At 64.3% G+C, this 112,619-nt stretch carries 111 protein-coding genes (1 of these 111 running past the window's edge); 72 read left to right on the top strand and 39 right to left on the bottom strand.

Annotated features, from left to right (window positions below; translation table 11 throughout):
• From BMX99_RS16990 to BMX99_RS16975, 4 genes are all read left to right on the top strand, one after another.
• Nucleotides 1-1,288 carry the 3' portion of a hypothetical protein gene (locus tag BMX99_RS16990; protein ID WP_170848843.1) on the top strand. 656 nt of this gene lie to the left of the window's left edge, so 1,288 of the gene's 1,944 nt are visible here — the last part of the coding sequence; its start codon lies beyond the left edge, outside the window; the stop codon is at nt 1,286-1,288.
• A gap of 185 nt (nt 1,289-1,473) precedes the next feature.
• On the top strand, nt 1,474-2,832 hold the full coding sequence (locus tag BMX99_RS16985; RefSeq protein ID WP_322788148.1) for a flagellar hook protein FlgE: 1,359 nt from the start codon (nt 1,474-1,476) through the stop codon (nt 2,830-2,832).
• A gap of 62 nt (nt 2,833-2,894) precedes the next feature.
• Nucleotides 2,895-4,310 (top strand): flagellar hook-associated protein FlgK, encoded by a 1,416-nt coding sequence (gene flgK / locus BMX99_RS16980; RefSeq protein WP_093454724.1) that lies wholly within the window; start codon nt 2,895-2,897, stop codon nt 4,308-4,310.
• Nucleotides 4,311-4,325: 15 nt separating this feature from the next.
• Nucleotides 4,326-5,405 (top strand): flagellin, encoded by a 1,080-nt coding sequence (locus tag BMX99_RS16975; protein WP_093454721.1) that lies wholly within the window; start codon nt 4,326-4,328, stop codon nt 5,403-5,405.
• A 21-nt stretch (nt 5,406-5,426) separates the two neighbouring features.
• Here the strand turns inward: BMX99_RS16975 and BMX99_RS16970 are convergent, their stop codons facing one another.
• Nucleotides 5,427-6,092 carry a response regulator transcription factor gene (locus tag BMX99_RS16970; RefSeq protein WP_254772004.1) on the bottom strand — a complete coding sequence of 222 codons (666 nt, stop codon included), beginning with the start codon at nt 6,090-6,092 and terminating at the stop codon, nt 5,427-5,429.
• A 228-nt stretch (nt 6,093-6,320) separates the two neighbouring features.
• Here BMX99_RS16970 and BMX99_RS16965 point away from each other — a divergent pair, with 228 nt between their 5' ends.
• The 10 genes from BMX99_RS16965 (at nt 6,321) to BMX99_RS16920 (ending at nt 14,476) form a co-directional block, all read left to right on the top strand.
• Nucleotides 6,321-7,427 (top strand): flagellar basal body P-ring protein FlgI, encoded by a 1,107-nt coding sequence (locus BMX99_RS16965; protein ID WP_093454716.1) that lies wholly within the window; start codon nt 6,321-6,323, stop codon nt 7,425-7,427.
• Between the two features lie 9 nt (nt 7,428-7,436).
• Nucleotides 7,437-7,748, top strand: coding sequence for a rod-binding protein (locus tag BMX99_RS16960; protein WP_093454713.1), 312 nt, complete (start codon nt 7,437-7,439; stop codon nt 7,746-7,748).
• Nucleotides 7,749-7,759: 11 nt separating this feature from the next.
• The gene (locus BMX99_RS16955; protein WP_093454711.1) at nt 7,760-8,161 is read left to right on the top strand and encodes a hypothetical protein; all 402 of its coding nucleotides are present in this window, start codon (nt 7,760-7,762) and stop codon (nt 8,159-8,161) included.
• A 106-nt stretch (nt 8,162-8,267) separates the two neighbouring features.
• Nucleotides 8,268-9,104 carry a flagellin N-terminal helical domain-containing protein gene (locus BMX99_RS16950; protein ID WP_093454708.1) on the top strand — a complete coding sequence of 279 codons (837 nt, stop codon included), beginning with the start codon at nt 8,268-8,270 and terminating at the stop codon, nt 9,102-9,104.
• Nucleotides 9,105-9,401: 297 nt separating this feature from the next.
• Nucleotides 9,402-10,238: a flagellin N-terminal helical domain-containing protein gene (locus tag BMX99_RS16945; RefSeq protein WP_093454705.1), complete on the top strand. Its 837-nt coding sequence runs from the start codon at nt 9,402-9,404 to the stop codon at nt 10,236-10,238.
• A 372-nt stretch (nt 10,239-10,610) separates the two neighbouring features.
• A complete protein-coding gene (locus tag BMX99_RS16940) occupies nt 10,611-11,447 on the top strand; it encodes a flagellin N-terminal helical domain-containing protein (protein WP_093454701.1) in 837 nt (278 codons plus the stop codon).
• Nucleotides 11,448-11,756: 309 nt separating this feature from the next.
• The gene (locus BMX99_RS16935; RefSeq protein WP_093454698.1) at nt 11,757-12,593 is read left to right on the top strand and encodes a flagellin N-terminal helical domain-containing protein; all 837 of its coding nucleotides are present in this window, start codon (nt 11,757-11,759) and stop codon (nt 12,591-12,593) included.
• 180 nt (nt 12,594-12,773) lie between these two features.
• Nucleotides 12,774-13,172: a flagellar biosynthesis regulator FlaF gene (locus tag BMX99_RS16930; RefSeq protein ID WP_093454695.1), complete on the top strand. Its 399-nt coding sequence runs from the start codon at nt 12,774-12,776 to the stop codon at nt 13,170-13,172.
• A gap of 3 nt (nt 13,173-13,175) precedes the next feature.
• Nucleotides 13,176-13,655 (top strand): flagellar biosynthesis repressor FlbT, encoded by a 480-nt coding sequence (locus BMX99_RS16925; protein WP_093454692.1) that lies wholly within the window; start codon nt 13,176-13,178, stop codon nt 13,653-13,655.
• Entirely contained in the window at nt 13,652-14,476 is an 825-nt protein-coding gene (locus BMX99_RS16920; RefSeq protein WP_093454689.1) for a DUF1217 domain-containing protein, read from the top strand. Before BMX99_RS16925 ends, BMX99_RS16920 begins: the two co-directional genes overlap by 4 nt.
• Nucleotides 14,477-14,503: 27 nt before the next feature.
• Here BMX99_RS16920 and BMX99_RS16915 read toward each other — a convergent pair whose 3' ends face one another.
• From BMX99_RS16915 to fliF, 5 genes are read right to left on the bottom strand one after another with little or no spacing between them, the layout of a single operon-like run.
• Nucleotides 14,504-15,550, bottom strand: coding sequence for a flagellar motor switch protein FliG (locus BMX99_RS16915; RefSeq protein WP_093454686.1), 1,047 nt, complete (start codon nt 15,548-15,550; stop codon nt 14,504-14,506).
• 14 nt (nt 15,551-15,564) lie between these two features.
• Nucleotides 15,565-16,392, bottom strand: a complete 828-nt coding sequence (fliP, locus tag BMX99_RS16910; RefSeq protein ID WP_093454683.1) for a flagellar type III secretion system pore protein FliP — start codon at nt 16,390-16,392, stop codon at nt 15,565-15,567.
• A gap of 3 nt (nt 16,393-16,395) precedes the next feature.
• Nucleotides 16,396-16,770 (bottom strand): flagellar motor switch protein FliN, encoded by a 375-nt coding sequence (fliN, locus tag BMX99_RS16905; RefSeq protein WP_244525658.1) that lies wholly within the window; start codon nt 16,768-16,770, stop codon nt 16,396-16,398.
• A gap of 3 nt (nt 16,771-16,773) precedes the next feature.
• Nucleotides 16,774-17,436 (bottom strand): FliH/SctL family protein, encoded by a 663-nt coding sequence (locus BMX99_RS16900; RefSeq protein WP_093454681.1) that lies wholly within the window; start codon nt 17,434-17,436, stop codon nt 16,774-16,776.
• A gap of 3 nt (nt 17,437-17,439) precedes the next feature.
• Nucleotides 17,440-19,152 carry a flagellar basal-body MS-ring/collar protein FliF gene (fliF, locus tag BMX99_RS16895; RefSeq protein ID WP_170848844.1) on the bottom strand — a complete coding sequence of 571 codons (1,713 nt, stop codon included), beginning with the start codon at nt 19,150-19,152 and terminating at the stop codon, nt 17,440-17,442.
• A 186-nt stretch (nt 19,153-19,338) separates the two neighbouring features.
• On the opposite strand from fliF, the gene BMX99_RS16890 reads away from it, so the two are divergent.
• From BMX99_RS16890 to BMX99_RS16875, 4 genes are read left to right on the top strand one after another with little or no spacing between them, the layout of a single operon-like run.
• The gene (locus tag BMX99_RS16890) at nt 19,339-19,866 is read left to right on the top strand and encodes a flagellar basal body-associated FliL family protein (protein ID WP_244525659.1); all 528 of its coding nucleotides are present in this window, start codon (nt 19,339-19,341) and stop codon (nt 19,864-19,866) included.
• Between the two features lie 2 nt (nt 19,867-19,868).
• Nucleotides 19,869-20,816 carry a flagellar motor switch protein FliM gene (locus BMX99_RS16885; RefSeq protein WP_093454675.1) on the top strand — a complete coding sequence of 316 codons (948 nt, stop codon included), beginning with the start codon at nt 19,869-19,871 and terminating at the stop codon, nt 20,814-20,816.
• Entirely contained in the window at nt 20,800-21,156 is a 357-nt protein-coding gene (locus BMX99_RS16880) for a flagellar motor switch protein (protein ID WP_093454672.1), read from the top strand. Before BMX99_RS16885 ends, BMX99_RS16880 begins: the two co-directional genes overlap by 17 nt.
• A gap of 2 nt (nt 21,157-21,158) precedes the next feature.
• A complete protein-coding gene (locus BMX99_RS16875) occupies nt 21,159-21,791 on the top strand; it encodes a MotE family protein (RefSeq protein ID WP_093454669.1) in 633 nt (210 codons plus the stop codon).
• A 15-nt stretch (nt 21,792-21,806) separates the two neighbouring features.
• Here the strand turns inward: BMX99_RS16875 and BMX99_RS16870 are convergent, their stop codons facing one another.
• Nucleotides 21,807-22,436 (bottom strand): TetR/AcrR family transcriptional regulator, encoded by a 630-nt coding sequence (locus BMX99_RS16870; RefSeq protein ID WP_170848845.1) that lies wholly within the window; start codon nt 22,434-22,436, stop codon nt 21,807-21,809.
• Nucleotides 22,437-22,579: 143 nt separating this feature from the next.
• Here BMX99_RS16870 and BMX99_RS16865 point away from each other — a divergent pair, with 143 nt between their 5' ends.
• The 3 genes from BMX99_RS16865 to BMX99_RS16855 are packed head-to-tail and all read left to right on the top strand — an operon-like array spanning nt 22,580 to nt 25,443.
• The gene (locus BMX99_RS16865; RefSeq protein ID WP_093454663.1) at nt 22,580-23,755 is read left to right on the top strand and encodes an acyl-CoA dehydrogenase family protein; all 1,176 of its coding nucleotides are present in this window, start codon (nt 22,580-22,582) and stop codon (nt 23,753-23,755) included.
• 41 nt (nt 23,756-23,796) lie between these two features.
• On the top strand, nt 23,797-24,570 hold the full coding sequence (locus BMX99_RS16860; protein ID WP_093454660.1) for an enoyl-CoA hydratase/isomerase family protein: 774 nt from the start codon (nt 23,797-23,799) through the stop codon (nt 24,568-24,570).
• Nucleotides 24,571-25,443, top strand: a complete 873-nt coding sequence (locus BMX99_RS16855) for an alpha/beta fold hydrolase (RefSeq protein ID WP_093454657.1) — start codon at nt 24,571-24,573, stop codon at nt 25,441-25,443.
• A gap of 3 nt (nt 25,444-25,446) precedes the next feature.
• Here the strand turns inward: BMX99_RS16855 and BMX99_RS16850 are convergent, their stop codons facing one another.
• Together BMX99_RS16850 and BMX99_RS16845 are read right to left on the bottom strand one after the other, a co-directional pair.
• Entirely contained in the window at nt 25,447-26,619 is a 1,173-nt protein-coding gene (locus BMX99_RS16850) for an aminodeoxychorismate synthase component I (RefSeq protein ID WP_093454654.1), read from the bottom strand.
• Nucleotides 26,606-26,923 (bottom strand): Dabb family protein, encoded by a 318-nt coding sequence (locus BMX99_RS16845; protein ID WP_093454651.1) that lies wholly within the window; start codon nt 26,921-26,923, stop codon nt 26,606-26,608. The genes BMX99_RS16850 and BMX99_RS16845 overlap by 14 nt, the downstream gene beginning before the upstream one ends.
• Before the next feature lie 241 nt (nt 26,924-27,164).
• On the opposite strand from BMX99_RS16845, the gene BMX99_RS16840 reads away from it, so the two are divergent.
• The 20 genes from BMX99_RS16840 (at nt 27,165) to BMX99_RS16745 (ending at nt 47,470) form a co-directional block, all read left to right on the top strand.
• Nucleotides 27,165-27,344 (top strand): hypothetical protein, encoded by a 180-nt coding sequence (locus BMX99_RS16840; RefSeq protein WP_139199584.1) that lies wholly within the window; start codon nt 27,165-27,167, stop codon nt 27,342-27,344.
• A 55-nt stretch (nt 27,345-27,399) separates the two neighbouring features.
• Nucleotides 27,400-27,951 (top strand): 4'-phosphopantetheinyl transferase family protein, encoded by a 552-nt coding sequence (locus BMX99_RS16835; protein ID WP_139199582.1) that lies wholly within the window; start codon nt 27,400-27,402, stop codon nt 27,949-27,951.
• A gap of 287 nt (nt 27,952-28,238) precedes the next feature.
• Nucleotides 28,239-28,565 (top strand): HipA domain-containing protein, encoded by a 327-nt coding sequence (locus BMX99_RS19915; RefSeq protein WP_254772003.1) that lies wholly within the window; start codon nt 28,239-28,241, stop codon nt 28,563-28,565.
• A gap of 22 nt (nt 28,566-28,587) precedes the next feature.
• Complete coding sequence (locus BMX99_RS19910) at nt 28,588-29,154, top strand: HipA domain-containing protein (protein ID WP_280140401.1); 567 nt, start codon at nt 28,588-28,590, stop codon at nt 29,152-29,154.
• 696 nt (nt 29,155-29,850) lie between these two features.
• On the top strand, nt 29,851-31,320 hold the full coding sequence (hpaE, locus tag BMX99_RS16820; protein ID WP_093454639.1) for a 5-carboxymethyl-2-hydroxymuconate semialdehyde dehydrogenase: 1,470 nt from the start codon (nt 29,851-29,853) through the stop codon (nt 31,318-31,320).
• A gap of 55 nt (nt 31,321-31,375) precedes the next feature.
• Nucleotides 31,376-32,356: a 3,4-dihydroxyphenylacetate 2,3-dioxygenase gene (hpaD, locus tag BMX99_RS16815; RefSeq protein WP_093454636.1), complete on the top strand. Its 981-nt coding sequence runs from the start codon at nt 31,376-31,378 to the stop codon at nt 32,354-32,356.
• Nucleotides 32,357-32,364: 8 nt separating this feature from the next.
• Entirely contained in the window at nt 32,365-33,246 is an 882-nt protein-coding gene (locus BMX99_RS16810; protein ID WP_093454633.1) for a fumarylacetoacetate hydrolase family protein, read from the top strand.
• On the top strand, nt 33,243-34,040 hold the full coding sequence (locus BMX99_RS16805) for an FAA hydrolase family protein (protein WP_093454630.1): 798 nt from the start codon (nt 33,243-33,245) through the stop codon (nt 34,038-34,040). The genes BMX99_RS16810 and BMX99_RS16805 overlap by 4 nt, the downstream gene beginning before the upstream one ends.
• A gap of 9 nt (nt 34,041-34,049) precedes the next feature.
• Nucleotides 34,050-34,808, top strand: coding sequence for an aldolase/citrate lyase family protein (locus tag BMX99_RS16800; protein WP_093454627.1), 759 nt, complete (start codon nt 34,050-34,052; stop codon nt 34,806-34,808).
• 103 nt (nt 34,809-34,911) lie between these two features.
• The gene (locus tag BMX99_RS16795) at nt 34,912-36,537 is read left to right on the top strand and encodes a thiamine pyrophosphate-dependent enzyme (RefSeq protein WP_093454624.1); all 1,626 of its coding nucleotides are present in this window, start codon (nt 34,912-34,914) and stop codon (nt 36,535-36,537) included.
• A gap of 262 nt (nt 36,538-36,799) precedes the next feature.
• The gene (locus BMX99_RS16790; RefSeq protein WP_093454621.1) at nt 36,800-37,954 is read left to right on the top strand and encodes an iron-containing alcohol dehydrogenase; all 1,155 of its coding nucleotides are present in this window, start codon (nt 36,800-36,802) and stop codon (nt 37,952-37,954) included.
• Nucleotides 37,954-38,391 (top strand): acyl-CoA thioesterase, encoded by a 438-nt coding sequence (locus BMX99_RS16785; RefSeq protein ID WP_093454618.1) that lies wholly within the window; start codon nt 37,954-37,956, stop codon nt 38,389-38,391. The genes BMX99_RS16790 and BMX99_RS16785 overlap by 1 nt, the downstream gene beginning before the upstream one ends.
• Before the next feature lie 339 nt (nt 38,392-38,730).
• Nucleotides 38,731-39,750 (top strand): ABC transporter substrate-binding protein, encoded by a 1,020-nt coding sequence (locus BMX99_RS16780; protein ID WP_093454615.1) that lies wholly within the window; start codon nt 38,731-38,733, stop codon nt 39,748-39,750.
• A gap of 93 nt (nt 39,751-39,843) precedes the next feature.
• On the top strand, nt 39,844-41,337 hold the full coding sequence (locus tag BMX99_RS16775; RefSeq protein WP_093454612.1) for a sugar ABC transporter ATP-binding protein: 1,494 nt from the start codon (nt 39,844-39,846) through the stop codon (nt 41,335-41,337).
• Between the two features lies 1 nt (nt 41,338).
• Complete coding sequence (locus BMX99_RS16770; RefSeq protein WP_093454609.1) at nt 41,339-42,295, top strand: ABC transporter permease; 957 nt, start codon at nt 41,339-41,341, stop codon at nt 42,293-42,295.
• Nucleotides 42,292-43,239, top strand: a complete 948-nt coding sequence (locus BMX99_RS16765; protein ID WP_093454606.1) for an ABC transporter permease — start codon at nt 42,292-42,294, stop codon at nt 43,237-43,239. The genes BMX99_RS16770 and BMX99_RS16765 overlap by 4 nt, the downstream gene beginning before the upstream one ends.
• Nucleotides 43,239-44,246, top strand: coding sequence for a LacI family DNA-binding transcriptional regulator (locus BMX99_RS16760; protein WP_093454603.1), 1,008 nt, complete (start codon nt 43,239-43,241; stop codon nt 44,244-44,246). The genes BMX99_RS16765 and BMX99_RS16760 overlap by 1 nt, the downstream gene beginning before the upstream one ends.
• Nucleotides 44,247-44,249: 3 nt before the next feature.
• Nucleotides 44,250-45,491 (top strand): Gfo/Idh/MocA family protein, encoded by a 1,242-nt coding sequence (locus BMX99_RS16755; protein ID WP_093454600.1) that lies wholly within the window; start codon nt 44,250-44,252, stop codon nt 45,489-45,491.
• Between the two features lies 1 nt (nt 45,492).
• Nucleotides 45,493-46,437, top strand: coding sequence for a glucokinase (locus BMX99_RS16750; protein WP_093454597.1), 945 nt, complete (start codon nt 45,493-45,495; stop codon nt 46,435-46,437).
• Nucleotides 46,427-47,470 carry an SIS domain-containing protein gene (locus BMX99_RS16745; RefSeq protein WP_093454594.1) on the top strand — a complete coding sequence of 348 codons (1,044 nt, stop codon included), beginning with the start codon at nt 46,427-46,429 and terminating at the stop codon, nt 47,468-47,470. Before BMX99_RS16750 ends, BMX99_RS16745 begins: the two co-directional genes overlap by 11 nt.
• Nucleotides 47,471-47,547: 77 nt before the next feature.
• Here BMX99_RS16745 and BMX99_RS16740 read toward each other — a convergent pair whose 3' ends face one another.
• The 5 genes from BMX99_RS16740 to BMX99_RS16720 form a co-directional block, all read right to left on the bottom strand.
• Nucleotides 47,548-48,651: a C4-dicarboxylate TRAP transporter substrate-binding protein gene (locus BMX99_RS16740; protein WP_093454591.1), complete on the bottom strand. Its 1,104-nt coding sequence runs from the start codon at nt 48,649-48,651 to the stop codon at nt 47,548-47,550.
• Nucleotides 48,652-48,724: 73 nt separating this feature from the next.
• Nucleotides 48,725-50,035, bottom strand: coding sequence for a TRAP transporter large permease (locus BMX99_RS16735; RefSeq protein ID WP_093454588.1), 1,311 nt, complete (start codon nt 50,033-50,035; stop codon nt 48,725-48,727).
• Nucleotides 50,032-50,526: a TRAP transporter small permease gene (locus BMX99_RS16730; protein ID WP_093454585.1), complete on the bottom strand. Its 495-nt coding sequence runs from the start codon at nt 50,524-50,526 to the stop codon at nt 50,032-50,034. The genes BMX99_RS16735 and BMX99_RS16730 overlap by 4 nt, the downstream gene beginning before the upstream one ends.
• A 430-nt stretch (nt 50,527-50,956) precedes the next feature.
• A complete protein-coding gene (locus BMX99_RS16725; RefSeq protein WP_093454582.1) occupies nt 50,957-52,549 on the bottom strand; it encodes an AMP-binding protein in 1,593 nt (530 codons plus the stop codon).
• 1 nt (nt 52,550) lies between these two features.
• A complete protein-coding gene (locus BMX99_RS16720) occupies nt 52,551-53,492 on the bottom strand; it encodes an NAD(P)H-dependent flavin oxidoreductase (RefSeq protein WP_212632899.1) in 942 nt (313 codons plus the stop codon).
• A gap of 241 nt (nt 53,493-53,733) precedes the next feature.
• Between BMX99_RS16720 and BMX99_RS16715 the strand changes: the two genes are divergently transcribed.
• Together BMX99_RS16715 and acuR are read left to right on the top strand one after the other, a co-directional pair.
• Entirely contained in the window at nt 53,734-54,315 is a 582-nt protein-coding gene (locus BMX99_RS16715; protein WP_093454580.1) for a peroxidase-related enzyme, read from the top strand.
• Nucleotides 54,315-54,956 (top strand): acrylate utilization transcriptional regulator AcuR, encoded by a 642-nt coding sequence (gene acuR, locus BMX99_RS16710; protein ID WP_093454578.1) that lies wholly within the window; start codon nt 54,315-54,317, stop codon nt 54,954-54,956. Before BMX99_RS16715 ends, acuR begins: the two co-directional genes overlap by 1 nt.
• A gap of 36 nt (nt 54,957-54,992) precedes the next feature.
• Here acuR and BMX99_RS16705 read toward each other — a convergent pair whose 3' ends face one another.
• Complete coding sequence (locus BMX99_RS16705; protein ID WP_093454575.1) at nt 54,993-56,315, bottom strand: omega-aminotransferase AptA; 1,323 nt, start codon at nt 56,313-56,315, stop codon at nt 54,993-54,995.
• A 142-nt stretch (nt 56,316-56,457) separates the two neighbouring features.
• Here BMX99_RS16705 and BMX99_RS16700 point away from each other — a divergent pair, with 142 nt between their 5' ends.
• Nucleotides 56,458-57,024, top strand: coding sequence for a cupin domain-containing protein (locus BMX99_RS16700; RefSeq protein ID WP_212632900.1), 567 nt, complete (start codon nt 56,458-56,460; stop codon nt 57,022-57,024).
• A gap of 20 nt (nt 57,025-57,044) precedes the next feature.
• On the opposite strand, the gene BMX99_RS16695 is transcribed toward BMX99_RS16700, so the two are convergent.
• Genes BMX99_RS16695 through BMX99_RS16685 form a run of 3 tightly spaced genes read right to left on the bottom strand, consistent with a single transcriptional unit; the run spans nt 57,045 to nt 59,756 of the window.
• The gene (locus BMX99_RS16695) at nt 57,045-57,518 is read right to left on the bottom strand and encodes a hypothetical protein (RefSeq protein ID WP_093454569.1); all 474 of its coding nucleotides are present in this window, start codon (nt 57,516-57,518) and stop codon (nt 57,045-57,047) included.
• Entirely contained in the window at nt 57,505-58,827 is a 1,323-nt protein-coding gene (locus BMX99_RS16690) for a glycosyltransferase (protein ID WP_093454566.1), read from the bottom strand. The genes BMX99_RS16695 and BMX99_RS16690 overlap by 14 nt, the downstream gene beginning before the upstream one ends.
• 5 nt (nt 58,828-58,832) lie before the next feature.
• On the bottom strand, nt 58,833-59,756 hold the full coding sequence (locus BMX99_RS16685; RefSeq protein WP_093454826.1) for a GntR family transcriptional regulator: 924 nt from the start codon (nt 59,754-59,756) through the stop codon (nt 58,833-58,835).
• Between the two features lie 179 nt (nt 59,757-59,935).
• Here BMX99_RS16685 and BMX99_RS16680 point away from each other — a divergent pair, with 179 nt between their 5' ends.
• The 13 genes from BMX99_RS16680 (at nt 59,936) to BMX99_RS16620 (ending at nt 72,563) form a co-directional block, all read left to right on the top strand.
• Nucleotides 59,936-60,985, top strand: a complete 1,050-nt coding sequence (locus BMX99_RS16680; protein WP_093454563.1) for a polyamine ABC transporter substrate-binding protein — start codon at nt 59,936-59,938, stop codon at nt 60,983-60,985.
• 190 nt (nt 60,986-61,175) lie between these two features.
• On the top strand, nt 61,176-62,030 hold the full coding sequence (locus tag BMX99_RS16675) for an ABC transporter permease (RefSeq protein ID WP_212632901.1): 855 nt from the start codon (nt 61,176-61,178) through the stop codon (nt 62,028-62,030).
• 1 nt (nt 62,031) lies between these two features.
• Nucleotides 62,032-62,823: an ABC transporter permease gene (locus BMX99_RS16670; RefSeq protein WP_093454558.1), complete on the top strand. Its 792-nt coding sequence runs from the start codon at nt 62,032-62,034 to the stop codon at nt 62,821-62,823.
• Nucleotides 62,820-63,884 carry an ABC transporter ATP-binding protein gene (locus BMX99_RS16665; protein WP_093454555.1) on the top strand — a complete coding sequence of 355 codons (1,065 nt, stop codon included), beginning with the start codon at nt 62,820-62,822 and terminating at the stop codon, nt 63,882-63,884. The genes BMX99_RS16670 and BMX99_RS16665 overlap by 4 nt, the downstream gene beginning before the upstream one ends.
• 64 nt (nt 63,885-63,948) lie before the next feature.
• On the top strand, nt 63,949-65,232 hold the full coding sequence (locus BMX99_RS16660; protein WP_093454552.1) for a glycosyltransferase: 1,284 nt from the start codon (nt 63,949-63,951) through the stop codon (nt 65,230-65,232).
• Nucleotides 65,229-65,591 carry a cupin domain-containing protein gene (locus tag BMX99_RS16655; RefSeq protein WP_093454549.1) on the top strand — a complete coding sequence of 121 codons (363 nt, stop codon included), beginning with the start codon at nt 65,229-65,231 and terminating at the stop codon, nt 65,589-65,591. The genes BMX99_RS16660 and BMX99_RS16655 overlap by 4 nt, the downstream gene beginning before the upstream one ends.
• A 15-nt stretch (nt 65,592-65,606) precedes the next feature.
• Nucleotides 65,607-65,951 (top strand): cupin domain-containing protein, encoded by a 345-nt coding sequence (locus BMX99_RS16650; protein ID WP_093454546.1) that lies wholly within the window; start codon nt 65,607-65,609, stop codon nt 65,949-65,951.
• Nucleotides 65,948-67,027 (top strand): aminoglycoside phosphotransferase family protein, encoded by a 1,080-nt coding sequence (locus BMX99_RS16645; RefSeq protein WP_093454543.1) that lies wholly within the window; start codon nt 65,948-65,950, stop codon nt 67,025-67,027. Before BMX99_RS16650 ends, BMX99_RS16645 begins: the two co-directional genes overlap by 4 nt.
• Entirely contained in the window at nt 67,020-68,525 is a 1,506-nt protein-coding gene (locus tag BMX99_RS16640; RefSeq protein WP_093454540.1) for an aldehyde dehydrogenase family protein, read from the top strand. Before BMX99_RS16645 ends, BMX99_RS16640 begins: the two co-directional genes overlap by 8 nt.
• Before the next feature lie 45 nt (nt 68,526-68,570).
• Nucleotides 68,571-70,061: an aldehyde dehydrogenase family protein gene (locus BMX99_RS16635; RefSeq protein WP_093454537.1), complete on the top strand. Its 1,491-nt coding sequence runs from the start codon at nt 68,571-68,573 to the stop codon at nt 70,059-70,061.
• Nucleotides 70,058-70,795: a sugar phosphate nucleotidyltransferase gene (locus tag BMX99_RS16630; protein ID WP_093454534.1), complete on the top strand. Its 738-nt coding sequence runs from the start codon at nt 70,058-70,060 to the stop codon at nt 70,793-70,795. The genes BMX99_RS16635 and BMX99_RS16630 overlap by 4 nt, the downstream gene beginning before the upstream one ends.
• Nucleotides 70,788-72,188, top strand: coding sequence for an NAD(P)/FAD-dependent oxidoreductase (locus BMX99_RS16625; protein WP_093454531.1), 1,401 nt, complete (start codon nt 70,788-70,790; stop codon nt 72,186-72,188). The genes BMX99_RS16630 and BMX99_RS16625 overlap by 8 nt, the downstream gene beginning before the upstream one ends.
• 15 nt (nt 72,189-72,203) lie before the next feature.
• Nucleotides 72,204-72,563, top strand: a complete 360-nt coding sequence (locus tag BMX99_RS16620; protein WP_212632902.1) for a cupin domain-containing protein — start codon at nt 72,204-72,206, stop codon at nt 72,561-72,563.
• Nucleotides 72,564-72,633: 70 nt separating this feature from the next.
• Here the strand turns inward: BMX99_RS16620 and BMX99_RS16615 are convergent, their stop codons facing one another.
• The 11 genes from BMX99_RS16615 to BMX99_RS16565 are packed head-to-tail and all read right to left on the bottom strand — an operon-like array spanning nt 72,634 to nt 85,356.
• Entirely contained in the window at nt 72,634-73,767 is a 1,134-nt protein-coding gene (locus BMX99_RS16615; RefSeq protein WP_093454525.1) for an acyl-CoA dehydrogenase family protein, read from the bottom strand.
• A gap of 11 nt (nt 73,768-73,778) precedes the next feature.
• Nucleotides 73,779-74,933 carry an acetyl-CoA C-acyltransferase gene (locus BMX99_RS16610; protein WP_093454522.1) on the bottom strand — a complete coding sequence of 385 codons (1,155 nt, stop codon included), beginning with the start codon at nt 74,931-74,933 and terminating at the stop codon, nt 73,779-73,781.
• A 10-nt stretch (nt 74,934-74,943) separates the two neighbouring features.
• The gene (locus BMX99_RS16605) at nt 74,944-75,921 is read right to left on the bottom strand and encodes an NAD(P)H-dependent flavin oxidoreductase (protein ID WP_093454519.1); all 978 of its coding nucleotides are present in this window, start codon (nt 75,919-75,921) and stop codon (nt 74,944-74,946) included.
• Complete coding sequence (locus BMX99_RS16600; RefSeq protein WP_093454514.1) at nt 75,921-77,081, bottom strand: acetyl-CoA C-acetyltransferase; 1,161 nt, start codon at nt 77,079-77,081, stop codon at nt 75,921-75,923. Before BMX99_RS16600 ends, BMX99_RS16605 begins: the two co-directional genes overlap by 1 nt.
• A complete protein-coding gene (locus tag BMX99_RS16595) occupies nt 77,074-77,862 on the bottom strand; it encodes an enoyl-CoA hydratase/isomerase family protein (RefSeq protein WP_093454511.1) in 789 nt (262 codons plus the stop codon). The genes BMX99_RS16600 and BMX99_RS16595 overlap by 8 nt, the downstream gene beginning before the upstream one ends.
• Nucleotides 77,859-78,929 carry a phosphotransferase gene (locus BMX99_RS16590; protein WP_093454509.1) on the bottom strand — a complete coding sequence of 357 codons (1,071 nt, stop codon included), beginning with the start codon at nt 78,927-78,929 and terminating at the stop codon, nt 77,859-77,861. Before BMX99_RS16590 ends, BMX99_RS16595 begins: the two co-directional genes overlap by 4 nt.
• A complete protein-coding gene (locus tag BMX99_RS16585; RefSeq protein ID WP_093454506.1) occupies nt 78,926-80,089 on the bottom strand; it encodes an acyl-CoA dehydrogenase family protein in 1,164 nt (387 codons plus the stop codon). The genes BMX99_RS16590 and BMX99_RS16585 overlap by 4 nt, the downstream gene beginning before the upstream one ends.
• 23 nt (nt 80,090-80,112) lie before the next feature.
• Entirely contained in the window at nt 80,113-80,874 is a 762-nt protein-coding gene (locus tag BMX99_RS16580; protein ID WP_093454503.1) for an SDR family NAD(P)-dependent oxidoreductase, read from the bottom strand.
• A gap of 21 nt (nt 80,875-80,895) precedes the next feature.
• Nucleotides 80,896-82,437, bottom strand: coding sequence for an acyl-CoA synthetase (locus tag BMX99_RS16575; protein WP_093454500.1), 1,542 nt, complete (start codon nt 82,435-82,437; stop codon nt 80,896-80,898).
• A gap of 35 nt (nt 82,438-82,472) precedes the next feature.
• On the bottom strand, nt 82,473-83,621 hold the full coding sequence (locus BMX99_RS16570) for an acyl-CoA dehydrogenase family protein (RefSeq protein WP_093454497.1): 1,149 nt from the start codon (nt 83,619-83,621) through the stop codon (nt 82,473-82,475).
• 13 nt (nt 83,622-83,634) lie between these two features.
• On the bottom strand, nt 83,635-85,356 hold the full coding sequence (locus tag BMX99_RS16565) for an enoyl-CoA hydratase-related protein (RefSeq protein WP_093454491.1): 1,722 nt from the start codon (nt 85,354-85,356) through the stop codon (nt 83,635-83,637).
• A 234-nt stretch (nt 85,357-85,590) separates the two neighbouring features.
• Between BMX99_RS16565 and BMX99_RS16560 the strand changes: the two genes are divergently transcribed.
• Complete coding sequence (locus BMX99_RS16560) at nt 85,591-86,316, top strand: TetR/AcrR family transcriptional regulator (protein ID WP_093454488.1); 726 nt, start codon at nt 85,591-85,593, stop codon at nt 86,314-86,316.
• Nucleotides 86,317-86,350: 34 nt separating this feature from the next.
• Here the strand turns inward: BMX99_RS16560 and BMX99_RS16555 are convergent, their stop codons facing one another.
• Both BMX99_RS16555 and BMX99_RS16550 read right to left on the bottom strand, forming a co-directional pair.
• Nucleotides 86,351-87,328, bottom strand: a complete 978-nt coding sequence (locus BMX99_RS16555) for an enoyl-CoA hydratase/isomerase family protein (protein WP_093454485.1) — start codon at nt 87,326-87,328, stop codon at nt 86,351-86,353.
• Nucleotides 87,329-87,340: 12 nt separating this feature from the next.
• Nucleotides 87,341-88,291, bottom strand: coding sequence for an NAD(P)H-dependent flavin oxidoreductase (locus BMX99_RS16550; RefSeq protein WP_093454482.1), 951 nt, complete (start codon nt 88,289-88,291; stop codon nt 87,341-87,343).
• 274 nt (nt 88,292-88,565) lie between these two features.
• Between BMX99_RS16550 and BMX99_RS16545 the strand changes: the two genes are divergently transcribed.
• The 11 genes from BMX99_RS16545 to panC all read left to right on the top strand — a co-directional run bounded on the left by BMX99_RS16545 (nt 88,566) and on the right by panC (nt 100,133).
• Nucleotides 88,566-89,564, top strand: a complete 999-nt coding sequence (locus BMX99_RS16545) for an NADPH:quinone oxidoreductase family protein (protein WP_093454480.1) — start codon at nt 88,566-88,568, stop codon at nt 89,562-89,564.
• Between the two features lie 21 nt (nt 89,565-89,585).
• Nucleotides 89,586-90,734: a CaiB/BaiF CoA transferase family protein gene (locus tag BMX99_RS16540; RefSeq protein ID WP_093454478.1), complete on the top strand. Its 1,149-nt coding sequence runs from the start codon at nt 89,586-89,588 to the stop codon at nt 90,732-90,734.
• Between the two features lie 111 nt (nt 90,735-90,845).
• Nucleotides 90,846-91,838 (top strand): TRAP transporter substrate-binding protein, encoded by a 993-nt coding sequence (locus tag BMX99_RS16535; protein WP_170848846.1) that lies wholly within the window; start codon nt 90,846-90,848, stop codon nt 91,836-91,838.
• Between the two features lie 53 nt (nt 91,839-91,891).
• On the top strand, nt 91,892-92,389 hold the full coding sequence (locus BMX99_RS16530; protein ID WP_093454476.1) for a TRAP transporter small permease: 498 nt from the start codon (nt 91,892-91,894) through the stop codon (nt 92,387-92,389).
• Nucleotides 92,386-93,660 carry a TRAP transporter large permease gene (locus tag BMX99_RS16525; protein WP_093454474.1) on the top strand — a complete coding sequence of 425 codons (1,275 nt, stop codon included), beginning with the start codon at nt 92,386-92,388 and terminating at the stop codon, nt 93,658-93,660. Before BMX99_RS16530 ends, BMX99_RS16525 begins: the two co-directional genes overlap by 4 nt.
• Nucleotides 93,661-93,664: 4 nt before the next feature.
• Entirely contained in the window at nt 93,665-94,549 is an 885-nt protein-coding gene (locus tag BMX99_RS16520; RefSeq protein ID WP_093454472.1) for an isocitrate lyase/PEP mutase family protein, read from the top strand.
• A 283-nt stretch (nt 94,550-94,832) separates the two neighbouring features.
• A complete protein-coding gene (nadA, locus tag BMX99_RS16515) occupies nt 94,833-95,885 on the top strand; it encodes a quinolinate synthase NadA (protein WP_093454470.1) in 1,053 nt (350 codons plus the stop codon).
• A 4-nt stretch (nt 95,886-95,889) separates the two neighbouring features.
• Nucleotides 95,890-97,473, top strand: a complete 1,584-nt coding sequence (locus tag BMX99_RS16510) for an L-aspartate oxidase (RefSeq protein ID WP_093454468.1) — start codon at nt 95,890-95,892, stop codon at nt 97,471-97,473.
• Complete coding sequence (nadC, locus tag BMX99_RS16505; RefSeq protein ID WP_093454466.1) at nt 97,470-98,330, top strand: carboxylating nicotinate-nucleotide diphosphorylase; 861 nt, start codon at nt 97,470-97,472, stop codon at nt 98,328-98,330. Before BMX99_RS16510 ends, nadC begins: the two co-directional genes overlap by 4 nt.
• 124 nt (nt 98,331-98,454) lie before the next feature.
• Nucleotides 98,455-99,282, top strand: a complete 828-nt coding sequence (gene panB / locus BMX99_RS16500) for a 3-methyl-2-oxobutanoate hydroxymethyltransferase (RefSeq protein ID WP_093454464.1) — start codon at nt 98,455-98,457, stop codon at nt 99,280-99,282.
• The gene (gene panC, locus BMX99_RS16495; RefSeq protein WP_093454462.1) at nt 99,279-100,133 is read left to right on the top strand and encodes a pantoate--beta-alanine ligase; all 855 of its coding nucleotides are present in this window, start codon (nt 99,279-99,281) and stop codon (nt 100,131-100,133) included. Before panB ends, panC begins: the two co-directional genes overlap by 4 nt.
• Here panC and BMX99_RS16490 read toward each other — a convergent pair.
• The 8 genes from BMX99_RS16490 to BMX99_RS16455 form a co-directional block, all read right to left on the bottom strand.
• Nucleotides 100,118-101,644, bottom strand: a complete 1,527-nt coding sequence (locus tag BMX99_RS16490) for a class I adenylate-forming enzyme family protein (protein ID WP_093454460.1) — start codon at nt 101,642-101,644, stop codon at nt 100,118-100,120. The two genes, panC and BMX99_RS16490, sit on opposite strands and share 16 nt — an antisense overlap.
• Nucleotides 101,645-101,654: 10 nt before the next feature.
• The gene (locus tag BMX99_RS16485; RefSeq protein ID WP_093454458.1) at nt 101,655-102,995 is read right to left on the bottom strand and encodes a TRAP transporter large permease; all 1,341 of its coding nucleotides are present in this window, start codon (nt 102,993-102,995) and stop codon (nt 101,655-101,657) included.
• 18 nt (nt 102,996-103,013) lie between these two features.
• Nucleotides 103,014-103,505 carry a TRAP transporter small permease gene (locus BMX99_RS16480; RefSeq protein ID WP_093454456.1) on the bottom strand — a complete coding sequence of 164 codons (492 nt, stop codon included), beginning with the start codon at nt 103,503-103,505 and terminating at the stop codon, nt 103,014-103,016.
• Between the two features lie 76 nt (nt 103,506-103,581).
• Complete coding sequence (locus tag BMX99_RS16475; protein WP_170848847.1) at nt 103,582-104,640, bottom strand: C4-dicarboxylate TRAP transporter substrate-binding protein; 1,059 nt, start codon at nt 104,638-104,640, stop codon at nt 103,582-103,584.
• Between the two features lie 123 nt (nt 104,641-104,763).
• Nucleotides 104,764-105,741: an NAD(P)H-dependent flavin oxidoreductase gene (locus tag BMX99_RS16470; RefSeq protein WP_093454451.1), complete on the bottom strand. Its 978-nt coding sequence runs from the start codon at nt 105,739-105,741 to the stop codon at nt 104,764-104,766.
• 31 nt (nt 105,742-105,772) lie between these two features.
• A complete protein-coding gene (locus BMX99_RS16465; RefSeq protein WP_093454449.1) occupies nt 105,773-106,930 on the bottom strand; it encodes a CaiB/BaiF CoA transferase family protein in 1,158 nt (385 codons plus the stop codon).
• A gap of 65 nt (nt 106,931-106,995) precedes the next feature.
• Nucleotides 106,996-107,439 (bottom strand): MarR family winged helix-turn-helix transcriptional regulator, encoded by a 444-nt coding sequence (locus BMX99_RS16460; RefSeq protein ID WP_244525660.1) that lies wholly within the window; start codon nt 107,437-107,439, stop codon nt 106,996-106,998.
• Nucleotides 107,440-107,556: 117 nt separating this feature from the next.
• Nucleotides 107,557-108,459: an SDR family NAD(P)-dependent oxidoreductase gene (locus tag BMX99_RS16455; RefSeq protein ID WP_093454447.1), complete on the bottom strand. Its 903-nt coding sequence runs from the start codon at nt 108,457-108,459 to the stop codon at nt 107,557-107,559.
• A gap of 120 nt (nt 108,460-108,579) precedes the next feature.
• Between BMX99_RS16455 and BMX99_RS16450 the strand changes: the two genes are divergently transcribed.
• The 3 genes from BMX99_RS16450 to BMX99_RS16440 are packed head-to-tail and all read left to right on the top strand — an operon-like array spanning nt 108,580 to nt 112,117.
• The gene (locus BMX99_RS16450) at nt 108,580-109,734 is read left to right on the top strand and encodes an acyl-CoA dehydrogenase family protein (protein ID WP_093454444.1); all 1,155 of its coding nucleotides are present in this window, start codon (nt 108,580-108,582) and stop codon (nt 109,732-109,734) included.
• Nucleotides 109,731-111,323: a long-chain-fatty-acid--CoA ligase gene (locus tag BMX99_RS16445; protein WP_093454441.1), complete on the top strand. Its 1,593-nt coding sequence runs from the start codon at nt 109,731-109,733 to the stop codon at nt 111,321-111,323. The genes BMX99_RS16450 and BMX99_RS16445 overlap by 4 nt, the downstream gene beginning before the upstream one ends.
• Nucleotides 111,320-112,117, top strand: a complete 798-nt coding sequence (locus tag BMX99_RS16440; RefSeq protein ID WP_093454438.1) for an enoyl-CoA hydratase/isomerase family protein — start codon at nt 111,320-111,322, stop codon at nt 112,115-112,117. The genes BMX99_RS16445 and BMX99_RS16440 overlap by 4 nt, the downstream gene beginning before the upstream one ends.
• Nucleotides 112,118-112,619: the final 502 nt, after the last annotated feature.

Genomic DNA, 112,619 nt, shown 5'->3' with positions numbered 1-112,619 from the left:
CAAGGGCTACCGCGAAGCGATCCTGCCCGGGTTGCTCGAAGCCGCGATCGCAAGCGAGGACTGGCACAGCGCCCGCGACTTCGCGCTGGACTTCCGCAAGCACGCCGGGCTGCGCGACAGCAGCGCCTTTCACTATCTTCTGGGCCGCGCCGCCGAGGCGGGGCAGGACCTTCTGGCCGCCTTCGACAGCTATGCCCTGGCCGGAAAGAAGCACGACCTTTACGGCCACCGCGCGCGCACGGCCGTTGTGGCCATGGGCCTGCGCCACGACCTGATGGACATCCCCGAAGCGCGCGAGCTGCTGGAACGCGAAAGCAACATCTGGCGGGGCGACGATTATGCGCTGGCGGTTCTGACCGACCTGGCCGCGCTGGACCGCGCCGACGGCGACCGGGTGGCGGCGGTGCATACCTATGGCTCGATCCTGGATCGGTTCCCGGAACAGCAAGAGGCCGGGCTGGCGCGTCAGAAGGCGCGGGCGCTGATTTCCGAACTTTACGCCGAAGGTGCCAGCGGAGAGCTGCCCCTGTCGGATTTCCTGCGCGCGCATCGCAAGATCGCCCCGGATTTCCGGTTCGAGCCGGGGTTTGACGTACAGGGCGAAAAATTCGCCGACCGCTTCCTGTCGATCGGGTCGACGCTGGTCGCCGCGCAGGAATACGAAGCCGTGCACGACCACCTGGCCGTGGCGCGCGACCTTGGCCTGGCCGAGGTCACTGATGTCCGCCTGGACGAACTGCGCCTGAAACAGGCCCGCAGTCTGGAAATGGGCGGGCGCTATGACGATGCGCTGTCGGCGCTGCGCGAACCGCTGGCCTCGGGCGAGACCGAGCTGGAGGATCAGCGCGGCGTGCTTCTGGCAAAGCTTTACGCCAGCACGGGGCAGGGGGCCGCGGTGCTGGAAACCGCCGTGGCGCGCCCGGACATGGAGTTCCTGCGCCTGAAGGCCAAGGCCTATTTCGACCGCGAAGACTGGCCTGCATCGCAGGGCATCTATCAGCAGATGTGGGACGAGGCCGGGCAGGAGCTGCCCTTCGAGGATGCGATCAACCTGCTGCTGGCCTCTTACCGGGGCGGCGACTGGGCGACCACCCTGGCGCTGTCGCAGGACTTTCCCGAACTGACCTCGATCCCGCAGTGGAGCACGATTGCCCAGGGCCTTCTGGACCCCGGTGCCGCGCTGTGGCCGCTGCGCGAGGATACCGCGCGGATGCGGATGAATTCCGCCGCCAGCACGCTGGAGACCGTCGAACAGGCGGTACAGGACCCGGCAAAGGCGACCAACTGACCGGTTTCGTTAACCTCTGATCCTTGGGGTCAGGGGCCGATCCGGCAAGAGCTGACAAGAGGTTGTGCATGTCTCGGGCAAGAGCACGCGCACAACCACAAGATTAGCGAAGATGGGAACAAAGTCTCGTCCGTCGACAAAATTCCCAATTCTTTAACCCAAATGAAAAGTGCCCCGCCTATTTCATGGGTCGAGTAAAACCAAACCCTAATAAAAAACTCGGGGGCAGTATAATGAGCATTTCACAGGCAATGATGTCTGGGGTCAGTGGACTTATGGCCAACTCCAAGGCCGTGGCGCGGATCTCCTACAATATCGCGAACTCTGACACCTATGGCTTCCGCCGCAGCTTTGCGCAGATGCTGACGTCGGGTGCCACCAACCCGAGCGGATCTGTCAGCGCCTCGGGCGTGCGGGCGGAAGTCGTGCATGAGAACACCCAGGACGGCACGCCGCTGAGCACCGGCGAAGCCACCAACCTGGCCATCAGCGGCAGCGGTTTCTTTGCGGTCACCCGGAACGTCAACGACGGAACCGGCGAACCCGAGCACTACCTGACCCGCGCCGGCGACTTCCAGCCGGACAGCGAAGGCTACCTGCGCAACGCCGCCGGCATGTATCTGGGCGGCTTCCCCTATGACGAGACCGGGTCGCTTGGCGTGATCGACCGCAACCAGTTCTCGGGCCTGGAAACGGTGCGCATCGCCGAGATGTCGATCGCTGGCAACCCGACTTCGGAAATGACCCTGACCGGCAACCTGCCCAGCCAGGAAACCGGCCTCGCCACACCAGGTGATCCGTTTATAAGTTCTATAGAGTACTTCACGCCGCTTGGTGCGGCAGAGCGGCTTCAATTCTCGTGGCAACCGTCCTCGACCGCTAATGAATGGAACCTGAGCATCACGGATTCCAGCGGCGCGACCTATGGCAGCCTGACCGCGACCTTCAACGACAGCGGTGCCCTGGCGGGCACGCCGTCGGGCTTCTCGGGTGTGACCAGCACGGCCACCGCGCCGGCGGCCTTCAGCTTTGACACCTCGACCGGGATCGCGACAGTCACAATAGATAACGGGACCACCCCGCAGACAATAACAGTCGACATGGGGGCTCCGAACTCTTTCGGTGGCCTGTCCCAGTTCTCGGGCGATTATGTCCCGCTGACTGGTAACGCCGACGGCACCCAGTCCGGGTCGCTGGCCCGGGCCGAGATCAGCAATGACGGGATAGTGTACGGGATCTTCGACAACGGGATGCGCCGCGCGCTGTACCAGATCCCGCTGGCCACGGTTCCCAACCCGAACGGGCTGCTGACCGCCGACAACGCGACCTTCCTGATTTCGGAAGACAGCGGCGCCTTCACCCTGGCCGAAGCCGGAACCGGCACGGCGGGCGAGATCACCGGGGGGGCTGTCGAAAGCTCGAACGTGGATATCGCCGAGGAGCTGACGGAACTGATCCAGAAGCAGCGCGCCTTCTCGTCCAACGCCAAGATCATCACGACGGCGGACGAGATGCTGGACGAAACCGTCCGGCTGAAGCGTTAAACATAGTCGCCGCGCGGTCAGAATGACCAGCGCGGCGGGCCCCTTCCAGAAGGAACAGGTCCATGAGCATCATTTCTGCCATTCTTGCCAGTCGGTCCGGCCTGCTTGCGAATTCGCAGCGGGCCCAATTGGTGTCTACGAACATCGCCAACGCGCAGGACGAAAACTATTCGCACCGCACGTTGAACGTGACCGAAGCCATAGGCGGCGGCGTCCAGGTTCTGGGCATCTCGCGCGCGATGGACAACACGATGGACGCGCTCTACCGGACCGAATTGTCCTATGCCGCCAAGCAGAACGCGCTGTCGTCCTCGCTTGCCGTCTACACCGCGCAGCTGGGCACGCTGGAGTCGGAAACCAGCATTCCCAACCTTCTGTCCAATTTCCAGAACGACCTGGGCCTGCTGTCGAACGATCCCGGCGACGCATCGCTGCAGCAAGAGGTCTTTCTGTCCGCCAATTCCCTGGCCAAGGCGCTGAACGACGCGAATTCGGCGCTGAGCACGCTGGAGACCACGGCGCTGAATGGCATCGATGCGGATCTTGAAACCGCCAATGCGGCGATGAAGGAACTGGCACGCATCAACGCCGACATCGGCCGAGCCGAGCCGGGCACAGAAACCTATGCCGCGCTGGAAGACCGCCGCGGCGCCCAGCTGGACACGCTGTCCAGCGTGGTCGAGATCACGGTGGCCTATGACAGTGAAGGCCGGGCCTCGGTCCATGCGGCGGGCGGGCAGACGCTGGTCGTCGCCGGCCATGTGAACGAGCTGAGTTTTGATCGCGCCACCGGCACGCTGTATTCCGGGACCGAGGATATCACGCCGGGCGAAAGCGGCCGGCGCGGGGCCGATCAGGGGTCGCTTGCGGGCAACATCATCCTGTTCAACGAAATCGTGCCGCAGCAGCAGCTTGAGCTGGACGAGGTCGCGCGGTCGCTGATCGCCGGGTTCGAAGGTGCCGACACCAGCCTTGCGGTTGGTCAGGCGGGGCTGTTCACCGATGCCGGATCCGCCCTGTCGGTCACCCCGGCCGAAGGGCTGGCCGGGCGCATCAAGGTGAACGACGCGGTCAACCCGCACAAGGGTGGCGATCTGACCCTGATCCGTGACGGGCTTGGCGCGGTGACGACCGGCGCGGCCTCGGACAACACGCAGATCCTGGCCTTCCTCGATTTCTTCGACACCCAGGTGTCCTATGACACGGCGGCGGGGCAGGGGGCCACGGCGACGATCATGGATTTCACCACGGGCATCTTTTCTGCCCAGCAGGCCCGACGGGTCGACGCGCAAAGTCAGCTGACCTCGCTGACGACCAGCAGCGAAACCTACCGCGAGGCGCGGTTGAACGCCCGTGGCGTGAACATCGATACGGAACTTCAGAACCTGACGCTGATCGAACAGTCGTACAACGCAAACTCCCAGGCGCTGCGGGTCGCATCCGAGATGATCGACACGCTGCTGAGCCTGACATCCTGAGGCTGAGGACTGACCATGGTATCCTACGTCCAAACCATTTCCTCGCTGCAAAGCCTGCTGTCCCGGCAGCGCACCACCAGCGACATGACCCGCCTGATGATGAACGCCGAGACCGAGGTCGCGACGGGCCGGCACGCCGATCCCTTTGCCGCGCTCGGGTCCCGGTCGATCGAGGCGATGAGCACCCGCGCCGTTTATGAACGCACCGAGGGGCGGATCGAATCCAACACCTTCCTGCAAAACCGGCTGGACCTGATGGCCACCGCGCTTGGCAACATCCGCGAAGCCGCGCAGGAAGTGCTGACCGCCACGATCACCAACACCGATGCCTCGTCTTCGCGGCCGCAGTACCTGCAGGAAATGGCGGCGACCGCCTATGACACGATCGTGTCCTTCCTGAATTCCAGCTACAACGGCAAGTCGTTGTTCGCCGGTGTCGACAGCGACCGCGCGGCGATGAATTCCTGGGGCCAGGACGACAGCGGCACTGGGCTTTCGCCCTCGGACGTGATGTCGGCCATCGTGGGTGGCGGGATCACGGATGCAACGGATGCGGCGTCAAAGATCGCGGCGCTGGATGCGGCCTTCAACGGCACACCGGGCACCGCGGCGCATGCCTATGACGAAAGCTTCTTCAACGGCACGCCGCTGACCGACGGGCTGGGCAACGCAAACCCCCGGATGACGGCGCAGATCGATGAATCCCTCGACATCAGCTATGGGGTGCAGGCCAACGACCAGGGGTTCCGCGACCTGATGCGTGGGCTGGCAATGCTGGCGACGACCGATCCGGCGGATATTGGTGACGATGACGCCTATGAGGCCTGGATCGGGGCGGCCGCCTCGGCGCTTGGGTCCGGGGTCAACGCGGTTCTGGCATCCGAGACCCGCACCGGCACGATGCAGAAGCTGGTCGAAGATGCGAATGACCGGCTGAACAACAAGAAGGAAGTGCTGTCGTTGCACATCAGCGAACTGGAGTCGGTCGACCCCTATGAGGCAGCGACGCGCCTGACCTCGATCCAGACACAACTGCAGGCCAGCTACGCGGTGACCGCGCGGCTGTCGCAGCTGTCCTACATCAACTTCCTGTAAGAAAAACGCCGGTTGGCGGGATCACATCCCGCCAGCCTGGACCAGCGCATCGGCGGCGGCGGCAAACTTGTAGCCCCGGCCATGCACCGTTTCGATATAGTTGTGGCCCGAGTCCGCGGCCTGGTCGATCTTCTTGCGGATCTTGCAGATATAGACGTCGATCACCTTGTCGAAGGGCTGATCCTCGGACATGCCATAGACCGCATCGTAGATGGATCCCTTGGACACAACGCGACCAGCGTTCAGCACCAGCTGCTGGAAGATCGCATGTTCGCGGCGCGACAGTTTCACCGTGGCACCGGAGACTTCGGGATCGCGACCGTCGAAATAGGCGACGACCTCACCCACTTCGATGCTTTCGGCGGCATGGCCATGGGACCGGCGGGTCACCGCGTTGATGCGCGCCTTCAGCTCGATCGCCTTCACCGGGATGACGATGTCATCATCGGCCCCCGCGTCCAGCGCGGCGGCGGTGTCGCGTGAATTTCGGAAATCCCGCATCACCAGGATCGGATTGGTGCAACCTGCGGTGCGCAGGGCGGTGATCTGTTCCAGAACTTCGGGATTGTCGGCCAGAAGGAAGGGCCGGTCTTCGTGCCCGCTGCGGTTGAGAAGGCCCAGTTCACCACGGAAGAAGGCCTCTTGAATCGGAACGGGCTTCATTCGCGCCGACCGAAGCTCTGCCATGAGTCCATTCAGACGATCCGCGCGCGGCTCGTAAAGATAAATATGCATGCTGCTCCCCGATCCTTGTTTTCTGGATCGGCCTCTTTGTGTTTTCCTTACAGTGTAGAAACACAAACCTGTGAGCGTCAAGCAAATCCGTCCACAACCAAGAAGAGTAAATAATCTATTCTTGTGTTTATGCCACAATTGCTGCAATAATCCTTGCAAACAACGACAAGAAAACAGGTCATGCGGGTTATAAGAGCAGCTCTCGCCGTCATGATCGCCCTCGCTCCGGTTGTGGAAACTGCAAGGGCGGATGTGCGGATCAAGGACATCGCCTCCTTTGAAGGGGTGCGGGAAAACCAGCTTGTGGGCTACGGGCTCGTCGTCGGTCTGAACGGGACCGGTGACACGCTGCGCAACAGTCCCTTTACGGAAAAATCCATCGAAGGGATGCTGGAACGCCTGGGCGTCGGCAACCTTTCCGAAGACAACATGCGCACGCAGAACACGGCTGCGGTCATGGTCACGGCCATGCTGCCGCCCTTTGCGCGGCGCGGGTCGACCATTGATGTGGTCGTGTCCTCGCTTGGCGATGCCTCGTCCCTGCGGGGGGGCACGCTGATCGTGACGCCGCTGTCCGGTGCCGATGGCGAAGTCTATGCGGTGGCGCAGGGCCCGATCGCGGTGGCCGGTTATGCGGCGCAGGGGGTCAATGCCTCGATCGTCGAAGGCGTGCCCACGGTGGCCCGGATCGAAAACGGCGCCACGGTCGAGAATGAAATCGACTTTACCCTCGCCTCGCTGCGGTCCTTCCGGATCGCGCTGCGGTCCCCCGACATGACGACCGCGCACCGCGTGGCTGAAAAGATCAACATGGCGCTTGGCCCGGGGACGGCGCAGGTGCTGGATCCTTCGACCATCGAGGTGATGGGCAACGACAAGGGCGACACGCCTGAAATGATGGCGGCCGTGGAAAACCTGATGGTGCAGCCCGACAGCGTGGCCAAGGTGGTCATCGACGCGCGGTCCGGCACCATCGTGATCGGGTCAAACGTTCGCGTCGACAAGGTGGCCGTGTCGCAGGGTGGCCTGACGGTTGTCGTGCGCGAGGATATCGAAGTCAGCCAGCCCGAGCCGATCAGCATCGGCGGCACCACCGTCGTCGTGCCCCAGACCGAGGTCGAGGTGCAGGAGGCCGAAGTCAACTTCACCATCCTGGAAGGTGACGTGTCGCTGCAACGCCTGGTCGACGGGTTGAACGCCATCGGCGTGACCGCCAGCCAAACCATTTCGATCCTTCAGGCCATCAAGGCCGCCGGCGCCCTGCATGCCGACCTGGAAATCATCTGAGGTTCGCCCATGGATATTCCCGCCTCGAATTTCACCGCGCTGGCCGAAGGCCAGGCCTATCTGAACCGCACCAGCCCGAACCCCAGTGATCTGGCCAAGACGGCCGCCAAGGAATTCGAAGCGGTCTTCCTGACCCAGGTCATGGAAGAGATGCTGAAGACCGTGCCCCTGGGCGACATGGGCGGCGGCTTTGCGGAAGAGACCTGGCGCAGCTTCCTGGCGCGGGCCTATGCCGACCAGCTGGTCGAGCAGGGGACCACGGGAATCGCGGCAAGCGTCGAAAACAGCATCAGCGCATATCGCGCCGCGATGCGCGGATAAGGGGATAGAATATGGCGTCCATGGCTCAAGCTCTGTCGGTGGTTGATCGCCTCAGCCGTGTGTTGCGCGACGAAATCGCAGCAATTACGGGTGGTCGTCTTGCCGAGGTGACGGAACTTTATCCGCAGAAGTCCGCCCTTCTGGCCGAGGTAGAAGAGGCCTTCGCCGTGCCCCGCGCCTTGCTGGAGGATCACCCCCAGGCGGGCGAGCTTCGGGAAAAACTGACGGAATTACGGGAACTTATCGCCCAAGATCATGCGCTTTTGGAGAAGATGACCGAAGCCACCGGCACGATCATCCAAGAACTTGACCGCATCCGCGACCGGCATTCCCTGTCCGGGACCTACGGGCCGAACGGCGAAAAGCGTGCAAAAAATCCGACCTCTTCCCAACATTTCGACCAATCGCTCTAAAGCTTCCTTATTCCTGCCCCATTTCCCCGTTTAGTTGTGCTCCACGGGCAGGCCCGTTCTCGGAAGAAATCCGAAGACGAAAAAATAAAAAATATCGGAGCAGAACATGTCCTCCATCCTGACCAACCACAGCGCAATGACCGCGCTGTCGACCCTGCGTAACATCAACAACGATCTGTCCTCGACGCAGTCCCGGATTTCCACCGGCCTCTCGATTGCTTCGGGCAAGGACAACGCAGCCTACTTCTCGATCTCGAAAACCATGTCCGGCGACAGCGGCATGTTCAAAGCGATCGACGAAAACCTGACCCTGCAGCAGAACGCCGTTTCGACCGCCCGCCTAGGTGCCGAAACCATGGTTGACCTGGCGCAGGAATTCTCCGAACGCGTCGCGTTCGCCCAGGGTGGCACTGCCGAAGTGCGTGCCGACGTCCAGGCCGAACTGGACGAACTGGTGGCCCGTATGTCCACCACCATCGCCCAGTCGAACTTCAACGGTACCGACTATGTGAACTCGACCGCCAACGTCACCGTCGTGACCGGTATCTCGCGTTCCTCCTCGGGTTCCGTGTCGACCACGACGATGACCTTCGCTCAGCAGGACCTTGGTGCGATCCAGTCCGCACTGGACGCCATCGACCTGACAGCGGCCAACTCGGCCGGTGCACAGGCAGCCGCCCTGCAGACCGCAGAAGCACAGCTGTCCGCAGCCGTTGCCTCGGCGACCTCGCTTGGTATTGCCGAGAAGTCCATCGAGACCCAGAAAGAGTTCCTTGGTGAACTGACGGATCGTCTGGACAGCGGCATCGGGTCGATGATCGACGCCAACATGGAAGAAGAAGCCGCACGGCTTCAGGCGCTTCAGGTGCAACAGCAGCTTGCGACACAGTCCCTGTCGATCGCGAACTCTGCGCCGCAGAACATCCTGTCTCTCTTCCGCTGATCCCGCATCAGTATCGAAATTCTGGAAAAGGCCGCGTTTATCGCGGCCTTTTTTGCGGGGTCCAGGTATATACAGGCGGCCGGGGCGTGCCCAAGTTTCGCCACAATTGCAGGCAAGTGAATTGTTTCCGCGTCTTAAGTTATTGTTTTCATTCAGGATACAACTTATCAGGAAAAATCCTGAAAACGCTCAGCTTTCATATTCTTGCCCGATTGTCGCTCTAGCAATTTTCATACGGGACGGCCCGACCGCGGAAGAAATCCGGCGAAAAATAAAAAGAATACCGGAGAGCAGAACATGTCTTCCATCCTGACCAACCACAGCGCCATGACCGCGCTGTCCACCCTGCGCAACATCAACAGCGACCTGTCGGACACGCAAAGCCGTATCTCGACCGGTCTGTCCATTGCCTCGGGCAAGGACAACGCCGCCTATTTCTCGATCTCGAAAACCATGTCCGGCGACAGCGGCATGTACAAGGCGATCGACGAAAACCTGACCCTGCAGCAGAACGCCGTTTCCACCGCCCGCCTGGGTGCCGAGACGATGGTTGATCTGGCGCAGGAATTCTCGGAACGCGTCGCGTTTGCCCAGGGCGGCACCGCGGAAGTGCGCGCCGATGTGCAGGCCGAACTGGACGAGCTGGCCGCGCGTATGTCGACGACCATCGCCCAGGCCACCTTCAACGGCACCGACTATGTGAACGCGAACTCCTCTGTCACGGTTGTCACCGGTATCTCGCGGTCGTCCAGCGGTTCGATCTCGACCACGACGATGAGCTTCCTGCAGCAGGATCTGGGCACCATCCAGGCGACCCTGGCCGCCATCGACCTGACGACCGCTACTTCGGCCGGTTCGCAGGCCGCCGCGCTGCAATCCGCAGAAGCCCAGCTGGCCGCAGCCGTGTCTGCCGCGACCTCGCTTGGTATTGCCGAGAAGTCCATCGAGACCCAGAAGGAATTCCTGGGCGAACTGACGGATCGTCTGGACAGCGGCATCGGTTCGATGATCGACGCCAATATGGAAGAAGAGGCCGCGCGACTGCAGGCGCTTCAGGTGCAACAGCAGCTTGCGACACAGTCCCTGTCGATCGCGAACTCTGCGCCACAGAATATCCTGTCGCTCTTCCGCTGACGCGGGATCACAGATCAGACCGGAAGGCCGCAGGGAACTGCGGCCTTTCTTCGTTTCCGGGCTAGGGGAGTGGAGGGGCTGCACAAAAATTGCGCAACTGGTCATTTCGCCTAAAGGTTGAAGTCCAATTGAGGACAGTCGCCCGGCTTTTCGTCACAGTTTGGCCACAATTGCCCGATTGAAAACACATTCACTATCCGAAAGGGGTGTTTAACCCATTGAAACATATGTGTCTTTGCAAAAATGTCGTGAAAAGTGGGTTGCAAGTGTTTGTTTCTTAATTTGGTCAAATTGAAAAGGTTAACTGTCGCCACGGGCAGGCCCGGTTTCGGAAGAAATCCGATGGAGAGATAAGAAAAATCGGAGCAGAACATGTCTTCCATTCTTACCAATCACAGCGCCATGACCGCGCTGTCCACCCTGCGGAACATCAACACCAACCTGTCTGACACGCAGTCGCGGATCTCGACCGGTCTGTCGATCGCCTCGGGCAAGGACAACGCCGCCTATTTCTCGATCTCGAAAACCATGTCCGGCGACAGCGGCATGTTCAAGGCGATCGATGAAAGCCTGACGCTTCAGCAGAACGCCGTTTCGACCGCCCGCCTGGGTGCGGAAACGCTGGTTGATCTGGCACAGGACTTTTCCGAACGCGTCGCCTTTGCACAGGGTGGCACGCAGGAAGTCCGCGATGACATCCAGGCCGAACTGGACGAACTGGTCGCGCGGATGGCCACGACCATCGCGCAGTCGAACTTCAACGGCACCGACTACGTGAACTCGAACGCGACCGTCACCGTGGTGACCGGCATTTCGCGCGCGGCAGGCGGGTCGATCTCGACCACCTCGATGAGCTTCCTGCAGCAGGATCTGGGCGCGATCCAATCCGCGCTGGATGCAATTTCGATCACTTCGGCCACCACTGCGACGCTTCAGGCGACCGCCCTGCAGAACGCCGAGGCCCAGCTGTCCGCAGCCGTGGCCGCCGCGACCGCGCTTGGCATTGCCGAACGGTCCATCGAAACCCAGAAAGACTTCCTGGGTGAACTGACCGATCGCCTTGATAGCGGCATCGGGTCGATGATCGACGCCAACATGGAAGAAGAGGCCGCGCGTCTGCAGGCGCTTCAGGTGCAACAACAATTGGCAACGCAATCGCTGTCCATTGCGAATTCGTCGCCGCAGAACATCCTGAATCTCTTTTCCTGATCGGGACTGACCTTTTCTGAACATCCGGGGTTGCGGTTCGCCGCGACCCCATTGCCGCAGTTCAACCTAAGGTAGAAATAATCTATCCTTGGATCTATTCATGTAAGTATCTGTAAAAGCGTGTGAAAATTGTAAAGCATGTCTATGCTTGGCCGTCTGGTTGGCCGTGACGACACCGCAACACCACCCTTATTAAGCGAATTTTTGTTTACACAATGCCGACAATTGCTGGTAAGGCTGGACGCACGGGCAGGCCCGTTTTTCGACAGAAGTCGACAACACGATAAAAATATATCGGAGCAGTAAGAGATGTCCTCTATCCTCACGAACCACAGCGCGATGACCGCGCTGTCGACCCTTCGTCAAATCAACAACAACCTTACCGAAACGCAGGGCCGTATCTCGACCGGCCTTAAAATTGCGTCCGGCAAGGACAACGCAGCCTACTTCTCGATCTCGAAGACCATGTCCGGCGACAGCGGCATGTTCAAAGCGATCGACGAAACCCTGACGCTGCAGAAGAACGCCGTTTCGACCGCCCGCCTGGGTGCCGAAACCCTGGTCGAACTGGCCAATGACTTCGCCGAGCGCGTTGCATTCGCGCAGGGCGGTACCTCGGAAGTGCGCGCTGACGTCCAGGCGGAACTGGACGAACTGGTGGCCCGTATGTCCACCACGATTTCGCAGGCGACCTTCAATGGCACCGACTATGTGAACTCGGGCGCGACCGTGACCCTGGTGACCGGCATCAGCCGTGCCGCGGGCGGTTCCATCAACACCACGACGATGACCTTCCTGCAGCAGGACCTGGGCGCCATCCAGTCCGTGCTGGCCGCCATCGACCTGACCGCCGCCACTTCGGCCGGTTCGCAAGTTGCCGCCCTTCAGGCCGCAGAAGCACAGCTGTCCGCAGCCGTTGCCGCCGCGACCGCCCTGGGCATTGCCGAGAAATCGATCGAAACCCAGAAGGAATTCCTGGGCGAACTGACCGACCGTCTTGATAGCGGCATCGGGTCCATGATCGACGCGGACATGGAAGAAGAAGCCGCGAAGCTTCAGGCGCAGCAGGTGCAGCAGCAGCTGGCCACGCAGTCGCTGTCGATCGCGAACTCCTCGCCTCAGAACATCCTGAGCCTCTTCCAGTAAGACTGAATTGAGCGTGCCGGGGTGACAGGCCCCGGCGCGGTCAAAATGAAGACATGACCAAAGGGCCGGATCAGGCAGAAGATCACGGACCGGCCCTTTCTTGGACCACCGCAGGACACAATTGCGGGGTACGAACCATAAATCAAAACCGCAGAATGCGGTAAATGAGGACAGGTCAACATGAGTATCGCGGCGTACAAACGCACGATTAGAGAAAGCGAGTCCCCCCGACAAATCGAGCGTCGGGTGTTCCTGCGCGTCACCGGCGAAATGGAAAAACACACGGCTGAATTCGACGGCGCGACGAAGAAACTCGTCCGGTCGGAACTGCTGGCCAAGGGCCTGCGCGGTGTGGTTGCCGAAAACCTGAAACTCTGGTCCACGATCAAGCACGATCTGTCCCAGCCCGAAAACGGATTGCCGATCCAACTTAAGGCTGGGCTGATTTCGCTGGCATTGTTCGTGGAACGGCAGACGGCGATCGTTCTGGGCGGCGGGGCCGGGCTGGGCACATTGGTCACCATCAACCAGAGCCTGATCGCAGGGCTCTCCGGCGCACAGCCGGGTCCAAGGGGGTGATCCATGGCGCTTCAACTGACACTCAAACCCTTTGAGCGGATCGTCATCAACGGTTGCGTGGTGCGCAATTCCACCCGCAAGTCGACGATCGTCATCGAAACCAAGGCGGACGTGGTTCGCGGGCAGGATCTTCTAAGCAAGAAGGCCGCCGTGACCCCTGTGAACCAGGCCTATTTCCTGGTGCAGACCGCGCTGACCGACCCTGCACTGCAGGACAAGCTGCGCAAGCCGATCCAGCAGCAGCTGGCCGCGCTGGCCACCAGTTTCGGCCCGCCAAGTGTGCATTGCGTCTTCGAGGCCGCGAACTTTGTCAGCCAGGGCGATTTCTACAAGGCGCTGCGCGCCCTGCGTCCCCTGATGAAACGCGAAGCCGAGATCCTGGGCGCCAATGTGCCCCGTCCGGCCAGCCTGCGCGACGACGCCCGCGGCGCACCTGCGCATATGGAAGAACAGGAGCCGGCATTGCGCCGTGAAGTCGGATGATCCCAATTTCCGGTCTCTCTTCGCTGAACGGTCTGAACCTGGTCGACAGAACCCGGGACAGCCAGCTTGAAATCATTCGCAATACCGCCCAGCACAGCCGGGCCATCGAATATTTCAAGGAAAACATCGGCGATGTAGAGACCGTGGATCAACTGGTGGACGATCCCGAACTTTACGGGTTCGTCATGCGCGCCTTCGATCTGGAAGACCAGATGTTCGGCAAGGCGATGATCAAGAAGATCCTCAAGTCGAACATCGAGGAATCCGACGCCCTTGTGAACCGCCTGACCGACACCCGGTTCCGCGAGATGTACGAGGAACTTGGTTTCCAGGAGAACGGCGAAGGCAACCTGAACACGCTGCTGTCCGGCTGGAAGACCCGCATGGTCGACCGCTATGTCGAACGGCAGTTCCTGAACGCGGCAGAAGAGCAGAACGAAACCGTCGCCACGGCGCTGGAGTTCCGCAACAAGGCCGCCGACATTTCCTCGGTCTACGAGATCCTGGCAGATACCGGCCTGACCGAGTTCTTCCAGACCACGCTTGGCCTTCCGTCCGAGCTTTCGGGGCTGGATATCGACAAACAGGCCGAGATCCTGAAATCCAAGCTGGACCTGGAAGACCTTCAGGACCCGGAGTTCATCGAGGACATGGTGCGCAAATACGTCGTGATCTCGGACGCGCTGAACGGCACGGCGACGGCGAACAATGCGGCGCTGACCATGCTCACGGCGAACTCGGGCTCGGCCGCGCAGAATATCATCTCGATCACCTCGACGATCGATCCGGTGACCTTCTCGGCGTCGAAGCTTTACCTGTAACGCACTGGCGATACAGGTAATTCCCTATCAGATGAAGTCCTCGTCGTCGGCCATGGGCAGGGCGATGACCTCTTCATCGGCCAGTTCCTTGGCATAGTCGACCAGGCCGGCCTGGGCGTCGCGCACGTCGCGGCCGCGCACCGGACCCATAGTGTTCATCTCTTCTTCCAGCATGTCGCGCGACCGGCCCGGCAGCGCCGAAAGGAAGACATCGCGAACCTCTTTCTTCGCACCCCGCAGGGCGATCGGCAGGGCGTTGCCCGGCGCGCCGCGCATCACGCGGGCCAGGTCAATGGGCTGCAGCTTCGACAGGTCGTCGAAGGTGAACATCTTGCCTTTGATCGCGGCGAAGGTTTCCGGGATCCGCCCTTCGAGGGTGTTGGACAGTTCCTGGAACGCGGTCACGTCCAGCTTGTTGAACAGATCGGCCATCTTCTGCTGCATCTCGTTCGCGGTCGGCTGGGCTGGGGCGCTGATGATGTCGGTTTGCAGGGTTTCCTCGATCTGCTTCATCATGTGGTGCGGCACGGCCTCCATCCGGATCATCCGTTCGACCACCTTCTCCATTTTCTCCTGACCCAGAAGCGGCAGAACCTTGGCCGAGACATCCGTTTTCACGTTCGACAGGATCGCCGCGACGGTCTGTTCGTGTTCCTGTTTCAGGTAGTTCGCGATGACGTTTTCCGACAACGACGAGAAACGCGCCCAAAGGTCTTTCTCCATCAGCGGGCCGCGGATGTCTTTCAGAATGCCATCCACCTGTTCGGTCGGAAGGAAGGCGCGCAGCATGTCCTCGGCCACGCTGAAGGATCCGACGACGCCGCCGCCGTTGGCGATGCCTTCGACGAAATCGGACATCACGGCCTCGACCTGTTCGGCCTCAATCACGCCCAGGCCGGACATGGCGCGGGTCATGGTCTGGATTTCCTCGTTCGTCAGCTTCTGCATCAGCGCCGATCCGCGCTGTTCGCCGAGGCACAGGAACAGGATCGCCGCTTTCTCTGCGCCTTTCAGCGGACGCTTCGAGGGCAGGCGGGACGCGGTTTGCTTGCGCTGAATTTCGGTCACGGCCATGACGGTTTCCTTTCCTAACCCCCGCTCGCGGCGGGCAGATAACTTTCCATCAGCGACCCGGCCAGCATGTACCAGCCGTCGATGAGGACGAAGAAGATGACTTTGAACGGCAACGAGATCAGCACTGGCGGCAGCATCATCATGCCCGCGGACATCAGGATCGAGGCGATGATCAGGTCGATGGCCACGAAGGGCAGGTAGATCAGGAAGCCGATCGAAAACGCCCGCCGCAGTTCCGAGATCATGAAAGCCGGCACCAGGCTGCGCCATTCCGGCAACCCGTCGTCATTGACCTGCGGGGCCTGCGTGTCGCCCGAGGCACGAGCGGCGATGTCCTGAAACAGCGCCAGGTCCTTTTCGCGGGTATTGGCGGCCATGAAGACGCGGAAGGGTTCGGCGGTGCGCTGGATCGCCTGTTCCTCGGTGATCACGTTGTTGATCAGCGGCTCGACCCCGGTCTGCCAGGCGTCTTCCAGCACCGGCTGCATCACGAAGAAGGTCATGAACAGCGCCATGGACGACAGCACCATGTTCGGCGGCGTCTGGTTCAGGCCAAGCGCGGACCGCAGCATCGAGAAGACGATGACGAACCGGGTGAAAGAGGTCATCACCACCAGGATCCCCGGCGCGATCGACAGCACGGTCATCGCCGCGACCAGCTGGATGATGCGGCCCGAAAGCGTCGCGCGTTCGTCGCTGCCCGGTGCGGCATCCGACAGCGCGTCGGTGATCGAGGACAGGAAGGATCCGCCGTCCTGCGCCATCGCGGGCACGGCCACGGCAATCAGCCCGAGCGCGGCAAGCGTCGGGACGACAAGACGGACGGAACGGGCCGCCCGCATCGCCTATTTCTCCGACACGTAGTCTTTGACGATCTCGATCAGCGACACGCCGATCCGGTCTTCGTCCAGCTTGACCAGGTCACCGCGCGCCACGAGGCGGTCGTTGATGACGATGTCGACGGGTTCGCCGATCTTCTTGTCCAGCTCGATGATCGAGCCGCGCGACAGTTTCAGCAGCTGAGAGATTGGCATCCGGGTCTTGCCCAGCACGATCTGCACGTTCAGTCCGACATTCATCATGGCGTCGATGTTGTACCCGGCGCCATCCTTGGGGCCGGACATCATCGCATCCATCACGGTTTCTTCTGCCGCTGCGGTTTCACCCGCGGGGGCGGCTGCCGCCTCGGTCTCTTCGGGTTTTTCGGGTTCTTTCGCCACGATTTACTCCAGTTCGGTATTGCGACGCGCCATGGCGTCGTCGGTCGCTGCCTTCAGCGCCTTGAGGGTGTTGTCACACAGCTCGGTCAGGCTGAAATCCATGCCACCGTGATCCCAGACAACGCGGGTGTCGCCGGGGCGCATGCGGTGGTCGGCCTGGATCTGCACCCGGCCCGAGAAGCCGGCCTGCTGCACCTGGTGCTCGATCCCCTCGCTCAGGTCTCCGGCCAGGTCGGCGGGCACGAAGATGCGCAGGGATGCGGCGCCGATGGCCATGGAAATGGCTTTCTTCACTTCGGCTTCGGTCCGCAGAAGGGCGGTGTCGGACAGGATCGTGGGGATCAGCTGGCGGGCGATCGTCATGATGTAGTCCAGAACCTGGTGTTCCAGCGCGGCCTTGTGCTGATCGGCCTGGGTCAGGATTTCCTGCAGGCGCGGCGCCAGCACGACCAGCGCATCGGCGGTCTTGGCGGCGGTGGTTTCCTGATGCTGGACCGAGGCTTCGGCGCGCCCGGCCATCCGGCCGTCTTCATAGGCGTCCTTGACAGCCTTCTGCACCGCTTCTTCCAGATCCTCGGGCGTGTAGATCGCCCGCTGTTCGTGGATGCGCTTGCGCTTCTCGAAGGCTTCTTCTTCGTCAAAGTCCCGTTCGAATACAAAACTCATGGTTTATGCTCCCTCTGCCAGCCAGGTCTTCACAACCTTCAGAGAATCCTCAGGCTGCGATTCGATCAAGCCGCTCACGGTGTTGATCCAGCCCTTGTGAACGCCGCCATGGACCGCGCCGATGTTGATGATGTCGTCCGGGCCCGCCATGTGCATCGGTTCCAGCACCTGGCCGGACACGCCGCCCTGCTGCGCACGGCGCGGGCGGGGTTGTGCGGCCTGGGCCGGGGCGGGCAGCCCGTCGGGCATGTCGCCTGCGTCTGCATCGCCACCTTCGCCGTCGGCCTCGACGCCGGGCAGGGCAGGGGTGTCACCCGAGGCCTCGCCCTCGATCTCCTTCGGCATGGCGCTGGCCAGCAGCGGCTTGACGCCGAACCGCAGGATCGCCGCGATCACCGCCAGGACAAACAGCGCCCGCAGGATCGACATCAGGTTGTCCTTGAGGATCTGCACGACCGAGGCATTCGTCGCGTCGCCCACATCCATCGAATAATCCATGAACCGCAGGCTATCGACGGAAATGCTGTCGCCACGGGTTTCGTTGAAGCCGATGGCGGCCTGGACCAGCTGGTTCAGACGCTCCAGCTCTTCCGGGGTGCGTTCTTCATAGGCGATCTCGCCGTTGTCGAGCACGTTGTAAATGCCATTGACCAGAACGGCGACGGAAATGCGCTGAATCTCACCGGGTTCGCGGATCGTTTCGCTTTGCTTGTTGCCGATTTCGTAGTTCACCACCTCGTCGGTCTTCGAGACCGAGTTCTGGCTGGTGGCACCGCCGCTTTCGGCCAGCGAGGCGGGAATGTCATCGACCACGCCGACCTCACCGCTGTTGCGGTCCATGTCTTCGCGGGTCTCTTCCCGGGTTTCGGTCGACCGCACGACACGCTGTTCGGGGTCATAGCTTTGTTCGCGGATCACCTGGCGTTCAGTGGTCAGATCGACGCTGACTTTCACGCGGGCATTGCCGGCCCCGACGCGGGCGGTCAGGATCTCGGTCACGTTGGATGCGATGCGATCCTCGACGGATGCCTTCAGCGCCTGCTGGGTCACTTCGCTGGCATCCTGCCCTTCCTCAGCCAGAACGGTTTCGCCGCTGGCGGTCAGGACGGTGACATTGCCTGCCGACATCTCGGGCACGGCCGAAGACACCAGCGCGCGGATCGACTGGGCCTGACGGACGGTGACCTGATGACCGGGGCGGGGCCGCACGATGACGCTGCCCGAGGGCTGGGGCCGGTCGCGGGAAAAGGCTTCGCGTTCCGGCAGGACCAGGTGGACGCGCGCGGCTTCGACCCCGTTCAGGGTCTGGATCGATCGGGCCAGTTCGCCTTCCAGGGCGCGCAGGCGATTGATCTTCTGCATGAAGCTGTTCATGCCCAGCCCCGAGGCCTCGTCGAACAATTCCCATCCGGCGGATCCGTCGCTGACCAGGCCCTGACCGGCAAGCTCCATCCGGGCGCGCGCCAGGTCTTCCTGCGGCACCGACAGGATCGAGCCCGAGCTGTCGACGGTGACCTTGAAGCCCGCGCCTTCCAGCGCGCCGACCATGCGCGAGGCCTCGGATGGGGTCAGGTCGCGGTAAAGGGTGGAATAGCTCGGCTCCATCACGGCGCGGATGCCGAAAACGGTCGCGAGGACCAGGATGACGCCAGTGACGCCAAGGGCGATCAACCGCCCCTGACCCAGAGCCCTGAGATTTTCTAGCAAGGCCTGCACCGATGCCCCCGACTTTGTTCTGCCATTTTGATCAAGAATAGGCCGATCTATTCTTGAAATGCAAGCTGACATTGCAGTTTATACTTGCCAATCTACCCTCAAAACGGCATGTTTCACAAGAAATAACCACGCATCGTTCATGGATAGATGCGGAATCGGCAAGCAGGCGGAATAGGGCAGCATTTCATGAAGAAACGGGTCGTTTCACTGGTCCTTGTCACGGTCGTGGGTCTTGTGGCCCTGACCGGCGGGCTGGTTGCGTCCATGGGATTCGACGGTGCGCTTGCCCTTGTTATCGGCGGCAAGGATCCCGCCGCGATCGAGGTGACCAAGGCCGCGGAATCGCCCACGGGCGACGTCGAGATCACCCATTCTTCTGACGAAGGCGCAGTGTCGATCATCGTGACGCCCTTCAAGGAAATCATCGTCAACATCCACGCCACCACCGCCACCGGCCGCCAGACCACCCGCTTTCTCAAGCTGAACGCCGCGCTGGTCTATGACGAGAACATGCCGGGTGCCTCCTACATCGAAGAGCGCAAGCCCTTCGTGCGCGACGCCTTCCAGGACTACCTGCGCCAGCTGTCCGAACGGGACATCCAGGGCAGCGCCGGGCTGACCGTTCTCAAGGCCGAACTGCTGCGCCGCGCCCGGTCCGTCGCCGACAGCGACGCGCCCCGTGAAATCCTCATCGCTGACCTGATTGTGCAATAACCATGAGCGCCACATCCGCCAAAGCCGATCTGCCTGCCTCGACCCCGGTCGAAGAGGAAATCATCCAGCGGGCCAAGCGGTCTTATGAGCGCTTCCCCATTCTCGAGGTGCTGCTGGAACGCTTTGCCCTGGCGGTCGGTCCGGCGCTGAAGCATTACATCGGCGCGATCTGCGAAGCGAATATCGACAGCATCGATTACCTGCCCACGGGCGACGCGCTGGAAAGCGTGCCCAGCCCGGCGCTGATTTCCGTGGTGGAAGAGGTGGAATGGGACGGCCCCTTTGCCCTGGTGATCGACCCGACGCTGCTGATTTCCGCGCTGGAAATCACCTTTGGCGGCCGCATGGCCGAGCGCAGCGAATGGGCCCCGCGCAGCTTTACCGCGATTGAAAAGAAGATCGGGTCCGAGATCACGCAGCTGATCCTGGACGAGCTGTCGGAAACCTTCGCGCAGCTGACCGCCGTCAGCTTCTCGGTCTCGCATCTGGAAACCAACGCCCAGGCGATGGTTCTGGCCCCGCCGAACACCGGCTGCGTGCGGCTTCGGATGCATGTGACGATGGATGACCGCGACGGGTATTTCTACGTGGTCGCGCCCTTCAACGCCCTGTCGACGATCCGCCACCTTCTGGTGCAGCCCTTCCATGGCGGGTCGCTTGGCGGCGACAAGTCCTGGCGGCGCAACCTGACCGAGGTGATTTCCGACACCGAGGTCCTGGTCACCGCCCGCCTGCACGAGGTCCGCGTTCCGCTTCAGGATGTTCTGGAATGGAAGAAGGGGCAGGTGCTGGATCTGGGCATCGACAATGACCAGGAGGTCGCGCTGATCTGCAGCGGCCACGACATGTACCTGGCCCAGACCGGCAAGCGCAAGAATGGCCGCCTGGCCCTGAAAATCACCGATCAGCTGAAAGACGAAGAGGAAATGACCGATGTCCTACCTAATTGATATTGCGATCCTTATCCTGCTGGTCGGCACGCTGGCCTATGCCTACCTGGTGGACCGCCGGGTCAAGGCGCTGCTGGCGGTTCTGAAGGACATGGGCCCGGTCGTGGGCCAGTTCTCGGACGCGGTCGAGAAATCGGAAAGCTCGGTTTCCATGCTGCGCAGCGTTGCCGAAAAGGTGCGCAACCCGATCCCCATGCCGCAGGCCGACAAGCCCGAGGCGCAGGTGGTGTCCTTCCGCACCAGCCGCGAAAAGGTGAAGAAACCCGCAGGCGTCACCAAGGTCTCGGGCAAGTCTGATCTGGTGCGCGGCTTCTTTGAAACCGCACGGACGCGGGGCTGATCATGGCGATGCGGCCCTTCCCGATCCTTCTGCTGGCGCTGGCCGGTGTCGGCGTCGCCAAGCTGGGCGTCGCGCTGATCGAACCGGCAAAACCCATGCCGGCCGGGGAAGGTCTGTTCCTGTCGCCCGCCATCGCGGCCACGGCCGAGCCGGAAGAAAAGCCCGCCGAAGAGGCCGCGACCGACACGATGCCGCGCGCCTGCGCCATGCCGGAAGAGATGCTTCAGATCATTTCGACGGAACGGAAGTTTCTGGAAGAACAGAAAGCCGCCCTTGCACAGCGCGAGGCCGAAATCGACCTGGCCTCGGAAAAGCTTCAGCTGGAACAGGCCCGTCTGGAAGATCTGAAATCCGCGCTCGACGGGCTGCTGGCCAAGGTCGAAGCCGCCAAGACCGACGATGTCCGCCGCCTTGTTGCGCTGTATTCCAACATGAAGCCCAAGGATGCCGCCGCGATCATGAACGACCTGGATATCGAGGTCTCGGTGATGGTTCTGGGCACGATGTCCGAACGCACCGCCGCGCCGATCCTGGCCGGGCTGACCCCGGTGCGGGCACGGGCGATTTCCAAGATCATCCTGGAACGGTCGAAGCTGCCCGGCGATCAGCGCCTGAACAACCTGCAGCTTGAGTGACCCGAAACTGCGCCCTTACCGGGGGCGCAGACCGGCCAGGGTGACATCCAGGAACTGATCCACCACGTCCTCGACGCTGAGCGGGCCTTCGGGTTTGTGCCAGCGCGGGGTGTAGTTCACCCAGCTCAGGATCAACCGCGAGATCATGCCGCTGTCCTGATCCACCAGCTCTCCGGCGGCGATGGCCTTGTCGATCTCGGCGCGCAGCCGGCCTTCGTATTGGTCGCGCAGCGGGATCACCGCGTCCCGATCCGCCAGCGCGTCGATCGACCAGAAGATCCGCGCGCCCACGACCCAGCCCGCCCGGTCATTGTCGATATGCCGCCCGCTGGCGCGGACAAAGGCGCGGATCCGCTGCATCGGCTGATCCTCGGGGATGTCGGCCAGGGCGGCGTCGATCACCTTGTTCAGCATGGACATGCGGTGTTCCACCACCGCCCGCAGCAACGTTTCCTTGTCGGCAAAGTGGTAATACAGCGCGGCTTTGGTCATGCCGCATTCCTCGGCCACATCCCGCAGCGACGTGCCGGTATAACCCGCCCGCGCAAACAGCTTGGTCGCGGCAGACAGGATCTGTGCCTTGCGCTTTTCGCCGGGCATCTTGCCGGAGTGTTTCACAAGTTCGGGTTCGTCGGCCTGGGTCATCGGGGTTCCAATCTGTATCGCGCCGCAACCTATCGCTTTGTTCCGCATCGTGAAACCCCAAGTGCGCCCCTGCATTTGCGTCGGCGCAGATCGAGTTGACCGATCGGTAAGTAAAGGCTAACCCTTGATCAGGAGGGGGCGCAATGGATTTCAGGCTTAGCGATGAACAGCAGATGCTGCGCGATCTCTGCGCGCGGTTCCGCGATGACCACCTGCGCCCGCTGGAGCCCCAGGTCCTGGCGCGCGAAGCCCGCGGCGGCACCGCCTATCTGACCGACGAGGAATGCGGGCCACTGGATGCCCGCGCGAAAGAGCTTGGCCTGTATGCCCTTGACGGGCCCGAGGAATACGGCGGCTCGGACCTGGATTGCGTGACCATGGTCGGCGTCTGGGAGGAACTGGGCCAGACCTGTATCGAATACACCTTCCCGCCCGACAGCCCGAACCTGCGGATGCTGATGCAATGCTGCACCCCGGAACAGCGGCTGCGCTATCTGGATCCCTACAGCCGGGGCGAGGCGATCAGCGCCATCGCCATTTCCGAACCCGGCGGCGGGGCCGATCCGGCCGCCATGACCACCCGCGCCGTGCTTGAGGGTGACACCTGGGTCATCAACGGCCGCAAGATCTGGATCACCAAGGCCGACAAGGCCGCGTTCACCATTCTCATGGCCTCGACCGACCCGTCCAAGGGTGCGCGCGGCGGGATCAGCGCCTTTGTCGTCGACCGCGACACGCCCGGCTTCGTGATCCAGCGCGAAATCCCCATGCTGGGCGGCCACACGACCTATGAGATCGTGATCGACAACCTGCGTCTGCCGCGCTCGGCCCTGCTGGGGCAAGAGGGCGATGGCTTTGGCCCAATGCAGCTGCGGCTGAACACGCGACGGGTGCAGATGGGGGCATGGTGCGCGGGCAAGACCCGCTATGCCCTTGATATCATGAAGGCCTGGGTGCGGGATCGGAAGACCTTTGGCGATCTTCTGGCAAACCGTCAGGCGATCCAATGGTGGATCGCAGATGCCGAGATGCAGCTGCATGCGCTGCGCCTGATGGTCTACAACACGGCCGCCAAGATTGACAGCGGTCAACAGGCGCGGACCGAATGTTCGATGGTGAAACTGATGGGTACGGAACTGGCCTGGGACACGATCGACAAGGCGATGCAGGCGCTTGGCGGTATGGGGATGACCCGCGAACTGCCGCTGGCGATGATGGCCAACCACGTCCGTCTGATGCGCATCTACGAAGGGCCAAGCGAAGTGCACCGTATGCTGATCGCGCGCCACGCGCTGGACGACCGAATTCCGGGGCTGTGACGCAGTGCGCCTGACCCGCCGAAACGCCTGAAGGAGGCCCCATGACCGATGTAACCCTGACCCGCGACGGCCATGTCGCCGTGATCGAACTGTGCCGGGGGCCGAACAACTTTGTCGACATCGCCGCAATCTCGGCCCTGGGTGATGCCTATGACGCCGCCGATGCGGATCGCGATGTGCGGGCCATTGTCCTGTGTTCGGAAGGCAAGCATTTCTGCGCCGGGGCGAACCTGGCCGAGCGCGCCAAGGACGACAGTGACAGCATCACGCAAGAGGCCGGCCGCCACCTGTACCAGGAAGCGCACCGCCTGGTCGGCAATGCCAAGCCCGTGGTGGCCGCCGTGCAGGGTGCGGCCGTGGGGGCCGGGCTGGGGCTGGCGCTGACGGCGGACTTCCGGGTCGGATCCGGGGCGTCGCGCCTGTCGGCCAACTTTGCCCGGCAGGGCTATCATCCGGGCTTTGGCACCACCTACACGCTGCCGCGTGTCGTGGGCGAACAGAAGGCCGCCTGGATGTTCATGACCGGCGAACGCGTCCCGGGCGAAGAGGCGCTGACCATCGGTCTGCTGGACCGCTTGGTCCAGCCCGAGGACGTGCGCGCCACCGCGCTGGAGATGGCGCGCGAGATCGCGATCTCGGGCCCGCTGGCGGTGCAGGGTGTGCGCCGGACGCTGCGGATGGGCTTCCTGGACGGCTTCAAACGCGCCACCTATGCCGAGCATTTCGAACAAAGCCTGGTGCGCCCGACCGAGGATTTCAAGGAAGGGGTCCGGGCCATGCATGAACGCCGCACGCCCGTGTTCAAGGGGTATTGAATGGACGGCACCGACAGCGATGACAGCCATCTGGGCGCGGATGCCCAGATGGATCGTCTGCGGGCCCAGGCCCGGACCCATGTCACCGGAGCCCCGGGGCAGCAGATCACCTGGGCCGAATGGGGCCCGGCGGATGCGCCGGTCCTGGTGATGCTGCACGGGGCCTATGGCTCCTGGCCGCATTTCGTCCGGAATATCGAGGCCTTCGCCAGCACCAACCGCATTCTGGTGCCGGATCAGCCGGGTTTTGGTGCCTCGGACCTGCCCGAAGACCTGTCGATCGCGGCGGTCGGGCGCGCGGTGGCGCAGGGTCTGGACGATCTGATCGGGCGCGACACGCGCTACAGGGTCTTCGGGTTTTCCTTTGGTGGCAGCACCGGCGGACGGCTGATGGCGGAACACCGCGACCGGATCAGCCATGCGCTGCTGGTCGCACCGGCGGGGATTGCGCGCGGGGCCAAGCCCGACATGCGCGGCGTGCGCAACCGCAGGGGCGTTGATCTGCGGGACGCTCTGGCGTTCAACCTGCGCTCGATCATGTTCGCGCGCGACGACAGCGTCACCGCGCAAAGCATCGCCGTGCAGCACCTGGGATCCAGCGCCGCACGGCTGCGGGTCGAACGGTTGGACTGGGGGCCGGGCATGCGCGACGTGCTGGTGGATTTCCCCGGCCATGTCTCGCTTGCCTGGGGGCGGCAGGATGCCTTCATTCCCGAAGGCGAAACCCCGGATCGCGCGCAGATCGTGACCGGCTGGAACCCGCAGGCGGGCACCCACTGGCTTGAAAACACCGGCCATTGGGCACCTTACGAAGCGGCGGATGAGGTCAACGCGATCCTGCAGGACCTGCTGTCGCGACCCGACCGCGCCTAGGGATCAGCTTTTCACCAGATCGGTGGCAAAACGCGCCTTCAGCAGGCATTCGTCGTATTCGGACCGCACGTCGGAATCAAAGACCAGCCCGCCGCCGACGCTGAATTCGGCGGTGCCGGCGGGGTGCAGCGTCAGGGTGCGGATCGCCACGTTGAACCGCGCATGCCCCGAGGGCGCGGCAAAGCCGATGGCCCCGCAATAGACCCCCCGCGCCCGGGCTTCGAGCCCGCGCAGGATCTGCATCGCCCGGATCTTTGGCGCACCCGTGATCGACCCGCAGGGGAACAACGCGGTGAAGATGTCGCCCAGGGTCGTGCCTGGGGTCAGGCGGGCGCGCACGCGGCTGACCATCTGGTGCACGGTCGGATAGCTTTCGATGGCAAACAGATCGGGGACATGCAGGCTTCCGACCTGGCTGATGCGGGATATGTCGTTACGCAGCAGATCGACGATCATCAGGTTCTCGGCCTGGCTTTTTTCGTCCCGCGCCAGGGTGTCGGCCAGGGCGCGGTCCTCATTCGGGGTGGTCCCGCGCCGGATGGTTCCCTTCATGGGGTGCGTCTCGATCCAGCCGTCCTCGCTTGTCTCGAAGAACAGTTCGGGCGAGCGGGACAGGATCACCGCGCCGTCGTCCAGCGCCGCCAGCGCGCCATAGCGCACCGGTTGCAGCGCCGTCATCCGATCGAACAGCGCGCGGGGGTCGCCATGCCAGCGGGCGGTGAACGGGAAGGTCAGGTTGGCCTGGTAGATATCGCCCTGCCGCAGGTGCTGGTGGACCTGGGCAAAGCGCGGGGCATACTCGTCAAAGCGCCACCCCGGGTGCAGGTCCGTCAGCCCGGCGGGCGAGGTCCGCGGGGCGGGCACGGGGCGATCCAGGGGTGCGTCGAAGACCCCCATCAGGACCAGCGGCGTCGCGCGATCCCGGGGCATGTGGTCCAGCAGCTTGGGGTCCAGCGCAAATCCCGCCTCGTAGGCGACGAAACCCGCGCACCATTTGCCCGCCGCGCGCGCCTGATCGATGCGGCGCAGGGCGGGCAGCACGTCTTCGGTCCGGTCCGCGCGGATCAGCGCATGCGGGGCATCGAAACACAGTTCCCGACCTGCAAGGTCATCGCGCAGCAGGACAAAGGGGGCCTGACCCGTGGGGCTGGCGGCCCGTTCCTCAGCCGAGATCATCGGGCGAAGTAAAGGCCCGCGCGGTATCGTAATCCGCGGCAAAGCGCATTTCGCGAATGGGTTTCACGCGGCGGATGGATTCCGCGTAGATCTCATGCGCCTTGTAGGCCGCAAGCGCCGCATCATCGGCGAATTCGCCGTAGACCACGACATCGACTTCCTTGCTGGCCGGGTCGGATTTCCGGTTCAGCGCAATTTCCAGGTGCTGGGCATGGGGAATCTGCGTCAGGATCTGCAGCCCCTTGCGCACGGTGTCGATGTTGTCCGCATCCTGCGCGGTGAAGAAGACGAAATGGCGGATCATGACGGGTCCTGAACTAGGGGCAAGCGCGGTCGTTCTACACCCTTGGAACGGGGGTTCAACCGCCGCCCGTTGCCGATTTCGTGACAGGGTGCCGCGGCAAGGGGCCGGGCGCGCCGCTGCGGCCGCGTGTCTTGAGCCATCATTTTGAAGAGTGACGAAGGCGCACCATGCTCAGGACAGCTGTACCATCAATCTGCCCATTTTTTTGGGTCAGTCAGTTGCTGCCTGCAGCGGGATCGAGATGTCTGATGCTGACGTCTATCAATCGCCCTTGTGTCTGGTTGAAACACCCAAGGAAGTCGTGGTCCTGGACCTAAGTTTCGGGTTGGGGATTTCGCTGGATGTCGGGCTGAACGTGGTTGGCGCGCCTCTGGCCAAGATGAGCATGACGTCCGGTTGCTGCGTCTGCTTGCGGCCCTGACGAACAGGCCCGCGCTACCAGGTACCATCATGATCGCGACCGACGCGACTATGTGGTGGCACATGCGCTGTGCCGGCGGATGCTGGCCAAGAAGTCGGGCTGCAGGGCTCAGGACCTGCGTTTTGTGGTCGGCCCTCGGGGGAAACCCGAACTGTCCCCCCAAACAACGCGACGGCATCTGCTTCAACCTCAGCCATTCGCATGGACTGGTGGCCGTGGCGATGGCACGGGGACCGATCTTGGTGTCGATGTGGAAGAACGCCGCCATTCCGCCCCGTTCGCGATCACGCGGGATTCCTTTGCACCGGCCGAACGCAGCTGCCTGGAGGCCGCGGTTCCCGGCGATCGGCATGGGATGTTCTATGACATCTGGACCCTGAAAGAAGCCTACATGAAAGGCACCGGACTGGCCATGCTGATGGCCCTGGACAGCTTTGCCGTCTGTCCTGATCCACCGTCCATGGTGATCCCTTCACCGGACCGTGCGAGGCAAAGATGGGTGCTGTCGACCTGGGACGTCGGTCCGACACATAGCCTGTCTCTTGCCGTCCTGGCCCAGGCTGGCGGCGTTCCAGAAGTCAACGTTGTACCGCCGCTGCACCTGTGACCTTCGGGTCGCAGCTTGCGGCCTGTTGCCCATCCCATCAAGTCGGGGTTCAACTGCAGCCGACCAGCCATGCTGGCCGCAACAAAAAGCCCGGTCGTCACGGCCGGGCTTTCGCGTTTTCACTGTCCTGTCAGGCTCAGACCCGCAGCAGCGGCTTGATCGCGCGCCGGTCAAAACTGCGTGTGGGCGCTTCAGTTCATCGCCGGCGAGGACGACGTCCCCAATGCCACCGGCAAGATAGAAGGTGACGCGGTCGATGCCGCAGCCATCGAGAAAATCCTGACGGATTGAGCCAGGCACCCCTCGGCCTCACCCGCGACGACGCCTTCCGGATTTCGGTTGCCGGCGCGCAGGAAAAGACCGCCCTGCTTTGGAATGAGGGTCAGTGGATAAGACTCCACGGCACAACCCCGACGACGCATCTGATCAAGACGCAGATCGGGACATTGCCCGGCGGCATCGACCTCTCGGATTGTGTCGAGAACGAATATTACTGCCTGAAACTCACGGCCGTATTCGGGCTGCCGGTGAACACCGCCACGATCCAGACGTTTGGAGATATCAAGGCACTGGTCATTGAGCGATTTGATCGCCGCTGGACGAAAGACGGGTGATTACTGCGACTGCCCAAGGAGGATGGCTGTCAGGCCCTGTCTGCCCCCCACGCTAAAATACCAGAATGAGGGCGGTCCCGGCATGATCGGTGTCCTGAGGCCGCTCAAAGGCAGCGATACCCCGATCGAGGATCAGGACACCTTTTTGAAAGCTCAGCTCATCTTCTGGTTGATAGGTGCCACGGATGGCCACGCCGAGAATTTCAGCGTATTCCTGAGCCCCGGCGGCAGCTATCGGATGACACCGTTCTACGACATCGTGTCGGCGCAAGGGGCGCTAAATGCCCGCCAGCTCGAACGCAAGCAGATGAAGATGGCGATGTCGGTCGGCGACAGGCGACACTATCGCGTCGACCAGATCCACGGACGGCACTTTGTGCGGACCGCCACGCGCGCGGGGATTTCGAAGAAACACGCCACGGACTTGATCGAGGAAATCGCGGCAGCCGTGCCCGGAGCTCTCGGTGCCGCCGCGCAATCCCTTCCCAGATCCTTCCCGCAATCCATAGTCGACACCTTCAGCACTGCGATGACCGAGCGGTTGGCTGGCCTCAGGATGACTGGCACGGAATCAAGTATACCCGCTTGAAGCTTTCAGATGATCCTGACGCAGGTGAGCGAGCTGATACTAGGAAGGTGACTGGCCGAAATTAGGGTTGGATCATCCGCTACGTAGCTGAAACGCATCCAGGCGGATGGCACCCGTCATGACTTCTTCGGCCCTTATCGGCTCTGGCCTGTGACCAGTTCCGTTTCGGACAGGCAGATCCATCAGGTCCCGGGGAATCCGCAAGGCTTCGGCCTCCTTCCTGTCCGGTGCAGTCTTTCAAGAGAGCCGACGATGAAGACGCTCGGTTCGGTCGGTGAGGGGATTTTCGAAGAACTGCGAGAGCGGGTTCGGACATCTGGCGATGAGTAACAAGAGAAGTTCACACCAGCAGAACCGGTGAAGCGCTGTTTTGTCTTCTGAGGGACCGAGAATGAGCTTTCGCATCCGATAGATGATGCAACATAATTCACACTATGCGCGTCAATTCGGCGAAGGGGCACATTCTAGACTGGGTTGCGACCAGTCCCCTAGCGTTCTGAAACACAAATAGAATGGACATGTTCGAACAGAGCTGGATGGAGTGAAAGACGTGCAACCGCCGCGCGCTGAATGCAAAGGTATAGGTGAGCAGGATCGCAGCCGAGATCGACACGCACCGATTGGCCGTTCTCGCAAGATCATGCGAAACCTCTTCACCGATGATGAGCTGCCGTGCCTGAGCGGTTACTCCGGAATATGGCCGACTTCCGTGCCAATGGGGTGATGAACCACATCGCCGGAGAGTCGGTTCCCGCGGCCTCGGGGTCGGTATTCGAAACGGTCTCGCCCGTGGATCTGTCGGTGCTGGCGCAGGTGGCCAAGGGCGGGGCCGAGGATATCGACCGCGCCACCGCCGCAGCAAAAGAGGCCTTTCCCCTCTGGTCCAAAACCCCCGGCGCCGAGCGGCGCAAGATCCTGATCCGGGTGGCCGAGGCGATCGAGGCCCGCGCAGAAGAGATCGCCTTTACCGAATGCATGGACACCGGCCAGGCGCTGCGGTTCATGTCCAAGGCGGCGATCCGGGGCGCGGCGAATTTCCGGTTTTTCGCAGATCAGGCCCCCTATGCCGAAGACGGTGCCGTGACCCGCACGCCGACGCAGATGAACACGACTTCGCGCCGCCCGATCGGGCCGGTTGGCGTCATTACGCCCTGGAACACGCCCTTCATGCTGTCGACCTGGAAGATCGCTCCGGCGCTGGCCTCGGGCTGTACGGTGGTGCACAAGCCGGCCGAGTTCAGTCCCATGACCGCCAAGCTGCTGGTCGAAATCGCGGAAAGCGCGGGCCTGCCGAAAGGCGTGCTGAACGTGGTCAACGGCATGGGCGAGGACGCCGGCAAACGGCTGACCGAACATCCCGACATCAAGGCCATCGCCTTTGTCGGTGAAAGCCGCACGGGATCTCTGATCATGGCGCAGGGGGCGGCGACGCTGAAGCGGGTGCATTTCGAATTGGGCGGCAAGAACCCGGTGATCGTCTTTGAGGACGCCGATATCGACCGGGCCGTCGATGCGGCGACCTTCATGATCTATTCGCTGAACGGTGAGCGCTGCACCTCGTCTTCGCGGCTACTGGTGCAGGACACGATCTATGAAGAGGTCACGCAGCGCGTGGCCGAGGTGGCGCAACGGATCAAGGTTGGCCATCCGCTGGACCCCGAAACGGTGGTCGGCCCGCTGATCCATCCCGAACACGAAGCCAAGGTGCTGTCCTATTTCGACACCGCACAGGCCGAAGGCGCGACGATTGCGACGGGCGGCACCAAGCTGGGCAGCGATGGCTGCTATGTCGCGCCGACGCTCTTCACCCAGGCCCGAAACGACATGGCCATCGCGCAAGAGGAAATCTTTGGCCCCGTCCTGACCGCAATCCCCTTCCGGGACGAAGACGAGGCCCTGAGGATCGCCAATGACGTGCCCTATGGGCTGGCGGCCTATCTGTGGACCCGGGACCTGGACCGCGCGATGCGCATGACCGACAGCCTGGACGCGGGCATGATGTGGGTGAATTCGGAAAACATCCGCCACCTGCCGACCCCCTTCGGCGGCACCAAGGCCAGCGGCATCGGGCGGGACGGCGGCGACTGGTCCTTCGATTTCTACATGGAAACGGTCAACGTCAGCTTCCCCCGGGCGCAGCACAAGGTGCCCAGGCTGGGGGGCTGACCCCACCCCTCGATCCCGTCGCAAGATCCGGCCTTTCCCTCGCAAGGAGCATCAGATGCCCATTCCCGCCCCAGAACTTTACCCCCCTTTCAACATCATCCGGCTGAGCCATGTTGATTTTGGCGTCACCGACCTGGCGGCCTCGAAGGCGTTCTATGTCGACACCCTCGGCCTGCAGATCACCGATGAAGATGCCGACACCGTCTATCTGCGCGCGTTGGAGGAACGCGGCCATCACTGCATGGTCCTGCGCAAGTCCGAGACGCCGCATGTGAAGGCGCTGTCCTTCAAGGTGTTCGACGAGGCGCAGCTGGACAAGGCGCATGACTGGTTCAAGGGGCGCGGGCACAGGGTCGAATGGGTCGAACGCCCTTATCAGGGTCGGACCCTGGCGACCCATGATCATCTAGGCCTGCCGATCGAATTCTATTTCAAGATGGAGCGGCTGGAGCCCATCCACCAGAAATATGCGCTGTACAAAGGGGTAAAGCCCCTGCGGATCGATCATTTCAACTGTTTCGTGCCGGATGTGGATGCCGCCGTCGGCTTCTACAACGAGATCGGATTTCGCGTCACCGAATACACCGAGGACGAAGATAGCAAACGGCTTTGGGCAGCATGGACGCATCGCAAGGGCGGCGTGCATGACATCGCCTTTACCAACGGTCTGGGCCCGCGCCTGCACCACACCGCCTTCTGGGTGCCGACACCCCTGAACATCATCGATCTGTGCGATCTGATGGCGACGACGGGCTATGTGTCGAACCTGGAACGCGGGCCCGGGCGGCACGGTATTTCCAACGCCTTCTTCCTCTATATCCTCGACCCTGATGGCCACCGGATCGAGATCTATTGTTCGGACTACCAGACCGTCGATCCGGATCTGGAGGCAATCAAGTGGGATCTGAAAGACCCGCAGCGTCAGACGCTCTGGGGGGCGCCAGCACCACGGTCGTGGTTTGAACACGGATCGGTTTTCACCGGGGTAGAGCCGCGCCCCTCATCGCTCGGGGCCTCCCCGATCATTGCGCCATGAGGCCCGGAATGGTGACCGCTACAAGACCCCGCATCGCCGCATTCGAGTTGGACGGCACTGCGCGCTATGGCCTTGTCGCCCAGGGTGGCATCATCGATCTGACGCCCGACTTCGGGGCCCTCTATCCCGGCCTGAAAGAGGTGATCGAGGCCGGTGCCCTGCCCAAGCTGGTCGCTGCCGGTGATGGCCGCGCCCCGACCCTGAGCGAACAGGACGTGCGGTTTTTGATCCCGCTCGCCAACCCGGAAAAGCTGATCTGCATCGGGGTGAACTTTCCCGACCGAAATGCGGAATACAAGGACGGCACCCAGGATGCGAAGGCCTTCCCCTCGATCTTCATCCGGTTTCCGCGGTCGTTTGTCGGGCATGGCGAAAACCTGGTGCGGCCTCCGGAATCGCCCCAGCTGGATTACGAAGGCGAGGTGGCGATCGTCATCGGCAAAGGCGGACGCCGCATCCCCCAGGACGCGGCCTATGACCACATCGCGGCGCTGACGCTGTGTAACGAGGGCACCATTCGCGACTGGGTGCGCCATGCGAAATTCAATGTGACCCAGGGCAAGAACTGGGATCGCTCTGGGTCGATCGGGCCCTGGCTGGTCCCCTTCGAGGACGCCGCCCAGCTGGACGACATCGCGCTTGAGACCCGCGTGAACGGAGAGGTCCGGCAGCAGGATCGGACCGGGCGGATGATGTATGATTTCCGCTATATCGTCAGCTATGTCAGCACCTTCACCACCCTTGTACCCGGAGACGTGATCGTCTGCGGAACCCCGACGGGTGCGGGCGCGCGCTTTGATCCGCCGATCTGGCTGAAACCCGGCGACGTGATCGAGGTCGAGGCCGAGGGCATCGGCATCCTGCGCAACGGCGTGGAGGACGAAGCATGACGCCCGAAGACATTGAAACCGCGGCTGCCACGCTATTAAGGGCGGAATACACCGGTCAGCAGATCGGGCTATTGTCCATGCGCCATCCCGACATCACCCTGGCCGACGCCTATGCCATCCAGTCCGCACAGATGGCCCAGAAACTGGCGGCGGGTCGCAGGATCATCGGCTGGAAGATCGGCCTGACGTCGAAAGTCATGCAAGAGGCGCTGAAGATCGACACCCCGGACTCGGGCGTTCTGTATGATGACATGCTGTTCGACACCAGGGGGCGCGTGCCTGCAGGCCGTTTTATCCAGCCTCGGGTCGAGGCCGAGATCGCCTTTGTCATGCGCGCACCCCTCGAGGGAGAGGTCACCCGGGATCAGGTGCTTGGGGCAACCGCGGCGGTGGTGCCGTCGCTTGAGATCCTCGACACCCGCATCCTGCGGCAGGATCCAAAGACCGGACAGCCGCGTGTGATCTTTGACACGGTGGCCGACAACGCCGCCAATGCCGGGCTGGTTCTTGGGGCCGAACGGCATGCGCCGGATGCCCATGATCTGCGCTGGACCGGGGCCATTCTGCGCAAGAACGACGAAGTCGTGGCGACGGGGCTGGGTGCCGCGGTGCTGAACGACCCGGTGATGGGTATCGTCTGGCTGGCCCGCCGCATGGGCCAATATGGCCAGCGGATCGAAGCCGGTCAGGTGATCTTGTCGGGCAGCTTCATCGCGCCGGTGGAATGCCCGCCGGGTACCGTCATCGATGCCGACTTCGGTCCCTTCGGCCAAGTGGCCATCACTTTTGATTAAGGATCCAGGATGCCTGCCCCACAGAACACCTTCAAAGCCAGGCTGGCGCAAGGCGAAACGCAGATTGGCCTTTGGGTCGGTCTGGGCGATCCTTCGGTGGCGGAACTGGCAGCGGGCTGCGGCTTTGACTGGCTGGTGATCGATGCCGAACACGGCCCGAACGGATTGCGTGACGTGATGGCACAGCTGCGCGCCATCGGCACACAGGCCCATCCCGTCGTCCGCCCGCGCGATGACAACCGGGCCGGGATCAAGCAGATGCTGGACATCGGGGCGCAGACCCTGCTGGTGCCAATGATTGAAAGCGCAGATCAGGCGCGTGAGGTCGTACGCTCGGTGCTTTATCCGCCTGCCGGTGTGCGGGGTGTCGGAGCGGCGCTGGCGCGGGCTTCGGGCTACAACGCGATCCCCGATTATCTCTCTAGCGCCAATGATCAGGTCTGCCTGCTGCTTCAGGTCGAAAGTCGCGCCGGCATCGACGCGCTGGACGATATCCTGACCATCGAAGGTGTCGACGGGATCTTTGTCGGTCCTGCCGATCTGGCCGCCGATATGGGATACCTCGGCCAGCCCGGCGCGCCAGAGGTGCAAACCGTGGTCAACGGTGCGCTGGATCGGATCCGCGCGGCGGGGAGGGCGGCGGGCATCCTGACCTCGGACCATACGCTGGCGCAGGGTTACGCGAAAAAGGGCGTCGAATTCCTGGCTGTGGGATCGGACGTCGGAACTTTGGCCGGGGGGCTGCGGCATCTGCGCGCGCAATTCTAAGGTCAGATCAGGCGCGCCGGCAGCGCGTGCCCAGGACCAAGACATCAGGCGGAACCTATCCTGAAGACCCGCCATCGCAAGATCATTCAGAAGAGGTTCGGACATGACGAAACTGACCACCGGAGAGATCATCGCCAAGAGCCTGCGCGCCAATGGCGTCGACACGGTCTTTGGCATCCCCGGCGCGCATATGTACGACTTCAACGACGCGCTCGCCCGGGAAGAGGACATAAGGTTCATCCACACGCGGCACGAACAGGGCGCGGGCTATATGGCCTATGGCTATGCGGCCTCGACCGGGCGGGTTGGGGCCTTTACGGTGGTGCCGGGACCGGGGCTGCTGAATTCCGGGGCCGCCCTTTGCACCGCCTATGGGGCCAATGCCCCGGTGCTTTGTGTCACCGGCAACATCATGTCACACCTGATAGGACAGGGCCGCGGCCAGTTGCACGAACTTCCGGACCACCTTGGCACCCTGCGGGGCATCACCAAATGGGCCGACCGGATCAATCACCCCTCGGAAGCGGGCACCAGGATTGACGAAGCCTTTCGCCAGATGCTGTCGGGGCGCCCCCGGCCTGCCGGTATCGAAGCGCCCTGGGACGTCTTCGGCCAGGCGACCGAGGTGGCGGACCCTCTGCCCGTGATCGTTCCACCCCCGCCGACCCCCGACCCGGACCAGATTGCCCAGGCCGTTGCGCTGATCTCTGAGGCGAAGAACCCGCTGATCATGGTCGGCGGAGGAGCCCGCGAAGCAGGACCCGAAATCGCCGAACTGGCGCGGCTGCTCCAGGCCCCGGTCACGGCACATCGGCAAGGCAAGGGCGTCCTGCCCGAAGATGATCCCTTGTCGCTTCTGCCGCCTGCCGCCTGGCAGTACTGGCAGGACTGCGATTTGCTGATCGGCATCGGATCCCGGCTGGAACTTCAGCACTTTCGCTGGCGCTGGATGCCGAAGGGGCTGAAGACCCTGCGCATCGATATCGACCCGACCGAGATGGTCCGACTGAAGCCCGATCTGGGTCTGGTTGCCGATGCGGCCCAAGGCACCCGGGCCCTGGTCGAAATGCTGTCCAAGTCCACCAAAGCCCGCCCTTCACGCGCGGCAGACTACGCCCGACTGCGCACCGAGGCCGAGGCAGCTTTTCGCGCTGTGCAGCCCCAGGAATCCTATCTGCGCGTCATCCGAGAGGTCCTGCCTCGCGACGGCTTCTTCGTCGAGGAAGTCAGCCAGGTCGGGTTTTCCGCACGCATGTGTTTCCCGGTCTATGCGCCGCGCCAATATGTGACCTGTGGCTATCAGGACAACCTGGGCTTTGGATTCAACACCGCGCTCGGGGTGAAGGTGGCCCATCCTGACAAGGCGGTCGTTTCAGTATCCGGCGATGGTGGGTTCATGTTCGGCGTGCAGGAACTGGCGACCGCCAAGCAGTTCGACATCGCCGTGGTCGCCATCGTCTTCAACAACAGTGCATATGGAAACGTGCGTCGGGACCAGCAGACCACATATGGCAATCGCCTTCTGGGATCGGACCTGGAAAATCCTGATTTCGTCGCCCTTGCCAAAAGCTTCGGGGTCGAAGCAACGCGGGTCGAGGATCCCGAAGGCCTGCGTGACGCGCTGCAGGAGGCCCTTGCCTCGGCGGCGCCGCGGGTGATCGAAGTGCATGTGCCCCGGGGCGGCGATGCCTCTCCCTGGCCATTCATTCATCCGGCCCCGCCCAGTTAGGCCGAAAAAGGCACGACGGACCCGAAACAACCAAAACTGCGATGCCCGCCGCTGCCCTTTCCACGCCGGGTTGGCGTAACCCTTTTCGTTGTCAAAGCGGATCATGCCCGCCCGCGGCGCATGATCCTGTGCGATCCCTTTCCATGAAAATTGCCAGCCCCTTCCCTTGCGTCTAAGGATAGGCGGTGCGGCCGCTGTACCTGCCCGTCAGGACCCCGGCCCGCACCACGATTTCAGCACTTTGACCCACGGGAATTCGATCATGCAGCCCTTTGTCTTCAACACCACAAAGTCCATTGTCTTCCGGCCCGGGGCCTCGGCCGAACTGGCGCAGGTGGCAGGCGGGCTGCTGGGCCAGCGGGTGCTGTTCGTCACCGATCCGGGCCTGCGCAAGCTGGGGCTGTGTGACCCTGCGCTGGCCGCGCTAAAGGACGCCGGACACGAGGTGATCCTGTTCGACACGGTCGAGGCGGATCCGTCCCGCGCGACGCTGGAACAGGCGGTCGCGGCCGGGGAAGGTGCCACCGGCGTCGTGGGCTTTGGCGGCGGATCGTCGCTGGACGTGGCCAAGGTCGCGGCGCTTCTGCTTGGCTCGGGCGAGGACCTGGACGAGGCCTGGGGCGTCGGTCAGGCCAAGGGCCCGCGCCTGCCACTGGTGCTGGTGCCGACCACCGCCGGCACGGGATCCGAGGTCACGCCGGTTTCGATCATCACCGTCGGGGCCGAGGAAAAGCGCGGCGTGTCTTCGGCCGTGATCCTGCCCGACATCGCGCTTCTGGATGCGGATCTGACCCTGGGCCTGCCCGCGTCGATCACCGCCGCGACCGGGGTTGACGCCATGGTCCACGCGATCGAGGCCTATGCCTCCTCCAACGCCAACAACAACCCGCTTAGCCAGATGCTGGCCCGGCAGGCGCTGCAGCTTCTGGGTGCGAATATCCGCACGGTCGTTACCGATCCCGGCAATGTCGAGGCGCGCGGCGCGATGCTTCTGGGGTCGATGCTGGCGGGCCAGGCCTTTGCCAATTCGCCGGTCGCCGCTGTGCATGCGCTGGCCTATCCGATCGGCGGGACCTTCCATATCCCCCATGGGCTGTCGAATGCGCTGGTCCTGCCACATGTGCTGCGCTTCAACGCGCCTGAGGCCTATGCGCTTTATGCCGAGATCGCCGCCGACGCCTTCCCGCAGCTGGCCCAGGTCGAAGGCACCCAGGCCCGCTGTGCCGCCTTCATCGAGGCGCTGGCCGATCTGGCGGTTGAACTGAAGATGCCGACCCGCCTGCGCGACGTCGACATCCCCGAAACCGCGCTTGAGAAGATGGCCGAGGACGCGATGATCCAGCAGCGCCTTCTGGTCAACAACCCGCGCGCCGTCACCCAGGCGGACGCGCTGGCGATCTACCGGGCCGCCTGGTGATGGCCGCCCCCCGCCCCCGCCGCGCCGATTTCGCCACCTTCCGCCCGATGCAGACCCGCTGGATGGACAACGACGCCTATGGCCACATGAACAACGTGGTGCATTATTCGCTGTTCGACACGGCGGTAAACGGCTGGCTGATCGAACAGGGGCTTCTGGATCCTCTGACCTCGGACAGCTATGGGCTGGTGGTCGAGACGGGGTGCAAATACTACGCCGAGATGCAGTTTCCCGACGTGGTTCATGCGGGCCTGCGGGTGGCGAGGATCGGCGGATCCTCGGTCCGGTTCGAAATCGGGCTGTTCCGCAACGACGAAGACGAAGCCGCCGCCGAGGGCTTTTTTGTCCACGTCTATGTCGGCCGCGACACGCACCGCCCGGTGCCGATCGAAGGGGCCCGCCGCGCGGCGTTCGAAGGGCTGTTGATGGCAGAGTGATCCGCCCAACCGATCCCCGGTTTGGCGGCTTGAATTTGCGAATCCACCGCAGGCGTCAGGCGGCGATGACATGCGTGCCTTCGCTGTAAAGTGAATGCGCAGACCTATAGCGGCGTTTTCCGCGTTGCGGCGTGATGCACATCCATCATTTTAAAATTAGCTTCACAATTTCAGGCTCCTAGACCCTGTTTTCACATGCAGAAACTTCCTGCCTTCACCCATGCGCCCCACTTGGAAATCGATTTCATATTGACAGATCGACCTGCGCGCAGGCAGCTTGGTAATCGATTACCAAAGCCGGAAGACACGTGGCCTGGGTAACACATCAGGGAGAGTAGAATGTCCAAGTTCATCAAGGCGGCATCGGTGATGTCGTTGCTTGGGGCCACCGCAACGGTCGCCCATGCAGAAGAATTCACCATCGGTCTGTCCAATGGCTGGGTCGGCTCCGAATGGCGCACCCAGATGATCGCCGAAGCCGAAGAGGCCGCGAAAGCCTGGGCCGACAAGGGCGTCACCGTCACCACCAAGGTGCAAAGCGCCAACGTCGACGTACCCGGCCAGATCGCCCATGTGCGGAACTTCATCAGCCAGGGTGTCGACGCGATCATCATCAACCCGAACAGCCCGACGGCCTTTGACCCGGTCTTTGCCGAAGCGGCAGATGCCGGCATCCTCGTGATCGCCACCGACGCCGAAGTCTCCAGCCCCGATGCGATCTATGTCGGCATCGACCAGAAGGGCTGGGCCGAGATGTCCGCGCGCTGGCTGGCCGAGACGCTGGACGGCAAGGGCACGGTCGTGGCGATCAACGGTGTCGCCGGTCACCCGGCCAACGAAATGCGCGTTGCCGGCTACCAGGAAGTCTTCGGCGAATTCCCCGGCATCGAGATCGTCAACGAAGTCAACGGCAACTGGGACCAGGCGCAGGGCCAGCAGGCCATGCAGAACATCCTGGCCACCTATCCCGACATCGACGGTGTCTGGGTGCAGGACGGCATGGCCGCAGGGGCCTGGCGCGCGATGCAGGATGCGGGCCGCGACGACATCTATGCCACCGGCGAGATCCGCAAGGACTTTATCGACATCTGGTCGGAAAACAGCCTGAAGTCCGGCGCTTCGGTGAACCCTCCGGGTGTCATGGCCTCGGCCCTGAACGTGGCCGTGAACATGCTGATGGGCAAGGAGCTGAAAGAACCGGCCACCGCCGGCGTCTATGGCAACGCGATGTACCTGCCCATTCCCTTCATCTCGGATGAAAACCTGGGCGAAGCCTCGGCCGCGCTGGAGGGTCAGCCCGGCTACACCTCCTACACCTCTTCGCTCAGCATCGACGACGCCACCGCGCTCTTCGACTGATCGACGTCTTCACGACATGATATGACACAGCATCGGACCGTTCCGCGGTCCGGTGACCCCCGCCCCGCAGCCTTCTGACCAAGCAGACGCCCCATGCCACAGCTGACGATGACAGACATGTACAAGGCCTATGGCGCGACCGTTGCGCTGAAGTCCGGCCAGATCGCGCTGCACCCGGGTGAGCTGCACGTGATCATGGGCGCTAACGGGTCGGGCAAGAGCACCCTGTGCAAGATCCTGGCCGGATCGGTGAAACCCGACGGCGGCCGGATCGAGCTTAACGGGAAAGAGATCACCATTTCTGGCCCCAAGGCCGCGCGGGACCTGGGCGTTTCGATCTTCTACCAGGAACTGTCGCTGTCCAAGAACCGCAGCGTGGCCGAGAATATCCTGGCCCGCGATCTGCCCTGCCGGGCCGGTTTCGTCGATCGCAAGGCGGTGCTGGCCCGCGCCGAAAAGGTCTTTGCCCCTTTCCGCGACGTGGCCGGCGATGATTTCGACCTGAAGACCCGCGTCGGTGACCTGCGCCCCGATCAGCGCCAGCTGGTCGAAATCGCCAAGACCTTTGCCGGTGGCGCGCGGATCTTCATATTTGACGAACCGACCTCGGCCCTGGACCGGGCGCAGACAGAAGCCTTCTTTCGCGAACTCGACCGCCGCAAGGCCGAAGGGGCCTCGATCGTGTTCATCTCGCATCGCATGGAAGAGGTGTTCGAGATCGGCGACCGCGTGACCGTCATCCGTGACGGGGAAACTGTATCCTCGGCCCCGCTGGCGGAAACCACACGCGACCGTATCGTGGCCGAGATGGTCGGCGGCGAAACCGGGGCCAGCGTCTTTGCCGACCCTCCTGCCGCACCGGTGCCGGGTCCGGAAAAGCTTCGGGTTCAGGGGCTGACCTCGCGCCGGCTGCGCGATGTGTCCTTCACCCTGCACGCCGGTGAGGTCCTCGGCCTGGGCGGGCTGCATGGCCAGGGCCAGTCCGACCTTCTGCGCGCACTTTTCGGATTGGAGCCGCTGGACGGCACCCTGACGCTGGACGGGGCTCCGATCACCCTGCCCTCGCCCCGGCGGGCGATCCGGCAGGGCTTCGGCTATATCTCGGGCGACCGGCAAAGCGACGGCGCGATCTCGGGGCGGTCGATCTTTGAAAACGTGGTGCCGATCCACCTGTTCAAGACCCGCGCCTTCTTCGTGAACCACGCCACCCTCTCGGCCGAGGTGGACCGGGTGCTGGCGATCCTCGCCACCCGCCACGGTGGACGCATGGCCCCGATCAGTTCGCTGTCGGGCGGGAACCAGCAGAAGGTCATCATCTCGCGCTGGCTGATGGATGAAACCGGGGTGCTGCTGCTGGACGATCCCACCAAGGGCATCGACCTGGCGACCAAGCTTGAACTTTTCGCGCTGATCCGGTCGCTGGCCGACAAGGGCATGGCGATCCTTCTGTATTCCTCGGAAGATGCCGAGCTTCTGGCGAATTCCGACCGGATCCTTGTCTTCAACAACGGTGCCGTGGTGCAGGAACTGCAGGGCAATGACCGCACCCGCACCCAGCTGACCCGCGCCGCGTTCGAGGCCGCCTGAGATGACCCTGCCAAGCCTCCTTCGCAAGATGCCGCCCTTCATGCCGGTGCTGATCATCCTGATCTGCATGTTCGCGCTGAATGGCCTGGCAGAACCGAATTCCCTGTCGCCCTACGCGCTGAAGGGGCTGATCAGCACCTACCTGGCGCTGATGTTCCTGTCGGTCGGACAGACAATCGTGATCTTCGCCGCCGATATCGACCTGTCGGTCGGGGCGATCCTGGGGCTGGTGAACGTGACGCTTGTGTCGATGATGCAGGTTCTGGGCGGCGAACCTGCGGGGATCTTCGCGGCCATGGCGATCGCGCTGGCGGTCGGGGCGGGCTGCGGATTGCTGAACGGCATCCTGGTGGTGGTACTGCGGCTGCAGGCGATCGTGGCGACCTTTGGCACCTCGGTGCTGTTCCTGGGGCTGGCGCTGTGGATCATGCCGGTGGCGGGCACGCCTGCGCCGCGGCTGTTCTGGCGCACCTTCGGAGGCCGGATCGCCGGCATCCCCTTTGCCTATTTCGTTCTGGCCGGGCTTCTTGTGCTGATCGTGCTTCTGTCGCGGTCGCGCTTCGTGCCGCGGCTGCTGACCGTGGGCGACGATCAGCTGGCGGCCTATCAGACGGGCCTTCCGGTTCAGTCGATCCGGGTGCGCGGCTACGTGGCCTGCGGGATCTTCGCGGCGCTCGCGGGGTTCTGCATCACCGGCGACACGGCCAGTGGCGATCCAAATGTCGGCGGGTTGATCACGCTGAATTCCGTGGCGGCCGCGGTGCTGGGCGGGGCGGCCCTGTCGGGCGGGGTCGGGACGCTTTTCGGGTCGGTGCTGGGATCGCTTGTCATCGGGCTGGTCGGCAGCCTGGTCTTCTTCCTTGGCACGCCCTCGGAATGGCAGAACCTGGTGCAGGGCCTGACCGTCCTGGCCGCGCTGATGGTCGGCATCCTCTTTGGCGGAAAGGCACGGGCATGAGCATGGCGACCTTCAGACCCATCCTGATCGCCGGCGGCCTGGTCGTCGCGCTGATGATCGCAGGAGAGCTGGTGTCGCCTGGCTTCGCCTCGCCCGAGCAGATCCTGCGGCTGTCCATCGTCGCGGCGCTTCTGGGCATCGTCGCCGCCGGGCAGAACCTGGTGATCCTGGGCGGGCGCGAAGGCATCGACCTGTCCGTCGGCGGGGTGATTTCGCTGTCGGCGCTGGTAGCGGGCAACGTGATGAACGGTCTGGATGCCGGGCTGCTGCCCGCGATCCTGGCCTGCGTGGCCGTCGGCGCGATCTTCGGGCTTCTGAACGGACTTGGTGTCACTTTGCTGCGCATTCCGCCCCTGGTCATGACGCTTGGCATGCTGGGCGTGTTGCAGGGCCTTCTGGTCGTGGCCCGCAACGGCATCCCTTCGGGGCGCGCGGCGCCGATGCTGTCGGATTTCGTGTCGCAACCGCAGTGGCTGGGCCTACCGGGCATCCTGTGGCTGTGGGCGCTGATCGGGCTGGCCATGGCCGGGCTTCTGGGGCGTACCGTCTTTGGCCAGCGCATCTTTGCCATCGGGGCCAATGAACCGGCGGCACGGCTGGCCGGGGTGCCGACGCGGCTGACCCGCACCATGCTTTACGTGTTGTCGGGCGTCTTTTCCGCCATCGCGGGGCTGTGCATCCTGGGCTATTCCGGTTCCTCCTTTGCCAATGTCGGCGGGCAGTACATGCTGTCGTCGATCATCGCGGTTGTCCTGGGCGGCACGCCCCTGTCCGGCGGGCGCGGTGGTTATACCGGCACGATGATCGGGGCGCTTCTTCTGGTGGTGCTGCAGGGCCTGCTGACAACGCTCAGCATCGAGGAATCGGGCCGGCAGATCATTTTCGGCAGCGCGTTGATCGTCCTGCTTCTGTTTTACGGGCGTAGCAGCGGGATGCGTGTGTGATGGCCAGGAACGTCAGGATCAAGGATATCGCCGAGGCGCTCGGCCTGTCGACGGCAACGGTCAGCCGGGCGATCTCGACCCCCGCCCGCGTGGCCGAGCCGACGCGCTCGATCGTGCAGGCCAAGGCGGCCGAGATGAACTATCGCCCGAACGTGCAGGCCCGGTCGCTGCGGACGCAGAAGTCCATGTCGATCATCGTGGCGGTGCGCGACATCTCGAACCCCTTCTACCTTGAGGTCTTCAAGGGGGCAGAGGCCGTCGCACATGCGGGCAAGTACACCGTCCTGATGGGCAATACCGAAAACAACCCTGCGCGCGAGGCCGAGTATTTCGAGATGCTGCGCGACGGCAATGCCGACGGCATGATCCTGATGACCGGCAGCATGCCCGACGGCTGGACCGGCCCCAACAAGGCGCTGGTCGTCGCGCTTGAGATGATCGACGATGCCGGGCTTAGCCGGGTGCTGATCGACAACGCCGCCGCCGCGCGCAAGGCCGTCGATCACCTGGTCGCCATGGGTCACCGCCGCATCGCCCATATCACCGGCCCCGCAGGCGAAGGCATGAGCGAACGGCGCAAGGCCGGCTTCGTCGCGGCGCTGGCCGATCACGGGCTGGACCTGCCGCCCGCCTATGTGCAGCCCGGCGACTTCCGTTTCGACACCGGGCGCGACGCGACCCGCGCGCTTCTGGCCCTGCCCGAACCGCCGACCGCGATCTTTGCCGCCAACGACGAAATGGCCGCCGGAGTGCTGAGCGAGGCGCAGCAGCAGGGGCTGTCGATCCCCGCCGACCTGTCGGTGATCGGGATGGACGACATCTATCTCAGCCGCGCGGTCTTTCCGCCGCTGACCACGATCAGCCAGCCGCGCCAGGACATCGGCCGCACCGCGATGGAGATGCTGCTGGCCCAGCTTGGCGGCGTGGACGAGCCGCAAGAGAAGATCTTTCCAACAACATTGATCGAGCGCGCCACAGTGGCGCGCCCAAAAGACGAACGGGAGTAGACCATGACCTTCGAACCCAAGGACGCGCTGAGGATCGGCATCGTCGGCACCGGCTTCATTGCCGAATTCCACCTGCGCTCTCTGATCGGCGTGCGCAATGTCACGGTCCACGGGGTCTATTCCCGCAACAAGGACAACCGCGACCGCATCACCGCGCTCAGCCAAAGCCTTGATCTGGGCCCCTGCCCCGGCTTCGACAGCCTCGAGGCGCTGGTTCAAAGCGGTGAAATCGACGCGATCTGGATCCTGTCGCCAAACCACACCCGCCTGGCGGTGATGGAAACGATCTATGACGAGGTGAAGGCCGGGCGGTCCTCGATCCGGGCGGTGGCCTGCGAAAAACCCCTGGCCCGGACCCTGCGCGAAGCCCGCCGCATGGTCGAGCTGGTCGAGGATGCCGGCCTGCTACACGGCTACCTGGAAAACCAGGTCTTCTGCACGCCCGTGATCCGCGGCAAGGAAATCATCTGGCGCCGCGCCGCCCGCACCACCGGCCGCCCCTATCTGGCCCGCGCCGCCGAAGAACACAGCGGCCCCCATGCCGCCTGGTTCTGGCAGGGTGACAAGCAGGGCGGCGGTGCCCTGTCGGACATGATGTGCCATTCGGTCGAGGTGGCCCGCCACCTGCTGACCGACCCGGAAAAGCCGCGCGAAAGCCTGAAGGTCAAATCCGCCGTCGGCAAGGTGTCCACCCTGAAGTGGTCGCGCCCGACCTACGCCGATGAACTGGCCGAGAAATACGGGGCCGAGGTCGATTTCCGCAATCGCCCGACCGAGGATTTCGCCTATGGCCAGCTGGTGCTGGAAGACGAGGACGGCACTGAAATGGTGATCGAGGCGACGACCTCCTGGGCCTACGTCGGCGCCGGTCTGCGCATCAAGCTGGAAATGCTGGGCCCGGAATATTCGATGGAATTCGACAGCCTGTCGTCGGGCCTCAAGGTCTTCATGTCGCGGCGCGTGTCCGGGGCCGAGGGCGAGGACCTGGTGGAAAAGCAGAACTCGGAACAGGGTCTGATGCCGGTGCTGGAAGACGAGGCCGGGGTCTATGGCTACACCGACGAAAACCGCCACATGGTCGAACGCTTCCGCAAGGGAGAGCTGCCGGACGAGAATTTCCACGACGGCCTGGCCGTGGTCGAAATGATGATGGCGCTGTACCTTTCGGCCGAGAAACAGGCGACCGTGACCTTCCCCTGCCCCGAGCTGGAAGACTACGTGCCGCTGGTTGCGCGCGGGGCCTGACATGTCCGCCGCCCTGCTGGTCGCGGATCTTGGGGGGACCAACTGCCGCCTTGGCCTGGTCGCCCCGGGAACGGACCGGATCGACGACGTCCGATCCATCGCCAATGACACGGCCAGCGGTTTCGTTCCGCTTGTGGCGTCCTATCTGGACGGGCGGCGGATCGACCGCATGGTCGTGGCCATCGCCGCCCCGGCGGACGGCGCGCGGATCCAGCTGACCAACCGCGACTGGGTGATCGACCGGGACGAGATCACGGCGGCCTTCGGCCTCGCGGGGCTTGAGATCGCCAATGATTTCGAAGCCCTTGGTCATGCGCTTGCCCGGCCCGAGGCGCTGGAATCCGTCGTCGTGAAACCGGGCGCAGCGACGGATGGCACGCGGATCATCCTGGGCGCGGGCACAGGGTTCAATTGTTCGGCGCGGCTGTCCAATGGCAGCGTCGTCGTCTGCGAAGCCGGGCATACGACCTTCGCCCCGGTCACCGACCTGGACCGCCGCCTTCAGGCAGAGTTGAGCGCGAAATACACCCGGTGTTCAACCGAACGTCTGCTTTCGGGGTCCGGCCTGCGGGAAATCCACGCGATGGTTTCTGGCACGCCCGTCGGTGCCATCGACGGCAAGGCGCTGATCGCCGCGGCGCTTTCGGGGCAGGATGCCCAGGCCCGCACCAGCGCCGAGGCCTTCGCCCGGATGCTGGGCCAGGTGGCCGGCGATCTGGCGCTGCTGTTCCAGGCGGGCGGGGGCATCTGGCTGTCTGGCGGGCCGACCCGGGCGCTGCGCCCATTGCTGGCCGACCCCGACGGCCCGTTCCAGCGCGCCTTCACCGACAAGGGCCGCATGGCCCCGGTGATGAAGACGTTTCCGGTGCATCTGGTGACCTCGGATCAGGCGGCGATTGCCGGCTGCCTCAGCATAGCCACAGGGACGTTCAAGGATGGCAGGTGACATGGTGATCGACGACGACAGAACCACGGACGCACCCGGCGCGCTGATGCGCCGCGAGGCCGGCGAAGCCGCCGGGGTGCTGCTGCGCCGCATGGCCCAGGTGCCCGCGCGCGATGCGCTTCTGGGCAGCTTTGGCGCGCCGCGCGCGATCTATACCATTGCGCGGGGATCTTCGGACGCGGCCTGCACCGTCTTCAACTACGAAGCCATGGCCCAGCTTGGCCTGCCCGCCACGACGCTGCCGCCTTCGGTCTTCTCGCTTGGCGGCGGGGTTGAACTTGAGGGCGCGCTGGTCGTCGCCCTGTCGCAATCGGGGGCCAGCGCGGATCTTGTCGCCTCGGCCCGGGGGGCGGTCTCGGGGGGCGCGCGGGTGGTGGCGATCACCAATGTCGACGGCTCGGAGATCGAGGCGCAGGCGCATCACCGCATTCCGATCCTGGCCGGGCCGGAACGCGCCGTGCCCGCCACCAAGTCGGTCGTCGGATCGATCGCCGGGGGGCTGGCGCTGATGTCATCGCTGTCGCCCGCCTTTGCCGCCGCGCAATCCGCCTTTCTCGCCGACACCAAGGCCGCCGACCTGGGCCAGCTGGATGCGCCGGGGCTGGATCAGGCGATCACCGGAGCGCGGCATATCTATGTCATCGGGCGCCAGCAGATGCTGGGCGCGGCGCAGGAAATCGCGCTGAAGATCAAGGAGTGCTGCGCCATTCACGCCGAGGCCTATTCCGCATCGGAGGTGCTGCATGGTCCCCTTCAGCTGTCCAGCCCCCGGCTGCTGACGCTGATCCTGGACGATGGCGACCCGCGCCTTCAGGACGGTCTGGACACCGCACAGGACCGGTTCGCCCGCGCCGGGGCCCAGGTGATCCGGCTGCGCACCGGCCTGGCCATGCGCAGCGCCCGCCCCTGCGGGGCCGTGCTGGCCGCCGACATGCTGATCGCGCTTTATCCTCAGATCCTGGCCGCAGCGCTGGATCTTGGGGTCGATCCCGACAGCCCCAATCTTCTGAAGAAGGTCACGCAGACGACCTGACCTGCGCCCTTCGCAAGAACGAAAAAGGCCGGCCAGGGGATGCCCTGGCCGGCCTTGCCTTCAGATCGACGCGGGCCTTACTGACCGACGGGCATGGCTTCTTGATAGATGCGCGCCGCAATGGCGTCGCGGTCGCCGTCCAGTTCGTCCACGATGCCTTCCCACTTCTTCAGCAGGCCCAGATAGGTCTCTAGCAGGGCGTCTGCATTGGCGATCTCGCGCTGTTCGGCCAGGGCCTTCATGCGGTCGACCTCGGTTTCGGCAAAGGCGGCAAAGGCGGCTTTCAGATCCTCGGCGGGCTCGATGACGTTGACATTGTGGCCTCCGGCTTCGGCCAGGGCCTGATTGTCCTCTGCGTCGAATTCCACGGCCACATCAACGGCGGCGGCGATGCCTTCCTTGTAGAACAGCGTCTGCTGTTCAGCGCTTAGATCGCCCCAGGTGTCGGCGTTCATGTTCAGCGGGATACCACCGGCGAAGGTGCCGATCGGCAGGTTGCTGACATCCTTGACCACGTCAAACAGGGAAAACTGGATCAGCCAGGCGGCACTACCGGCGACACAATCCAGCTGGCCGCGCTCCAGCCCCTCATAGGCCTCGGGCACGGTCATGGTCACCGCGTTGCCCCCTGCCGCATTCACCCAAGAGGCCCAGCTGCCGAAGGTCCGGACGCGCAGGCCCTTCATGTCCTCGGCGGTTTCGACCGGCTTGTTGCACATGGTCTTGTAGGGGGGCGTCGCGTGATAGGCGATCGGCACGATGCCCTGCGCCTCCATCTCGTCCAGACACTGCGGGCAATGCTTGAAGATCATTTCGTTATACGCACCGGCACCGACCAGCGCATCGCGCACCAGGATCGAGCCCTCGGACAGCCAGGCCGCCGTCGACAGCTCGCCCGGGTGGTAAGAAGTCGCCAGCAGGCCCATGTCGGCCACGCCGTCGCGGATGGCCTGCAGCGTGTTGCGGCCACCGGCCACGGTGCCGTCGGTAAAGACCTTGAAGGTCACCTCTCCTCCGGTGGCTTCGGTCACGCGGTCGAAGAAGGGGGTCAGCACCTTGGTGTGCAGGGTGCTGGAGCCGGGGAACCAGCTGGAATAGGTCACCTCGGTTTCAGCCATGGCGATCTGCGGGGCCAGGGCCAGGGCCGCGGCCCCAAGGGTCATTTTGAACGCTGTCTTCATGTCATCCTCCCATAGGATATTTTGGTTTTCAGTATCTTGGCCCTCTCCGCTCTCCTCTGCGGGGATGGCAAAATCAGTTCTGCATGGACATCGGGATCGCCAGGCTGATTTCGGGGAAGGCGACCAGAAGGCCGACGATCAGCACCTCTGCGCCCAGAAACCAGATCAGCCCTTTGAAGATCTGCCCCAGGGGCACTGCATCGCCGATCACGCCGCGCACGACAAAGGCGTTCAGGCCGACGGGCGGGGTGATCAGGCTGATCTCGATGAACTTCACCACCAGTACGCCGATCCAGATCAGGTTCATCTCGGCCGCCTCAAAGAAGGGCAGGAAGATCGGAATCGTCAGCAAGAGCAGCCCCATGGGGTCCAGGAACATACCCAGCACCAGGTAGATGCCACCAATCACTGCCAGCAGAAGCAGCGGGTTGTAGGCGAATTGGTCTGCCATTTCGCTCATGAATTGGGGTACGCCAGCAAAGGTCAGGAAGCGGGAAAACAGGATCGCACCAATCGCGATGTAAAAGATCGTGCCGGTCGACCGCAGGGTGTCCAGGATGCTGTCGAACAGCACCGACCGGGACATCGAACCGCGCACCGTGGCGATGATGATCGCGGCGAAGGCGCCAAAGCCCGCGGCCTCGGTCGCGGTGGCCCAGCCCGAATACATCGACCCGATGACCGCCAGGATCAGGATCGGCAGCGGCGCGATGTCCCGCAGGGCATGAAACCGGTCGGACCAGGTGACCTCTTCCGCGATCGGCGGGGCCAGGTCGGGGTTCATCTTGCAGCGGATGATGATCATCACGCCGTAGATCACCGCGGTCAGAAGGCCGGGCAGGACGCCCGCCAGCAGAAGCATACCGATCGACTGACCGGTGAACATGCCATAGAGCACGAACAGGATGCTGGGCGGGATCATCGTGCCGATGGTCCCCGAGGCCGCCACCACCGCCGTCGCCAGCGAGGGCGCGTAGTTGTAGCGCAGCATCTCGGGCACGGCGAGCCGCGCCATGGCCGCCGCCGTCGCCAGGCTGGAGCCCGAGGCCGCCGCGAACCCCGCAGAGGCATAGTTCGTCGCCACGGCCAGCCCGCCGGGAAGCCGCGACAGCCACAGGCGGGCGCAATCGAACAGCCCCCGCGTCAGCCCGCTGTGAAAGGCCACCGCCCCCATCAGCAGGAACATCGGGATCGCCGAGAGTTCCCATTTGGCGACGAATTCGAAGACCATCGACCGGGTGACCCCGATCGTCGCCCGTTCGCCCATGATGGCGTAGATCCCGCCCAGGGACACCAGGCCCAGCACCACGCCGATTGGCACGCGCAGCGCCAGAAGCACCAGCAGCACACCCATGGCGGCAAAACCGATTTCAAGACTGCTCATGTCCGGGGGCCTTTCGTGCCGCGCAGAAGCGCGATCGCATGGGCGACAGAGGCCAGCGCGATCAGCCCAAGGCCGATGACCGCCACCCATCTGCTGGGCCAGATCGGCACGTCGAACCCGCGCACGGCCACCATTTCGTTGAATTTCATCGCCGACTTCGCTTCGAGCCAGCCGCCGTAGACCAGAAGCCCGGCGTAGCCTGCGCCCAGAAGCGCCGCCAGCCCGTCGATCACCAGCAGGGTCCGGCGGGACATCCAGCCGGTGAAGATCTCGACGATGACCTGTTCGTTCAACAGCGCCACAAGGGCGAGCCCCGCAAAGACCGCAAAGGTCATGTAGTAGAAGGTCACAAGTTCCAGCGTGCCGGGGATGGTGACGTTGAAGGCGGACCGCAGGATCACCTCGGCGGTGATGTGCAGCATCATGACCAGCAGCGCCGACCCGCCAAGCGCCACGAGGAATTTCTCGGCAAGCGATTTCACGGCATTCATGCCGCGCTCCGGTGCCGCTGGTGCGTCATGGCTGGCATATTGTCCCCTCCTGCGATGACGGCTGCCGGGCCGTATTCGCCCCCCGTCAATCAGCCGTCGATCTGCGGTCCCGCGTCGCCCGATTGCAGGTGCAATCCTGGCCGGACGGGTCCGGTCTTCTCCCTTTTCCGGCGCTGCCCCTGTGGGGGATGGCACCGGCCTCCTTCAAATTCGTAGCAAAAAGGTTCCACCGTTTCAACATTTCTAGTGCGTTGTACTAAAAATATTCAGGCACTATTTTTCTTTTTCAATCATATAGTTGCCTACTCATTTGGAATTTTAGGTCAATTCTTGAAAATTTTTGCCCGCCGCTGCGCTGCGGCACTAACGCGGCAGGCGCTGCCCCGCTCGGTCCGGGCGACTCGCCCTAGGTACCGATGGATCCCGCCCCTCATACCTGCCGCGTCTGCCCTTCCCAATGCGGGGCCCGAAGGGCGACTTTGTCGACCTTGCCCAGACCCGTCAGCGGCAGCGCATCCACGACATAGAATGCCTTGGGGACATGCACGGCCCCCTTGGCTTCCCGGACGCGGGCGCGCAGCGCCTCGGTGTCTGGGGTCTTGTCAGGGATCTTGTCGGGGGTCTGCCCGGTGCCGGCCACGATATAGGCCACGACCGCCTCGCCCCATTTGTCGTCGGGCACGCCGATAACGGCGGCCATGGCGACGGCGGGATCTTCGGTCAGCACGTCCTCGATCTCTTTCGGGTAGACGTTGAAGCCCCCGGTCACGATCATGTCCTTGATGCGGTCGACGATGGTCAGCCGCCCGGTTTCATCCGCCACCGCGATATCGCCGGTATGTAGCCATCCGCCGTCCAGCGCCTTGGCGGTTTCCTCGGGCCGGTCCCGATAGCCGGACATGACCATGGGCGCACGAACGCAGATTTCACCCAGGGTCCCGGTCGGCGCATCGGTTCCGTCCGAGGCGATCAGACGCACGCTGGCCGTGGACACCGGATGCCCACAGGCCGCCAGGATGTCAGGCCGCGCCGGGTCATGATCGCCGCGCGACAGAACCGCGATTGGATAGCATTCGGTCTGACCATAAAGCTGGGCAAAGACCGGGCCGATCCGTTCGATCCCCTGAGCCAGCCGGGCCGGGGCCATGGGGGCCGCGCCATAAAGAAGAAGTTCAAGCGAGGACAGATCCGCCGCCTCGATATCCGGATGATCCAGCAGCGCGTAGATCATCGTCGGCACCATCAGTGTCATGTTGATGCCGTCGCGCGCGATCACCTGCAGAACCTTCACCGGATCGAAGCCCCGCATCAGATGCACGGTCCCGCCGCGCATCAGGACCGGCACGATCTTGGTGCCGCCCACATGGCTGATCGGAGCCACCGCCAGATACCGGGGACAGGCGGGCAGACCGAAATCGGCCAGGATGGTCAGGCTGATCTGCGCCAGCGCCCCGGCACTGCGCAGTACCGACTTGGGCCGCCCCGTGGTGCCGCCGGTGAAATTCGCCGTCGCGGCAAGCTCGGGCCGGGACCGGTCCTGTGGCGGGCAGTCGGAAGTTCGGGCCAGAACGCGGGCCTGCGCCACCAGATCCAGCGGCCCGCCACCCCCCAGGGTCATGTGCTGCGGTGCCGGACAATCCCCGGCCAGGTCCGCCGCACGCACGGCATGATCCTGACCATCCACGATCACCACGGCAGGCACCAGTTCGTCGATCTGCGCCGCGTGATCGCCGCGCGGCCCCATGGGGTGCAGGTTGCTGACCGCGCAGCCCAGGGCCTGAACCGCGATCGTCGCGCACCAGCATTCGGCCCGGTTCGCCGACAGCAGCGCCACGCAGTCCCCCGAAACCAGGCCCGCCCGCAAAAGCACCGCCTGCATGCCGCCGATCAGCTGCGCAGCTTCGTCATAGCTCATCTCTCCGTCGTCCCAGGCAAAGGCAGTGCGGTCGGGAAAACGAGCCAGCGCCCGCAGGGCCAGCGTGGCATCCGTGGGTCCGCCGTGCAGACTATCCGGCTGGGTCATGTCAGTTTCCTCCCTCATAGGCGCGGATCAGGTCCGCCACGATCTGGACAACCGGTTGTTCTTTGGTGATCGCGCCGACACCGTGGCCCGCGCTCCAGACGTTCTTCCACGACACCAGCGTGTCGCCGCGCAGGTCCCGGACGGTGCCGTCGGGAGCGATCACCCCGGCCTCGATCAGACGCGGACGCAGCAGGTTGGCGTTCATCCCCGAAATCCGGTCGCTGAGGACGATGTCATCGATGGTGCCCTGCACAACAGCCTGCTTGTGCGCCTCGGGGGCAAGGCTTTCGCGCGCAGCCAGGAAGGGCGTGCCCATATAGGCAAAATCCACATCCAGCGCCTGGATCGCCCGCAGCTCATGCCCGCCGGTCAGCCCCCCGGCCAGGGCCAGCGGCCCGTCCCAGAACTGTCGCACGGCGGCGACGAAGGCAAAGGGGTTCAGGGCGCCGGTATTGCCCCCTGCCCCGGCGGTCAGCAGGACCAGCCCGTCCACCCCGGCCTCTGCCGCCTTGCGCGCGTGGCGCAGGGTGGCGACATCGGAAAACACCAGCCCGCCATAGGCGTGAATCGGCGCGATGACCGGATCCGGTGCCCCGACGGACGCGATCACCATCGGCGGCTGGTGACGCAGGATCGCCGCCAGATCGCTATCACGTCGGGGGTTGCGCCGATCAAGAATCAGGTTCGCCGCATAGGGGGCCGCACCTTCGGTGTCGCGGTTCAACTGCGCCAGCCAAAGGTCCAGTTCATCGGGGGTGCGGGCATTCAGCGTCGGGAAGGCCCCGACAATCCCCGCCCGGCAGGCCGCCGTGACCAAGGCAGGTCCCGTGACCAGGAACATGGGCGCGGCAAATACCGGCACCCGCATCCGGATGCGCAGGCGTTCCCGCAGGGCTGCATCCCCGAAACGCGCGCCACGGGTGGCGGTCGTCTGCTCCGTCATCTCGATCCTCCCCCGACCCTCCCCGGCCGAGTCTAATTAGTGCAATGACTTATTTCAGGGGGCTCGAGAAGTCCAACATATTCGCCAATGACCGTGCCCAGGATCGCCCAGGACCGCCCGGGACCGGCGATTGACAAGCACCGCCGCGCCTTGCATGAATTTTACAGACAATCGGTCTATTAATTATTCGCCGGAGATATCCTCCGGCCATTTCCACTGGCAACAGGCAAAGGACATCATCATGAGCACCCAGGATCACCCTATCAGCCGTTTCCCCGTGCCAGAGCTGTCCGAGATGCCCGAAGACATTCGCACCCGTATCGAAGCGGTGCAGGAAAAGTCCGGCTTCATCCCCAATGTCTTTCTTGTGCTGGCGCACCGTCCCGAGGAATTCCGCGCCTTCTTTGCCTATCATGACGCGCTGATGGACAAGCCCGGCAACCTGACAAAGGCCGAACGTGAGATGATCGTCGTGGCGACCTCAAACGTGAACCAGTGCCAGTATTGCGTCGTGGCCCATGGGGCGATCCTGCGGATCCGGGCCAAGGATGCGTTGATCGCAGACCAGGTGGCGATCAACTATCGCAAGGCCGACATCACCCCGCGCCAGAAGGCCATGCTGGATTTCGCGATGAAGGTGTCGCAATCCGCGCAAGAGGTCGGGGATGCGGATTTCGCGCTGCTGGCCGAGCATGGGTTCGACCTGGAGGACGCCTGGGACATCGCCGGGATCGCCGCCTTCTTCGGCCTGTCGAACCGCATGGCCAATGTCACCTCGATGCGGCCGAACGCGGAGTTCTTCAACATGGCGCGCGACATCTGATGCAGGCACCCGCCCCGCAACCGCGCCGGCGGGGCCGTCCGCCCCGCGATGCCGCCCGGCTGGACCAGGCGCGGCAGGCGCTGTTGCGGGCCGGGGTCGCCATGCTGACCGAACGCGGCTTTACCCCCGTCGGGATCGAGGAAATCCTGACCCGCGTCGGCGTGCCCAAGGGCTCCTTCTATCACTATTTCGGGTCCAAGGCCGAGTTCGGGCTGGCGCTGATCGACAGCTATGCCGCCTATTTCGCCGCCAAGCTGGACCGCTGGTTCCTGGACGACGCTCTGCCGCCGCTGGACCGGCTGCGCGGGTTCATCGGTGACGCCCGCGCGGGGATGGAGAAATACGATTTCGCCCGCGGCTGCCTTGTCGGGAACCTCGGGCAAGAGGTCGCGGCCCTGCCCGCCCCCTTCCGCGCCCGCCTGATCGATGCCCTGCGGGATTGGGAAACCCGCACCGCCGCCTGTTTCCGGGCCGCCGTCGACAGCGGGGATCTGCCGTCCGACACCGATTGCGATCAGCTGGCCCGCGCCTTCTGGATCGGTTGGGAAGGCGCGGTGCTGCGGGCCAAGCTGGATCGCAACGGCAGCGCGCTGGACATCTACGCGCAGCATTTCCTGCGGTCTGCCGGCGGTTCGGCCTGACGGCGGCGGGCCCACAGGGCCCCGCCCGCCTGGCAATCAGTCGATCCGGCGCAGGATCCCGGCCAGCTTTTCGAACAGCATCTGGATCTCGTCCTCGGTGATGATGAAAGGCGGGGACAGGGCGATGATGTCGCCGGTCACCCGGATCATCAGCCCTTCGGCCCAGGCCATCTTCATCACCTCTGCCCCACGGGCCCCGGGCGCGCCGGGACGCGGCGACAGCTCGATCCCCGCGACCAGACCCATGTTGCGCAGGTCCACAACGTTCGGCACGTCGCGCAGGTTGTGCACCGCGTCCTCCCACAGGGGGGCCAGCGCCTCGACCCGGGCGAACATGTCGTTCCGGCGGTAGGTTTCCAGCGTCGCCTTGGCGGCGGCAACGGCCATGGGATGCGCCGAATAGGTATAGCCGTGGAACAGCTCGATCGGGGTTTCGCTGTGCTCCATGGCCGAGGCATAGATCTTTTCGTCCACGATCACCGCCCCCATGGGGATCACGCCGTTGGTCAGCCCCTTTGCGGTGGTGATGATGTCGGGCGTCACGCCAAAGACCTCGGCGGCGCTGGCCTTGCCCAGACGACCATAGGCGGTGATGACCTCATCAAAGATCAGCAGGATGCCGTTCCGGTCGCAGATCTCGCGCAGGCGCTGCAGGTAGCCCTTGGGGGGCAGAAGAACGCCGGTCGATCCCGCCATCGGCTCGACGATAACCGCGGCAATGGTCGAGGGATCGTGCAGTTCCGCGATCCGGATCAGGTCGTCGGCCAGCTCGGCCCCATGGTCGGGGCAGCCGCGTGAAAAGGCGTTGCGCGCAGGATCATGGGTGTGGCGCATGTGGTCGGTGCCGGTCAGCAGCGTGCCAAAATGCTTGCGGTTGTTGACGATCCCCCCGACCGAAATGCCGCCGAAGCCGACCCCATGATAGCCGCGCTCCCGCCCGATCAGCCGGGTCCGCGCGCCATCGCCCCGCGCCCGGTGGTAGTGCAGCGCGATCTTCAGCGCGGTATCCACGGATTCCGACCCCGAGCCGGTGAAGAACACATGCTCCAACCCCGCGGGGAAAAGCGCGGCGACCTGGCCGGCCAGCTCGAACGCGGCGGGGGTGCCAAAGTTGAAATGCGGCGCATAGTCGAGCGTGTCGATCTGCCGTTTCAGCGCCTCTTTGATGATCGGATCGCCGTGGCCTGCGTTCACGCACCACAGGCCCGCCGTTGCATCCAGGATTTGCCGGCCGTCGCTGCTGGTGTAATACATGCCGTCCGCCGCCGTGATCAGGCGGGGGTCGCGGGCGAAATCCCGGTTGGCCGAAAAGGGCATCCAGAAACGCGAGAAATCGTTCGGGCTGGGCGAATGGGTCATGGCGGGATCCTGTCCGATAGGGTTTGGACGACACTGCCGCTTGCTTCCCCTTCCGATCAATCCTGATTTTCAGGCCCGCACCACTGCATTGAAAACAGGTGAAAAATGGATAAGGTGCTTCGCATCGGAAGCGGGAAAGCAGATGGCAGAGACCCAACCACATGACGCGATGGTGGCCCGGCGGCTGCGGGTCGTGCGCCAATCCAAGGGGTTGTCGCAGCGCGAACTGGCCCGTCGCACCGGCGTTGGCAGCGGCACCATCAGCCAGATCGAATCCATGGCGACCCAGCCCTCGGTCTCGGTGTTGAAGAAGATCCTGGACGGCATCCCCATGGACCTGGCGACCTTCTTCAGTTTTGAACTGGCATCCGTCGACACGCCGGTGATCCGCAGCGGCGACCTGGTGGACATCGGCGCGCCGGGGCTGAAATACCTGCTGGTTGCCGCCGCGCGCCCCGATCGCAAGCTGCAGATGCTGCACGAATTTTACCAGCCCGGACGGGATTCCGGCCGCCGCGCCCTAAGCCATGAGGGCGAGGAATGCGGGATCGTGGTGGCGGGCGTGCTGGAACTGACCGTGGGCGACGAAACCCATGTGCTGACCAAGGGCGATGCCTATTACTTCAGCAGCGCCACGCCGCACCGGTTCCGCAACCCCGGCCCCGCCATATGCGAGGTCGTCAGCGCCTGTACGCCGCCGACCTTCTGACCCTGCCCTTAGCCGCGAACCTATGCCATGTAGCCGACGAAGGACGTGATCTTCCACGCGCCCTCGCGCAGCCGCAGGGTGAAGACGGATTGCCAGGCATAGGGGTCTTCCTGCCCGTCCTTCAGGGGCGTCACCCCGTCAAAGACCTTGTGCAGGATGGCCATGTCGCCGTCGTAGACGTCGATCCGGGCAAGCCGCACCCCGGCGAACATCGCATCGCGCAGACGGTCGGGATCGGCGGTGGCGCGGGTTTGGGCCGACATCTCCAGCCAGCGGTCGCGATAGGCGGCAAGGGTCGGAAAACCGATGGTCCAATCGGCGGGATCCGGGGAAAACGCCGCGTCGATCGCCTGAAATGCCGCTTCGTCGAAATCATCCGCGACCTCATCCCAGTCCCCCGCGATGAAGGCGTCGATGTCGGCGCGGATGTGACGCTCCCACAGGTGGTGGCGCAGGGGATCGGCGGGATCGAAAGGGTTCTCAGTGGGGGTCATTCAGCGCTCCTGCCGGTTGGGCGACACGGGACCGGTGCAGCATCGCCATGACGGCGTCAGCGGCGACCTCGTTGCCTGGGTGTTTCTTCATCTCGGTGGAAATACCCGAAAGCCGGTCCTTCAGCGCAGCATCCCCCAACAGTTGGTCCAGCGCGCGGTGCAGTTCCTCGGGTGTCCAGTCGCTGCGATCCATCCAAAGGCCAAGGCCCGCGTGATCGGTGCGCTGCGCGTTGTCGTGGCCGTCCCAGCAATAGGGCATCACCAGCGAAGGCACGCCATGAAACAGCGCCTCGCAGAAACTGTTGTTGCCGCCGTGATGGATAAACAGATCGCTTTGCGCCACGACCGAGGGCTGCGGGAACCAGTCGCCCAGATGCACATTGTCCGGCACCTGGTCATAGGTTTCCAGGAAGCCGCCTACGTTGACCAGGAAGCGGGCGGGATAGGTGGCGAAGGCGTCCAGCAGCCGCTGGATCAGGGCCGTGTCCAGCGCGCCAAGCGATCCGAAACTGGTATAGACCAGCGGCCCAGCACCATCGGGGAAATAGGGCAGCTCATAGGGGCTTTCGCTGCGCACACAGCCCTCGAGATAGGTGAACCGATCCTCGGACAGGGGGGTTTCCCGGTCATAACGCACCACCGAAGGGGCCAGCAGCAGGTTCAGATCCTCCGAGTTCTCAAGAAAGATCGCCTCGGGCAGGGGGCCCAGGCCGCATTTCCGGCGGAAGTCGTTATAGCGTTTGTGCGCCGCCGCCGTCGCCCTGGCATAGCCTGCGCGGAAGGCATCGCAGGCCGCATCGTCCTGCGGATCTAACCCGGACAGATAGGGCGGCACCGCGGGATCGGGGATCTCGGTTTCGGCGCAGGACACGACACGCACCCAGGGGCAGCCGGCTTCGGCCACGGCGGGAAACATGATGACGTTGTCCAGCAGGATCGCATCGGGCCGAATCTGGGCCAGAACCGCGCGCAGACTGTCCTCGACCTCGATCGCGGTGTCGACGATGGCATCCCAGGTCGGCCCCACGTAGGTGGTCAGCTGGTCAGCGGCGGAAAGGTTGAAATGCGGCAGATGGGTGTTCACGAAATCCGTCCAGCGGGCTTCGTTGGTCTGGCCGCCGGGCACGGGCTTCGGGGTCAGATGGTATTCCATGAACCCGTATTCCGCGAAGACCCCGACAAAGCCCGGGTGACAGATGAACACGGGCCGCGCGCCACGCTTGCGCAATTCCTGCGCGATGCCCACACAGTTCAGGGCCGCGCCAAAGCTGGCCTCGGGGAACAGGGCGATGGTCGGTGTTGCGTTCACGGGGGCTAACCTCTCAGAAGCGGGGAAATGCCGCGATTGGCCGCTTCCGGGCGGCGGATATTGGACCTGCGCAGATGGACAATCATCTGATCCGCGGCAAGGTCATTCTGCTTTCGATCCAGGCTGTCGAGGATCTCAAGGTGTTCTTCCATCGCCTTGCGCATGCGGAAGGCGGGGATGGAGCCGCCGGTCTTCGACGCCATGCGCAGCCGGTGATGCGCCATCAGGGTCGCGCGCAGGAACCGGTTGGCCGAGCTTTCGGCCAGCAACATGTGAAAGTCGTTGTCCGCCCGCCGGAACCGGGCCGAGGTCGCCGCTGCCTCATCAAGCAGCAGAAAGTCCTCCATCTGGGCGCGCAGGATGCCTGCTTTCTTCCCGTCGAGGGCAAAACCGGGCGATGTAAGGGCCAGAGGCTCCATCGAAAGGCGCATCTCGAAGCTCTCGCTGAGGGCGCGGGGCGAGTCGATCATGGGCTGAAACGCCCAGGCGCGTCCCGGCAATTGGGTGACGATCCCCTCGCGAGCCAGTACTTTTAGCGCAAATAGTACAGCACTTCGAGAAGCGCTGTATCTGCGGGCAAGCGCGCTGACCGACTGGATTTCCGACAGGCGGCGGTTGGCGCGGTCAGCCAGGATGCGGTCTGCCAGCGATGCCTCCTCTCCTTCCAGGTCGGACAGGGCGGCGGTGATGGCGTCGGGCGCGTCCAGCGCCAGGAAATACCCCCTCTCCTGCTTCCATTCCAGAATTTGACTTGATTCCAGCAGCTTGAAAGCGGATCGAATGGGCGTTCGCGACACGGCGCAGGCGTCGGAAAAGACCTGTTCAGGCAAATGATCGCCCGCCCGCAGCCCCTTTTCAAAGGCGACGCCGATGATCTGCTTGGCCAGCTCCAGGTGGCTTTGATGAGAGGCGCGCCGGGTTCCCGCCAATTTTTTCTCCAATCAATGCATTTCCCCACGGATGCCGCGGGCAATTTGAAAAGAACAGCAAATACAAATTGACGTTCTTTTGATCACAAAAATACAGTTTAGGCAGGCGGCAAGCAATAGCCGCCACGACAATTTCTCGGCCACGAAGCCGGGGTGACAACCAAACAGGGAGTACTTTGATGGGTACGAAACCTTTCACGACCGCCGGCCTGTCCGCGCTTGCCTTGATGGCCACGCTCGGCGCTGTTCAGGCCGAGGGCCTCGTCGTTTCGAACTGGGACGGCTACATGGCCGCAGATGCGATCGACAGCTATACCGCCGCCACCGGCAACGCGGCTGAACTGGTGCTGCACGGCACCAACGAAGAAATCATGGGCAAGCTGATCGCCTCCAAGGGCAAGGGGTATGACGTGGTCTTCGTCTCTTCGCCCTTCGCCGAGGTGCTGCACAACCTGGGCCTGGCCGAGACGCTGGATCATTCCAAGCTGTCCAACATCGCGAACCTCTACCCCGAGGCGATGGAACTGGCGCATGATCCGGGCAACACCTTCTCGATCCCCTATGCCTGGGGCACGACCGGCCTGTGCTATCGCTCGGACCTGCTGGCCGAAGCACCGGACAGCTGGAATGACCTGCTGGTGCCCGCCGCCGATGTGTCGGGCAAGACCACCATGCTGGCAACCGACCGCTGGCTTCTGGGCGCGGGCTTCCTGGCCAAGGGCTATTCGGTCAACGAAACCGACCCCGAGAAAGTCGGCGAAGTGCGCGATCTGCTGATCGACGCCAAGAAGACCCTGCTGGCCTATGACGACACCACCTTCTACGCCAAATTGGTGTCCGGCGAGGCCGAGCTGGTGCACGCCTGGGACGGCTGGTGCAACTACGGCATCGCCGAGAACACCGACATCAAATATGTCATCCCCGAAGAGGGCTCGGACCTTTGGGTGGACACGATGGTGATCCTGAAGAATTCCGAAAACAAAGACGCGGCCTATGCCTTCGTGGACTTCATCCTTGATGCGAAGAACCACGGCTGGGCGGCCGAGAACATCCTTTACAAGGTGCCGAACAAGCCCGCGATGGAAAGCCTTTCGGCCGAATTCCTGGAAAGCTTCCCCAACATGGCCATCGGGGCCGAGCAACTGCTGAGCTATGAGCAGCTGCGCGACGTGGGCGAGGGCCAGCGCCTTTACGCCCGCACCGTGTCCGAAATCAAGGCGGCCCAGTAAGGGCCGGCCCGGGCGGGGTCACGATCGCCTCCTCCCTGCACGGGCGCTGTCGCCTCGGCGTGGATCGTGACCCCGGACCCGGACGGACAATCGAGCAGAGAACCGGGGATCCGGCCAGGGCGACGCCCGCCGCCGGACCCCACCACCGCACCGCAGGTCGCGCCTGGCCTGTGCATGGAACGCTATACCCATGAAAGACCGCAGACCGCTTTACCTGATGGCCCCGGCCCTGGCATGGCTGACCGCCTTCATGGTCATCCCCTGCCTGCTGATCCTTGCGCTCGCCTTCTTCCGGCGCGGGCTGTACGGCGGCATCGAATATACCTTCACGCTGGAAAACCTGGCGCTGGTCTTCGACCCGCTTTACGCCGGGATCTTCCTGAAATCCGCCGCCATCGCGGGGCTGTCGGCGCTGATCGCCGTGATCGTCGGCTATGCCGCGGCCTTTGCCATCGCGGCCGCCCCGGCGCGCCGCCAGCCGATCCTGCTGTTCTTCGCCGTCCTGCCCTTCTGGTCGAACTACCTGGTGCGGACCTATGCCTGGATCGTGTTGCTGAACCGCGAAGGGCTGATCACGGGCCTAGCCCAGTGGCTGGGGTTCGACGGCGAATTGCCGAAGTTGCTTTATACCGAAAGCGCCGTGGTCGTGGGCCTGGTCTACAACTACCTGCCCTTCGTCATCCTGGCCTGCTACGCCCCCCTGTCGCGGCTGAACCCCGAGATCGCCGAGGCGTCTCAGGACCTGGGGGCCTCGGCCTGGACGACCTTCCGGCGGGTGACCGTGCCGCTGACCTTCCCCGGCATCGCCACCGGTTTCGTCTTTGTCTTCGTGCTGTCCATCGGCAACTTCGTGACCCCCGCGCTTCTGGGCGGCGGCCAGTTCCAGATGATCGGCAACCTTGTCTACGCGCAGTTCCTGACCGCCAACGACTGGCCCTTCGGTGCCGCGCTGTCGATGATCCTGATCGCCATCATGATGGGGCTTCTGACCCTGCAGACCTTTGCCAGCGAACGCGCCTCGGGCGCGAAAAGAGAGGACAGCTGAGATGGCCCGCACCGCCAATTCCCGCCTGATGCTTGTGATCCTCGCCGCGGTCTTCGCCTTTCTTTACGTGCCGATCTCGGTCCTTGTGGCGCTGTCGTTCAATGACGGCGGGCTACCGACCGCCTGGACCGGATTTTCCGTCAAATGGTACGGAGAGCTGTTCCGCAATGCCGACGTCATGTCAGCCGCCTTCAACACGCTGGTGGTCGCCGTCGTCTCGACGATCTTCGCCACGCTGTTCGGCACGCTGCTGGCCATCGGGGTCGAAATCCGCCGCCGCAAGGGCCGGTTCCTGGAAACCATCATCTTTGCCCCGATGATCATCCCCGACATCGTGCTGGCCATCGCCCTGCTGTCGTTCTTCTCGATGCTGAACGTGACCATGGGGCTGCACACCGTGATCCTCAGCCACGTGGTCTTCAACCTGGCCTTCGTCTGTTCGGTGGTGCGTGCCCGGCTCAAGACTTTCGACTGGTCCATCGTCGAGGCCTCGGCCGACCTCGGGGCCTCGACCCCGATCACGATGATCCGCATCGTCATCCCGGTGATGATGCCGGCGATCATCGCCGGGGCGCTGCTGGCCTTCACCCTGTCGGTCGATGAATTCATCATCGCCTTCTTCACCGCAGGTGCCGGTCGCGCCTCGATCACCCTGCCGATGCAGATCTTCGCCATGATCCGTTTCGGCGTCACCCCTGAAATCAATGCGCTGGCAACCATCGTCATGGCCGTCTCGGTCATCGCCCTTGCCCTGTCGCAACGCCTGAACCGCGGAGGTCTGCCCGGCCAATGACCCAAGCCCTGTTGTCTCTCAAGGATATCCAGAAATACTACGGATCCGCACGGGCCGTGGCGCATCTGGACCTCGATATCCAGGAAAACGAATTCTTCGCCCTGCTCGGTGCATCGGGCAGCGGCAAGACCACCCTGCTGCGCATGCTGGCCGGGTTCGAGACCCCCAGCTCGGGGCAGATCCTGCTGGGCGGCGAAGACATTTCCCGCCTGCCGCCGAACCGACGCCCGATCAACCTGATGTTCCAGTCCTATGCGCTGTTCCCGCATATGACGATCGCCCAGAACATCGCCTACGGGCTGGAAATGGACCGCCTTCCCAAGGCCGAGATCAAGACCCGCGTGGACGAGATGCTGGAGATCATCCAGATGTCGCACCTGGCCCGCCGCAAGCCCGACCAGCTGTCGGGCGGCCAGCGCCAGAGGGTCGCCCTGGGCCGCGCGCTGGTGAAACGCCCGCGCCTTCTGTTGCTGGACGAACCGCTTGGCGCGCTGGACAAGAAGCTGCGCGGCGAAATGCAGCTTGAGCTGAAGCGCATCCAGTCGGAATTCGGTATCACCTTCATCGTCGTGACCCACGACCAGGAAGAGGCGCTGGTGATGGCCGACCGCGTCGCGATCCTCAAGGACGGGACGCTGCTGCAATGCGGCACCCCGCACGAGATCTATGAACACCCCCAAAGCCGCTATGCCGCGGATTTCATCGGCACGATGAACTTCATCGACGGTGTGGCCGAGGCCGACGGGCTGCGCGCCGCCAGTGGCCAGCCGATCCACGCCCCGCGCCCGCAGGGCATCGCCGCCGGCGATCCCGTGTCCATCGCGATCCGGCCCGAACGGCTGAAGATCGGGGCGGAAGGCTTTGACAACACCGTCACCGGCACCGTCGTCGCCACCGCCTACCAGGGGCTGGACCTGCAATTGCACCTGAAGACCGACCTGGCTGCCCAGCCCATCCTGGTGCGCCTGACCGCGCAGGATGTCGACGACACACCCCTGTCCGAGGGCAGCACGCTCAGCATCGGCTGGGCCGCCAAGGACACCCGCGTCTTCAAGGCGTGACCCCGCATCAACCGCCAAAAAACAGCCGCCCGCCCGAGGGCGGCGACCAACAGGAGAGAGATCAATGACGCAAAAGACCTTTGCCTTCTTCCCCGAGGCCGCCTTTGGCCCCGCGCTGAATTCCGTCGGCATCGCGCAGGCCGTGGAACGCATGGGCCACAAGGCCGTGTTCCTGTCCGATCCGGGCTTTGTCGATGTCTACAAGGGCTACGGGTTCGAGGCGCACCCGGTGAACCTGTCCGAACCCATGCCCGCCGAACAGATGGCCAAGTTCTGGGAAGACTTCATCAACGGCCACATCCCCAACTTCCGCAAGGCGCCGATCGACCAGATCGACAACTACGTCAAGGAATGCTGGGAAGCGATCGTGGACAGCGCGAAATGGGCCCAGAAGGACCTGCCCGGCATCCTGGCCGAAGTGAAACCCGACGTGATTTCCGTCGACAACGTGATCCTGTTCCCGGCGATCAAGCAGCACGGCGTGCCCTGGGTGCGGATCATTTCCTGTTCGGAAAACGAGATCGAGGATGACGCCATCCCGCCTCATCTGTCGGGCATGTCGGAAAACGACACCGAGGGGCACAAGGCCTTCCGCGCCAAATTCAACGAGGTGGTGAAGCCGCTGCACGACGACTTCAACGCCTTCCTGGCCGAGAACGGTGAAGACCCCTATCCCCTTGGCCAGTTCTTCGAGGCCTCGCCCTACATGAACCTGCTGCTGTACCCCGAGCAGGCGAAATACAAACGCTCTGAACCGCTGGATCCGGCCAAGTTCCAGTATCTCGAAGGCTGTGTCCGCCAGGACGAACCCTACGAGGTGCCGACCTTCAAGGCGAACAACGACGGGCCGCTGCTTTACGTGTCCTTCGGGTCACTTGGCGCGGGCGACACGGATCTGCTGAAACGGCTGATCACCCTGATCGGCAAGTCGCGTTACCGGGCGCTGGTCAACGTCGGCGATTACGAGGCGGAATATTCCGACCTGCCCGACAACGTGATCATCGGCAGCTGGTTCCCGCAGCCCTCGGTCATTCCGCAGGTCGATGCGGTGATCCACCACGGCGGCAACAACTCGTTCACGGAATGCCTGTATTTCGGCAAGCCCGCGATCATCATGTCCTATGTCTGGGACGGCCACGACAATGCGATGCGGGTGCAGGAAACCGGCCATGGCTTCCGCTCGGAACGCTACGACTGGACCGACGAAGAGATGATCGCGAAGATCGAGGCCTGCCTGACAGACCCCGAGATCGCCGCCCGTCTGAAGACCACGTCCGAACACATGCAATCCCAGAACGGCCAGGAAAAGGCAGCCCGCCTGCTGGTCGAGCTTGCGGGGGACGCATGACCGATCTCACCTCTTCGGCCCCGCATATCCACGGGGCCACCACCTATGACGACCTGGTCGACTGGGGTCCGCAACCCGACATGATCGAAGGTCAGTCCCATTCCACCGGCCGGCTTCTGCACAAGGGGCCGGGCAATTCGCCGGAAACCGGTGTCTGGGTCTGCACCCCCGGCACCTGGCGGATTTCCGTGCCCCGGGACGAATTCTGCCATTTCGTTGCGGGCCACGTGATCTATCGCCGCGACGACAGCGACGAGGTCATCGAAGCCAGCGCCGGCACCTGTGTTCTGTTTCCCGCCGGCTGGACCGGCACGGCCGAGATCACGGACACCCTGCGCAATATCTACATGCTTGTCTGACATAGGAAAAAAGACATGAAAGCACCTGTGATGCACAAACCCCTTTCGGTGACCGACACGGTCGACTGGGGCGTCATTCCGACCATGATCGAGGGCGAAAGCCGCACCTCGGGAAAGGTCCTGCACAAGGGTCCCGACGGCCAAAGCGAATGCGGGCTGTGGATCTGCACCCCCGGCAAATGGGAGTGCCACGTCACCAAGGACGAATTCTGCCACTTCCTCGAAGGCCGCTGCACCTACGTGCATGAAAGCGGCGAGGTGATCGAGATCACCCCCGATACCGCCGCCTTCTTTCCCCAGGACTGGAAGGGCACCTGCACTGTCCATGAGACGGTCAAGAAGGTCTACATGATCCGATGACCCTAGCGTCGCCGCCCCTTCTGTCCGACAGCCTGCCCGCCCCCGCGCCCGCCTTTCTGGCGCGGCAGGGGATGGCCGGGGTCCCCGTTCAGGGGTTTGTCGCCGATGCCTCCACCCGGTCCTACGCCCGGCTGGTCGGCAAGGACGCGCTGCTGATGGACGATCGCCACGATCCAGCGGGCTTTGCCGCCTATCTCGCGATTTCGGACCACCTGAACGGGCTGGGGCTTTCGGCGCCGCGCGTTCTGGCGGCGGACCGCGACAGCTGCCTGGCGCTGGTCGAGGATTTCGGCGACGCAACCTATGCCCGATGCCTTGCGGAAGGCGAGGACGAGGCCAGGCTGTACCAGCTGGCGGTCGATGCGCTTCTTCACCTGCACCACGCGCCCAAAGGGGCCGCGCTGGACCGGCCGGTCTATGACCGCGCCGTGCACCTGGACGAGCTGTCGGTCTTTTCCCAGTGGTTCGCCCCGGCCCTGCGCCCCGAGATCGACGTCGCCTTCTTCGACACCGAATTCCGTCGCCTCTGGAGCGAGGCGCTGGCCCCGGTCGACACCCGCCACGACACGCTGGTGCTGCGCGACTTCCACGTCGACAACCTGATGCTGCTGTCGGATCGCCACGGCGTTGCGCGCTGCGGGCTGCTGGATTTCCAGGACGCGATCCTGGGCCCCTGCGAATACGACCTGGTGTCGCTGTTGCAGGACGCCCGGCGCGATCTGGCCCCGGGGCTCGAGACACAGCTGCTGGCCCGCTATTGCGCCCAGGCCCCCGCCCATCTGGGCGGAGAGGCCGCCATACGCCACCGCTATGCGCTTCTGGGCGCGCAGCGCCACGCGCGGATCCTCGGCGTCTTCCTGCGGCTCGACCGGCGGGACGGCAAGCCGCGCTACATGACCTTCCTGCCCCGCGTCCTGGCACAGTTCCAAAAGGCGCTGGACGATGCCGCGCTGACCGACATCCGCGATTTCCTGAACACCGCCCTGCCGGGCTGGACCGAGGCCGCCACCCGGCTGGCCCCTTGCTCCGCCCCCACAGAAAAGACCCTCCAAATGAACGGATCTTCCGATGACTGACCTGCTTGCCCCGTCCTATTACCTCGCGCCCGAATACGTCGCGACCCAAGGGCCCCTGCACGACGTGGAGGACCCCGCCACGCTGGAGCACGTCGGCCAATACGGCGAACCCTCGTCCGCGCAGCTGGATACGATCCTTGACCGTGTGAACGCGGCGCAAAAGCTTTGGGCGGCGATGGATTGCAAGACCCGCGCGGGCATCCTGCACCGCGTGGCCGATGCGATGGAACAGGCCGACATGACCGAAATCGCCGTCATGATGACCCGCGAAATCGGCAAGCCCTATCCCGAAGCCATTGGCGAGATCGCAAATATTCCCCCCGTCTTCCGTTATTTCGCGGAAATGGCCCGCGATGACGCCGGGCGGATTGCCGGATCGATGCAGCCCGGGTCCTTCCAGTTCCAGACCTATGCGCCCTACGGTGTCTCGGTTCATATCGTGCCCTACAACTTCCCGCTGATCCTGGGCTGCTGGACCATGGCGGCCTCGCTTGCGGCGGGGAACGGCGTGGTGCTGAAGGCCTCGCCCGCGGGGACGATCTGCACGCTGATGTTCATGAAATTCTTCGACGCCCTGCCGCGTGACCTGATCGCCTGTGTCGGGGGCGGTGCCGAGGTCGGCAAAGCGCTGATTTCCTCGCCCAAGACCCATGCCATCGCCTTTACCGGATCGGCCGAAGTGGGCCGCCAGATCGCGATCGAGGCCGCGTCGCAGATGAAGCCCTGCGTGATCGAAGGCGGCGGCAGCGATCCGATGGTGATCTCGCGCCACGCGGATATCCAGGTGGCCGCGGCGGGGGCCGTCACCACCGCCTACCTGCAATCGGGGCAGGTCTGCACCTCGGCCGAACGGATCTATGTCGAGGACGCGGTACATGACGAATTCGTCGCCGCCATGGTCGAGAAGACCCGCCAGCTGCGCGTCGGCAACGGGCTGGGCGTGGCCGAGATCGGGCCACTGGTGTCCAGGGCCGCGCGCGACCGCGTGCTGGCCTGGATCGACACGGCCCGCGACAAGGGCGCAACCATCGCCATCGGCGGCGGTGTGCCTGCCGATCAGCCCAAGGGCTGGTACGTTGAGCCCACGATCGTCACCGGCGTCACCGCCGAGATGGACCTGCACGAGACCGAGATCTTCGGCCCCGTCGTGTCGATCATCCGCACCGCGTCTTTCGAGGATGCGCTGACCCAGGCCAATGCCAGCCGCTTCGGGCTGGGTGCCTCGGTCTTCACCTCGGACCTGGCCGAAGCGCATCGCGCGATCGAGGCCTTCGAGGCCGGCATGGTCTGGGTCAACAACCCGCTGGTCGACAACGATGCCCTGCCCTTCGGCGGCATCAAAAGCTCGGGCCTGGGGCGGGCGCTTGGCAAGGCGGGGCTGGATGCCTTCCGCCAGCCCAAGATGGTGATCCTGGATCCCGTCGCGAAGATGGCGGACTGGTGGTATCCCTATCCGGACGATTGGTTCCTGGATGCCGGCGGACGGAAACACGTGTGACCCCATAGGGTTACACCCACACCCCTGGCAGGAAAGGACAGCACCATGACCACCCGGCTTTTTATCGACGGCGCCTTCTGCGCCCCCGTGAAGGGCGGCAGCTTTGCCGCCATCGACCCCGCCACCGAACAGGAATTTGCCCAGGTCGCCGCCGCGACCGGCGAAGACGTGCACCTGGCCGTGCGCGCCGCACGCCGGTCCTTCGACGCCGGGGTCTGGGCCGATCTGCCCGCCAGCGACCGCGCCGCCACCCTGCGCCGCATCGCCGAAGGCATCCGGGCCGAGACCCCCGCCCTGGCCGCGATCGAAACGCGCGACAACGGCAAACCCCTGCCCGAAGCAATCTGGGACATCGAAGACGCCGCTTTTGTCTTCGACTATTACGCCGACCTGGCCGAGGCCGACGCCAAGGCCCCCCTGCGCACCATCGACCTGGGCGACGACCGTTTTGACGGGCGGGTCTGGCGCGAACCCGTCGGGGTCGTCGCCGCGATCACGCCCTGGAACTTCCCCATGCTGATGGCCGTCTGGAAGGTCGCGCCGGCGCTGGCGGCGGGCTGTTCCGTGGTCCTCAAACCTTCAGAACTCTGCGCGCTGTCCTGTCACGAACTGGCCCGGATCATCGACGCCGCCGGGGTGCCTGCCGGGGTCTTCAACCTGCTGACGGGTGACGGCCCCTCGGCCGGGGCACCGTTGTCGGAACACCCCCTGGTCGACAAGGTCGCCTTTACCGGGTCGGTCGCAACGGGGCGGCGGGTGATGCAGGCGGCCTCGGCCGGGATCCGCACCGTGTCGCTGGAACTGGGGGGCAAGTCGCCCTTCGTGATCTTCGACGACGCCGATATCGACCGGGCCGTGGAATGGATCCTGTTCGGGATCTTCTGGAACAAGGGCGAGGTCTGTTCGGCCACATCCCGCGTGCTGGTGCAGAAGGCGCTGTACCAGCCGCTGCTGGCCCGGCTGAAAGAGGCGACCGAGGCGATCACCATCGGACCCGGCGATCAGGACGGCATCAAGCTGGGGCCGATCGTGTCGAAATCGCAATACGACAAGATCATGGGCTTCCTTGCTCGCGCGCAGGGCAATGGCGCAAGGCTGATCACCGGCGGTGGCCGTCCGCATGGGATGGACACGGGCTATTTCATCGCCCCGACGATCTATGCCGACGTCCCCCCCGAGGCCGAGATCTGGCGCGAGGAGATCTTTGGCCCCGTCGTCTGCCTGGCCCCCTTCGAGACCGAGGAAGAGGCGATCCACCTGGCCAACGACAGCCCCTTCGGCCTGGCCGCCGCGGTGATGAGCCACGATCTGGACCGCTGCGACCGGGTGGCGGCCAAGCTGCGCGCCGGGATCATCTGGATCAACTGTTCCCAGCCGACCTTCACCCAGGCCCCCTGGGGCGGCTACAAGACCTCCGGCATCGGGCGGGAACTGGGGCGCGAAGGCTTCGACGCCTATTTCGAGACCAAGCAGGTCACCCGTTTTGCCCGCGACGCGGACTGGGGCTGGTATCTGGGCGGCGGGGACGCGCAATGACCCGGCCCGACATCGCCGCCATTATCCTGGCCGCCGGGAAAGGCAGCCGCATGGGATCGGACCTGCACAAGGTGCTGCATGTGCTGGGCGGCCAGACGATGCTGGGCCGCGTGCTGTCGACGCTGGATCAGCTGAAGGCCACACGCTGCATCACGGTGGTCGGTGCCGGGCGCGACCAGATCCATGCCGCCTATCCCGCGCTGGATACGATGGTGCAGGACAGCCAGCTGGGCACCGGCCATGCGGTGCGCTGCGCCCTGCCCGGGCTCGGCGGTTTCGACGGCACGATCCTGGTGCTGTATGGCGACGTGCCGCTGATCCGGGCCGGGACGCTGCAAGCGCTGGCCGATCTGGTGCAGGGCGACACGGCCCTGGCCGTGCTGGGGTTCCGGCCGCAGGACCCGCGGGCCTATGGCCGTCTGGTCACCGATGACCAGGGCGCGCTGGAACGGATCGTCGAATTCTCGGACGCGACGGATGCGGAACGGGCGATTGATTTCTGCAACTCCGGCATCCTGGCGGGTCGGGCGGATGTCCTGCGCCGCCTGCTGCCGCAGATCCGCAACGACAATGCCAAGGGTGAATATTACCTGACCGACGTGGTCGCCCTGGCCCGCGCCGAAGGGCACCGGATCGCCACCGCCCAGGCCGAACCGCTGGAAGTCACCGGCGTCAATTCCCAGGCGGAGCTGGCGGCGCTGGAACAGCAGCTGACAGAGCATGCGGATGGCTGATCTGTCTTCCCTGTCGCATCGCTTTGCCCAGACCGTCTTTGAACCGTATTGGAGCGAGACGGTCCGCGATCCCCTGTCCCTGCCCGCGCTTTCCAGCACGCAGAACTGCGATCTGGCCATCGTCGGCGCGGGCTTCACCGGCCTGTGGTCGGCGCTGAAGGCCCGCGAACGTCACCCCGACGCGCGGATCATCCTGCTAGAGGGGCGTCGCCTGGCCCAGGCGGCCAGCGGACGAAACGGCGGCTTCTGCGCGCCCAGCATCTCGCACGGGGTCGGCAACGCGCTGGAACGGTGGCCGGAAGAGGCCGAAACGCTGGTCAGGCTGGGTCTGTCGAACCTCGACGCGCTCGAGTCCGATCTGACCCGTTATGGCATCGAGGCCGAGTTCGAACGCACCGGCAAGGTCAACCTGGCCGCCACCGACTGGCAGGCTAAGGGCCTGGCCTCCATGCGCGCCGCTCATGCGCGGTTCGGCATGGACAGCCGCCTGATCGACGGGCCGGACCTGGCCGCCAAGCTGGACAGCCCCGCCTATCCCAAGGGCCTGTTCGAAGAGAACTATGCCTATGTGAACCCCGCCCGGCTGGTGCACGGGCTGGCCCGCGCCTGCCTGGATGCCGGGGTCGAGATATTTGAAACCTCCCAGGTCACCGGTCTGGCGGAAACCCCCGACGCCCTGCGCCTGACCACCAAGGACGGAGAGGTCAGCGCCAGGAAGGTCATCCTGGCCACCAATGCCGATGTGCCCCTGTTGCGGCGCCTGCGCCCGACGATCATCCCGATCTACGACTACACGATCATGACCGAACCGCTAAGCGATGCGCAGCTGGCCTCGATCGGATGGACCGGCCGCCACGGCGTGGCCGACAGCGGCAACCAGTTCCACTACTCGCGCAAGACCGCCGACAACCGGATCCTCTGGGGCGGCTATGACGCGGTGCATCACTATGGCTCGAAACGTGACGCGGGGCTGCTGAACCGGGCCGACAGCTACGCCCGGCTTGAGTCGAATTTCCTGGCCACCTTCCCCGCGCTTGCGGATGTGCGGTTCAGCCACGCCTGGGGCGGGATCATCGACACCTCGGCCCGGCTGACCTTCTTTGCGGGCACTGCCTGCGGCGGGCGGCTGGCCTATGCGCTTGGCTTCACCGGGCAGGGCGTGTCCGCCACGCGCTTTGCCGCGCTGACCCTGCTGGACCACCTGGACGGGCTGAAGACCGAACGCACCGCCCTGCGCATGACCAGCAAGACGCCCGTGCCCTTCCCGCCCGAACCTTTGCGCAGCCTGGCGATCCACTGGGCGCAATCCGACCTCGCCCGCGAGGACCGGACCGGTCGACGGTCGGCCCTGCTGCGGCTGATGGACCGGTTCGGCATCGGCTTCGGCTCCTGATTGATTGGAAAGATGATGACCCAGACCCCGGCGCATGTGATCGCCTTCGACGACCCCGAAACGCCCTGCACCACCAGCGTGATCGACGATCCCGCCCTGGTGAGGGAACCCTATACCAGCCACGCCTGGAGGCACTTCTCCAACCCCGGGAAATCCGCCACCGCCGGCATCTGGGAGGCCGGGCCGCATTGTCAGCGCGAGAGCGCCGACTATGACGAGATGTGCCATATCCTGGAAGGCCAGGTGCGCCTGACGGACGAGGACGGCACCGCGCGGGTCTTTGGCCCCGGCGACAGTTTCACCATCACGCGCGGGTTTCGCGGCACCTGGGAAAACCTGACCCATGTGCGTAAGGTCTATTTCATCCTGGGCTAGGGTCCGGCGGTGCTAACGCTCAGGGGCGGGGCCACGGGGACCCCGCCCCTGTGCCTGCGGTCCGCGCGGATCAGACGGCCAGGCCGCGCGCGATCACCAGACGCTGCACGTCGCTGGTGCCTTCGTAGATCTGGCAGACCCTGACATCGCGATAGATGCGTTCGACAGGGAAATCACGGGTATAGCCATAGCCGCCGAAGGTCTGGATCGCATCGGAACAAACCCGTTCCGCCATCTCGGACGCAAAGAGTTTCGCCATAGACGCCGCCTGCAGCGCGGGCTGCCCCGCATCGCGCAGGGACGCGGCGTGCAGCACCAGCTGGCGCGCGGCCTCGATCCGGGTTGCCATGTCGGCCAGCCGGAAGGCCACCGCCTGATGGTCGATGATCTTGCGGCCCATGCTTTCGCGGTCCTTGGCATAGTCGATCGCCGCCTCCATCGCCGCGCGGGCCATCCCCACGGATTGCGAGGCAATGCCGATCCGTCCGCCTTCCAGGTTGGCCAGCGCGATGCGATAGCCCTGCCCCTCTTCGCCCAGCAGGTTCTCGGCCGGGATCTCGCAACCCTCGAATGCAATCTGCGCGGTGTCCGACAGGGTCTGGCCCAGCTTGTCCTCGATCGATGCGACGCGATAGCCCGGCGTCTTGGTCGGCACGATGAAGGCGGAAATGCCTTTCTTGCCCGCGTCGGGATCGGTGACCGCAAAGACAATCGCCGTGTCACCGTTCTGGCCATTGGTGATGAACTGCTTCACCCCGTCCAGCACCCAGCCCGAATTGGTCCGCCGCGCCCGCGTCTTCAGCGCCGAGGCATCGGACCCGGCCTGCGGTTCGGTCAGGCAGAAAGCCCCCAGCTGTTCGCCCCGCGCCATGGGGCGCAGGAATTCCTGCTTCTGATCCTCGTTGCCGAACTTCAGGATCGGCGCGCAGCCGACCGAATTGTGCACCGACATGATGGTCGAGACCGCGCCATTGCCGACCGCGATTTCCTCAAGCGCGAGGGCATAGGAAATATGGTCGACCTCAGCCCCGTCATAGGCTTCGGGCACCAGCATCCCCAGCATTCCAAGCGCGCCCAGCTCGGTGATCTCGCCCTTGGGGAAATGCTTGGTCTTGTCCCATTCGGCCGATTTCGGGGCCAGCTTCTCGGCCGCGAAACGGCGCGCCATCTCCTGGATCATGGCCTGGTCTTCGGTCAGGATCATGTTGTCTCTCCTTACAGCAATTCCACGGCCAGCGCCGTCGCCTCTCCTCCGCCGATGCACAGGGATGCCACACCCTTCTTGGCACCGCGTGCCTGCATCGCCGCCACCAAGGTCACCACGATCCGCGCGCCAGAGCAACCAATCGGATGACCAAGTGCACAGGCCCCGCCGTTCACGTTGACCTTTTCGGGGTCAAGACCCAGATCCCGGATCGCCGCCATTGCCACCACGGCAAAGGCCTCGTTTATCTCGAACAAGTCCACCTCTTCGACGGTCCAGCCAACCTGATCCAGCAGCTTGCGGATCGCGGGGATCGGCGCGGTGGTGAAAAGCCCCGGTGCCTGGGCATGGCCCGCATGGCCGCGGATCACAGCGAGGGGCTTCATACCCTGCGCCTCTGCCACCGAGGCGCGAGTCAACACCAGCGCCGCTGCCCCGTCAGAAATGGACGAGGAATTCGCCGCCGTCACGGTGCCGCCCTCGCGGAAGGCGGGTTTCAGGGTCGGGATCTTCTCGGGCCGCGCCCGAGAGGGCTGTTCGTCGGTGGTGACATCGCCCACGGGCGTGACCTCGGCCCCGAAGGCCCCCGAGGCGATGGCCCTGGTCGCGCGGTCCAGCGATTGCAGGGCATAGGCGTCCTGTTCTTCGCGGGTGAACTGGTAGGTCGTGGCGCAATCCTCGGCAAAGGTGCCCATGGCGCGGCCCTTGTCATAGGCGTCTTCCAGCCCATCAAGGAACATGTGATCGACGACCCGGCCATGACCGGCGCGATAGCCCGCGCGCGCCTTTTCCAGCAGGTAGGGGGCATTCGACATGCTCTCCATCCCGCCGGCAACCATGATATCGGCCTGGCCAAGCGCCAGCGTATCATGGGCGTTCATGATCGCCTGCATGCCCGATCCGCAGACCTTGCCCACGGTCTGGCACCGTACCGACAGCGGAAGATCCGCGCCAAGCGCCGCCTGCCGCGCCGGGGCCTGGCCCAGACCGGCGGGCAGCACATTGCCCATCACCACCTGATCCACCTGATCGCCGGACAGACCGGCACGGGTCAGGGCGGCGGCGATGGCCGCCGACCCCAGCTGCGGTGCCGAGACGCGCGAAAACGCCCCCATGAAGCCCCCCATGGGGGTGCGGGCCATGCCCGCGATCACGATCGGTTCCATGAGGTTCCCCTTAGTTCACAAAGGCGGAGAGCCGCCGCTTGATGATCTGTTCCGCATCCGCGACGATCCTCGCCAGAAGATCGGCACAGGTCGGGATGTCGTGGATCAGCCCCTGGATCTGACCGGCCCAGATCAGACCCGCGTCCAGATCGCCGGTACTCAGCGCCTCGCGCCCCTTGGCACCCGAGACATAGGGCTGCACGTCCTTGAATTCGGCCCCCGGTTTCGACCCGATCTCGACCACCATGTCCGAAACCGAGTTCTTGGCCACGCGCCCGGTGTTCTTGAACCCACGGAAGATCAGGTTGGTGTCACGCTCACCGTTGTCCACAAGGAACTGTTTCACCGCGTCGTGGATCGGGGCCTCGACCGTGGCGCAGAACCGCGTGCCCATGTTGATGCCCTCCGCGCCAAGCGCCAGCGCCGCCGCAAGGCCGCGCCCGTCACCGAACCCGCCCGAGGCGAGCATCGGCACTTTGACCTGATCCGCCGCCGCCGGGATCAGCACCAGCCCCGGCACGTCGTCTTCACCCGGATGGCCCGCACATTCGAACCCGTCGATCGAGATCACATCCGCGCCCATGCGTTCCGCCGACAGCGCGTGCCGGACGGATGTGCATTTGTGCAGGATCGTGACGCCATGGGCCTTGAAGTCGTCGATATGTTCCTGCGGCCTGCCACCAGCGGTTTCGACGATCTTGACCCCCGCCTCGATGATGGCGCGGCGATAATCCGCATAGGGCGGCGGATTGACCGACGGCAACACGGTCAGGTTCACGCCAAAGGGTTTGTCCGTCATCGCGCGGCAGCGCGCGATTTCCGCCGACAGCGCATCGGGCGTGGGCTGGGTCAGGGCGGTGATGATGCCCAGACCCCCGGCGTTGGACACGGCAGCCGCCATGTCCGCCGTGCCGACCCACATCATACCGCCTTGCACGATCGGATGCTGGATGCCCAGCATCTCGGTGATCTTGGTACGGATCGCCATCAGAGCGCTTCCAGAATGGTGACATTGGCGATGCCGCCGCCTTCACACATGGTCTGCAGCCCGTATTTCTTGCTGCGCGCCTGCAGCGCGTGCACCAGCGTGGTCATCAGCTTGGCCCCCGAAGCGCCCAGAGGATGGCCAAGCGAAATCGCGCCGCCATTGACGTTCAGCTTGGCCGGGTCGGCGTTCAGCTCCTTCAGCCAGGCCATGGGCACGGGGGCAAAGGCCTCGTTGACCTCATAAAGATCGATGTCGTCGATCTTCATGCCCGCACGTTCCAGCGCGCGGAAGGTGGCCGGGATCGGTTCTTCCAGCATGATGACCGGATCGCCGCCGGTGACGGTCAGGTTCACGATCCGCGCCACGGGCGTCAGGTTGTGCTTTTTCAGCGCCGCCTCGGACACGACCAGCACACCCGCCGCGCCGTCACAGATCTGGCTTGCGTTGGCGGCCGAGATCATCCCGCCCTCTTCCAGCAGCTTGACCGATCCGATCCCTTCCAGCGAGGCATCGGCCCGGATGCCTTCGTCGCGGGTGTGCATCCCACCCTCGATGGCCACGGGCACGATTTCGCGGTCAAAGGCACCGGCTTCGGTCGCGGCCAGGGCGCGGCGGTGGCTTTCCAGCGCAAAGGCGTCCAGATCACCGCGGTTGAAGCCATGCTTGCGGGCGATCATCTCGGCCCCTTTGAACTGGCTGAAATCCTTGGTTCCATAGCGTTCGCCGATCCGGTCGGAAAAGGGGCCTTCGCCCAGCCCCGCCTTCATGTGGAACGACAGGTTGGTGAACATCGGCACGCGGGTCATGCTTTCCACGCCCATGGCGATGACCACATCCTGCGTGCCCGACATCACGGCCTGCGCCGCGAATTGCACCGACTGCTGCGAGGATCCGCACTGGCGGTCGATGGTCACGGCCGGCACCGACTGCGGCAGTTTCGACGCTAGCACGCAGTTGCGGCCAAAGGCAAAGGCCTGTTCGCCCGCCTGGGTCACACAGCCGACGATCACGTCGTCAATGGCGGCCGGGTCGATGCCGGACCGGTCGACCAGCGCGTTGATCACCTCGGCCCCCATGTCGGCGGGGTGCCAGTCCTTCAGGGCCCCGTTGCGGCGGCCACCGGCCAGACGGGCGGTTTCGACGATATATGCTTCAGCCATTGGGTTTTCCTCCTTGGAAGTCGGGTGTGCGGCGGGCCACGAAGGCGTCCACGCCTTCGCGCCCCTCGGGACCTTCGCCCGCCGTCACGATGCTTTGCAGTTCGCGGTCCATCTGGGCCACGAAAGGTTCGGTCATGCCGGTCTGCATCAGCCAGCGCGCCTGCCCCATAGCCCCGACAGCGTGGGTGGCCAGTTGCGCGGCCAGTGCCGCGCCGTCTGCGGGCAGATCCTCGACCAGACGCGTGGCCATGCCGATCTGCACGGCCTCTTCGGCACTGACGCGGCGGTTCGACAGGATGATGTCCTGCGCCTGACGCAGCCCGATCAGCCGCGGCAGGGTCCAGGTCATGCCGCCATCCGGGGTCAGTCCGATGGCCCCATAGGCGGCGGTGAAATTGGCCTGCGGGCTGACCAGGACGAAATCGCCACCAATGGCCAGGCTCATCCCCGCGCCGGCGGCGGGACCGTTGACCAAAGTGATCAGGGGCTTCTTCATCTGGGCAAACTGCGCCAGCGCCTGATGCAGCGTGCCGGCCAGCTGCGCCAGAAACGCGCCGATCCGGTCGGTGTTGCGGCCAAAATCACCGACATCGCCGCCGACACAGAACATCCGTCCGGCCCCGGTCAGGGTCACGACCCGCACCTCGGGGTCATGGGCGACCTTCAGCGCGATCTTTAGCAGGGTGTCGGCCATGCTCTGGTTCAGGGCATTGCCAGCCTCGGGGCGGTTCAGGGTGATCCGCGCCACCCCGTCGGAGATGTCGCAAAGAACTTCGGTCATGAGCAGGCCTCCATCGCATCAAGCGCCAGCTTCACCAGACGCGGATAGGCCGCAGCCCGTTCCGCCGCATGGGCGGACGACGCCTGCCCCCGCGCCACCCGGCCCTTGATCCCGTGGAAGATCGCGGCAAGGCGGAAGAAGTTGAACGCAATGTAGAAATCATAGTTGGGGATGCCGTCGCGCCCGGTGTTGGCGCAATATTCGGCGACATAGTCTGCCTCGCTCGGCAAGGACAGCGATGCCGGGTCCACATCCCCGATGCCCGCGACGATATCGGGCGGCATCCGGTACATGATCGCGTGATAGGCGAAATCCGCCAGCGGGTGGCCCAGGGTCGAAAGCTCCCAGTCCAGGACGGCCAGAACGCGCGGTTCACTCGGGTGGAAGATCATGTTGTCGCAGCGGAAATCGCCATGCACCACAGTGCTTTCATCGCCTTCAGGGACCGCACTCGGCAGCCATTCGATCAGCCGGTCCATGCCCGCGTCACGACCCGCGTCGGTGTCGGCCAGATAGCTTTTGGTCCAGCGCCCGATCTGACGTTCGAAGTAATTGCCGCGCCGGCCATAATCGCCAAGCCCAATCGCCTCGGGGTCGTAGGAATGCAGCTGCGCCAGAACCCGGTTCATTTCCGAGAAATAGGCGGCGCGGTCTGGCGCGGGCACGTCGTGGAAGCCCGCATCCCAGAAGATCCGGCCTTCGACCATATCCATGACAAAGAACATCGAGCCGACGATGCTGTCGTCGGTACACAGCCCGTGCACCTTGGCCACCGGAAAGCCCTGCGCATGCAGGGCGGTCAGCACCCGCGCCTCGCGGTCGACCGCATGGGCCCCCTTGGCCAGCTGCCCCAGAGGCTTGCGCCGCAGCACGTAATCGCCACTGGCGGCGACCAGTTTGAAGGTCGGGTTCGACTGGCCGCCCTTGAACTTGAACAGCTGCACAGGGCCCTGAAACCCTTTGACATTGTCCTGCAACCAGGCGGTCAGCCGGTCCAGATCAAAGCCGTGGTCGGGGCCGACAGGTTCGACCCCGGCATTGGCGTCTGCCCCTAGTGCGCCGCTCATGACTCATGCGCCTTTCGCCAGTCGCGCTTGATCTTCTTGGCAAGGCTCCATTTGTGCACCTCGGTCGGGCCGTCATAGATGCGGAAGGCGCGGACCTCGCGGAAGACCTGTTCGACGATCGTGTCCCCGGTGACGCCCTGACCGCCCATGACCTGCACGCAGCGATCCGCCACACGCATCAGCGCCTCGGACACCGCGACCTTGGCCATCGAGCTTTCGACGGTGCCCAGAACGCCGGTGTCCAGCACATCGGCGCACCAATAGACCATCAGCTCGGCCTGTTTCAGGTCGATCAGATTGTCCGCCAGCATGAAGCCGACGCCTTCGTGATCCACCAGCGGCTTGCCGAAGGCATTGCGGCGGTTGGCATAATCGCTTGCGATCTCATTGGCGCGAATACAGGACCCAAGCCAACGCATGCAATGGGTCAGACGCGCGGGCGACAGGCGGACCTGGGCGTATTTGAACCCTTCGCCGGACTGGCCCAGCATCTGGGTTGCGGGCACGCGCAGGTTGTCGATGGTCACGACCGCATGGCCGCCGGGCATCGAACTGTCGATGGTATCCATCACCCGTTCGATCCGGATCGCCGGGTCGGGCAGATCGACCATGAACATGCAGGCACCATCGTCGGATTTCGCCATGACGATACCCAGCCCGGCCCCCTCGGCCCCGGTGATATAGGTCTTGCGGCCGTTGATGACCCAATGGTTACCGTCCATCCGGCAGGTGGTCAGCATCATCGACGGGTCCGACCCCGCGCCGCCGTCCTCGGCCGGTTCGGTCATGAAGAAGGCCGAGCGCATCTTGCCCTGCACCATGGGCGTCAGGAACCTCTCCTTCAGCTCGGGCGAACCGACCTTGCCCAGCAGGTACATGTTGCCCTCATCCGGGGCAGCCACGTTGCAGGCCACGGGGCCAAGCGGCGACAGACCCGACCGGATCAGCACAGCGGCGGTTTCCCGGTGGCTCAGGTGGCTGCCGTCTTCCAGTATATGCGGGGTCAGGACGCCGGCCTTGCGGGCGGCTTCCTTCAGTTCCACCGCCAGGTCGTCGGACGGCCCGTGCGAGGTCCGGCGGGGGTCTTTTTCATAAGGCGCGACGGTGTTGCGGACAAAGGCCTCGACCCGGTCCGCGATCTCCAGCGCGCGCGTGCTCATGCCACTGTTATCAAGGGAAAATGTCATTTCGGGGCCATCCGGATTGCGCCGTCCAGGCGGATCGTTTCGCCGTTCAGCATGGTATTTTCCACGATCGAGCCGACCATATGCGCGAATTCCGACGGATCACCCAGACGCGGCGGGAAGGGCACCTGACGGCCCAGGCTGTCCTGTGCCTCTTGCGGCAGGGTTGCCATCAGCGGGGTCAGGAAAAGGCCCGGCGCGATGGTCATGACGCGGATGCCGTAGCGGGCGAATTCGCGTGCGACCGGCAGGGTCATGCCGACGATGCCCCCCTTGGAGGCCGCATAGGCCGCCTGACCGATCTGCCCGTCAAATGCCGCCACGGATGCGGTGTTGATGACCACGCCACGTTCCTCACCAACCAGATCGGCGGTGTGCAGGGCGGCGGCGAATTTCGACAGCACATTGAACGTGCCAAAGAGGTTCACATTCACGATCGAAGTGAAATCGCCAAGAGGGATCGCATTTCCTTCGCGGTCGATGACCTTTTTCGGCGGCCCGATGCCGGCACAGTTCACAAGGATGCGCGCCTTGCCGTGCAGGCCCTCGGCCTCGGCAATGGCGGCTTCGACTTCGCTTTCGTCGGTCACGTTCACCTTGATGAACTTGCCGCCGATCTCCTTGGCCTTTGCCTCGCCCAGTTCGGCGTTCAGGTCAAAGATGGTGACCTTGGCCCCGGCCTTGGCCAGCAGATCCACAGTCGCCCCGCCCAGGCCCGAGGCCCCGCCGGTGACGATTGCCGCCTGTCCTTCGATTTTCATGACGTCTTCCTTTCGTAAATGTCAGGCCGCGGGTTTGGCGGGCCAGTATTCGTCTTTCAGCTTGCGCTTGATCAGCTTGCCGGTCGGGGTCCGAGGCAATTGGTCCCGGAAGTCCACGCTTTTGGGGCTTTTGATTTTCGACAGGCGTTCGCGGCACCAGTCGATCAGCTCTTGCGCCTTTTCGGGGGTGCCGGGCACACCGGGTTCCAGCTGGACCACGGCCTTAACTTCTTCGCCCATCTCCTCGCAGGGCACGCCAAAAACCGCCACGTCGGCCACATCGGGATGTGTGACCAGCAGGTTCTCGGTCTCCTGCGGATAGATGTTCACACCGCCCGAGATGATCGTGTAGGACGCCCGGTCGGTCAGGAACAGGAAGCCGTCGGCGTTCACGTAACCCACGTCGCCGATGGTCGAACAGCCGGGCCGCAGATAGGCCTTGGCGGTCTTTTCGGGGTCGTGGCGATATTGGAATTCGACGCCGCTGTCGAAGTAGACATTACCGATTTCGCCCACGGGCAGTTCGTTTCCGTCCGGGTCCGTCACGACGATCCGGCCAATCATCGACTTGCCCACAGTGCCGGGATACTTCGCCCAGTCTTCGGATGTTGTGACGGTGACGCCATTGGCCTCGGATCCGGCGTAATATTCGATCAGGATCGGCCCCCACCAATCAATCATCGCGGCCTTGACGTCCTTGGGACAGGGCGCGGCGGCGTGGAACGCGACCTGCAGCGTCGAGACATCGTATTTGGCGCGCACATCCTCGGGCAGTTTCAGCATCCGCACGAACATCGTCGGCACGACCTGGGTGTGTGTGACCTTATGGGCCTCGATCAGGCGCAGCATCTCTTCGGCGTCGAACCGTTCCATGATGATCGCCGTGCCGCCCAGCATCACGGCCATCATCGAGGTCCGCAGCGGAGCCGCATGATAAAGCGGCGCGGGCGACAGATAGATCGTGTCCGCATCCATGCCCGCCATCGTTTCGCACAGCACGGTCATCAGGCCGGGGATGACCGTGTCGATCGGCTGCGGGGTGAAGCTGCGGGTGATGCCCTTGGGCCGCCCCGTTGTGCCCGAGGAATACAGCAAATCGGCCCCGGCGGCTTCGTCCGCAATGGGAGTCGCGGGCTGGGCGGTCTGATAGGCCAGCCAATCCTGCCCGGCGGGCGCGCCGGCACCGCAGACGAAGAACCGCACGTCGGAACAAGCGGCTTCCAGTGTCCCCAGGCAGTCGGCATATTTCGCCGAAAGGATCATCACCTTGGCGTCGCAATCACCGACGATATAGGCGATCTCATCCGCCGAGAGGTGGCGGCTGACAGCCGTGTAGAACAGCCCCGCCCGCTGCGCGGCCCAGGTCAGCCCGACGAAATCGAGACTGTTTTCAAACAGAAGCGCGATGTGATCGCCCTGCCCCAGACCCAAGGCCCGAAACGCCTGCGCGCCCCGGTTGGACAGATCGTCCAGCTGGGCAAAACTCAGGCTGTCCCCGGTTTCCGCCATCAGATAGGCAATCTTGTCCGGATGTGTCCTTGCATGTGCCGACGGATGTTTCATGGCCTCTCCTCCCAAAGTGCCTATACCTGCGGGCGTTAGCGCCTCTCTCCCAGGCCAAGGCCGCGTCCTATGATTTCCTTCATGATTTCGGACGACCCCGCATAGATCCGGCTGACCCGGGCCGAGCAGTACATGCGCGCGATCTCGTATTCCTCCATGAAACCTGCGCCGCCGTGCAGCTGCACGCAGGTATCGACCACCTCGCCCTCGACCTCTGAAGTCAGCAGTTTCGACTGCGCGGCCAGATCGCCGGTCAGGTTTCCGTCCAGATGTTCGCTGGCGCAGTGATCGACAAAGGCCCAGGCGGCGTCGATCTTGGTCTTCAGCGCCGCCATGGCGAACCGCGAATTCTGGAAGGTGCCGATCGGGCGACCAAAGGCCCGGCGTTCATGGATGAAATCCAGCGTGATGTCGAAGGCGCGCTGCGCATGGGCGACGAACTGTACAGACCCGACCAGACGTTCCTCGGCCAGGTTGTGCATCATCATGCCAAAGCCGCCCTTGGGGTCACCCAACACCGCGTCCTTGGGCAGTTTCACGTCCTTGAAATGAAGCTCGGCGGTGTCCTGGGTCTTCATGCCGATCTTGTCCAGCTTGCGGCCCCGGGAGAACCCTTCGGTGCCGTCCGGAACCAGGAACAGCCCAATGTCGTGCCGCCCTTCGCCCGTGCGGGCGGCGACCACGACCAGACCGGCCAGGATCCCGTTCGAGATATATGTCTTCGACCCGTTCAGCAGCCAGTGATCGCCCATATCCTCGGCCTTGGTGCGTACGGCAGCCAGGTCGGACCCGGTGTCGGGCTCGGTCATGGCGATGGCCAGGACCGTCTCGCCCGAGACGATGCCAGGCATGAACCGCGCCTTCTGCGCCTCGGTGCCGAACTTGTGGATATAGGGGCCAACGATGCGGTTGTGCAGCGGCAGGTAAAAGCCGTTCTCGCGCGCGGAAAGCTCCTCGGTCAGGATCATGTCCATGCGGAAATCATCCAGCCCCAGGCCGCCGTATGCCTCATCGGCGTACATGGCCAGAAACCCCTGTGCCCCGGCGGATTTCCAGACCTCGCGCGAGATCATGCCGTCGCGGCGGAATTGCTCCGAATGCGGATAGACCTCAGCCTCGGCCCATTTGCGGACCGTGTCGCGGAACATCTCGTGCTCTGGCTCGAACAGTTTTCTGCGGATCATCTCTCCCCCTCCCTCACGCGGCTTTGCTGCCCCGATGCAGCGCCTCCCAATGTGCCGGATCGATGCGGAACCTTGGCCCGTGTCGTTCCGCCAGGTCCAGCGCGCGCCCCGCAAAGGCGTCGATGCCGATGCCCCGGATGAACCGGATCGCGCCGCCGGTATGTGGCGGGAACCCCGCCCCCATGACCGAGGCCAGGTCGCATTCCTCTTCGGTTCCCACGACACCTTCGGCCAGCGCAGACAGCGCGGCAATGGATTGGATGTAAAGCAGCCGGTCAGCGGCATCCCCGCCCCCTGTCGGCAGGACGGACAAGGCCATTTCCGGGGGCAGATCGCCGGGCGCGACAGTCATGCCGATGTCGTGGGCCAGCGTGTCGATGTCGGCCCCGATCATTCCTGCGGCCTTCAGGGCAGCGACTTCGGTCAGATAGGCCGCATTCAGCCTTGCAATGTAATGGCCCGGCACGTCGCGCGCGATGATCGGCGTATAGCCGATCAGCTGGAACAGGTCATAGGCGCGGCACAAAGTGTCGCCCGAGGTCTGATCGCCCGCGATCAGCTCGACCAATTTCGCCCCCGCCGGGGCGGCGGGCAGGCGGAAGCCGAAATGCCCTTCACCCCCCGGCAGGTCGGAGGCCAGATGCGTGACATGCGTACCCGTGACCGACGCGCGGCCTTCCGCGTGATCTGCAAAACATATCGCCATATCAATCGGTTGTGACATGTCACGATGCAGGTCAAGCTTGCGCCCGGCGGCTTTCGCCAGCGCCTTGGCCTGCGGTGAGTCACCCAGCACGGCCAGCGAGGCGACTTTTGTCCGCGCGCCTTCGGGGCGCATCTTGCCCGAGCGGATGGCATTGGCCGCAAAGAAGTTCAGCGAAATCGCCGCGCGGGTTTCCGGCAGGCCCAGAAGCCCAGCGAATTTCTCGGTCTCAAGCAACAGCGCCTGATCCAGCGACAGGTCCACCCCCTGCTCAACGATTTCAAGGATCCGCAACGGCGCAGGCATCTTGCCACGGGTCTGCTTCAGCACCCTATCGCGCGCGCCCGTGACCAGGGCGCGGCTGGCATCACGATCAACGGCGAGCGCGGCGGCGTCTGCATCCCAGGGCTGCACGGCCGTCGCATCCGCCCCCTTGATCCAGGCCAGCGCGGCGGGGATCAGGGCATCTGCGCTCGGCACGATCTGATCCACCAGACCAAGCGACAGCGCCTCCTCGGGTTGCACGAAACGCCCGGTCAGCAGCAGATCCAGCGCGACCTCCAGCGGCACTTTGCGCGGCAGGCGGGCGACCCCGCCGGCACCGGGCAGAAGGCCAAGCGTCACCTCGGGCAGGCCCACCACGGCCGAGGGCGCATCGACGATGATCCGGTGATTGCAGGCCAAGCAGATCTCGAACCCGCCACCAAGGGCTGCGCCGTTGATGGCCGCCACGACCGGCACCGCCAGACGCTCCAACCGGCGCAGGAAGCCCTTGTCCTCGTTCAGCCAGGCCTTGTAGGCCGCGTCGCCCGTTTCCGCCGCCAGCAGCCCATGCAGATCGCCACCCGCAAAGAAGGTTTTCTTGGCCGAGGCAAAGATCACGCCGGTCAGCCCGACTTCGGCCTCAAGCAGGACGACGGTTGCGCCCATTTCGTCGTGATAGGCGGGGCTCATGGTGTTGGCCGACTGGCCGTCCATGTCCATCGTGACCACCACGATGCCTGACGCGTCACGCCGATACTCAAAGCCCATGCAGATCCCCTCCGGTCAGGCCGCCTCTCCCTCTGACGGTCCTTGATGGATCGGACCTTACCGACAGGTCAAATTATTTTCAAGCGATGTATTAAAAAATTCAAGACGCCGGTTTGAGGCTGCACATCCCGCGCCAGTCACGATGTTGATCTAGCCCTGCGCCGGCCCTATAAATCCTTGGATAATGATTGAATTATCGATTGCGATATCGACAGGGGTCCGAGATTTAGCTGCATGGCCGCGACGGAAAAAGACAAGCTCCGCAAGGGGGAACGCACCCGCCTGCGCCTGAAGAAAACAGCGCTGCGTCTGTTTGCGCAGCGCGGAATCGAGAACGTCTCGATCCGCGACATCCAGGCCGCCGCCGGTCAGAAGAACAACGGGTCCATCACCTACTACTTCTCGTCCCGCGATGCGCTGATCCGTGAAATTGTCGCCGACGTGGCGGCGATTCTCGACGAGGACAACAACCGCCGTCTGGATGCGCTTGAGGCGCGCGGCGGGCCGACCAGCGTCCGCGAGGTGGCCGAGATCCTGCTGCCCGTCGTCGATCGCGGCCCCGACGGCGACAAGGACGACCTGTATCAGCTTCAGTTCTTCACCTCGGTCCTGATCACCCGGCGCGACCTGCTGTTCGAAGCCACCGCCGATGCAGACCGCGCGACGCGACGCTGTTTCCGGCACATCGTCCGTCTGGCCCCCGACATGCCGAAGGAAATCATCAATCAACGCCTGCAGATGATGCTGCTGTTTGCGCTGTCCGCCGGGGCGTCGATGGAATCGGGCCAGGAAGGGCACCGCAACTGGTCTTCGCTTTGGGGACAGGCCTCGGCCGAGCATAACCTGGCAGACATCATGGCGGGCATGATCATTGCTCCGGTGTCGGACAAAACACTGGCCGCCGTCGGCCAGAAGAAAGAGCCCGCCGTGGACGCGGCCGGGACCAGCGCCCCAGCCTGAGTTCCGCTTCTGATTTGACGGCCCGGTCCGGGCGTCAGTTCCTCAACCGCTGTCCGGTGGCCAGCATATGGTCGATCCGCGCACGAACCGGGGCCCAGGACACAAGCTCGGCCAGGGTCTGGACTTCAAGCGCCATCATCTCGGCTTCGGTGACGGTGGCGGCGGCGGTGGCACCGCCGGTCAGGATATGGGCCAGCTTGCGCGCGACGGTCAGGTCCGTGTCGCTCAGGTCGCCTTGGCCTTCCAGCGCGGACAGGATCGCGCCGACGCCCGGATCACCGGCCACCGGCAGGGCAATCGGCGCGGGCGGGACATAGCCCGGCACCAACGACAGCGCACGCGCCTTGGCCGTGGCCAGCAGTTCGCCCCGGTCGGAGATCACCGCGTCCGAGGGGCGCAGCAGCCCCATGTCGCGCGCCTCGGACGCGTCCACTGCGATACGCCCGGAAAACAGCGGCCCGAAGGCGCGCCGCGCCAGCATAACCGGATCCGCCGCCGGGTCCGCCACCAGCATCCGGGCATACATCCGCGTGCAGCCGCCCCAGCCCGGAACCAGGCCGATGCCCGCCTCGGGCAGGCCGATCCCCGCATCCGCCAGCGCAATCGTCGCATCCGCGTGCATCTGGAATTCGCAACCGCCGCCCAGGGCAAAGCCATGCACCGCCGCGACCACAGGTACCGGCGCGCGCATCATCCGCACGAACAGCCCCTGCCCGCGCTGGCCATAGGCGCTGATCTTCTCGGCCCCGCCGGGGCTGTCGATCATGCGGGTGAAAAAGGTCAAATCCGCCCCGGCGGAAAAGGCGCGCGGATCGTCATTGGCCAGCACCATCGCCTGATAGCTGCGCCCGGCCTGATCCAGCGTGTCCTCCATCAGATCGAAGACGCCGGGATCGAAGGTGTTCATCTTCGTATGGGCGCGGAAACAGACGACGCCGTCGCCCAGATCATGCAGCGTTGCCATGTCGTTGCCCGCCAGAACCGGCAGGTCGGCCACGAGGGGGTGGGTCATTGTCTGTCCTTTCTATTCGGCAGCATGTTGCGCAAAGGGATCTGCAGAGAGCTGGGCGATGGCGGCCCGGTATTCGACGGCAAGCCGGTCGGTCAGCGCCGCAAGCGACGGCACATCCGTCACGCTTCCAACCCCCTGCCCCGCCGACCAGATATCGCGCCAGGCCTTGCTGTCGCGGGTGGCGTCCGGACTGCCAACCGGGGGAAGCGCGTCCGGATCCAGACCATTCGCCCGGATCGAGGGCTTCAGAAAGGCCGCATCCGCCCCGGTCAGGTTCGGCGTGATCACCACGTCCGACGCCCCGGCATCGATCATCATCTGTTTCTGCGCATCGCTGACTGCCGCCTCTTGCGTGGCGATAAAGCGGGTGCCCATGCAGACCATGTCCGCCCCCATGGCCCGCGCGGCGGCGATATCCGACCCCGAGGACATCGCGCCCGCAAGGATGATCAGCCCGTCAAAGACCTTGCGGATCTCGGCCACGGCGGCGAAGGGGGACAGATGGCCGGTATGCCCGCCCGCCCCGGCCCCAAGGGCGATCAACCCGTCAATCCCGGTGTCGGCCAGCTTTTCGGCATGGCGGCGGGTGGCCACGTCGTGAAAGACCAGCCCACCATAGGACTGCACCGCCTTGATCACCTCGGGCACGGCACCGAATCCGGTGATGACCACGGGCACCTTGTGGCGCACGACGATCTCAAGGTCCGCGTCCAGACGGGGATTGGATTTGTGCACGATCAGGTTCACCGCGTGTGGCGCGGCATCGGGGGTTTCAGCCAGCCGGGTTTCGATCTCGGTCAGCCAATCCTCGAACCCTTGGCTGGTGCGCTGGTTCAGCGCCGGAAGCGCGCCCAACAGGCCCGACTGGCAGGCGGCGACGACAAGATCCGGGGCCGAGGTCAGAAACATCGGGGCCACGATCACCGGCAGGCGCAGCCGGTCCAGGGGCTTGGGTAACGTCATCCGGAGGCCTTTCCTTGCAACCTTCGTACGGCAGAGGCTGCGGCACCCCGACCCGGCGATGCGCTCTCCTCCGGTGGTGTGCCTAGCATGGGTCGTGGCGCAACTCCAGTTTTTTTAGGTCATTGCATTATTTTTTTAGGATCACGCCCTATTTTCGTTTGACAGACCCCGTTTCGCACCCCTACCCCTGAGGTCAATTCAGGCTCTGGGAGGGGCCTCGACACCGGGGAAGGCGGCGCAACCGGCGCAGGTCAGATCCCGAACGGAGGACATCATGCGCGCCATTCACAGCGTCGAAAACGGCGGCCCCGAAAAGCTGATCTATCGCACCGACGCGCCCATTCCCGAACCATTGCCCGGCCAGATCCGCATCCGGGTTCAGTCCGCGGCACTGAACATGCCCGACCTTCTGATGATCGAGGACCTGTACCAGGATCGCCCCGCCCGTCCCTTCGCACCGGGATCCGAAGTTGCGGGCACCGTCGATGACCTGGGCGCGGGTGTGACCGGCTTTGCCAAAGGCGACCGGGTGCTGGCCGTCTGCAGCCACGGCGGGCTGGCGGATTTTGTCTGCGCCCCGGCGACCAAGACGTCTCGGATCCCTGACGCCATGCCCTATGACGACGCCTCGGCCCTGCTGGTGACATACGGCACCGCATGGCATGCACTGAAAGACCGCGCCAATTTGCAGAAAGGCGAGACGCTTCTGGTCCTAGGGGCCTCGGGCGGGGTCGGGCTGGCGGCGATCGAACTGGGTCGGGCCCTTGGCGCGCGGGTCGTGGCCGGCGTGTCCTCGGCCGAGAAGCTGCAAGTCGCCAGGGATGCCGGGGCCGAGGATGGGCTGATCTACCCAACCGGCGATCTGACCCGGGATCAGCAAAAGACCCTGTCGAAAGAGATCAAGGCGCTTGGCGGGACCAAGGGCATCGACGCGATCTTTGATCCCATTGGCGGAGCCTATGTAGAACCTGCCTTTCGTGCGATCGGATGGGGCGGACGGTATCTGGTGATCGGCTTTGCCGCCGGGATCGCGGCCCTACCGATGAACCTGCCGCTTCTGAAGGGGGCGGGCGTGCTCGGCGTCTACTGGGCGGACAGTCTGGTGCGCGACCCGGAAGGCCATGCCCGCGCCGTGCAAGAGCTATACGACCTTTACGCCCGCAGGCAGATCAAACCCCGCATTCAGGCCCGCTATCCGCTGGAACAGGGGATCCCGGCGATGAAGCATCTCGCCTCTCGCCGGGCAACCGGTAAGATCGTCATCGAACTTTGATCCGACCCCGAAGGAACCGCCATGTCCCGTCCCCCGCTTTCCGGCCTCCGCATCATCGAACTGGCGGGCATCGGCCCGGGCCCCTTTGCTGGCATGATGCTGGCCGATCACGGGGCAGAGGTGATCCGCATCGAACGCATCGGATCGGGCAAGGCCGGCCCCGAGGTGGCACCGGACAAGGACATCCTGCTGCGGTCGCGCAAGACGATCGAACTGGACCTGAAGAACCCCGCCTCGCAAGAGGTGCTGCTGGACCTGGTGCGCAAGGCCGACGGGCTGATCGAAGGGTTCCGCCCCGGGGTGATCGAACGGCTGGGGCTTGGCCCGGATGTCCTGCATGCCGCCAATCCACGGCTGGTGATCGGGCGCATGACCGGCTGGGGCCAGACCGGGCCCATGGCCCATATGGCCGGGCATGACCTGAACTATATCGCCATCTCGGGCGCGCTGCACGGGGTCGGCCGCAAGGGCGAGAAACCGGTGGTGCCGCTGAACCTGTTCGGGGATTTCGGCGGCGGCGGCATGGTGCTGGCCTTCGGCATGCTGGCCGCGCTGCACCACGCCAAGGCCACCGGCGAAGGCCAGGTGGTCGATGCGGCGATGACCGATGGTTCCGCCCTGCTGACCGCGATGATCCAGACCTTCCGCCAGATCGGCATCTGGCAGGACGACCGGGGCGTGAACCTTCTGGATGGCGGCGCGCATTTCTATGACACCTACGAGACGAAGGATGGCAAATTCGTCTCGATCGGGGCGATCGAACCGCAGTTCTACGCCCGCCTGCTCGATCTTCTGGGTCTGACCGACGACCCCGCCTATGCCCGGCAGATGGAGGCCGGGGACTGGGACCAGATGCGCGACGGGCTGACCCGGATCTTCAGGACCCGCACGCGTGACGAATGGGATGAGCTGCTGATGGGATCGGACGCCTGCTATGCCCCCGTCCTGTCGCTGACCGAAGCCCCCGATCACCCCCACAACACCGTGCGCGGGACCTTCACCACCGCGGGCGGCATCGTGCAGCCCGGTCCGGCCCCGCGGTATTCCCGCAGCCCCACGGTCCCGCCCGAGATGTTCCAGAACCGCCTGGATACCGACGATGTGCTGGCCGAGATCGGCTATGACACCGACCGCATCCGCCGCCTGCGTGACGAGGGCGCGATCAGCTAGGCCCCCTCCCCGCCTTTCGTTTTGGAAAAAATCATTGACCGATCGGTCACAAAACTGTTGTCAGATGCCTGCCCCTGGGTAAGCTTAGCTTACTAATAATGGGAGGACATCATGAACAAACCGATCCTGGGGGCCGCTCTGGGCCTTGCACTCATGGCTACGGGCTTTGCCACGGGGGCCAGCGCGACCGAGAAGATGCGGATCTCGCTTCAGCTGCCGCTGAAAAGCCACCTTGGCCAGAACCTGTCGCTTTTCGAGAAGGAGGTCGAAGAGCGCACCGGAGGAGCCATCGACGTCGAGATCTACGACAGCGCCACGCTGTACAAGGACAAGGAAGTGCCCGCCGCCGTCGGCTCCGGCGCGATCGAGGCCGGCGTGGCCTCTCTGACCCGCTATGTGGGCGACGCGCCGGTGGTGGACGTCTTCTACATGCCGTTCCTGCTGAACTCGGAAGACAAGGTGCGCGCCGCGGTGGCCGAAGGATCCCCCGTGCGCACCACGATCGAGGCCGAGGTCGCCAAGACCGGCGGGCAGATCCTGTTCTGGCAGGCCTATGGCGGCGCGATCATGCTGTCCAAGGGCGGCCCGATCAAAACGCCCGCCGACCTCAAGGGCAAGAAGGTCCGAGTCTTCGGCAAGACCCTGGGTGATTTCGTCACCGCTGCCGGGGGTGCACCGACGCTGGTTTCGGGATCCGAGCAGTACCTGGCCTATCAGCGCGGCACGGTCGACGTGGGCATGACCGGCGTTTCGGGCGTGAAGTCGCGCAAGCTGTGGGAGGTGATGGACACGATCACCGTGACCAACCATGCCGATATCGAATTCGTCGTCGTGGTGAACACCGACTGGTGGAACGGCCTGTCCGATGAAATCCGCGGCCATATCAGCGATGCCGCCCGCGTGGCCCAGGACACCGTGCGTGACCGCATGTCCGAGATCGAGGCCGAGGCCTATGCCGCCGCCAAGGAAAACGGCATGACGGTGGTCGAGCTGAGCGAGGATGACCTGGCACAGTGGAAAGCCGTGTCGCAGCCGGTCTACGACGCCTACCTGGCCTCGGCCGGGGAAGCCGGCAAGACGGTGCTGGACGCAGCCCAGCAGTAACCTGACCTCTAGCAACGGGCGGCCCGGCGACGGGTCGCCCGACGGGTGGCCCCATGACATTCATCGTCTCACTGTCCCGCATGGCGGGGATCCTCGGCGCATGCCTATTGGCGGCGACCGGCGCGATGCTGACCTACGAGGTGATCGCGCGCTATTTCTTCCTGAAACCCACGATCTGGGCGGCCGAGCTGAGCCAGCTTTGCCTGATCTGGGGCTGCCTTCTGGCCATGGGCTGGGTGCTGAGCCTGCGCCAGCACATCACGGTGAACGCGGTGACGAACCTTCTGCCGCCCGCCGCGCAGCGGATCTGCGTGCTGCTGTCGCTTTGCGTCATCATCGCCTTCTCGGTGGTGGTGACGATCTGGGGCTGGGACATCTTCCATGAAAGCTTCGTGCGCGGCCGGACAACCGGATCGCTGCTGAACCTGCCCGCCTGGGTGGCCGAGCTTTCGGTGCCCGTGGGCTTTGCCCTGCTGACCGCACAGGCGCTGGTCGAACTGATCCGCCTGCGCACCACACATGTCGCATCCTTGGGGAGCAGCCACGAATGACCATCCTTGCCATTCTCGCGATCCTCTTCGCGCTTCTTCTGATCGGCGTGCCGGTGGCCTTTGCCCTGGGCGGGCTGGGCCTTGGCATGCTGGTGTTCGGCGGCTTTTCCCCGCTGATGGCCCCGCAGTCGATCCTGTCGACGCTGGACGGGTTCATCCTGCTGGCGGTGCCGCTGTTCCTTCTGATGTCCAATGTTCTGCTCAAGGGCGGCGTGGGGCGGGACCTGTTCGGGGCCGTGCAGGCCTGGGTCGGACACTGGCCCGGCGGCCTTGCGGTGGCGACGATCCTCAGCTGCGGGCTGTTCGCGGCGATCTCGGGTTCCTCGGTCGCGACGGCGGCCACCATCGGCACCGTCGCCATCCCGGAAATGGTCAGTCGCGGCTATGACCGGCGCTTTGTCTACGGGCTTCTGGCGGCGGGCGGCACGCTTGGCATCCTGATCCCGCCGTCGATCCCGATGATCGTCTTCGGCTTCGTGGCCGAGGAATCGGTGATCGCGCTGTTCCTGGCCGGGATCGGTCCGGGCCTTCTGCTGGTCGGCATGTTCGTTGTCTATTCGATGATCTACGCGCGGGTGTCCGACAGCTATACGCCGATGCCCAAGGCCAGCTGGTCGGAACGCGGCGAGGCCTCGCTTCGCGCGCTGCCGTCGCTGGCGCTGGCGCTGCTGATCGTGGTCGGGCTCTACTCTGGCACCTTCACCCCGACCGAGGCCTCGGCCGTGGGATTTGCCGCCGCCCTGGTGATCACCGGCCTGGTACTGCGGTCGCTGACCTGGCGGGGGTTCTGGGAAGCGGTGCGCGACAGCGCCGTGACCACCGCCGCCATCCTGCTGATCATCGCCGGGGCCAAGGTCTTCGGCAAGGCGATCGCGCTGTACCGGATCCCGCAGGACATCTCGGCCTTCATCGCTGCCAATATCGACGGATCGCTGACCTTCATCCTGCTGGTCTCGGCGGTGCTTCTGATCATGGGGCTGGTGTTTGAAACGCTGTCGATGATCCTGATCATGACGCCCGTGCTGCTTCCTGCGGCCATGGCGCTTGGCTTCGATCCGATCTGGTTCGGCATCTTCATGGTGATCATGGTGGAATGCGCCCTGATCACCCCGCCCGTGGGGCTGAACCTGTATGTCATCCAGGCGGTGGCACGCGTGTCGCTGTCGCAGGTGGCGCGCGGGGTCTGGCCCTTCCTTCTTCTCATGCTGCTGTGTGTGGCCGTGCTGTTCGCCTGGCCGGATCTGGCGCTTTATATCCCCTTCAAATGGTGACCCGATGACCCAAGCTTCCCGCCTGCGCGATCTTCTTGCGCAGGATCGCTGCCATATCATGCCCTGCTGTTTCGACGCGCTTTCGGCCAAGCTGATCGCGCAGGAAGGCTACGAGCTGACATTCATGTCCGGCTTTGCCGCCTCGGCCAGCCGCATCGGGGCCCCGGACCTGGGCCTGATGAGCTATGGCGAGGTCGCCGACCAGCTGCGCAACATCGCCGACGCGGTGGACATCCCCGTGATTGGCGACGGCGACACCGGTTATGGCAATGCGATGAACGTGCGGCGGACGGTGCAGGGCTTCGCCCGGGCCGGCGCGGCCTCGGTCATGATCGAGGATCAGCTGGCCCCGAAGCGCTGCGGCCATACACCCGGCAAGGCGGTTGTCGGCCGTGACGAAGCCTTCGACCGCATCCGCGCCGCCGTCGACCTGCGGGCGGAACTGCGCGAAAGCGGCGGCGACATCCTGATCCTGGCCCGCACCGATGCCCGCCACGATCATGGCCTGTCCGAGGCCATCGCCCGGGCCGAGACATTCGCCGAACTGGGGGCCGATATCCTGTTTGTCGAAGCCCCGCAAAGCGAGGCCGAAATGCGCGAGGTCTGCGCCAACCTGCCCGGCCCCAAGATGGCCAATATCGTCGAAGGCGGGGCGACCCCGGACCTGCCCAATGCCGCCCTGCACGACATCGGCTTTTCGATCGCCGCCTATCCGCTGTCGGTCATGGCCTCGGCCATGCAGGCCATGGTGACGACCCTGCGCCACATGCGTCAGGACGAACGCCCCGGCCAGATGGATTTCGTCGAATTGCGACGCCGGATCGGTTTTGACGACTATTATGACGCGTCGGAACGCTATGCCTCGTCCCGGCGGGATCATTCCGGTTAGTCAACGGCCCAGGCGGGCATTCCAGCCCGCCCCGCGCAGGTCCCGGACTGTTAGCGCAGACATGATCCGGCCCAATTGACCCAAGGGAAGGCAATCGCGACATTCGCGTCGCTTTCAGCACGCAAAGCGGCGCTTTTGGTCGGAAATCCACGGAAAGACCGGCTTTGCGCGCTTGTCATCCCCCCCGCCAGTCCATATGTAACGCGGAGGTGACGGCCCTAGCGGGGCTGCGAACCCGACCGCCCTGCCGGGGGTGGTTCGACATCATCTGAGGACCGCTCACTTGCTCGACCAGATCGCGCTGCGCGCCGAACTCGCCGATCACTACGATCTCTCTCCTTCCACCGACATCGCCCAGGCAAATGCTGACATTTTCGCCCGGATGGACCGTGTCGTGACGCCCCCCGACTGGGCGATCTACGCCCCCTATGTCGCGGCGATCAACAAGCTGAAAAAGGAACGCAACGCGGTTATCCTGGCGCATAACTACATGACGCCCGAGATCTACCACGGCATCGCGGACGTGGTTGGCGACAGCCTTCAGCTGGCGATCGAGGCGACCAAGGTACAGGCTGACGTGATCGTCCAGTGCGGCGTGCATTTCATGGCTGAAACGTCAAAGATCCTGAACCCGTCGAAAACGGTGCTGATCCCCGACATGGAAGCGGGCTGTTCCCTGGCCGAAAGCATCACCGCCGAGGGCATCGCCCAGATGCGCGCCAAATATCCCGGCGCTCCGGTGGTGACCTATGTGAACACCACGGCCGAGGTGAAGGCGGCGTCCGACATCTGCTGCACCTCGTCCAACGCGGTGCAGATCGTGCGCGGGCTGGACGCGGACACCGTCATCATGACGCCGGACAAGTACCTGGCGCAGAACATCGCCAACCTGGTGCCGGAAAAGAACATCGTGTGGTGGGACGGGGCCTGCATCGTGCACGAACAATACACCGCGCAGGACCTGAAGGACTTCCGCGAATGGAACCCGGGCACTCGGATCATCGCGCATCCCGAATGCCCGCCGGATGTCGTGGCCGAGGCCGATTTCTCAGGTTCGACCAGCGGGATCATCGACTATGTGACACAGCAGCGCCCGGAAAAGGCGATGCTGGTGACGGAATGTTCGATGGCCTCGAATATCTCGGACGCGCTGCCGGATGTGGATTTTGTCGGCCCCTGCAACATGTGCCCCTACATGAAGAAGATCACGCTGGAAAAGGTGCTGTGGTCACTGCACACGATGGAAGGCGCGGTCGAGGTCGACCCGGAGGTCGCCGACAAGGCCCGCGTCGCCGTTCAGCGCATGATCGACCTGTCTGCCAAGATGGCCGGCTAGGGCCATGACCCCGATCGACACGCCGATCGAAACGGGTCGGGTCATCATCGTCGGCGCGGGGCTGGCGGCGCAATATGCGGCGCTGAAACTGGTCCCGCGGCCCGTGCTGATGATCTCTCCCGAGGCTTTGGGGACGGGCGCGTCCTCGGCCTGGGCGCAGGGTGGCGTGGCCGCGGCGATGGACCCGGCCGACAGCGCCGATGCCCATGCCCGCGATACCGTCACCGCAGGCGCCGGCACCGTCGATCCGGGCGTGGCGGTGTCCGTCACCGCCGAGGCGCGCGATCACATCCTTGACCTGACCGGGCTGGGCACGCCATTCGACCGTACCGCTGACGGATCCTATGTTCTGTCGCGCGAAGCGGCGCATAGTTTCGCCCGCGTGGTCCGGGTGCAGGGCGATCAGGCCGGGGCCGAGATCATGCGCGCCCTAACCGTTCAGGTGCGCGAGGCGGACCATATCCAGGTGCTCGAAGGCGTGATGGCCACGGGGCTTGAGGTTGCTCAGGGCCATGTCACCGGTGTGGCCGTCGCCCGCTGCGATCAGGGCCAAAGCGCCAGCATCACACTACGCGGCACCGCCGTTCTTCTGGCCGGGGGCGGTTCGGGCGGGCTTTATGCGCTGACGACCAATCCGCCGCGCATCCGGGGGCAGGTGATCGGCATGGCCGCCCGCGCCGGGGCGCAGATCGCCGATGCGGAATTCGTGCAGTTTCACCCGACCGCCATGGCCTGCGGCATTGACCCCGCGCCGCTCGCGACCGAGGCGCTGCGCGGCGAAGGGGCCGTACTGGTCAACCGCGATGGCGATCGCTTCATGCTGGACGCGCATCCCGATGCCGAACTGGCCCCCCGCGATATCGTCGCCCGCGCCGTCTATGCCCAGACGCAGGCAGGTCTCGCCCCCGCGCTGGACACCCGCGCGGCATTGGGCGCGAAGATCCTGACCGATTTCCCAGCCGTCGCCGCCGCCTGCCAACAGGCGGGGCTGGACCCGGTGACGCAGGTGATCCCCGTGGCCGCCGCCGCGCATTACCACATGGGCGGCGTGGCGACGGATGCCGACGGGGCCTCCACCCTGCCCGGCCTCTGGGCCTGTGGAGAGGTCGCCTCGACCGGGTTGCACGGCGCGAACCGTCTTGCCTCGAACGGGCTGCTCGAGGCTCTGGTCTATGGCCGCCGCTGTGCGCTGGCGATCGATGCCGCCCTGCCCGTGCCCACGGATACCGCCCCCGTCACCCTGCCCGACCTTCCCGCCGCCGAAACGCCCGACCCCGCGCTGGTCACCCGGTTGCGGCAGGCGATGACCGATGGTGCCGGCGTCATCCGCACGGCGGATGGCCTGACCCGGACGCTGGCACAGATCGCCGCGATCGAAGCCGCGCAACCCGGGTGCGAGACGCTAAAGAACATGACCACCACCGCCACCCTGATTGCCGCCGCCGCGCTGCTGCGCCGTGAAAGCCGGGGCGCGCATTTCCGGTCGGACTTTCCCCAGCCCGACGGCGCAACCGGCACCCGGTCGCTGATGACCCTGAACGACGCGCTGGCGATCCGCGCGACCACGACCCGAAAGGAACCGGCATGAGCCCCCGTGCAAAATCGGCCCCCCTGCCCGACCTGATCCTTGAACCGCTCGTCCGCGCCGCGCTGATGGAGGATCTGGGCACCTATGGCGACATCACCACCCGCACGGTCATTCCTGCTGGCACCACCTATTCCGCGCGTCTGAATGCGCGCGAACCGGGCGTCGTGTCGGGCCTGCAGATCGCCGCGCTGGCCTTCCGGCTGGTGGATCCCGCGCTGAAGATCACCGCGCACAAGGCCGATGGCGACGTGATCGCGCCCGGCGACCTGCTGATGGAGATCACGGGCGACGCGGCGTCGATCCTGTCGGGCGAACGGGTCGCGCTGAACTTTGCCGGGCGCATGTCTGGGATCGCCACGCTGACCGCCGCCTTCGTGGCCGAGACACGCGGCACCGACACCCGCGTGACCTGCACCCGCAAGACCACGCCGGGGCTGCGGATCGTCGAAAAACAGGCCGTGCTGCATGGCGGCGGATTCAACCACCGCTTCAGCCTGTCCGACGCCATTCTGATCAAGGACAATCACATCGCCGCCGCCGGGGGCATCCGCCCCGTGCTGCAATCGGTGAAGGCCCAAGCCTCTCACATGATCCGCTGCGAAATCGAAGTCGACCGCCTGGACCAACTGGCCGAGGTGCTGGAGGAGGGCGGCGCAGATGTCGTCCTTCTGGACAATATGGACACGCAAACCCTTGTGAAAGCGGTTGAAATGACCGCCGGGCGCGTAGTTCTCGAAGCCTCGGGCAACATGAAGCTGGCCCGCATCGCCGAGGTCGCGGCGACGGGGGTCGACTATATCTCGTCCGGGGCGCTGACCCATTCGGCGCAGGTCCTGGACCTTGGGCTGGATTTCTGACCCGGCAATCCGCCGCGCACGGATATGACTTTTTCGTATAGGCAAACGTAATAATATTGCGCTGCACTTGCGAAAAGAGCCCCAAACAGGTATCCCCTCGGAAGCCTGTCTGAGGAGGACCGACATGAGCCAATCCGCCCCGCAACGCAGCCTGACCGCGTCCGACATCCGTGCGCGCAAGGGGTCCGATCCGCTGGTCTGCCTGACGGCCTATACGACCCCCGTGGCCCAGCTGGCGGATGCAGACTGCGATCTGGTTCTGGTCGGTGACAGCGTCGGCATGGTGCTGCATGGGCTGCCCTCGACCCTTGGCGTGACGATGGAGATGATGGTGCTGCATGGCAGCGCCGTCGCCCGGGGCCTGAGCCGCGCGCTGATGGTCATCGACATGCCCTTCGGCAGTTACGAGGAATCCCCCGCCCAGGCCTTTCGCAATGCCGCCCGGCTGATGGCCGAAACCGGGGCCGGCGCGGTCAAGCTGGAAGGCGGCGCGCATATGGAGGACACGATCCGCTTTATCGTCGATCGCGGCATCCCCGTCATGGCGCATATCGGCCTGACACCGCAGGCGGTGAACGCGCTTGGCGGCTACAGGGTGCAGGGGCGCGGCGCGGATGCGGACCGGATCCTGGAAGACGCCCGTGCGGTGACCCGCGCCGGGGCGTTTTCAGTCGTGCTGGAAAAGGTGCCCGCCGCGCTGGCGGATCAAATCACATCCGAAATCGCCATCCCCACGGTCGGCATCGGGGCGTCCGCGGGCTGTGACGGGCAGATCCTTGTGATCGACGACATGCTGGGCCTGTTCGACGCCTTCAAGCCGAAGTTCGTGAAACGCTATGGCGATCTGGCCAGCGATGCGCGCACCGCCATCCGCACCTACGCGGAAGAGGTCCGCGCCCGCAGCTTCCCCGCCCCCGAACATGTCTTTTCCCAGGAGGAACCGGGCACATGAAGATCATCCGCACCAAGGCAGACCTGCGCGCCCTGACCGAAAGCTGGCGCCGCGCCGGAGAAACCATCGGCGTCGTGCCCACCATGGGCGCGCTGCATGCCGGGCACCTGTCCCTGGTGGAACGGGCCTGCGCCGAAAACGACCGGGTGATCGTGACGCTGTTCGTGAACCCCAAGCAGTTCAACAACCCCGAGGATCTGGCGAAATACCCAAGGACCGAAGACAGCGATGCCGAAAAGCTGACGCCCTATGGCGCGGATATCCTTTATGTGCCCGATGGCGCGCAGATGTACCCCGAAGGCTTTGCCACGACCGTGTCGGTGACCGGCGTCAGCGAAGGCCTGTGCGGCGGGGCGCGCCCGGGGCATTTCGACGGGGTGGCCACGGTGGTGACCAAGCTGTTCCTGCAAACCGACGCCGACCGCGCCTATTTCGGGGAAAAGGATTATCAGCAGCTGCAGGTGGTGACCCGCTTGGCCCTGGATCTGGACCTGAAGACCCGCATCGTCGGCTGCCCGACCGTGCGCGAAGACGACGGGCTGGCCATGTCCTCGCGCAACCTGCGCCTGGATGACAGCGCCCGCGCGACGGCCCCGGTAATCGGACGCGTTCTGGACCGGGCGGCCGCGTCGATGAGCGCCGGTCAACCGGCCGAAGAGACCCTCGCCCGCGCCCGCGAAGACCTGGCCCGGGCCGGCATGGGCGAGGTTGACTACCTCGAGCTGCGCGGCGATCCGGACCTGAAGCTGATGACCCACGCCGACCGCCCGGCCCGCCTGTTCCTGGCGGCCTGGCTGGACGGCGTGCGCCTGATCGACAACGTGGCGGTTGCGCCCTACGCGTCCCAGTAGGGGGCGCGCAGGTCCTTCTTCAGGATCTTGCCGATTTCGCTGCGCGGCAGCTCGTCCATGGCGATGACCTTGGACAGGCGCTGCGTCTTGCCCAGTTGGTCGTTGGCCCAGGCGCAGACCCCTTCCGGGGTCGATCCGGCGTTTTCGGCCAGCACCACGAAGCCCAGGGGCGTTTCGCCCCAGACGTCGCTTGGAATGGCGATCACGGCGGTGTCGGTGACATCGGGGTGGCTGCGCAGCACGGCTTCCAGGTCGGCGGCATAGATGTTGAACCCGCCCGAGATGATCATGTCCTTCTTGCGGTCCATCAGGTGCAGGAAGCCGTCTTCGTCGATCCGGCCCATGTCACCCGAGCGGATGTACTGGCGGCCCTCGCCATCGGTCCACAGCAGTTCGCGCGTCTTCTCGTCGGCGTTGTGATAGGCGGGCATCATCGAAGGCGCACGGCCGACGATTTCACCGAATTCCCCGGCGGGCAGTTCCTTGCCCTGCTCGTCGATCACCCGCATGTCGCAGCCTTCGCCGGCGCGGCCGACGGTGTCCCACTTGTCGGGAAACTCGCGGCAGTTCAGCGCGGTGGAAATCCCGCCCTCGGTCATGCCGTAGACCTCGATCAGGTTGCCGGGCCAGCGGTCCATGATCTTCGCGATCAGCGATCCCGGCAGCGGGGCCGAGGTGCAGAACTTCATCTCATAGCTGCTCAGGTCATAGTCGTCGAAGGTGGGTTCCGCCAGCAGGCGCATGTATTGCACCGGCACCAGCGTGGCGTGGGTCGGTGCCAGCTCTTGCGAGAGCTTGAGGAATTCGACCGTGTTGAACTTGGGCATGACGATCAGCGTCGCGCCCAGCAGAAGCGTGGGCAGCATCGCGAACAGCGTCGTGTTGGAATAGATCGGGGTCGAGATGATCATCCGGGCGTTTTCGGTCAGACCAAAGCGCGTGATCCGGGCCAGCTGTCGCGACCGGAACTGGTGGTCGTGGATGATCCCCTTGGGCAGGCCGGTCGTGCCCGAGCTGTAGATGATGTTGAACAGGTCCCCCGGCGCGATCTGCGCCGGAACCGCCGGTTCCGCATCCGCCGCCCAATCCAGAAGATCGGCCAGCGGATAGACCTGTTTCGCACCCAGGCCCTGCGCGACCTCCAACTGCGTCGGAGAGGCAAAGACCATCGACGCGCCGCTGTCCTCGACCATGCGGGTCAGCGCCGCGCCGGTGGCCGAGAAGGGCAGCGGCACCATGCAGGCCCCTGCCGACAGGACGGCGCAATACAGCACCACGTTCTCAAGCGAGTTTTCGGCAAGCGAGGCGACAAAGCCGCCCCGCCCGATGCCCTGTGCCCGCAGCTTTCCGGTGACCTGTGCCACCATCACGCCGAAGTCGGCCCAGCTGACCGTGCGGCCCGAGACGATCACGGCGGGCTTGTCGCCCAGCCGGGCCGCGTTTGACGCGACCTCGGCCCCGAAGTTCAGCAGGATTTCATTGTCGATCGCGGGCGGGGTAAAGCGGATCATGGATCAGACCTCAGTTCATTGACATCGGGATGGCAAGCGACAGCCAGGGGATGGCGACCAGCAGGGTCAGCACCACCAGGTCGATGCCCAGGAACCGCCACAGACCCGAGAAGATCTTGCCGATCTCGACCTTGCCTTCCAGCACACCGGCCAGGACAAAGACGTTCAGGCCGACGGGCGGGGTGATCAACCCGATCTCAAGCAGCTTGACGATGACCACGCCGAACCAGATCAGGTTCATGTCGTAGCTTTCCACCATCGGGATCATCAGCGGCAGGGTCAGGACCATGATGCCGACCGGGTCCAGGAACATGCCCAGCACCAGGTAGATCACACAGACCATGATCAGGAAGACGACCGGACCGATGGCCGCGTTGTCCAGCAGGCCGACCAGCGAATTCGACAGGCCGGTCAGGGCGATCAGAGCGACGAAGATCTTGGCACAGGCCGCGATGAAGAAGATCGCGCCGGTGGTCTCCATGGTTTCGCGCAGCAGCGGGATCACGTCGCGCAGGCGGATCAGCCGGCGCGAGACACCCAGGATCGTGGCGAACATCAGCGAAATCGCCGCCGCCTCGGTCGCGGTGAAGATGCCGCCATAGATGCCGCCGATGACGACGACGAACAGCAGGACCGCGGGCCAGCAGCGCAGCGCGGCGGTGATGCGTTCGTTCATCGGCGTGACCTCGGTCGGGCGCGGCGCGATCTCGGGGCGTTGCTTGACCCAGAGCACGATGACCAGCGTATAGCCCAGCATCGAGATGACGCCCGGAAGGAAACCCGCCAGGAACAGCTGGCTGATCGAGCTTTCGGTGAAGATGCCGTAGATGATGAACAGCACCGACGGCGGGATCAGCGACCCCAGGGTGCCGCCCGCCGCCACGGATGCCGTGGCCAGGCGCGGGTCGTAGTTCAGCCGCAGCATTTCCGGCGTACAGATCCGCCCCATGGTCGAGGCACAGGCGATCGATGACCCCGAGATCGCCGAGAAGCCGCCACAGCCCGCGACCGACGCGATGGCGACACCGCCGGGAAGACGGGCCAGCCAGACGCGCGCGGCCTCGTAGATCTCGGTGGTGATGCCGGCCTTGTAGGCGACGTGACCAAGCGCGATGAACAGCGGGATCATCGACAGGTCATAGCTGTGCACCAGGTCAAAACTGGACGAGAACGACAGCGACAGCGTGGTCCAGAAGGCGCGCTCGGGCATGAAGGTGCCGGTGCGGAAGGCAAAGACGGTGAAGATTGCGACGACGGCAACGCCACCGATCGCGAACGAGATGGGCACACGGATCGCCAGCAGAAAGATGACGACGGCGCAGGAGATATATCCGACGGTAGCCAGATCCATTGTAACTGTCCTTTCGGCCTAAAGCTTTTCGGGGGCGGGCTTGCCCGAAAGGGCAGCGCGAAGATCGACCCAGAGAACGTGGATCAGCCGAATTTCAAAGAAGGCGATGGCGATGACGAACAGCGCGCGACCCGGCCACTTGGGCCACATGAAGACGCCGCCGTAATGCGCGTTGGAATTGAAGGTTTTCCAGAACTCCATCCAGCCGGCCAGCAGCAGGGCCGAGGCGATGACAACCCCGATCAGGGCCGCGAAGACCGCGATCCACCGGTTCAGGGCGGCGGGAAAGAGGTTGGCGATCACTTCGATGGCGATATGGGCGCGGGCTGCGGTGGCCCCGGCCAGCGGGAACAGGATCGCGGGGATCATCAGTTCCTGCACCATGATGATGATGTCGGGCACGCCGGTCTGGATGACCTCGCGGGCGACGATATTGGCCGTGATCAGGATGCACAGCAACACGATGGCAATGGCCGCCACCGTATCGAGAAGATGCTCGATGCGTTTCATGGTCGGGTCCGTTTTGTCGGAGAGTTTTGGAAATCGGCCCGGCACGCAGGGCGCGGCCGGGCCGGAAGATCAGGGATCAGCCGCGTTCCCAGGGAAGACCTTCGGTCTCCATCACGGCGGTCCACTTGTCGATCAGCTCGTACAGCTCGGCCATCAGGGCGTCACCGTCCATGCCGACAGCAGCCATGTCGGCCTTCCAGTTCTCGATCGAGGGCTGGAACAGTTCGGACATGCGGGCATAGTCCTCTTCGGGCAGCTCGACCAGCTCGGCCGCGCCTTCGCCTTCGGTCAGGGTCTTCATCGCCGCGATGTCGGCCTCGGCCAGTTGCTCGGCGTAGTAGTCCATCGTGTCACGACCGACCTGGCGGATGATTTCCTGCTGCTCGGGCGTCAGGCTGTTGAAGGTATCCTTGTTGACGACGGTCGCAAGGCTGGCCAGCGAGGAAAAGCGCATGTCGGTGATCGTGTCGATCAGCTCATTCAGCTTGGACGCCACGGTGTAGTAGGCGTAGGACACCGAACATTCGACCAGGCCGGTTTCCATGCCCTGGTAGACGTCGTAGATCGGCATCGAGACAAGGTTGCCGCCCAGTTCGCCGAAGATGTCGGTCGAGGAGCCGGTGTGCGCGATCTTCGTGCCCGGCGCATCCGACAGCTTGCGGATACCGTCACCGGAACAGACCAGGATGCCCGGCGTCAGCGAGAAGGTCAGGATGTATTCGACGTTCATCTCGTCCAGGCGGGCCTGGACCTTTTCATTGGTGGTGAACAGTTCGTACATCGCCTGCATCATCACCCAGGGATGCGCGGGCTTCAGCTGAAGGCCGGCCATCTGCAGCTCCGGGAATTCCGATGCGGAATAGGCCCCGATGATGACGCCCATGTCGGCCACGCCCAGGCCAAGCGACTGCAGCGCGGCGTTGGTCTTGAACAGGGCACCGCCCCAGTTCTGTTCGACCTTCACTTCGCCGCCGGTGCGTTCGGTGATCTGTTCAGCGATATAGCTGACGGCCTTGGCGCGCACGCCCCGGTTCGGCCCGGGTTCGTTGGCGATCAGCGTGGTTTCCGCCTGGGCCGCCAGAGCCATCACCGAAACCGAGGCCGCAGCCAGGATATTCTTGGTAAATGTCTTCATTGTCTTCCTCCCTATCGTCGGACTTTTGTCCGATCCTCCTTCGATTTGCATAGCAAGATAATAGTTATCTAGCAATCTAATTGTGCAGACTCTCCCCCGTCTGCACCGGTGGCCGCCGCCGCCTTAGCGGGCGGCGAGCGTGGCGTTCAGCCGTTCTTGCGCGGCGATGAACTCGGCTTCCAGGCGGTCGACCAGCTGGGCGGTGGTCACGGTGGACTTGACCGCGCCGATGCCCTGGCCCGACCCCCAGATCTCTTTCCAGGACTTTGGTTTTTCACGGTTTTCCGCAAAGCTCATCTTGCTGGGGTCCGACATCTCAAGCGCGTCGGGGTCCATGCCCGCCGCCGCGATCGAGGGTTTCAGGTAATTCCCCCAGACCCCGGTGAAGAGGTTGGAATAGACGATGTCGGATGCGCCGTGTTCGGTGATCATCTGCTTGTAGCCGGGAACGGCGTTCGCCTCTTCCGTGGCGATGAAGGCGGTGCCAGCGTAACCGCCGTCCGCCCCCATGGCCAGCGCGGCCAGGATCGAATCCCCCTTGGCGATGGCACCGGACAGGAACAGCGGCCCGTCGAACCATTCGCGGATCTCCTGGATCAGCGCAAGCGGCGACTGCGCGCCCGCGTGGCCACCCGCGCCGGCGGCAACGGCGATCAGACCGTCGGCCCCCTTTTCGATCGCCTTGTGGGCGAAGCGGTCGTTGATCACGTCGTGCAGCACCACCGCGCCACAGGAATGCGCCGCGTCATAGACCCACTTCTGCGCCCCGAGGGACGTGATCCAGACCGGCACCTTGTGCTTCACGCACAGCTCCACGTCGCGTTCCAGCCGGGTGTTGGACTTGTGCACGATCTGGTTGACCGCAAACGGGGCCGAGGGACGGTCCGGGTTCGCGTCGTCATAGCGCGCCAGGTCGTCCTTGATCCGGGTCAGCCATTCGTCCAGCGACTGGCCGTCCTTTTCGCGGGCGTTCAGCGCCGGGAAACTGCCGACGACGCCGGCCTTGCATTGTGCGGTCACCAGTTCGGGTGTCGAGATGATGAACAGCGGGCTTCCGATCAGCGGAATGCGCAGGTTCTTCATGACGGCGGGCATGGTCATTGGTGGGTCTCCTCCCCCTTGTCGGCGTCGCTCAGGACACCGTGCCTTCGCGGAAATAGGTGTCGATGTCGTCCGGGCCGATCCCGGCCTCTTCCAGGACCTGGCGGCTGTGCGCGCCGGGCACCGGCGGCCTGTCGGGCAGCGGTGTCTGCGACGTGGCAAAGCGCGGGGCGGGCATGGGCTGCGGGTCCTGGGTTCCGGTAAAGATGCCGCGCGCCTGGTTGTGCGGATGCGCCGCCGCTTCGGCCGGGCTGAGCACAGGGGCGAAACAGGCGTCGGTGTCCTGCAGCAGCGCGACCCAGTGATCGCGGGGCTGGGCCTTGAAGATCTGGGTGAACTTGGCGCGCATGGCGGGCCAGGTGCTGCGGTCCTTGCGGTCGCCCAGGTCGGCCTCGGTCAGGTTCAGCTTGTTCAGCAGAACGGCCCAGAACTGCGGCTCCAGCGATCCGATGGTGATCCAGCCGCCGTCGGCGCATTCGTAGACCCCGTACCAGGGCACGCCACCGTCCAGCGCATTGGACTGGCGTTCATCCTGCCAGACGCCCATGGCGCGGCGCGAATAGATCATCGTCATCAGGGCCGAGGTGCCGTCGACGATCGCGGCATCCACCACGTCGCCCTGCCCCGATCGCGCGGCCTTGAGCATCCCCGTGACCATGCCGAAGGCCAGGAACATGCCGCCGCCGCCGAAATCGCCCAGCAGGTTCAGCGGGAAGGACGGTTTCTGCCCCGCCTCGCCGCTGGCCCAAAGCGCGCCGGTCAGCGCGATGTAGTTCAGGTCGTGCCCGGCGGTATGGGCGATCGGACCGTCCTGGCCCCAGCCCGTCATGCGGCCATAGACCAGGCGCGGATTGCGGGCGCGACAGATGTCGGGGCCCAGGCCCAGACGCTCCATAACGCCGGGGCGGAAGCCTTCAATCAGCCCGTCGGCGGTTTCGATCAGCTGCAATGCCAGCTCGACCGCGCCGGGGGCCTTGAGGTTCAGTGCCAGCGACTTGCGGCCGCGCGCCATGAAATCCAGACCATAGTCGCCCTGCGCGGTCGGAGACGACGCGCCGGGGCGTTCGATACGGATGATCTCGGCCCCCATGTCGGCCAGCATCATGCCCGCAAAGGGGCCCGGTCCGATCCCGGCAAATTCAATGATGCGCAGCCCCGCAAGCGGGGGCGCGGATGCGTCCATCGGCATCGCGTCATCCTTTTGTCTGATTGGGCACGCCCCGGCGGACCGGGACGCGTCTATCGATAGAAGGTCTAGCGGTTGGCCAGGGCCGCGCGCAGGTTGTCGCGCATGCGGCTCAGCACCTTTCCGGTGGTCTCCAGATCCGCCTGTTCGATCCCGACATTGGCAATCTCGTCCACGTCATAGATCGTCTTGGTCATGATCTTGACGATGGCCTTGGCCTGGTCGGTGGCAAACACACGGTTGGAGCGGCGATCTTCGGGGTCGGTGCGCCGTTCGACGTAGCCGCGCGCCTCGAGCCGGTCGATCAGCTTCGAGGTGGTCACGGTCGCCACCTCCAGCCTCTCGGCCAGTTCGGACTGGCGCAGTCCGTTCTCGCGCAGCAGATGCACCAGGACCCAGCCCTGCGACATGGTCATGTCATGCGGCTTCAGCAGACTGTCGAACATGATTGCCCGAAACCTCGCAATGTCCTGATAGAGAGGATTGTAATCCTCGCCCAGAGACACCTTCACCGGCTTATCCTTGACCGTATCGCCCAAGACTGCGTTTCCCTTCCGAAATCTGATCCCATGGCCCGCCGTGGCAGACCATGGAACAGCATAGTTTCGCCAGACCCAAAGGTCTAATCCTTAGATCGGATCCCAGCTGAAAACGTCGCCCGAGCGTTCCAGTTCGTGGAAACTGGCCTTCATCGCCGGGATCGCATGATCGCGCACGGTCTCCGGGGTCCAGCCTTCCGAACGGTGCACCGACCGGATCGGACGCGGCTGCGACATCAGGAAGATCTCGTTGTTGCGGATGCAGAAGATCTGACCGGTGGTTTCGCAGGTCGGATCCGCCAGGGCAACACACAGCGGCGCGATCTTGGCCGGCGTCATCTCCTTGATGCGCTCGACACGGGCCTTCTCGGCCTCGGTCTTGGCGGGGATGGTGCCGATCAGGCGCGACCAGGCGAAGGGCGCGATGCAGTTCGACCGCACGTTGAAACGCGCCATGTCCAGCGCCAGCGACTTCGACAGGCCAACGATGCCCATCTTGGCGGCGGAATAGTTCGCCTGGCCAAAGTTGCCGATCAGCCCGGAGGTCGAGGTGAAGTTCAGGAAACAGCCCGAGGCCTGCATCTTGAACTGCTTGGCCACGGCCTGCGCCATGTTGAAGCTGCCCTTCAGGTGCACGGCGATGACGCTGTCCCATTCCTGTTCGGTCATCTTGTGGAAGATGACGTCACGCAGGATACCCGCGTTGTTGACCACCACGTCGATGGTGCCGAATTCGTCCATGGACTGTTCGTACATCGCGTTGGCGTCTTCGATCTTGGCCACGTTGCCAAAGTTCGCGACGGCCTCGCCTCCGGCGGCCTTGATTTCGTTCACCACCTCTTGCGCCGGGGTCGCATCCGCCCCGTCACCATCGGCGGCACCGCCCAGATCGTTCACGATGACTTTTGCGCCACGCGACGCCATCATCAATGCGATGTCGCGGCCGATTCCCCGGCCCGCGCCCGTCACGATGACTGCCTTGCCTTCCAGCATGGAATGTCTCCTCCTCGTCAATTCCCTGTCGTATGTAATTAGCTTGATAATTAATTGCAAGCTAATTATGAAGACCTCAACACGCCGAGGTGGAGTCGGCAGGGATTGGAGGAGACCCGCATGTTCAAGCGCACCATTTACAACGAAGACCACGAGATGTTCCGCGATCAGGTCCGCCGCTTTGTCGAGGCCGAGATCACGCCGCATCATGCGCAGTGGGAAAAAGACGGCCGCGTCAGCCGCGAGGCCTGGAAGAAGGCCGGCGAAAACGGGCTGCTCTGCGCCGCCATGCCCGAGGAATACGGCGGGGCCGGTGCGGATTTCCTGTTCTCTATGGTGGTGATGGAAGAACTGTCCGCCGCCGGGGCCATGGGGCCAGGCTTTTCGCTGCATTCCGACATCGTCGCGCCCTATCTGCTTCACTACGGGTCGGAAGAGATCAAGAAGGAATGGCTGCCCAAGATGGCCCGGGGCGAGGCGATCGGCGCCATCGCCATGACCGAACCCGCCGCCGGATCCGACGTACAGGGTATCAAGACCACCGCGGTGCGGGACGGCGATGATTTCGTCATCAACGGCCAGAAGGTGTTCATCACCAATGGCGGCAACTGCGATATCCTGGTCCTGGCCTGCAAGACCGACCCGAAACTGGGGGCCAAGGGCACCTCGCTGATCCTGGTGCCGGCGGACACGCCCGGCTTCACCAAGGGGGAAAAGCTGCTGGATAAGGTCGGCTGGAAGGCCCAGGACACGGCCGAGCTGTTCTTTGACAACGTCCGCGTGCCCGCGACCAACCTGCTGGGCGGCGAAGGGCGCGGCTTCTACCAGCTGATGGAACAGTTGCCGCAGGAACGTCTGCTGCAATGTGTCCGCGCCTCTGCCGCGCTCGAGGCCGCGCTGGATTGGACCGTGGATCACGTCACCACCCGCAAGGCCTTTGGCCAGACCATCGGTGATTTCCAGAACACCCGCTTCAAGATCGCCGAGATCAAGGCCCAGGCCGTTCTGATGCGCGTCTTCGTCGACAAATGCCTGGAAATGCACGTCGCCGGCGAGTTGGACGCCGTGGACGCTGCCATGGGCAAGATGCTGACCTCGGAAACGCTGTGCCAGTGCCTTGATACCATGCTGCAGATGTTCGGCGGCTATGGCTACATGTGGGAATATCCCATTGCCCGCGCCTGGGCCGATGCCCGTGTCGGCCGCATCGCCGGCGGCACCGGTGAGGTGATGCGCGAGATCATCGGCCGGTCTGTCCTTGGGGGGAAGAAATGAACCGCTTCCCCGACCTGATCCGGAAATACGCGTTCAAGCATCCCGACAAGAAGGCCACGCATTTCGAAGGGCGCGACTTCACCTATGCCCAGTTCCGCGACCGCATCCAGGCCATGGGCCAGGTGTTGGCGGACAAGGGCGTGAAGCCCGGCGACCGCGTGGCCTACCTGGGCCAGAACTCGCACTGGCTGGTCGAGATGTACTACGTCCCCTGCGTCATCGGCGGCATCCTGGTGCCGCTGAACTATCGCCTGTCCGAAGACGAGATGGTCGATGTCATCGCCGACTGCACTCCGCAGGTTCTGGTGGTCGACCGCCACTTCGTGCCCCGCGCCGCCGCGCTGATGGACCGCTGCCCGTCGCTGAAGCACCTGATCTTTGCCGATTGGGACGACACGGCCGAAGACCTGCCTTCCGGCACACCTTCGTATGATGCGCTGATCGCGGCCACGCCCAAGGTGGCCGACGATGCCTTTGACGACCGGGCCAGCCATTCCAACGACACGATGATCATCTTCTATACCTCGGGCACCACCGGTGTGCCCAAGGGGGTGATGCTGTCCCATGCCAACCTGCTGGTGAATGCCACGGGCTCGGGCCATTTGTATGGCTATGTCGACACCGACGTGCTTCTGCTGTCCGGGCCGCTGTTCCACCTGGGCACCGGCAGCCGCGTCTACACCGCAATCGCCTATGGCACGACCATGGTGATCCAGCCCCGGTTCGAGGTCGAGGAAACCATGCGCATGATCCAGGATCAGCGCATCACGACCATGACGCTGGTGCCGACCATGCTGGCGATGATCATGGACCACCCCCGGTTTTCGGATTTCGATTTCTCGTCGATTCGATGCCTGACCTACGGGGCCTCTCCGATGCCGCTGGCGCTGATGGAACGCGCACTTGATGCGATCCCGGGCATCGTCTTCTGCCAGGGCTACGGGATGACCGAAACCTCGCCCGTGCTGACGGTACTGACACCCGCCGACCACATGCCCGGCAACCCGATGATCGGCAAGCTGGGGACCGTGGGCAAGCCCGTGGTCTACGCCGACGTGCGCATCGTGGACGAGAACGACAATCCCGTGCCGACCGGCCAGAGCGGAGAGGTCATCATCCGCGGCCCTCAGGTCATGAACGGCTATTGGAACCGCCCCGAGGACACCGCCCAGGCGCTGCGCGGCGGCTTCTATCACACGGGTGACGCGGGGTTCCTGGACGAAGACGGCTATCTGACCCTGGTCGGCCGCACCAAGGAGATGATCATCTCGGGCGGGGAAAACGTCTATCCGATCGAGACCGAGAATGCGCTCTCCAAGCATCCCGCCGTTGCCCAGGCCGCCGTCATCGGCGTCCCGCACGAGAAATGGGGGGAAATGGTCTATGCAGTCGTCGCCCTGCATGACGGCAAGGAGGCGTCCGAGGAGGACCTGATCGCCTTCTGTCGCCAGAAGATCGCCGACTACAAGGCCCCGCGCGGGGTCACCATCTGGGACGGCGCGCTGCCGCTGTCGCCCACCAACAAGATCGACAAAAAGGCGATCCGGGCCGCCGTGCTCGCCGCCCGCACGGAAAGGCAAAACGCATGAGCGATCCCATCCGCATCACCCGCACCGAGGGTGTCGTCCAGATCGAGATGACGGAACCCAAATCGCGCAACGCCCTGTCCGACGCCATGCGCGAGGCGCTGCATGACACCTTCCACGGCCTGTCCACGGACGCGCAGGTCAAGGCCGTCATCTTCACCGGGTCCGAAGGCGTCTTCTGCGCCGGCGGCGACCTGAAGAAGATGCTGGAAAACCATAAGGCCGGTCTGGTCTCGGGGGCCGAAGACATCATCCCCCGGATGAAGCACCTGCATTCCTGGATGAAGAAGCTACGCGATCTGCCGGTTCCGGTGATCGTCGCGGTGGATGGCCCGGCCTATGGCGCGGGGCTTGGCCTGGCGCTGACCGGGGACATCATCCTGGCCTCGGACCGGGCGTCGTTCAACGCGTCTTTCTGCAAGGTCGGCGCGGTGCCGGACGGGAACCTATTCTATTCGCTGCCCCGCATGGTCGGCCTCCAACGCGCGCGAGAGATGTTCTATACCGGCCGCACCGTGCACGCGCCCGAGGCGAAAGAGATCGGCATCTGCATGGAGGTCACCACCCCCGAGGCCCTGCTGCCCCGCGCTCAGGAGATCGCCGCCCAGATGACCCAGACCTCGCGCACGGCCTATGGCCTGACCAAGGCGATTTCCGCCCGGTCTCTGGAGCTGGACAGCGACACGCTGCTGGACATGGAGGCGCAGGCCCAGTCGATCTGCCTGACGTCTGAGTATCACAAGGACGCCATCGACCGGTTCACCCGGAAGGAAGCGCCGCGGTTCAACTTCAATTGACCGCGCCTTCCCGGGATCGGGCACCAAACTTCCCGAGACTTCGCCGCCGACCTTCGGGTTGGCGGTGTTTTTTGTTGTGTAGGATGCGCGGCAACTTTGCGGCACACCTCCCCACAACCGGCTCACCAGCTTTAGCGGTCGTTACCCTGGGAACCTCGGCTCGCGGCTGCCACGCCCGAACTTTTCCCGAAAAGGGCAGCGTCCGGCACGCGGGGGTGATCAGGCATCCCGGAAATCGTTTAGTGGACGATTTCGCCTGATCACGGGCGGAGCCCAGGGGCGCACCTTCACCACAACCGGCGATCTGGCTTCAGAGGTCATCGCATAGGGCAGCGTCCGGCACGCGGGGTGGCGCAAAAGCGCCGCCCCAGGGGGGCGGGACGGCGCTGCCCGGCGTAAACGCCGGGCGGAAATTTTAATTGGCGTAGGTAGAACAGAAAGGCTTCCAAAAGCCTGCGCCAAAGAGCTAAGGGAAAGCTCGCTCAACCAGCAGCCCCCCCCC

It is taken from the genome of Pseudooceanicola nitratireducens (assembly GCF_900109195.1).
GTDB lineage: Bacteria > Pseudomonadota > Alphaproteobacteria > Rhodobacterales > Rhodobacteraceae > Pseudooceanicola > Pseudooceanicola nitratireducens.
The sequence above is the reverse complement of the archived record's forward strand: the minus strand, read 5'-3'. Positions and strand labels throughout refer to the sequence as shown.

Excerpts from the sequence above, each read along its gene's own strand:
- BMX99_RS16485 (WP_093454458.1), bottom strand. The coding sequence starts at position 102,995 with ATGGATCTGGCTACCGTCGGATATATCTCCTGCGCCGTCGTCATCTTT.
- BMX99_RS16785 (WP_093454618.1), top strand. The coding sequence starts at position 37,954 with ATGGCCGCCCCCCGCCCCCGCCGCGCCGATTTCGCCACCTTCCGCCCG.
- BMX99_RS16840 (WP_139199584.1), top strand. The coding sequence starts at position 27,165 with ATGTCTGATGCTGACGTCTATCAATCGCCCTTGTGTCTGGTTGAAACA.
- BMX99_RS16970 (WP_254772004.1), bottom strand. The coding sequence starts at position 6,092 with ATGGCAGAGCTTCGGTCGGCGCGAATGAAGCCCGTTCCGATTCAAGAG.
- BMX99_RS16480 (WP_093454456.1), bottom strand. The coding sequence starts at position 103,505 with ATGAAACGCATCGAGCATCTTCTCGATACGGTGGCGGCCATTGCCATC.
- BMX99_RS16720 (WP_212632899.1), bottom strand. The coding sequence starts at position 53,492 with ATGACGGAGCAGACGACCGCCACCCGTGGCGCGCGTTTCGGGGATGCA.
- BMX99_RS16645 (WP_093454543.1), top strand. The coding sequence starts at position 65,948 with ATGACCCTAGCGTCGCCGCCCCTTCTGTCCGACAGCCTGCCCGCCCCC.
- BMX99_RS16650 (WP_093454546.1), top strand. The coding sequence starts at position 65,607 with ATGAAAGCACCTGTGATGCACAAACCCCTTTCGGTGACCGACACGGTC.
- BMX99_RS16595 (WP_093454511.1), bottom strand. The coding sequence starts at position 77,862 with ATGACCGAAGTTCTTTGCGACATCTCCGACGGGGTGGCGCGGATCACC.
- BMX99_RS16640 (WP_093454540.1), top strand. The coding sequence starts at position 67,020 with ATGACTGACCTGCTTGCCCCGTCCTATTACCTCGCGCCCGAATACGTC.
- BMX99_RS16560 (WP_093454488.1), top strand. The coding sequence starts at position 85,591 with ATGGCCGCGACGGAAAAAGACAAGCTCCGCAAGGGGGAACGCACCCGC.
- BMX99_RS16575 (WP_093454500.1), bottom strand. The coding sequence starts at position 82,437 with ATGAAACATCCGTCGGCACATGCAAGGACACATCCGGACAAGATTGCC.
- BMX99_RS16655 (WP_093454549.1), top strand. The coding sequence starts at position 65,229 with ATGACCGATCTCACCTCTTCGGCCCCGCATATCCACGGGGCCACCACC.
- BMX99_RS16520 (WP_093454472.1), top strand. The coding sequence starts at position 93,665 with ATGACCCAAGCTTCCCGCCTGCGCGATCTTCTTGCGCAGGATCGCTGC.
- BMX99_RS16440 (WP_093454438.1), top strand. The coding sequence starts at position 111,320 with ATGAGCGATCCCATCCGCATCACCCGCACCGAGGGTGTCGTCCAGATC.
- BMX99_RS16935 (WP_093454698.1), top strand. The coding sequence starts at position 11,757 with ATGTCCTCTATCCTCACGAACCACAGCGCGATGACCGCGCTGTCGACC.
- acuR (WP_093454578.1), top strand. The coding sequence starts at position 54,315 with ATGCAGGCACCCGCCCCGCAACCGCGCCGGCGGGGCCGTCCGCCCCGC.
- BMX99_RS16965 (WP_093454716.1), top strand. The coding sequence starts at position 6,321 with ATGCGGGTTATAAGAGCAGCTCTCGCCGTCATGATCGCCCTCGCTCCG.
- BMX99_RS16630 (WP_093454534.1), top strand. The coding sequence starts at position 70,058 with ATGACCCGGCCCGACATCGCCGCCATTATCCTGGCCGCCGGGAAAGGC.
- BMX99_RS16475 (WP_170848847.1), bottom strand. The coding sequence starts at position 104,640 with ATGAAGACATTTACCAAGAATATCCTGGCTGCGGCCTCGGTTTCGGTG.
- BMX99_RS16465 (WP_093454449.1), bottom strand. The coding sequence starts at position 106,930 with ATGCCGATGGACGCATCCGCGCCCCCGCTTGCGGGGCTGCGCATCATT.
- BMX99_RS16795 (WP_093454624.1), top strand. The coding sequence starts at position 34,912 with ATGACGAAACTGACCACCGGAGAGATCATCGCCAAGAGCCTGCGCGCC.
- BMX99_RS16750 (WP_093454597.1), top strand. The coding sequence starts at position 45,493 with ATGTCCGCCGCCCTGCTGGTCGCGGATCTTGGGGGGACCAACTGCCGC.
- BMX99_RS16800 (WP_093454627.1), top strand. The coding sequence starts at position 34,050 with ATGCCTGCCCCACAGAACACCTTCAAAGCCAGGCTGGCGCAAGGCGAA.
- BMX99_RS16615 (WP_093454525.1), bottom strand. The coding sequence starts at position 73,767 with ATGATCCTGACCGAAGACCAGGCCATGATCCAGGAGATGGCGCGCCGT.
- BMX99_RS16705 (WP_093454575.1), bottom strand. The coding sequence starts at position 56,315 with ATGACCCATTCGCCCAGCCCGAACGATTTCTCGCGTTTCTGGATGCCC.
- BMX99_RS16695 (WP_093454569.1), bottom strand. The coding sequence starts at position 57,518 with ATGACCCCCACTGAGAACCCTTTCGATCCCGCCGATCCCCTGCGCCAC.
- BMX99_RS16740 (WP_093454591.1), bottom strand. The coding sequence starts at position 48,651 with ATGAAGACAGCGTTCAAAATGACCCTTGGGGCCGCGGCCCTGGCCCTG.
- BMX99_RS16915 (WP_093454686.1), bottom strand. The coding sequence starts at position 15,550 with ATGGCCGTGACCGAAATTCAGCGCAAGCAAACCGCGTCCCGCCTGCCC.
- BMX99_RS16555 (WP_093454485.1), bottom strand. The coding sequence starts at position 87,328 with ATGACCCACCCCCTCGTGGCCGACCTGCCGGTTCTGGCGGGCAACGAC.
- BMX99_RS16920 (WP_093454689.1), top strand. The coding sequence starts at position 13,652 with ATGATCCCAATTTCCGGTCTCTCTTCGCTGAACGGTCTGAACCTGGTC.
- hpaD (WP_093454636.1), top strand. The coding sequence starts at position 31,376 with ATGCCCATTCCCGCCCCAGAACTTTACCCCCCTTTCAACATCATCCGG.
- BMX99_RS16865 (WP_093454663.1), top strand. The coding sequence starts at position 22,580 with ATGGATTTCAGGCTTAGCGATGAACAGCAGATGCTGCGCGATCTCTGC.
- BMX99_RS16875 (WP_093454669.1), top strand. The coding sequence starts at position 21,159 with ATGGCGATGCGGCCCTTCCCGATCCTTCTGCTGGCGCTGGCCGGTGTC.
- BMX99_RS16745 (WP_093454594.1), top strand. The coding sequence starts at position 46,427 with ATGGCAGGTGACATGGTGATCGACGACGACAGAACCACGGACGCACCC.
- BMX99_RS16870 (WP_170848845.1), bottom strand. The coding sequence starts at position 22,436 with ATGACCCAGGCCGACGAACCCGAACTTGTGAAACACTCCGGCAAGATG.
- flgK (WP_093454724.1), top strand. The coding sequence starts at position 2,895 with ATGAGCATCATTTCTGCCATTCTTGCCAGTCGGTCCGGCCTGCTTGCG.
- BMX99_RS16535 (WP_170848846.1), top strand. The coding sequence starts at position 90,846 with ATGAACAAACCGATCCTGGGGGCCGCTCTGGGCCTTGCACTCATGGCT.
- BMX99_RS16565 (WP_093454491.1), bottom strand. The coding sequence starts at position 85,356 with ATGGGCTTTGAGTATCGGCGTGACGCGTCAGGCATCGTGGTGGTCACG.
- BMX99_RS16900 (WP_093454681.1), bottom strand. The coding sequence starts at position 17,436 with ATGAGTTTTGTATTCGAACGGGACTTTGACGAAGAAGAAGCCTTCGAG.
- BMX99_RS16810 (WP_093454633.1), top strand. The coding sequence starts at position 32,365 with ATGGTGACCGCTACAAGACCCCGCATCGCCGCATTCGAGTTGGACGGC.
- BMX99_RS16845 (WP_093454651.1), bottom strand. The coding sequence starts at position 26,923 with ATGATCCGCCATTTCGTCTTCTTCACCGCGCAGGATGCGGACAACATC.
- nadC (WP_093454466.1), top strand. The coding sequence starts at position 97,470 with ATGAGCCCCCGTGCAAAATCGGCCCCCCTGCCCGACCTGATCCTTGAA.
- BMX99_RS16490 (WP_093454460.1), bottom strand. The coding sequence starts at position 101,644 with ATGATCCGCTTTACCCCGCCCGCGATCGACAATGAAATCCTGCTGAAC.
- BMX99_RS16665 (WP_093454555.1), top strand. The coding sequence starts at position 62,820 with ATGACCCAAGCCCTGTTGTCTCTCAAGGATATCCAGAAATACTACGGA.
- BMX99_RS16605 (WP_093454519.1), bottom strand. The coding sequence starts at position 75,921 with ATGGCGATCCGTACCAAGATCACCGAGATGCTGGGCATCCAGCATCCG.
- BMX99_RS16450 (WP_093454444.1), top strand. The coding sequence starts at position 108,580 with ATGTTCAAGCGCACCATTTACAACGAAGACCACGAGATGTTCCGCGAT.
- BMX99_RS16550 (WP_093454482.1), bottom strand. The coding sequence starts at position 88,291 with ATGACGTTACCCAAGCCCCTGGACCGGCTGCGCCTGCCGGTGATCGTG.
- BMX99_RS16545 (WP_093454480.1), top strand. The coding sequence starts at position 88,566 with ATGCGCGCCATTCACAGCGTCGAAAACGGCGGCCCCGAAAAGCTGATC.
- panC (WP_093454462.1), top strand. The coding sequence starts at position 99,279 with ATGAAGATCATCCGCACCAAGGCAGACCTGCGCGCCCTGACCGAAAGC.
- BMX99_RS19910 (WP_280140401.1), top strand. The coding sequence starts at position 28,588 with ATGGCTGTCAGGCCCTGTCTGCCCCCCACGCTAAAATACCAGAATGAG.
- BMX99_RS16755 (WP_093454600.1), top strand. The coding sequence starts at position 44,250 with ATGACCTTCGAACCCAAGGACGCGCTGAGGATCGGCATCGTCGGCACC.
- BMX99_RS16610 (WP_093454522.1), bottom strand. The coding sequence starts at position 74,933 with ATGGAACCGATCGTGATCGCGGGCATGGCCCGCACCCCCATGGGGGGC.
- panB (WP_093454464.1), top strand. The coding sequence starts at position 98,455 with ATGAGCCAATCCGCCCCGCAACGCAGCCTGACCGCGTCCGACATCCGT.
- BMX99_RS16780 (WP_093454615.1), top strand. The coding sequence starts at position 38,731 with ATGTCCAAGTTCATCAAGGCGGCATCGGTGATGTCGTTGCTTGGGGCC.
- BMX99_RS16945 (WP_093454705.1), top strand. The coding sequence starts at position 9,402 with ATGTCTTCCATCCTGACCAACCACAGCGCCATGACCGCGCTGTCCACC.
- BMX99_RS16590 (WP_093454509.1), bottom strand. The coding sequence starts at position 78,929 with ATGAGCGGCGCACTAGGGGCAGACGCCAATGCCGGGGTCGAACCTGTC.
- BMX99_RS16790 (WP_093454621.1), top strand. The coding sequence starts at position 36,800 with ATGCAGCCCTTTGTCTTCAACACCACAAAGTCCATTGTCTTCCGGCCC.
- BMX99_RS16855 (WP_093454657.1), top strand. The coding sequence starts at position 24,571 with ATGGACGGCACCGACAGCGATGACAGCCATCTGGGCGCGGATGCCCAG.
- BMX99_RS16925 (WP_093454692.1), top strand. The coding sequence starts at position 13,176 with ATGGCGCTTCAACTGACACTCAAACCCTTTGAGCGGATCGTCATCAAC.
- BMX99_RS16600 (WP_093454514.1), bottom strand. The coding sequence starts at position 77,081 with ATGGCTGAAGCATATATCGTCGAAACCGCCCGTCTGGCCGGTGGCCGC.
- BMX99_RS16540 (WP_093454478.1), top strand. The coding sequence starts at position 89,586 with ATGTCCCGTCCCCCGCTTTCCGGCCTCCGCATCATCGAACTGGCGGGC.
- BMX99_RS16765 (WP_093454606.1), top strand. The coding sequence starts at position 42,292 with ATGAGCATGGCGACCTTCAGACCCATCCTGATCGCCGGCGGCCTGGTC.
- BMX99_RS16950 (WP_093454708.1), top strand. The coding sequence starts at position 8,268 with ATGTCCTCCATCCTGACCAACCACAGCGCAATGACCGCGCTGTCGACC.
- BMX99_RS16455 (WP_093454447.1), bottom strand. The coding sequence starts at position 108,459 with ATGCTGGAAGGCAAGGCAGTCATCGTGACGGGCGCGGGCCGGGGAATC.
- BMX99_RS16525 (WP_093454474.1), top strand. The coding sequence starts at position 92,386 with ATGACCATCCTTGCCATTCTCGCGATCCTCTTCGCGCTTCTTCTGATC.
- BMX99_RS16625 (WP_093454531.1), top strand. The coding sequence starts at position 70,788 with ATGGCTGATCTGTCTTCCCTGTCGCATCGCTTTGCCCAGACCGTCTTT.
- BMX99_RS16715 (WP_093454580.1), top strand. The coding sequence starts at position 53,734 with ATGAGCACCCAGGATCACCCTATCAGCCGTTTCCCCGTGCCAGAGCTG.
- BMX99_RS16775 (WP_093454612.1), top strand. The coding sequence starts at position 39,844 with ATGCCACAGCTGACGATGACAGACATGTACAAGGCCTATGGCGCGACC.
- BMX99_RS16620 (WP_212632902.1), top strand. The coding sequence starts at position 72,204 with ATGACCCAGACCCCGGCGCATGTGATCGCCTTCGACGACCCCGAAACG.
- BMX99_RS16940 (WP_093454701.1), top strand. The coding sequence starts at position 10,611 with ATGTCTTCCATTCTTACCAATCACAGCGCCATGACCGCGCTGTCCACC.
- BMX99_RS16770 (WP_093454609.1), top strand. The coding sequence starts at position 41,339 with ATGACCCTGCCAAGCCTCCTTCGCAAGATGCCGCCCTTCATGCCGGTG.
- BMX99_RS16880 (WP_093454672.1), top strand. The coding sequence starts at position 20,800 with ATGTCCTACCTAATTGATATTGCGATCCTTATCCTGCTGGTCGGCACG.
- BMX99_RS16570 (WP_093454497.1), bottom strand. The coding sequence starts at position 83,621 with ATGATCCGCAGAAAACTGTTCGAGCCAGAGCACGAGATGTTCCGCGAC.
- BMX99_RS16805 (WP_093454630.1), top strand. The coding sequence starts at position 33,243 with ATGACGCCCGAAGACATTGAAACCGCGGCTGCCACGCTATTAAGGGCG.
- BMX99_RS16530 (WP_093454476.1), top strand. The coding sequence starts at position 91,892 with ATGACATTCATCGTCTCACTGTCCCGCATGGCGGGGATCCTCGGCGCA.
- BMX99_RS16975 (WP_093454721.1), top strand. The coding sequence starts at position 4,326 with ATGGTATCCTACGTCCAAACCATTTCCTCGCTGCAAAGCCTGCTGTCC.
- BMX99_RS16660 (WP_093454552.1), top strand. The coding sequence starts at position 63,949 with ATGACGCAAAAGACCTTTGCCTTCTTCCCCGAGGCCGCCTTTGGCCCC.
- BMX99_RS16680 (WP_093454563.1), top strand. The coding sequence starts at position 59,936 with ATGGGTACGAAACCTTTCACGACCGCCGGCCTGTCCGCGCTTGCCTTG.
- BMX99_RS16885 (WP_093454675.1), top strand. The coding sequence starts at position 19,869 with ATGAGCGCCACATCCGCCAAAGCCGATCTGCCTGCCTCGACCCCGGTC.
- BMX99_RS16955 (WP_093454711.1), top strand. The coding sequence starts at position 7,760 with ATGGCGTCCATGGCTCAAGCTCTGTCGGTGGTTGATCGCCTCAGCCGT.
- BMX99_RS16760 (WP_093454603.1), top strand. The coding sequence starts at position 43,239 with ATGGCCAGGAACGTCAGGATCAAGGATATCGCCGAGGCGCTCGGCCTG.
- BMX99_RS16585 (WP_093454506.1), bottom strand. The coding sequence starts at position 80,089 with ATGAGCACGCGCGCGCTGGAGATCGCGGACCGGGTCGAGGCCTTTGTC.
- BMX99_RS16860 (WP_093454660.1), top strand. The coding sequence starts at position 23,797 with ATGACCGATGTAACCCTGACCCGCGACGGCCATGTCGCCGTGATCGAA.
- BMX99_RS16960 (WP_093454713.1), top strand. The coding sequence starts at position 7,437 with ATGGATATTCCCGCCTCGAATTTCACCGCGCTGGCCGAAGGCCAGGCC.
- BMX99_RS16445 (WP_093454441.1), top strand. The coding sequence starts at position 109,731 with ATGAACCGCTTCCCCGACCTGATCCGGAAATACGCGTTCAAGCATCCC.
- BMX99_RS16700 (WP_212632900.1), top strand. The coding sequence starts at position 56,458 with ATGGCAGAGACCCAACCACATGACGCGATGGTGGCCCGGCGGCTGCGG.
- BMX99_RS16725 (WP_093454582.1), bottom strand. The coding sequence starts at position 52,549 with ATGACCCAGCCGGATAGTCTGCACGGCGGACCCACGGATGCCACGCTG.
- BMX99_RS16580 (WP_093454503.1), bottom strand. The coding sequence starts at position 80,874 with ATGAAAATCGAAGGACAGGCGGCAATCGTCACCGGCGGGGCCTCGGGC.
- BMX99_RS16670 (WP_093454558.1), top strand. The coding sequence starts at position 62,032 with ATGGCCCGCACCGCCAATTCCCGCCTGATGCTTGTGATCCTCGCCGCG.
- BMX99_RS16470 (WP_093454451.1), bottom strand. The coding sequence starts at position 105,741 with ATGACCATGCCCGCCGTCATGAAGAACCTGCGCATTCCGCTGATCGGA.
- BMX99_RS16890 (WP_244525659.1), top strand. The coding sequence starts at position 19,339 with ATGAAGAAACGGGTCGTTTCACTGGTCCTTGTCACGGTCGTGGGTCTT.
- fliP (WP_093454683.1), bottom strand. The coding sequence starts at position 16,392 with ATGCGGGCGGCCCGTTCCGTCCGTCTTGTCGTCCCGACGCTTGCCGCG.
- BMX99_RS16735 (WP_093454588.1), bottom strand. The coding sequence starts at position 50,035 with ATGAGCAGTCTTGAAATCGGTTTTGCCGCCATGGGTGTGCTGCTGGTG.
- BMX99_RS16730 (WP_093454585.1), bottom strand. The coding sequence starts at position 50,526 with ATGAATGCCGTGAAATCGCTTGCCGAGAAATTCCTCGTGGCGCTTGGC.
- hpaE (WP_093454639.1), top strand. The coding sequence starts at position 29,851 with ATGGCCGACTTCCGTGCCAATGGGGTGATGAACCACATCGCCGGAGAG.
- BMX99_RS16635 (WP_093454537.1), top strand. The coding sequence starts at position 68,571 with ATGACCACCCGGCTTTTTATCGACGGCGCCTTCTGCGCCCCCGTGAAG.
- BMX99_RS16510 (WP_093454468.1), top strand. The coding sequence starts at position 95,890 with ATGACCCCGATCGACACGCCGATCGAAACGGGTCGGGTCATCATCGTC.
- BMX99_RS16675 (WP_212632901.1), top strand. The coding sequence starts at position 61,176 with ATGAAAGACCGCAGACCGCTTTACCTGATGGCCCCGGCCCTGGCATGG.
- BMX99_RS16930 (WP_093454695.1), top strand. The coding sequence starts at position 12,774 with ATGAGTATCGCGGCGTACAAACGCACGATTAGAGAAAGCGAGTCCCCC.
- BMX99_RS16985 (WP_322788148.1), top strand. The coding sequence starts at position 1,474 with ATGGGTCGAGTAAAACCAAACCCTAATAAAAAACTCGGGGGCAGTATA.
- BMX99_RS16850 (WP_093454654.1), bottom strand. The coding sequence starts at position 26,619 with ATGATCTCGGCTGAGGAACGGGCCGCCAGCCCCACGGGTCAGGCCCCC.